General features: G+C 73.1%; 104 protein-coding genes and 4 pseudogenes (1 of these 108 running past the window's edge). 59 read left to right on the top strand and 49 right to left on the bottom strand.

Translation table 11 applies throughout. The features are described 5' to 3' along the window. Together WQ56_RS11230 and WQ56_RS11225 are read left to right on the top strand one after the other, a co-directional pair. A protein-coding gene (locus tag WQ56_RS11230) for a YiiD C-terminal domain-containing protein (RefSeq protein WP_047137190.1) crosses the window boundary here: on the top strand, positions 1-161 show its final stretch. It extends 307 nt beyond the left edge of the window; only the last 161 of its 468 coding nucleotides appear in the window; its start codon lies beyond the left edge, outside the window; its stop codon occupies positions 159-161. A gap of 109 nt (positions 162-270) precedes the next feature. Further along, positions 271-699, top strand: a complete 429-nt coding sequence (locus WQ56_RS11225; RefSeq protein WP_047137189.1) for a YkgJ family cysteine cluster protein — start codon at positions 271-273, stop codon at positions 697-699. A gap of 13 nt (positions 700-712) precedes the next feature. Here the strand turns inward: WQ56_RS11225 and WQ56_RS11220 are convergent, their stop codons facing one another. After that, positions 713-1,561: an alpha/beta fold hydrolase gene (locus WQ56_RS11220; RefSeq protein ID WP_047137229.1), complete on the bottom strand. Its 849-nt coding sequence runs from the start codon at positions 1,559-1,561 to the stop codon at positions 713-715. Positions 1,562-1,771: 210 nt separating this feature from the next. Here WQ56_RS11220 and WQ56_RS17750 point away from each other — a divergent pair, with 210 nt between their 5' ends. After that, complete coding sequence (locus WQ56_RS17750; RefSeq protein WP_156170511.1) at positions 1,772-2,350, top strand: biliverdin-producing heme oxygenase; 579 nt, start codon at positions 1,772-1,774, stop codon at positions 2,348-2,350. Then, positions 2,347-4,065: a GAF domain-containing protein gene (locus tag WQ56_RS11210; protein ID WP_052772971.1), complete on the top strand. Its 1,719-nt coding sequence runs from the start codon at positions 2,347-2,349 to the stop codon at positions 4,063-4,065. The genes WQ56_RS17750 and WQ56_RS11210 overlap by 4 nt, the downstream gene beginning before the upstream one ends. A gap of 42 nt (positions 4,066-4,107) precedes the next feature. Here the strand turns inward: WQ56_RS11210 and WQ56_RS11205 are convergent, their stop codons facing one another. From WQ56_RS11205 to WQ56_RS11195, 3 genes are all read right to left on the bottom strand, one after another. Continuing rightward, the gene (locus WQ56_RS11205; RefSeq protein ID WP_047137188.1) at positions 4,108-5,124 is read right to left on the bottom strand and encodes a 3-oxoacyl-ACP synthase III; all 1,017 of its coding nucleotides are present in this window, start codon (positions 5,122-5,124) and stop codon (positions 4,108-4,110) included. Between the two features lie 155 nt (positions 5,125-5,279). Continuing rightward, positions 5,280-5,591, bottom strand: coding sequence for a DUF4156 domain-containing protein (locus WQ56_RS11200; RefSeq protein WP_047137187.1), 312 nt, complete (start codon positions 5,589-5,591; stop codon positions 5,280-5,282). A 68-nt stretch (positions 5,592-5,659) separates the two neighbouring features. Then, the gene (locus WQ56_RS11195; RefSeq protein ID WP_047137186.1) at positions 5,660-8,545 is read right to left on the bottom strand and encodes a pitrilysin family protein; all 2,886 of its coding nucleotides are present in this window, start codon (positions 8,543-8,545) and stop codon (positions 5,660-5,662) included. Positions 8,546-8,791: 246 nt separating this feature from the next. On the opposite strand from WQ56_RS11195, the gene WQ56_RS11190 reads away from it, so the two are divergent. The 3 genes from WQ56_RS11190 to WQ56_RS11180 all read left to right on the top strand — a co-directional run bounded on the left by WQ56_RS11190 (position 8,792) and on the right by WQ56_RS11180 (position 10,826). Next, positions 8,792-9,496 (top strand): SDR family oxidoreductase, encoded by a 705-nt coding sequence (locus tag WQ56_RS11190; protein WP_047137185.1) that lies wholly within the window; start codon positions 8,792-8,794, stop codon positions 9,494-9,496. 46 nt (positions 9,497-9,542) lie between these two features. Beyond that, positions 9,543-10,007: a tRNA (cytidine(34)-2'-O)-methyltransferase gene (locus WQ56_RS11185; RefSeq protein WP_047137184.1), complete on the top strand. Its 465-nt coding sequence runs from the start codon at positions 9,543-9,545 to the stop codon at positions 10,005-10,007. 240 nt (positions 10,008-10,247) lie between these two features. Continuing rightward, on the top strand, positions 10,248-10,826 hold the full coding sequence (locus WQ56_RS11180) for a diffusible signal factor-reguated Ax21 faimly protein (protein WP_047137183.1): 579 nt from the start codon (positions 10,248-10,250) through the stop codon (positions 10,824-10,826). A 316-nt stretch (positions 10,827-11,142) separates the two neighbouring features. Here the strand turns inward: WQ56_RS11180 and WQ56_RS11175 are convergent, their stop codons facing one another. The 4 genes from WQ56_RS11175 to WQ56_RS11160 form a co-directional block, all read right to left on the bottom strand. After that, a complete protein-coding gene (locus WQ56_RS11175) occupies positions 11,143-12,165 on the bottom strand; it encodes an NAD(P)H-dependent glycerol-3-phosphate dehydrogenase (RefSeq protein ID WP_047137182.1) in 1,023 nt (340 codons plus the stop codon). Between the two features lie 2 nt (positions 12,166-12,167). Further along, positions 12,168-12,698: a protein-export chaperone SecB gene (secB, locus tag WQ56_RS11170; RefSeq protein WP_047137181.1), complete on the bottom strand. Its 531-nt coding sequence runs from the start codon at positions 12,696-12,698 to the stop codon at positions 12,168-12,170. A 71-nt stretch (positions 12,699-12,769) separates the two neighbouring features. Further along, a complete protein-coding gene (locus tag WQ56_RS11165) occupies positions 12,770-13,207 on the bottom strand; it encodes a rhodanese-like domain-containing protein (protein ID WP_047137180.1) in 438 nt (145 codons plus the stop codon). 133 nt (positions 13,208-13,340) lie between these two features. Beyond that, positions 13,341-13,772: a hypothetical protein gene (locus WQ56_RS11160; RefSeq protein WP_047137179.1), complete on the bottom strand. Its 432-nt coding sequence runs from the start codon at positions 13,770-13,772 to the stop codon at positions 13,341-13,343. A gap of 83 nt (positions 13,773-13,855) precedes the next feature. Between WQ56_RS11160 and oleC the strand changes: the two genes are divergently transcribed. From oleC to WQ56_RS19460, 3 genes and pseudogenes are all read left to right on the top strand, one after another. Then, positions 13,856-15,523, top strand: a complete 1,668-nt coding sequence (gene oleC / locus WQ56_RS11155; RefSeq protein WP_047137178.1) for an olefin beta-lactone synthetase — start codon at positions 13,856-13,858, stop codon at positions 15,521-15,523. Further along, positions 15,516-15,773: pseudogene (locus WQ56_RS19465) on the top strand (winged helix-turn-helix domain-containing protein); the annotation flags it as partial. The gene oleC and the pseudogene WQ56_RS19465, both read left to right, overlap by 8 nt. A gap of 604 nt (positions 15,774-16,377) precedes the next feature. Then, positions 16,378-17,082 carry a hypothetical protein gene (locus WQ56_RS19460; protein ID WP_343123207.1) on the top strand — a complete coding sequence of 235 codons (705 nt, stop codon included), beginning with the start codon at positions 16,378-16,380 and terminating at the stop codon, positions 17,080-17,082. Here the strand turns inward: WQ56_RS19460 and WQ56_RS11145 are convergent. Further along, positions 17,066-18,172, bottom strand: a complete 1,107-nt coding sequence (locus WQ56_RS11145; protein WP_047137177.1) for a serine hydrolase — start codon at positions 18,170-18,172, stop codon at positions 17,066-17,068. The genes WQ56_RS19460 and WQ56_RS11145 overlap by 17 nt on opposite strands. 170 nt (positions 18,173-18,342) lie before the next feature. On the opposite strand from WQ56_RS11145, the gene oleD reads away from it, so the two are divergent. From oleD to ubiB, 4 genes are all read left to right on the top strand, one after another. Beyond that, the gene (gene oleD / locus WQ56_RS11140) at positions 18,343-19,350 is read left to right on the top strand and encodes a 2-alkyl-3-oxoalkanoate reductase (RefSeq protein WP_047137176.1); all 1,008 of its coding nucleotides are present in this window, start codon (positions 18,343-18,345) and stop codon (positions 19,348-19,350) included. 69 nt (positions 19,351-19,419) lie between these two features. After that, complete coding sequence (locus WQ56_RS18145; protein WP_047137175.1) at positions 19,420-19,578, top strand: DUF1328 domain-containing protein; 159 nt, start codon at positions 19,420-19,422, stop codon at positions 19,576-19,578. Between the two features lie 109 nt (positions 19,579-19,687). After that, positions 19,688-20,332 carry an SCP2 sterol-binding domain-containing protein gene (locus tag WQ56_RS11130; protein ID WP_047137174.1) on the top strand — a complete coding sequence of 215 codons (645 nt, stop codon included), beginning with the start codon at positions 19,688-19,690 and terminating at the stop codon, positions 20,330-20,332. Beyond that, complete coding sequence (ubiB, locus tag WQ56_RS11125) at positions 20,329-22,011, top strand: ubiquinone biosynthesis regulatory protein kinase UbiB (RefSeq protein ID WP_047137173.1); 1,683 nt, start codon at positions 20,329-20,331, stop codon at positions 22,009-22,011. Before WQ56_RS11130 ends, ubiB begins: the two co-directional genes overlap by 4 nt. A 10-nt stretch (positions 22,012-22,021) precedes the next feature. Here the strand turns inward: ubiB and WQ56_RS11120 are convergent, their stop codons facing one another. Then, entirely contained in the window at positions 22,022-22,825 is an 804-nt protein-coding gene (locus WQ56_RS11120) for a TatD family hydrolase (RefSeq protein ID WP_047137172.1), read from the bottom strand. Between the two features lie 137 nt (positions 22,826-22,962). After that, positions 22,963-24,738 (bottom strand): endonuclease, encoded by a 1,776-nt coding sequence (locus tag WQ56_RS11115; protein ID WP_047137171.1) that lies wholly within the window; start codon positions 24,736-24,738, stop codon positions 22,963-22,965. Between the two features lie 183 nt (positions 24,739-24,921). Between WQ56_RS11115 and hrpB the strand changes: the two genes are divergently transcribed. From hrpB to WQ56_RS11095, 4 genes are all read left to right on the top strand, one after another. Then, positions 24,922-27,468, top strand: a complete 2,547-nt coding sequence (gene hrpB, locus WQ56_RS11110) for an ATP-dependent helicase HrpB (protein ID WP_047137226.1) — start codon at positions 24,922-24,924, stop codon at positions 27,466-27,468. Between the two features lie 268 nt (positions 27,469-27,736). Next, positions 27,737-28,102 (top strand): hypothetical protein, encoded by a 366-nt coding sequence (locus tag WQ56_RS11105; RefSeq protein ID WP_047137170.1) that lies wholly within the window; start codon positions 27,737-27,739, stop codon positions 28,100-28,102. 214 nt (positions 28,103-28,316) lie between these two features. Next, the gene (locus tag WQ56_RS11100) at positions 28,317-29,369 is read left to right on the top strand and encodes a patatin-like phospholipase family protein (protein WP_082132361.1); all 1,053 of its coding nucleotides are present in this window, start codon (positions 28,317-28,319) and stop codon (positions 29,367-29,369) included. Positions 29,370-29,756: 387 nt separating this feature from the next. Further along, a complete protein-coding gene (locus tag WQ56_RS11095) occupies positions 29,757-31,376 on the top strand; it encodes a mechanosensitive ion channel (protein ID WP_047137169.1) in 1,620 nt (539 codons plus the stop codon). A 92-nt stretch (positions 31,377-31,468) separates the two neighbouring features. Here WQ56_RS11095 and WQ56_RS11090 read toward each other — a convergent pair whose 3' ends face one another. The 4 genes and pseudogenes from WQ56_RS11090 to coaBC all read right to left on the bottom strand — a co-directional run bounded on the left by WQ56_RS11090 (position 31,469) and on the right by coaBC (position 36,566). Further along, complete coding sequence (locus tag WQ56_RS11090; protein ID WP_082132360.1) at positions 31,469-32,362, bottom strand: DNA ligase; 894 nt, start codon at positions 32,360-32,362, stop codon at positions 31,469-31,471. Positions 32,363-32,572: 210 nt separating this feature from the next. After that, positions 32,573-34,882, bottom strand: a complete 2,310-nt coding sequence (locus WQ56_RS11085; RefSeq protein WP_082132359.1) for a phosphomannomutase/phosphoglucomutase — start codon at positions 34,880-34,882, stop codon at positions 32,573-32,575. Positions 34,883-34,894: 12 nt separating this feature from the next. Beyond that, positions 34,895-35,353, bottom strand: a complete 459-nt coding sequence (dut, locus tag WQ56_RS11080) for a dUTP diphosphatase (protein ID WP_047137167.1) — start codon at positions 35,351-35,353, stop codon at positions 34,895-34,897. Then, positions 35,350-36,566 (bottom strand): annotated as a pseudogene (gene coaBC / locus WQ56_RS11075) (bifunctional phosphopantothenoylcysteine decarboxylase/phosphopantothenate--cysteine ligase CoaBC). Before coaBC ends, dut begins: the two are co-directional and overlap by 4 nt. Positions 36,567-36,746: 180 nt before the next feature. Here coaBC and radC point away from each other — a divergent pair. The 3 genes from radC (at position 36,747) to WQ56_RS11060 (ending at position 39,272) form a co-directional block, all read left to right on the top strand. Then, the gene (radC, locus tag WQ56_RS11070) at positions 36,747-37,421 is read left to right on the top strand and encodes a DNA repair protein RadC (protein ID WP_047137166.1); all 675 of its coding nucleotides are present in this window, start codon (positions 36,747-36,749) and stop codon (positions 37,419-37,421) included. Between the two features lie 79 nt (positions 37,422-37,500). Beyond that, positions 37,501-37,899: a YchJ family metal-binding protein gene (locus tag WQ56_RS11065; RefSeq protein ID WP_047137165.1), complete on the top strand. Its 399-nt coding sequence runs from the start codon at positions 37,501-37,503 to the stop codon at positions 37,897-37,899. 152 nt (positions 37,900-38,051) lie between these two features. Further along, a complete protein-coding gene (locus WQ56_RS11060) occupies positions 38,052-39,272 on the top strand; it encodes a lytic murein transglycosylase (RefSeq protein ID WP_231583403.1) in 1,221 nt (406 codons plus the stop codon). Positions 39,273-39,293: 21 nt separating this feature from the next. Here the strand turns inward: WQ56_RS11060 and WQ56_RS17745 are convergent, their stop codons facing one another. Beyond that, positions 39,294-39,812 (bottom strand): hypothetical protein, encoded by a 519-nt coding sequence (locus WQ56_RS17745; RefSeq protein WP_156170510.1) that lies wholly within the window; start codon positions 39,810-39,812, stop codon positions 39,294-39,296. Between the two features lie 233 nt (positions 39,813-40,045). Here WQ56_RS17745 and WQ56_RS11050 point away from each other — a divergent pair, with 233 nt between their 5' ends. Together WQ56_RS11050 and WQ56_RS11045 are read left to right on the top strand one after the other, a co-directional pair. Then, positions 40,046-40,840 (top strand): hypothetical protein, encoded by a 795-nt coding sequence (locus WQ56_RS11050; RefSeq protein ID WP_047137163.1) that lies wholly within the window; start codon positions 40,046-40,048, stop codon positions 40,838-40,840. A gap of 101 nt (positions 40,841-40,941) precedes the next feature. Beyond that, on the top strand, positions 40,942-41,166 hold the full coding sequence (locus tag WQ56_RS11045) for a hypothetical protein (protein WP_047137162.1): 225 nt from the start codon (positions 40,942-40,944) through the stop codon (positions 41,164-41,166). A gap of 22 nt (positions 41,167-41,188) precedes the next feature. Here the strand turns inward: WQ56_RS11045 and WQ56_RS11040 are convergent, their stop codons facing one another. Next, the gene (locus WQ56_RS11040) at positions 41,189-41,608 is read right to left on the bottom strand and encodes an I78 family peptidase inhibitor (RefSeq protein WP_047137161.1); all 420 of its coding nucleotides are present in this window, start codon (positions 41,606-41,608) and stop codon (positions 41,189-41,191) included. A 99-nt stretch (positions 41,609-41,707) separates the two neighbouring features. Here WQ56_RS11040 and WQ56_RS11035 point away from each other — a divergent pair, with 99 nt between their 5' ends. Further along, positions 41,708-43,423 carry a M28 family metallopeptidase gene (locus WQ56_RS11035; protein ID WP_082132358.1) on the top strand — a complete coding sequence of 572 codons (1,716 nt, stop codon included), beginning with the start codon at positions 41,708-41,710 and terminating at the stop codon, positions 43,421-43,423. A gap of 199 nt (positions 43,424-43,622) precedes the next feature. Here the strand turns inward: WQ56_RS11035 and WQ56_RS11030 are convergent, their stop codons facing one another. Continuing rightward, the gene (locus WQ56_RS11030; RefSeq protein ID WP_156170509.1) at positions 43,623-43,940 is read right to left on the bottom strand and encodes a hypothetical protein; all 318 of its coding nucleotides are present in this window, start codon (positions 43,938-43,940) and stop codon (positions 43,623-43,625) included. Positions 43,941-44,203: 263 nt separating this feature from the next. Here WQ56_RS11030 and WQ56_RS11025 point away from each other — a divergent pair, with 263 nt between their 5' ends. The 9 genes from WQ56_RS11025 to WQ56_RS10985 all read left to right on the top strand — a co-directional run bounded on the left by WQ56_RS11025 (position 44,204) and on the right by WQ56_RS10985 (position 53,156). Next, positions 44,204-45,274: a DUF4105 domain-containing protein gene (locus tag WQ56_RS11025; RefSeq protein ID WP_197076481.1), complete on the top strand. Its 1,071-nt coding sequence runs from the start codon at positions 44,204-44,206 to the stop codon at positions 45,272-45,274. Next, a complete protein-coding gene (locus tag WQ56_RS11020; RefSeq protein WP_082132357.1) occupies positions 45,271-47,310 on the top strand; it encodes an alpha/beta fold hydrolase in 2,040 nt (679 codons plus the stop codon). The genes WQ56_RS11025 and WQ56_RS11020 overlap by 4 nt, the downstream gene beginning before the upstream one ends. Next, positions 47,307-48,539 (top strand): sodium/glutamate symporter, encoded by a 1,233-nt coding sequence (gltS, locus tag WQ56_RS11015; protein ID WP_231583402.1) that lies wholly within the window; start codon positions 47,307-47,309, stop codon positions 48,537-48,539. The genes WQ56_RS11020 and gltS overlap by 4 nt, the downstream gene beginning before the upstream one ends. Positions 48,540-48,650: 111 nt before the next feature. Further along, the gene (locus tag WQ56_RS11010) at positions 48,651-49,451 is read left to right on the top strand and encodes an ATP-binding cassette domain-containing protein (RefSeq protein WP_047137159.1); all 801 of its coding nucleotides are present in this window, start codon (positions 48,651-48,653) and stop codon (positions 49,449-49,451) included. 94 nt (positions 49,452-49,545) lie between these two features. Then, complete coding sequence (locus WQ56_RS11005; RefSeq protein ID WP_047137158.1) at positions 49,546-50,289, top strand: MlaE family lipid ABC transporter permease subunit; 744 nt, start codon at positions 49,546-49,548, stop codon at positions 50,287-50,289. 68 nt (positions 50,290-50,357) lie between these two features. After that, positions 50,358-50,906 carry an outer membrane lipid asymmetry maintenance protein MlaD gene (gene mlaD / locus WQ56_RS11000; protein WP_047137157.1) on the top strand — a complete coding sequence of 183 codons (549 nt, stop codon included), beginning with the start codon at positions 50,358-50,360 and terminating at the stop codon, positions 50,904-50,906. A gap of 5 nt (positions 50,907-50,911) precedes the next feature. Further along, on the top strand, positions 50,912-51,577 hold the full coding sequence (locus tag WQ56_RS10995; RefSeq protein ID WP_047137218.1) for an ABC transporter substrate-binding protein: 666 nt from the start codon (positions 50,912-50,914) through the stop codon (positions 51,575-51,577). Next, positions 51,574-51,864 (top strand): STAS domain-containing protein, encoded by a 291-nt coding sequence (locus tag WQ56_RS10990; RefSeq protein WP_047137156.1) that lies wholly within the window; start codon positions 51,574-51,576, stop codon positions 51,862-51,864. Before WQ56_RS10995 ends, WQ56_RS10990 begins: the two co-directional genes overlap by 4 nt. 179 nt (positions 51,865-52,043) lie before the next feature. Beyond that, positions 52,044-53,156 (top strand): VacJ family lipoprotein, encoded by a 1,113-nt coding sequence (locus WQ56_RS10985; RefSeq protein WP_047137155.1) that lies wholly within the window; start codon positions 52,044-52,046, stop codon positions 53,154-53,156. A 74-nt stretch (positions 53,157-53,230) separates the two neighbouring features. Here WQ56_RS10985 and WQ56_RS10980 read toward each other — a convergent pair whose 3' ends face one another. Continuing rightward, a complete protein-coding gene (locus tag WQ56_RS10980) occupies positions 53,231-53,776 on the bottom strand; it encodes a glutathione peroxidase (protein ID WP_047137154.1) in 546 nt (181 codons plus the stop codon). 88 nt (positions 53,777-53,864) lie between these two features. Beyond that, a complete protein-coding gene (rmuC, locus tag WQ56_RS10975; protein ID WP_047137153.1) occupies positions 53,865-55,301 on the bottom strand; it encodes a DNA recombination protein RmuC in 1,437 nt (478 codons plus the stop codon). Between the two features lie 116 nt (positions 55,302-55,417). On the opposite strand from rmuC, the gene WQ56_RS10970 reads away from it, so the two are divergent. Then, entirely contained in the window at positions 55,418-55,960 is a 543-nt protein-coding gene (locus WQ56_RS10970) for a nucleoside 2-deoxyribosyltransferase domain-containing protein (protein ID WP_047137152.1), read from the top strand. Positions 55,961-55,978: 18 nt separating this feature from the next. On the opposite strand, the gene WQ56_RS10965 is transcribed toward WQ56_RS10970, so the two are convergent. The 7 genes and pseudogenes from WQ56_RS10965 to WQ56_RS10935 form a co-directional block, all read right to left on the bottom strand. Further along, positions 55,979-57,127: an aldo/keto reductase gene (locus WQ56_RS10965; RefSeq protein ID WP_047137151.1), complete on the bottom strand. Its 1,149-nt coding sequence runs from the start codon at positions 57,125-57,127 to the stop codon at positions 55,979-55,981. A gap of 121 nt (positions 57,128-57,248) precedes the next feature. After that, the gene (locus WQ56_RS10960) at positions 57,249-59,357 is read right to left on the bottom strand and encodes a gluconolaconase (protein WP_082132356.1); all 2,109 of its coding nucleotides are present in this window, start codon (positions 59,355-59,357) and stop codon (positions 57,249-57,251) included. A 79-nt stretch (positions 59,358-59,436) separates the two neighbouring features. After that, positions 59,437-60,609, bottom strand: a complete 1,173-nt coding sequence (locus tag WQ56_RS10955) for a class I SAM-dependent rRNA methyltransferase (protein ID WP_047137150.1) — start codon at positions 60,607-60,609, stop codon at positions 59,437-59,439. A 74-nt stretch (positions 60,610-60,683) separates the two neighbouring features. Further along, entirely contained in the window at positions 60,684-61,481 is a 798-nt protein-coding gene (locus tag WQ56_RS10950; RefSeq protein ID WP_047137149.1) for an endonuclease/exonuclease/phosphatase family protein, read from the bottom strand. Positions 61,482-61,486: 5 nt separating this feature from the next. After that, positions 61,487-62,281: a thiol:disulfide interchange protein DsbA/DsbL gene (locus tag WQ56_RS10945; protein WP_047137148.1), complete on the bottom strand. Its 795-nt coding sequence runs from the start codon at positions 62,279-62,281 to the stop codon at positions 61,487-61,489. Between the two features lie 53 nt (positions 62,282-62,334). Next, positions 62,335-62,991, bottom strand: a complete 657-nt coding sequence (locus WQ56_RS10940; RefSeq protein ID WP_082132355.1) for a thiol:disulfide interchange protein DsbA/DsbL — start codon at positions 62,989-62,991, stop codon at positions 62,335-62,337. A 344-nt stretch (positions 62,992-63,335) separates the two neighbouring features. Next, positions 63,336-64,106: pseudogene (locus tag WQ56_RS10935) on the bottom strand (c-type cytochrome); the annotation flags it as partial. Between the two features lie 132 nt (positions 64,107-64,238). Between WQ56_RS10935 and yihA the strand changes: the two are divergent. Beyond that, complete coding sequence (yihA, locus tag WQ56_RS10930) at positions 64,239-64,877, top strand: ribosome biogenesis GTP-binding protein YihA/YsxC (protein ID WP_047137147.1); 639 nt, start codon at positions 64,239-64,241, stop codon at positions 64,875-64,877. A gap of 51 nt (positions 64,878-64,928) precedes the next feature. On the opposite strand, the gene WQ56_RS10925 is transcribed toward yihA, so the two are convergent. The 4 genes from WQ56_RS10925 to WQ56_RS10910 all read right to left on the bottom strand — a co-directional run bounded on the left by WQ56_RS10925 (position 64,929) and on the right by WQ56_RS10910 (position 69,020). After that, on the bottom strand, positions 64,929-65,228 hold the full coding sequence (locus WQ56_RS10925) for a hypothetical protein (protein WP_047137146.1): 300 nt from the start codon (positions 65,226-65,228) through the stop codon (positions 64,929-64,931). A gap of 90 nt (positions 65,229-65,318) precedes the next feature. After that, positions 65,319-66,302, bottom strand: coding sequence for a serine protease (locus WQ56_RS10920; RefSeq protein ID WP_052772968.1), 984 nt, complete (start codon positions 66,300-66,302; stop codon positions 65,319-65,321). A 707-nt stretch (positions 66,303-67,009) separates the two neighbouring features. Then, positions 67,010-67,987 carry an MBL fold metallo-hydrolase gene (locus WQ56_RS10915; RefSeq protein ID WP_047137145.1) on the bottom strand — a complete coding sequence of 326 codons (978 nt, stop codon included), beginning with the start codon at positions 67,985-67,987 and terminating at the stop codon, positions 67,010-67,012. A 172-nt stretch (positions 67,988-68,159) separates the two neighbouring features. Continuing rightward, positions 68,160-69,020 (bottom strand): helix-turn-helix domain-containing protein, encoded by an 861-nt coding sequence (locus tag WQ56_RS10910; protein WP_047137144.1) that lies wholly within the window; start codon positions 69,018-69,020, stop codon positions 68,160-68,162. Between the two features lie 64 nt (positions 69,021-69,084). Between WQ56_RS10910 and WQ56_RS10905 the strand changes: the two genes are divergently transcribed. Both WQ56_RS10905 and ppc read left to right on the top strand, forming a co-directional pair. Continuing rightward, entirely contained in the window at positions 69,085-70,530 is a 1,446-nt protein-coding gene (locus tag WQ56_RS10905) for a glutamate--cysteine ligase (protein ID WP_343123206.1), read from the top strand. Between the two features lie 62 nt (positions 70,531-70,592). Then, positions 70,593-73,322, top strand: a complete 2,730-nt coding sequence (gene ppc, locus WQ56_RS10900; protein ID WP_047137142.1) for a phosphoenolpyruvate carboxylase — start codon at positions 70,593-70,595, stop codon at positions 73,320-73,322. A 19-nt stretch (positions 73,323-73,341) separates the two neighbouring features. Here ppc and WQ56_RS10895 read toward each other — a convergent pair whose 3' ends face one another. Then, the gene (locus WQ56_RS10895; protein ID WP_197076480.1) at positions 73,342-73,707 is read right to left on the bottom strand and encodes a hypothetical protein; all 366 of its coding nucleotides are present in this window, start codon (positions 73,705-73,707) and stop codon (positions 73,342-73,344) included. A 245-nt stretch (positions 73,708-73,952) separates the two neighbouring features. Here WQ56_RS10895 and WQ56_RS10890 point away from each other — a divergent pair, with 245 nt between their 5' ends. Beyond that, entirely contained in the window at positions 73,953-74,333 is a 381-nt protein-coding gene (locus WQ56_RS10890; RefSeq protein WP_047137140.1) for a hypothetical protein, read from the top strand. Positions 74,334-74,362: 29 nt separating this feature from the next. On the opposite strand, the gene WQ56_RS10885 is transcribed toward WQ56_RS10890, so the two are convergent. The 5 genes from WQ56_RS10885 to WQ56_RS10865 are packed head-to-tail and all read right to left on the bottom strand — an operon-like array spanning position 74,363 to position 78,863. Continuing rightward, entirely contained in the window at positions 74,363-76,651 is a 2,289-nt protein-coding gene (locus WQ56_RS10885) for a hypothetical protein (protein ID WP_047137139.1), read from the bottom strand. A 56-nt stretch (positions 76,652-76,707) separates the two neighbouring features. Further along, the gene (locus WQ56_RS10880) at positions 76,708-77,424 is read right to left on the bottom strand and encodes a hypothetical protein (protein WP_047137138.1); all 717 of its coding nucleotides are present in this window, start codon (positions 77,422-77,424) and stop codon (positions 76,708-76,710) included. Further along, positions 77,421-77,897, bottom strand: a complete 477-nt coding sequence (locus tag WQ56_RS18705; protein ID WP_052772967.1) for a hypothetical protein — start codon at positions 77,895-77,897, stop codon at positions 77,421-77,423. The genes WQ56_RS10880 and WQ56_RS18705 overlap by 4 nt, the downstream gene beginning before the upstream one ends. Next, complete coding sequence (locus tag WQ56_RS10870; protein ID WP_082132353.1) at positions 77,881-78,480, bottom strand: prepilin-type N-terminal cleavage/methylation domain-containing protein; 600 nt, start codon at positions 78,478-78,480, stop codon at positions 77,881-77,883. Before WQ56_RS10870 ends, WQ56_RS18705 begins: the two co-directional genes overlap by 17 nt. Further along, entirely contained in the window at positions 78,450-78,863 is a 414-nt protein-coding gene (locus WQ56_RS10865; protein ID WP_047137136.1) for a prepilin-type N-terminal cleavage/methylation domain-containing protein, read from the bottom strand. Before WQ56_RS10865 ends, WQ56_RS10870 begins: the two co-directional genes overlap by 31 nt. A gap of 206 nt (positions 78,864-79,069) precedes the next feature. Between WQ56_RS10865 and frmR the strand changes: the two genes are divergently transcribed. Genes frmR through fghA form a run of 4 tightly spaced genes read left to right on the top strand, consistent with a single transcriptional unit; the run spans position 79,070 to position 81,705 of the window. Continuing rightward, positions 79,070-79,339, top strand: coding sequence for a formaldehyde-responsive transcriptional repressor FrmR (frmR, locus tag WQ56_RS10860; RefSeq protein WP_047137135.1), 270 nt, complete (start codon positions 79,070-79,072; stop codon positions 79,337-79,339). Between the two features lie 49 nt (positions 79,340-79,388). Next, positions 79,389-80,498 (top strand): S-(hydroxymethyl)glutathione dehydrogenase/class III alcohol dehydrogenase, encoded by a 1,110-nt coding sequence (locus WQ56_RS10855; RefSeq protein ID WP_047137134.1) that lies wholly within the window; start codon positions 79,389-79,391, stop codon positions 80,496-80,498. Positions 80,499-80,506: 8 nt separating this feature from the next. Beyond that, entirely contained in the window at positions 80,507-80,851 is a 345-nt protein-coding gene (locus tag WQ56_RS10850; protein ID WP_047137133.1) for a YqcC family protein, read from the top strand. 23 nt (positions 80,852-80,874) lie between these two features. Further along, positions 80,875-81,705, top strand: coding sequence for an S-formylglutathione hydrolase (fghA, locus tag WQ56_RS10845; RefSeq protein ID WP_047137212.1), 831 nt, complete (start codon positions 80,875-80,877; stop codon positions 81,703-81,705). Between the two features lie 187 nt (positions 81,706-81,892). Here the strand turns inward: fghA and WQ56_RS10840 are convergent, their stop codons facing one another. Beyond that, on the bottom strand, positions 81,893-82,381 hold the full coding sequence (locus WQ56_RS10840) for a hypothetical protein (protein WP_047137132.1): 489 nt from the start codon (positions 82,379-82,381) through the stop codon (positions 81,893-81,895). A 44-nt stretch (positions 82,382-82,425) separates the two neighbouring features. Then, on the bottom strand, positions 82,426-83,157 hold the full coding sequence (locus WQ56_RS10835) for a ComF family protein (protein ID WP_047137131.1): 732 nt from the start codon (positions 83,155-83,157) through the stop codon (positions 82,426-82,428). Between the two features lie 49 nt (positions 83,158-83,206). On the opposite strand from WQ56_RS10835, the gene bioB reads away from it, so the two are divergent. From bioB to WQ56_RS10795, 8 genes and pseudogenes are all read left to right on the top strand, one after another. Next, on the top strand, positions 83,207-84,280 hold the full coding sequence (bioB, locus tag WQ56_RS10830; protein WP_047137130.1) for a biotin synthase BioB: 1,074 nt from the start codon (positions 83,207-83,209) through the stop codon (positions 84,278-84,280). A 34-nt stretch (positions 84,281-84,314) separates the two neighbouring features. Continuing rightward, positions 84,315-85,515: pseudogene (bioF, locus tag WQ56_RS10825) on the top strand (8-amino-7-oxononanoate synthase). Then, positions 85,512-86,516, top strand: a complete 1,005-nt coding sequence (locus tag WQ56_RS10820; protein WP_047137129.1) for a multidrug resistance efflux transporter family protein — start codon at positions 85,512-85,514, stop codon at positions 86,514-86,516. The pseudogene bioF and the gene WQ56_RS10820 overlap by 4 nt, the downstream one beginning before the upstream one ends. A gap of 20 nt (positions 86,517-86,536) precedes the next feature. Then, positions 86,537-87,340: a pimeloyl-ACP methyl ester esterase BioH gene (bioH, locus tag WQ56_RS10815; protein ID WP_047137128.1), complete on the top strand. Its 804-nt coding sequence runs from the start codon at positions 86,537-86,539 to the stop codon at positions 87,338-87,340. A 46-nt stretch (positions 87,341-87,386) separates the two neighbouring features. Then, positions 87,387-88,286 carry a malonyl-ACP O-methyltransferase BioC gene (gene bioC, locus WQ56_RS10810; protein WP_047137127.1) on the top strand — a complete coding sequence of 300 codons (900 nt, stop codon included), beginning with the start codon at positions 87,387-87,389 and terminating at the stop codon, positions 88,284-88,286. A 166-nt stretch (positions 88,287-88,452) separates the two neighbouring features. Beyond that, positions 88,453-89,073, top strand: coding sequence for a YitT family protein (locus WQ56_RS10805; protein ID WP_047137126.1), 621 nt, complete (start codon positions 88,453-88,455; stop codon positions 89,071-89,073). Between the two features lie 68 nt (positions 89,074-89,141). After that, positions 89,142-89,369 (top strand): hypothetical protein, encoded by a 228-nt coding sequence (locus tag WQ56_RS10800; RefSeq protein ID WP_047137125.1) that lies wholly within the window; start codon positions 89,142-89,144, stop codon positions 89,367-89,369. A gap of 61 nt (positions 89,370-89,430) precedes the next feature. Next, the gene (locus tag WQ56_RS10795; RefSeq protein WP_156170508.1) at positions 89,431-90,045 is read left to right on the top strand and encodes a hypothetical protein; all 615 of its coding nucleotides are present in this window, start codon (positions 89,431-89,433) and stop codon (positions 90,043-90,045) included. A gap of 7 nt (positions 90,046-90,052) precedes the next feature. On the opposite strand, the gene WQ56_RS10790 is transcribed toward WQ56_RS10795, so the two are convergent. Genes WQ56_RS10790 through WQ56_RS10780 form a run of 3 tightly spaced genes read right to left on the bottom strand, consistent with a single transcriptional unit; the run spans position 90,053 to position 92,089 of the window. Then, positions 90,053-90,469: a ketosteroid isomerase-related protein gene (locus WQ56_RS10790; protein ID WP_047137123.1), complete on the bottom strand. Its 417-nt coding sequence runs from the start codon at positions 90,467-90,469 to the stop codon at positions 90,053-90,055. Next, positions 90,466-91,092 carry a YdcF family protein gene (locus WQ56_RS10785; protein ID WP_047137122.1) on the bottom strand — a complete coding sequence of 209 codons (627 nt, stop codon included), beginning with the start codon at positions 91,090-91,092 and terminating at the stop codon, positions 90,466-90,468. Before WQ56_RS10785 ends, WQ56_RS10790 begins: the two co-directional genes overlap by 4 nt. Positions 91,093-91,108: 16 nt before the next feature. After that, positions 91,109-92,089 carry a pyridoxal-phosphate dependent enzyme gene (locus WQ56_RS10780; RefSeq protein ID WP_047137121.1) on the bottom strand — a complete coding sequence of 327 codons (981 nt, stop codon included), beginning with the start codon at positions 92,087-92,089 and terminating at the stop codon, positions 91,109-91,111. Between the two features lie 135 nt (positions 92,090-92,224). On the opposite strand from WQ56_RS10780, the gene WQ56_RS10775 reads away from it, so the two are divergent. The 3 genes from WQ56_RS10775 (at position 92,225) to WQ56_RS10765 (ending at position 96,199) form a co-directional block, all read left to right on the top strand. Continuing rightward, complete coding sequence (locus tag WQ56_RS10775) at positions 92,225-92,872, top strand: hypothetical protein (RefSeq protein WP_047137120.1); 648 nt, start codon at positions 92,225-92,227, stop codon at positions 92,870-92,872. 467 nt (positions 92,873-93,339) lie between these two features. Then, complete coding sequence (gene mnmG / locus WQ56_RS10770; protein WP_047137119.1) at positions 93,340-95,238, top strand: tRNA uridine-5-carboxymethylaminomethyl(34) synthesis enzyme MnmG; 1,899 nt, start codon at positions 93,340-93,342, stop codon at positions 95,236-95,238. Positions 95,239-95,389: 151 nt separating this feature from the next. Next, the gene (locus WQ56_RS10765; protein ID WP_047137210.1) at positions 95,390-96,199 is read left to right on the top strand and encodes a rhomboid family intramembrane serine protease; all 810 of its coding nucleotides are present in this window, start codon (positions 95,390-95,392) and stop codon (positions 96,197-96,199) included. Between the two features lie 26 nt (positions 96,200-96,225). On the opposite strand, the gene WQ56_RS10760 is transcribed toward WQ56_RS10765, so the two are convergent. Together WQ56_RS10760 and WQ56_RS19320 are read right to left on the bottom strand one after the other, a co-directional pair. Then, entirely contained in the window at positions 96,226-96,549 is a 324-nt protein-coding gene (locus WQ56_RS10760; protein WP_047137118.1) for a helix-turn-helix transcriptional regulator, read from the bottom strand. Beyond that, positions 96,530-97,135, bottom strand: coding sequence for a HipA domain-containing protein (locus WQ56_RS19320; RefSeq protein ID WP_255350613.1), 606 nt, complete (start codon positions 97,133-97,135; stop codon positions 96,530-96,532). The genes WQ56_RS10760 and WQ56_RS19320 overlap by 20 nt, the downstream gene beginning before the upstream one ends. A gap of 799 nt (positions 97,136-97,934) precedes the next feature. Between WQ56_RS19320 and WQ56_RS18700 the strand changes: the two genes are divergently transcribed. Next, the gene (locus tag WQ56_RS18700; protein ID WP_156170506.1) at positions 97,935-98,102 is read left to right on the top strand and encodes a hypothetical protein; all 168 of its coding nucleotides are present in this window, start codon (positions 97,935-97,937) and stop codon (positions 98,100-98,102) included. 99 nt (positions 98,103-98,201) lie between these two features. After that, on the top strand, positions 98,202-98,816 hold the full coding sequence (locus WQ56_RS10750; protein WP_047137117.1) for a hypothetical protein: 615 nt from the start codon (positions 98,202-98,204) through the stop codon (positions 98,814-98,816). 213 nt (positions 98,817-99,029) lie between these two features. Here WQ56_RS10750 and WQ56_RS10745 read toward each other — a convergent pair whose 3' ends face one another. Beyond that, complete coding sequence (locus WQ56_RS10745) at positions 99,030-100,505, bottom strand: glycine betaine ABC transporter substrate-binding protein (RefSeq protein WP_047137116.1); 1,476 nt, start codon at positions 100,503-100,505, stop codon at positions 99,030-99,032. Next, a complete protein-coding gene (locus tag WQ56_RS10740; protein ID WP_047137115.1) occupies positions 100,502-101,242 on the bottom strand; it encodes an ABC transporter ATP-binding protein in 741 nt (246 codons plus the stop codon). The genes WQ56_RS10745 and WQ56_RS10740 overlap by 4 nt, the downstream gene beginning before the upstream one ends. 90 nt (positions 101,243-101,332) lie before the next feature. Between WQ56_RS10740 and WQ56_RS10735 the strand changes: the two genes are divergently transcribed. Continuing rightward, entirely contained in the window at positions 101,333-103,006 is a 1,674-nt protein-coding gene (locus tag WQ56_RS10735; protein ID WP_082132347.1) for a M28 family peptidase, read from the top strand. 326 nt (positions 103,007-103,332) lie between these two features. Here WQ56_RS10735 and WQ56_RS10730 read toward each other — a convergent pair whose 3' ends face one another. The 3 genes from WQ56_RS10730 to WQ56_RS10720 form a co-directional block, all read right to left on the bottom strand. Then, complete coding sequence (locus WQ56_RS10730; RefSeq protein ID WP_047137114.1) at positions 103,333-104,484, bottom strand: HAMP domain-containing sensor histidine kinase; 1,152 nt, start codon at positions 104,482-104,484, stop codon at positions 103,333-103,335. 113 nt (positions 104,485-104,597) lie between these two features. After that, positions 104,598-105,140: a pseudouridine synthase gene (locus WQ56_RS10725; RefSeq protein ID WP_047137113.1), complete on the bottom strand. Its 543-nt coding sequence runs from the start codon at positions 105,138-105,140 to the stop codon at positions 104,598-104,600. Between the two features lie 106 nt (positions 105,141-105,246). Beyond that, the gene (locus tag WQ56_RS10720) at positions 105,247-106,098 is read right to left on the bottom strand and encodes a class I SAM-dependent methyltransferase (RefSeq protein ID WP_047137112.1); all 852 of its coding nucleotides are present in this window, start codon (positions 106,096-106,098) and stop codon (positions 105,247-105,249) included. A gap of 180 nt (positions 106,099-106,278) precedes the next feature. Between WQ56_RS10720 and WQ56_RS10715 the strand changes: the two genes are divergently transcribed. From WQ56_RS10715 to WQ56_RS18695, 3 genes are all read left to right on the top strand, one after another. Next, a complete protein-coding gene (locus tag WQ56_RS10715) occupies positions 106,279-107,229 on the top strand; it encodes an aldo/keto reductase (protein WP_047137111.1) in 951 nt (316 codons plus the stop codon). A 188-nt stretch (positions 107,230-107,417) separates the two neighbouring features. Beyond that, complete coding sequence (locus WQ56_RS10710; RefSeq protein ID WP_047137208.1) at positions 107,418-108,443, top strand: NADP-dependent oxidoreductase; 1,026 nt, start codon at positions 107,418-107,420, stop codon at positions 108,441-108,443. Between the two features lie 284 nt (positions 108,444-108,727). After that, a partial coding sequence (locus WQ56_RS18695) for an IS481 family transposase (RefSeq protein ID WP_156170512.1) occupies positions 108,728-109,667 on the top strand: 940 nt, incomplete at its 3' end.

Below are 109,667 nucleotides of genomic sequence, written 5' to 3'. Positions count from 1 at the left end.
TGCTGTCGGACGGCGACTGGGACACCTTCGTGCGCACGCTGCGCACCCGGGGCCGCGCGCGCGTGCAACTGGCCGCGCAGGTCGTGCTGCCCGACGGCGCGGTGGCGACCGGGATGCAGGCGCGCTACGCGGCGATCCTGCGCCCGCCCTCGGGCAGCTGACGCGCCGCGGCTGAACGCCGCGCCGGCGGTCCGGACCGGGCCTCTTGCGCGGCATCGCCATGCCGGGAAAAAATCCGCGCCCCGCCCTCCTCTCCCGCCCGGTCGCGCCATGCCGCATCCGTGTCTGTCCTGTGGTGCCTGCTGTGCGCATTTCCGCATCGGTTTCCACTGGAGCGAGGCCGATCCCGACCTCGGCGGGCGGGTGCCTGCGGCGCTGACCGAGCCGCTGCGCACCCACGAGCGCGCGATGCGCGGCACGTCCTGCGCGCAGCCGCGCTGCATCGCGCTCGATGCCGACATCGGCCGCTACTCGCGCTGCACGATCCATCCGATGCGCCCGTCGGTCTGCGCCGCGGTGCCGGCCTCGCTGGAGTCGGGCGAGCGCAGCGGCCAGTGCGACCGCGCCCGCGCCGCGCACGGGCTGCCGCTGCTGACGGTCGCCGACTGGCGCTGGCGCGACGGCGCGGCCAACGACGACGAACCCGACGACAACGGCCACAGTCCGACCACGCCGACGGTGCCGCCGATCGCGGCATGACCCGCGATCGGCGTCAGGTGCCCAGCGGATGCCGGTCGAGGAACCCGCGGATCCGCGGCACGAGCACCGCGTACCGGTCCTCGAGCACGTAGTGGCCGGCATCGTCGAACGCCTCGACCTCGGCCTGCGGCAGCGCGCTGCGGAAACCCTCGAGGAAATGCCGGTCGAACACGAAGTCGCGCAGGCCCCAGCCGATGAACGCCGGCCGGTCGGCGTATCCGGGCAGGGCCCGGCCGGCGGCCTCGAGCAGCGGCCAGGCACGGTCGCCCGGCCCCAGCGGGATGTCCTGCATGAAGCGCACCGTGGAGATGCGATTGCGCCAGCTGTCGTACGGCGCGACGTAGGCGCGGCGCACCGCGCGCGGCATGCGCCGCTCGACGCCCAGCCACGAGGCGCCGGCCGAGAACGCGTTGAAGCCGCGGATGATCCACTCGCCGACCGTGTAGTCGCGGCCCAGCGCGATCTGCCACGGCATCGGCTTGGCGGCTGGCAGCGGGAACGCGGCGGTGTTGGTGATCACCAGGCGCCGGACCTGCGCCTGGTGCGCGAGCGCCCAGCCGAAGCCGATCATCCCGCCCCAGTCGTGCACGGCCAGCGTCAGCGGCCCGTCGATGCCCAGGTGCGCGAGCAGGGTACCGACGTCCTCGACCCGCGAGGCCAGGGTGTAGTCGTAGCGCGGGGAGGCGCCGGGACCGTCGTCGGGCTTGTCCGACAGGCCCATGCCGACGTGGTCGGGCACGATGCAGCGGTAGCGGTCGCGCAGGCCACGCACCAGGTGGCGCCAGTAGTAGCTCCAGGACGGGTTGCCGTGGAGCATGAGCACGATCTCGCCGTCACGCGGGCCCTCGTCGAGATAGTGCATGCGCACGCCGGGCCGCACCTCCAGGTGGTGGCTGGCGAAGTCGTAGTCGGGGAGCTGCACGATGGTCCGGGTCCGGCGCTGGCGATGGGCGCGCCATTGTAGGCGTCGCGGGGTCGGGGCCGGCCAGGAGTGGCTTCCACCTGAACGCAATGTCGGAATCCAACAGAAGCCCGAGAAACAGCCCGGTATGCTTTTTCGATGAATGCGAACGTGTCCCAGCTCCGCGCCGCCCGGCCGGTCGACGCACGCCAGATCCTGCGGCGCGACACCGCGGACCTGCACGCGCGCGTGGATGCGTTTTTCGCCGACGGGCTGCGGACCGCGTCCGATTATGCGCGCTACCTTGTCGGCATGCACCGCTTCGCAGCCGACCACGAGATCGCAATCGGCGCGCTGCCGCGGCAATCGTTCTGGCTGGCCCGCGACCTGCAGACGCTGGGCCTGGCGCCGCTGCCGCCCGGCGGCATCTGCACGCCGGTGGCCAATGCCGACGAGCGCCTGGGCTGGGAGTACGTCATGGCCGGCAGCAGCATGGGCGCGCGCCATCTGGTGCGGCATGCGCGCGCGCTCGGCCACGACGAGGACACCGGTGCGCGGTTCCTCGCCCGGCACGCCGTCGACGGCGAATGGGACCGCGTGCTCGAGCGTCTGGCCGCCTGCCCGCCCGATGACGCCCCATTGATGGCCCGCCTGCAGCGCGGCGCACGCGATGCGTTCGTGCTGGTGCGATCCTGCTTCGAGCGCAGCTTCGAGGCCCATCCCGTCTTCGATCCGGAGTCCGACGCATGAACGCCGTCCTCGATCGCGCGCTGCAGGTCTGCGCCAACGAACCGATCCACCTGTCCGGCGCGATCCAGCCGCACGGTTATCTGATCAGCTGCCAGCTGCCCGACTGGACCATCCACCACGTCTCGGCCAACATCGAGACGCTGATGGGCGCGACCCCGGAGGAAATGCTGCGGCATTCGCTGCGCGAGTTCCTCACCGACGACCTGATCCAGGCGATCGCCGAGACCATCGGCTTCGGCGAGCCGGGCGCGCCGCCGCAGCGCGCGGCGGTGGGCAATATCGGCCCGATGGCGCACCTGTGCGACGTCAGCGTGCATGTCGTCGACGGCCTGGTGCACATCGAGATCGAGCCGCAGCCGCGCAGCGCCGCCGAGCGTTCGCCGACCGTCGTCGCGCAGACGATGATCGCGCGCGTGGCCGGCAGCGAGGACATCGGCGATTTCCACCAGCGCGTCGCCGAGCAGGTGCGGCTGCTGACCGGCTACGACCGGGTGATGGTCTATCGCTTCCGCCACGACGATGCCGGCGAGGTGATCGCCGAATCGCGCGATTCGGCGCTGACCTCGTACCTGGGGCTGCGCTATCCCGCGTCCGACATCCCGGTGCAGGCGCGCACGCTGTACCTGCGCAACCGCATCCGGGTGATCCCCGACGCGACCTACGTGCCGGTGCCGATCCTGCCCGACCGCGACGCCCGCGGCGCGCCGCTCGACCTGGCGCAGATGGCGCTGCGCAGCGTCTCGCCAGTGCACCTGGAGTACCTCGCCAACATGGGCGTGGTCGCGTCGATGTCGATCTCGATCGTGTCCGGCGGCCGCCTGTGGGGCCTGATCGCCTGTCACCACCGTACCGTGCGCAACGTCCCGCCAGGCGTGCGCGCGGCGGCCGACCTGTTCGGCCTGTTCGTGTCGATGCGCGTGGCCGCGCGCGAGCAGCAGCAGGCCCTGGCGCTGGAGGAGAGCGCGCGCGGCGTGCGCGACACGCTCGCGCTGCGGCTCGACAACGCGATCGAGCCGCGGCTGGCGCTCGTCGGCGAGCTCGACCTGCTGCGTCGGGCGGTCGAGTGCGACGGCGTCGGCCTGCTGCAGGCCGGCCACTGGCACAGCGCCGGCCGCACCCCCGACCAGAGCCGGGTGCCCGGGCTGCTCGACTGGATCCGCCGGATCGATTCGGGGACCGGACCGGTCGGGACGGACGTGGCGTCGGACTGGAGCCGCGATCCGGGCGAGGCCGACGGCATCGCCGGCGTGCTCGCGCTGCCGCTTGACCCGTCGCGCGAGGAATGGCTGTTCTTCTTCCGTTGCGAGGAGGTGCAGGACGTGCGCTGGGCCGGCCGCCCGGACGAACCGTTCCTGATCGACGAGGACGGCGACCGCATCGGCCCGCGGGCCAGCTTCACCGCCTGGCACGAGACCGTGCGCGGCACCGGCCTCCCGTGGTCGGACGCCGACCGCCGGATCGTCGGCCGGCTGCAGATGATGCTGCGCGAGCGCTATCGCCACAGCGCGCTGCATGCCGAGGTCGGCGATCTGCGCGCCTACCGCGCGCGCCTGGACGTGCGCGAGCAGCGCACGCGGCTGATGCAGTTGTCCGAACTGCTCGACGGCCTGGTGCATGTCAGCCCGCAGGACGCCGCGCAGCTGGCGGCGCGCATCAACGGGCTGGAAGCGGAGCTGCAGTCGCTGATCGGCCCGGTGCACGCCACCCAAGACTGAGCACAGGCGACGCGTCGGCCGGCGACCGGCCCGGCGGGTCGCCTACCAGACCACCTCGGCCATCGAGCAGTTCAGGCCCGAGCCGATGCCCAGCAGCGCGACGCGGTTGCCCTTTTTCAGGCGACCCATCTCGCGCAGCTTGCTGAGCACGATCGGCACCGAGGCCGGGCCGATGTTGCCGTGCTCGCCGAAGATCGTGTGGACCTTCTTCGGATCGATGCCGAACGCCTGCACGAACGAGGCGGTGTGCACCTTGCTGACCTGGTGGATCACGAACTCGTCGAGCTCGTCGACGACCCAGCCCAGCGCCTCGCGCGCGGCGACGAAGGTCTTCTGCGCGAGCTTCATGCCTTCGAGCAGCAGCATCCGCGTGTCGGTGACCATGCGGTCGAGGTTGCCGCGGCACAGGGTGTTCCACTCGGTCGCCGAGCGGGTCACGCCGCCCTTGTAGCGCGGCGCGTCGGGCACCAGGTCGGCGCGCGCGAGCACCATCGCCGCCGAACCGCAGCCCAGCGTCAGCGTGGCCAGCTCGTTGCGGAAGTCCTCTTCGGTCGCGTCGGGGTGCAGCAGACGCTCCATGGTCTTCTCGTAGGCGAGGTTGGCGGTCTCGCCGTCGACGATCAGCGCGTAGTCGATCTCGCCCAGCTCGATCATGCGGCTGGCCACGTCCATGCCGTTGACGAACGCCAGGCACGCATTGGCCAGGTCGTAGTTCTGGCAGGTGTCGCCGACGCCGAGGTTGCCGCCGACGATGCTCGCCGTGGACGGCTCGAGATAGTCGCGGCTGACCGAGGTGTTGACCAGCAGGCCCAGCTGCGTGGCGTCGATGCCGGCGTCGTCGAGCGCCTTGCGCCCGGCCATTGTCGCCGCGTCGGAGGCCAGCGTGTCGTCGTCCCACAGGTGGCGCGCGTGGATGCCGGCGATGTCCTTGAGGACGTCGGTCCTGATGCCGAGGCGGTCGAGGGTCGGCTTCAGCCGGGCGTTGATGTCGTCGCTGGTCAGGCGGCGCGGCGCATCGACATGGGCGAGGCCGGCGATGGCGACGTTTTCAAAGAGCATGGGCTGGGCGCCGGATGTGGCAAAGGGAGCCGCATAGGGTAACCGCTTCGCCGGGGCGACGCATGTTGCAGGCGCGCTGCCGGCCGCGCCGTGGCGGCCGACGGCGTGGCCCGGGGCGACCGCCGTGCCGGGTGGACGGCGCGCCGGCGCCGCATTCAGCGTCCGCAGCGCCAGGCGGCGAACCGCTGGCTGCCGCCGGCCGGTTCGCCGAGCGGGCTGATGGTGTCGGCCGACAGGCCCGGCGCTTCGTTGCGCGCCAGCGTTTCCAGCTCCTCGCGCACGCGCAGTGCGTTGCGCTCGACGAACGCGATGCTGTGCTTGACCGAGACCTCGACCTCGCCGCGCTTCTCGCAGTTGCCCGGCGCCGCGTTGACCACGCGCACCGCGCTCGCGCCGGGTGCCATGTGCACCCAGGTGCAGCCGGCGGCGGACAGGGACAGCAGCAGGACCAGCAGGGGCTTGCGCATGGGCACTCCGGACGATCGGGGAAGGACGCGGTGCCCGCCATTGTGGCGGGCACGGGCTGAGCGGGCGATCACCGGTCCACCGGCCTGCCGTCGGTGTCGAGCACGCGGACTTCGCCCAGGTCGAGCGCGCGCACCGGCGCCTCGATCTTCGACAGGTCGCCGACGACGACCCAGGTCAGCGCCGACGGGTCGATCGTGCGCGCCGCGCCGGCGAGGTCTGCGACCGTCATCGACTCGACCTCGGCCTTGCGCTGGAACACGTAGTCGTCCGGCCGGCCGAAACGCACGTTGCCGCCGATCGTCGACATCACCGACCACGCGGTCTCGTACGCGCCGGGCAGGCTCAGCGTCTGGATCGCCTTGGCGCGCGCCAGCTCGGCCTCGGTGGCCGGACGCCCGCCGCCGGCCAGGTCGGCCAGCTCGCGGCGGATCTCGGCCATCGCCTCGGCGGTCTTGTCGATCTGCACCGGCGCCGAGGCCATCCAGGGGCGCTGCCCCAGCGTGCCGGTCGCCGAGCTGCGTGCGCCGTACGACCAGTGCTTGTCCTCGCGCAGGTTCATGTTCAAGCGCGCGGTGAAGTCGCCGCCGACGACGGTGTTGAGCATGTCGAAGCGGGTCGAGGCCGGGTCGTTGGTCGGCGGGATCACCTGGGCGGCGAAGATGTTGGCCTGCACCGCGCCGGGCTGGTCGATCAGGAAAACCCGCGGCGCGCCCGGACGGGCGACCTCCGGCACGGTGATCGGGGCGGGCGCGCTACCGGCACCGCGCCAGTCGCCGAAGTGCTTCTCCAGCAGCGGCACGATCTCCTCGAGCGTGGTGTCGCCCACGACGATCAGCGTCGCGCCCTCCGGGCGCACCCAGTCGCGGTGGAACGCCACCAGGTCCTCGCGCGTGAGCCTGGCGATCGAGGCCTCGTCGCCGCTGCCGGTGAACGGGATCGCGTACGGGTGCCCCGCGCCGTAGACCAGCGGCGGCAGCACGCGCATCGCCACGCTCGACGGGCGCGCCTTCTCCTGGCCGATGCCGGCGATCCAGCTGGCGCGGATGCGCTCGATCTCCTTGGGTTCGAAGTTCGGCCGGCGCACCATGTCCGCGAACAGCGCCAGCGACGCGTCCAGGTGCTCCTTGAGCGCGGACACGTAGGCGTTGCTGCCATCGGGCGAGGCGCCAGCGCCCAGGCTCGCGCCCAGCGATTCGACGCGGTCGGCGAAGTCCAGCGCGCCCAGCCCGCCGGCGCCTTCGTCGAGCACGCTCATCGTGAAGCTGGCGGTGCCCGGCGTGCGTCCCTGGTCGGCGGTGTAGCCGCCGCCGAACTCGTAGCTCAGCTGCACCACCGGGATCTCGGGGCGACGGGCGAGGATCACCTGGGTGCCGTTGGCGAGCGTCGCGCGCTGCTGCTCGGGGAACTTCAGTTCGGGGAACGACGCGGTCCGGGGCACGCCCCGGCTGCGGTCGACGTCCGTGCGCGTGGTGCGGTACTTCGGATCGGGCACCGGCGGCGTGAACGGCGCCGGCGTGACCGCGGGTTCCTCGGCCAGCGGCGTGCGCGCGCCCGGTACCACGGTGATGGTGTGGCTGCCGACGTCGAGCCACTTCGCGCCGGCCGCCTTGACGTCGTCGATGGTGGTCGCGGCGACGTTCGCCAGCGCCTCGCGGAAGCAGCCCGGGTCGCCGTCGTAGACGGTGCATTCGGCCAGCGCATCGGCCTTGCCGCCGAATCCGCCGATGCGCTCGATGCCGCGCACGAAACCGGCGCGGAACGAGGTCTTAGCGCGCTCGAGCTCCTCGGCCGTGGGGCCCTGCTCGATCAGGCGCTGCAGTTCCTCCTCGATCGCCGCTTCCACCTTGGCCGGGTCCACGCCCTGCCTGACGGTCGCCATGACGATGAAGTTCGAGCCCAGCTGCGAGCCGTAGGCGCCGGCACTGATGTTGTCGACCAGGCGGTCGTCGTGCAGCAGGCGCTTGTCGAGGCGGGATGCCTTGGCGCCGCCGAGCACGTTGCCCAGCACCTGCAGGTGGTCGATGTCGGTCGTGCCCAGTTCGGCGACGTTCCAGGCGCGGTAGATGCGCACCTGCGGCACCTGGTCCTCCATCGTCTCGCGGGTGTCGGCGCTGCGTCTGGCCACGTCGACGGCGGGCTGGGCCATCGTCGGCCCGGCCGGGATGTCGCCGAAGTAGCGCGCGACCTTGTCCTTCGCGGTCGCCACGTCGATGTCGCCGGCCAGCACCAGCACCGCGTTGTTGGGGCCGTACCAGGTGCGGAACCACTGCTTGACGTCGTCGAGCGAGGCCGCGTCGAGGTCGTTCATCGAGCCGATGACGCCGTGGTGGTACGGGTGGCCCTCGGGGTACAGCGCGCGCGTGAGCTTGTCCCACACCTGGCCGTAGGGCTGGTTCTCGCCCTGGCGCTTCTCGTTCTGCACCACGCCGCGCTGCTCGTCGAGCGCGGCCTGGTCGATCGCACCGAGCAGATGGCCCATGCGGTCGGATTCCATCCACAGCGCCATGTCGAGCGCGGTGGTCGGCACGTTCTGGAAGTAGTTCGTGCGGTCGGTGTTGGTGGTGCCGTTCTGGTCGGTCACGCCGACCTGCTTGAAGGGCTCGAAGAACTCGCCATCGTGGTGTTCGCTGCCCTGGAACATCAGGTGCTCGAACAGGTGCGCAAAACCGCTGCGGCCGGCCGGCTCGTCCTTGCTGCCGACGTGGTACCAGATGTTGACCGCGACGATCGGCGCCTTGCGGTCGGTGTGCACCACGACGCGCAGCCCGTTGGGTAGGGTGAAGGTCTCGTAGGGGATGTCGACGCCGACGCCGACGGCGGCCGGTGTGCGCACCTGCGCCGGGGCCGAAGGTGCGAAGCCGGCGCCCGCCAGGGCGAGGCCGGTGGCCAGCGCCAGCAGCGCCATGCGCGGACGGGACGGCGACGAGGCGGAGCGTGCGGGAGTCGTGGACATGCCGATCCTTGGAGTTCGGGCGGAGTTGGGCCCGCATCGTAGCCACCCCGACGGCCATCCGGCACGGGCCGCAGGTCATGGTCGCCCGGTCGGGATCGTGTGCGGTCCCTGTGTAGGCGCGCGCTCGCGCGCGAAGGGCTTTACCGGCAATGCCCTTTCGCGCGCCTACAGGACGCTGGCGGCCTCATCCGCCGCTCCATCCCGGCGCGCTAGCATCGGGACACTTTCGCTCCCGAGACGCCCCCGATGACCCACTGGACCCTGGTGACCGGCGCGAACCGCGGCCTCGGCCTGGAATTCGTACGCCAGCGGCTGGCCGCCGGCGCGCCGGTCGTGGCCACGTGCCGGCAGCCGGGGCGCGCGACCGCGCTCAACGCGCTGGCCGGCGACCACCCCGGCCAGCTGAAGGTGTTGCCGCTGGATGCGATCGACCCGCGCTCGCGCGCCGAGCTGGTGCGCGAGCTGCCGCTGGCGATCGGCGAGGATGGGCGGATCGACCTGCTGGTCAACAACGCCGGGGTGCTGCACGGCGGCGAGCGCTTCGGGCACCTGGACGGCGACACGCTCGAGCACAGCCTGCGCACCAACGCGGTCGCGCCGCTGCTGCTGACCCAGGCGCTGGCGCCGCGGCTCGCCGAGGGCGCGCGCGTGGCGAACCTGTCGTCGCAGCTCGGCTCGATCGCCGGCACGTCGCGCTTCGGCACGCCCAGCTACGCGATCAGCAAGGCCGCGCTGAACATGGCGACCGTCCAGCTGGCGCATGCGCTGCGCGAGCGCGGCATCGTCGTCGTCGCGCTGCACCCGGGCTGGGTGCGCACCGACATGGGCGGCGAGCAGGCGAGCGAGGCCCCGGACGACGCGGTTGCCGGCCTGCTGCGGGTCGTCGACGGCCTGGCGGCGGACGACAGTGGCCGGTTCCTCGACTGGACCGGCGCGTCGCTGCCCTGGTAGAGCCGCGAGCACGGACAATGGCGGCCCGCGTCCCGGCCCCCGCCCCATGTTCGACGTCATCCTGCACACCCCCGAGATCCCGCCCAATACCGGCAACGCCATCCGGCTGTGCGCCAACACCGGCGCGCGGCTGCACTTGGTCCGGCCGCTGGGCTTCGACCTCGACGACCGCAACCTGCGCCGTGCCGGGCTCGACTACCACGAGTACGCGACGCTGCAGGTGCACGACACGCTCGACGCCGCGCTGGCGGCGATCGCGCCGCGGCGGCTGTTCGCGTTGAGCACCCGCAATGCCGTGCGCTACGACGCGCCGGCGTTCGCGCCCGGCGATGCGTTCCTGTTCGGCAGCGAGACCCGGGGCCTGCCGGACGACGTGCTGGCGGCCGTTCCCGACGGGCGCCGCCTGCGGCTGCCGATGCGGCCGGGCAACCGCAGCCTCAACCTGTCCAATGCGGTGGCCGTGGTGGTATTCGAGGCCTGGCGCCAGCAAGGCTTCGACGGCGGGGCATAACGGACTGAATGCGGGGCGAAAAGTTCCTGTACCGCCAAGTTCAATATTCAGCGAGGGTTCCAGGCTTCCGGCCGAGGATGCGACGACCGGCCCGGGTGGTCGTGCTTCCCCTCCCCTCGAAGCGCCATCCCCTCCCAGCCACCCGGGCCGGCCCCTTTCCGATGCGCATGCGCGTCGGTGCGTGACCTACAAGCATCCAAGAAACAGCTGTCCCGTTCCCGAGAGAGAGAGTTCCCCCCAATGAAGCGCATCCTGTCGATCGCGGCCCTGGCCGCCGCCCTGCCGTTCGCCGCCAACGCGGCCGAGGGTTTGTCCTACACCTATATCGAAGGCGGCTATTCGGCCAGCAAGGCCGACATCGCCCCGGTCAACCGCGACGTCGATTCCGACGGCTGGTCGATCCGCGGCGCCGCCGCGTTCCACCCCAACTTCCACGCTTTCGGCGACTACACCCGCGAGAGCATCGACAACGTGCACCGCGACCGCGACCAGTGGCGCCTGGGCCTGGGCTACAACCACGAGCTGTCGCCCAACACCGACCTGCTGACCCGCGTCGCCTACCAGAGCATCGATTTCGGCCAGGGGCTGGACGCCGATGGTTACGCGGTCGAAGTGGGCGCGCGCAGCGCGCTGCTGCCGGCACTCGAAGGCTATGCGCTGGTCGGCTACGAGGATTACGACCGCGGCATCGACAGCGAGTTCTACGGTCGCCTCGGCGCGCAGTGGAAGTTCAACCCGAACGTCGGCGTCGCCGGCGACGTCAAGCTCATCAAGGGTGGCGACGTGCAGTGGTTCGTCGGCCCGCGGCTGAGCTGGTAGGTCCCCCGCGGCATCCGGTCCGCGCTCCCCCGGCGCGTCCCCTCTCTCCCACTGGATGTCGCACCGATCCGGCCGGAAACGGCCGGGTTTTTTGTTGCGCGCCGGTACGGGCGATGCGCGCGTTCGCGCAAGCTGCCGACATCTCTCCCGTAGGAGCGCGCTCGCGCGCGAAATGGCATTCCCGAGACCGCCCATCGCGCGCAAGCGCGCGCCTACGGGTGCGGTGTGCGGAAGAGCCTGATTACTGGGGCCCGCGAACGCGATCGAGCGGCCGGGCGCCGCGTTGATGCACCCTGCGATCCGCAGGGGATGCCTGTCAGAACAGCGCCCCGGTGTACTCGGGCTTGCGCTCGCGGGCCATCAGCCGGGCGAGGCCTTCGGCAGGGCTGATCTCGCCGTGCAGCACGGCCTGGACGTTGCTCGAGATCGGCAATTCGATCTCGTGACGGTTCGCCAGCCGCATGACCTCATCGGCGGTCTGCACCGATTCGACCACCTGGCCGATCGCGCGCACCGCGTCCTCGAGTCGTTCGCCGCGGCCCAGCGCCAGGCCCAGCCGGCGGTTGCGCGACAGGTCGCCCGAACACGTCAGCACCAGGTCGCCGAGGCCGGCCAGGCCCATCAGCGTCTCCGGCCGGCCGCCGATCGCGCGGTTGAGCCGCAGCATCTCGTTGAGGCCGCGCGTGATCAGGCCGGTGCGGGCGTTGAGGCCCAGCTCCATGCCGTCGGCCGCGCCGGTGGCGACGGCCAGCACGTTCTTCATCGCGCCGCCGAGCTCGGCGCCGCGCATGTCGGTGCCGGTGTAGGCGCGAAAGCTCGGCCCGTGCAGCACGTCGGCGACGCTGCGGGCGAAATCCTCGTCCTCGGACTGCACGGTCACCGCGGTCGGCAGTCCGGAGGCGACTTCCTTGGCGAACGACGGCCCGGTGACCACGGCCAGCGGCACGTCGTCGCCGACCAGTGCGCCGGCGACCTCGTGCAGGAACCGGCCCGACCCGGGCTCGAAGCCCTTGGTCGCCCACGAGATGCCGACGCCGGCCGGGCGCAGCGGCGCCAGCTCGGCCAGCGTCTCGCGGAATGCGTGCGAAGGCACCACGACGAGGATCAGCCCGGCGCCGTCGAGTGCGCGGGCGAGGTCGGTGGTCGCCCGCAGGCCGTCCGGCAACGGGATGCCGGGCAGGTAGCGCGGATTCTCGTGGCGCTGGTCGATCGCCTCGACCGTCGCCGCGTCACGGCCCCACAGCGTGGTGGGATGGCCGTTGCGGGCGATCAGCGAGGCGAGCGCGGTCCCCCAGGAGCCCGCGCCCAGCACCGCGACGGCAGTCGCGCGGTCGGTCACGCTCAGGCGTTGCCGATCTGGTCGGTCGTCGGCTGGCCGGCGGCCTGCTGGCTGCCGCGCTGACGCAGGCCCTCGGCGTAGAGCGCGTCGAAGTTGATCGGCTGCAGCAGGAACGGCGGGAAGCCGCCGGCCTGGATCAGGTCGCCGATCAGCTGGCGGGCGTAGGGGTAGAGCACGTTCGGGCACTGCGTGCCCAGCAGCGCGTCGAGGGTGTTGCCGTCGAAGCCGGACAGGCCGAACACGCCGGCCTGCTTGACCTCGGCGACGTAGACGGTGTTGTTGTCGCCTTCGCCGACCGTGCAGGTCAGCGTGATCGCCAGCACGACCTCGTAGGCGTTGTCGCCCACGCGCTGCACGCTCTGGTTGAGGTTCATGTTGAGCTGCGGCTGGGCCTGCTCGTTGAAGATCTGCGGGGCCTTGGGCGACTCGAACGAGACGTCCTTGACGTAGATCTTCTCGACGCTGAACTGCGCGCCGGCCGGCTGCGCCGGAGTTGCGCCATTGGCGCCGTTGTTGGCCTGTTCTTCGGACATGGGATCGACTCCAGCGATGAGGGTGATGAGGCGGATCGCCAATTATGGCACCTGCGGATGGCGGCCGGCCTTCAGCCGCGGCCCTTGACCAGCGGCAGGTCGGCCTGCTGCCAGCCGGCGATGCCGCCGTCGAGCACGTAGACGTTCTGGAAGCCGGCCTTCTTCAGGCGCTTGGCGGCATCGCCGGCGGTGCCGCCGGTCTTGCACACCAGCACGACCGGCAGCGCCTTGGCCGCCGAGAGCTGCTTGCTCTCCGGATCGAACTGGCTCATCTGCACGTTCTTCGCGCCGGGGATGTGGCCCTTGCCGAAGTCGGCGCTCGGGCGCAGGTCGACGACCAGCGCGTTGTCGCGGTTCACCAGCGCGGTCAGCTCCGCCGGCCGCAGGGCCTTGAACCCGCGGAACAACCGCGAGATCTCGTTGAAGACGATCGCCACCGTCAGCACGGCGAGGATCAGCGACAGCATCTGGTTTCGGCCCAGGAAGGCCAGCAGTTCTTCGAAGTTCACGACACGATTCGCGCAGCGTCAGCGGGCGGCGATTGTCGCACACCGCGCCGGGCGCACCACCGGCCGCCGCGATCGGCGGCCGGGCCGGGCGGGGCGGCGGGGCCGGGGCGAGCGACCGCGCGGTACGGCGCGGCTATTCGCCGGCCCAGAAGTCGGGCAGGCCGCTGACGTTCCACCAGGTGCCGGCCGCGGCGTCCCAACGCCAGCGCTCGGTGTGGCGCAGCGTGCGTTCGGCCATCGAGTGGCGGTTGACCACGCGGACCTCGATCTCGCGCAGCGCCTCGGCCGGGTCGGCCTGGGCGCCGAGCTCGCGGTAGCCGGTGACCTGCAACTGGGCGTAGCGGGCGAATGCGAGCTCGCCCATCGGCCGCTCGGCGCGCACCTCCGGGTCGACCAGCTGCCAGGCGCCCTCGACGTCGTTCCAGCGGATCGCGCTCGACCAGGCGACCTGCGCCCGTTCGAGCGCGCTGCGCTGCTTGCCGCTGCTGGCGCAGCCGCCGGCCGCGAACAACAGCGTCACGAGCAGGACCAGCAGCGGCAGGGCGGGGCGGCGGATCGCGCGCATCGGCGTTTCCAGGCGACGGGACTGCGCGCATCGTAGCCGCAACGCCTGCCGGCCGGGCGCGGTGCGCCGGTATCCTGTCGGCGATGACGCACCCTGCCGACCCCCGTCCCGCCGCCGAGGCGGTCAACATCGCCGCCGCGCTGCCGCGCCTGGCGCGCGAACGCCCGGCGCAGATCGCGCTGCGCTGCCCCGGCCCCGACGGGGGCTACAGCGATGCGCATGCGCTCAGCTACGCCGCGCTCGACGCGCGCAGCGACGCGGTCGCCGCGGGCCTGGCCGCGCGCGGCATCGTCCGCGGCACCCGCACGGTGCTGATGGTGCGGCCGAGCCCCGAGTTCTTCCTGCTGATGTTCGCGCTGTTCAAGGCCGGCGCGGTGCCGGTGCTGGTCGATCCGGGCATCGACCGGCGCGCGCTGCGCCAGTGCCTGGACGAGGCGCGCGCGCAGGCCTTCGTCGGCATCCCGCTGGCGCACGCGGCGCGCGTGCTGCTGGGCTGGGCGCGCTCGGCGACGGTGCGCATCACCACCGGCCGCCGCGCCCTGCTGGCCGAAGCGACGCTGGCCCAGGTCGAGCGCGACGGGGCCGGCGCCGGGCCGCAACTCGCGGCGACGGCCGCCGACGAGGTCGCCGCGATCCTGTTCACCAGCGGCTCGACCGGCGTGCCCAAGGGCGTGGTCTACCGGCACCGCCACTTCGTCGCGCAGATCGCGATGCTGCGCGACGCGTTCGGCATCCCGGCCGGCGGCGTCGATCTGCCGACGTTCCCGCCGTTCGCGCTGTTCGACCCGGCGCTGGGCCTGACCTCGATCGTCCCGGACATGGACCCGACCCGCCCGGCGAGCGCCGACCCGCGCAAGCTGCATGCGGCCATCGCGCGCTTCGGCGTCGACCAGCTGTTCGGATCGCCGGCGCTGATGCGCGTGCTCGCCGAGCACGGCGCGCCGCTGCCGGGCGTGCGGCGGGTGACCTCGGCCGGCGCGCCGGTGCCGCCGGACGTCGTGGCGACGATGCTCGGTCTGCTGCCGCCCGAGGCCTCGCTGTGGACGCCCTACGGCGCCACCGAGTGCCTGCCGGTCGCGGTCGTCGAAGGCCGCGAACTGCTGGCGCTGCGCACACGCACCGAGCAGGGCGCGGGGACCTGCGTCGGCCGGCCGGTGCCGCCCAACGAGGTGCGCATCATCCGCGTCGACGATGCCGCGATCGCCGAATGGTCCGACGCGCTGCAGGTGCAGGGCGGGCAGGTCGGCGAGATCACCGTCGCCGGGCCCACCGCGACCGACATGTACTTCGGCCGCGAGGCGCAGACCCGGCTGGCGAAGATCGCCGAGACCCGGCCCGACGGCAGCGTGCGCATCGTCCACCGCATGGGCGACCTGGGCTATTTCGACGGCGGGGGCCGGCTGTGGTTCTGCGGCCGCAAGGGCCATCGCGTCGTCACCGCGACCGGCACGCTGTGCACCGAGCAGGTCGAGCCGGTGTTCAACGTGCATCCCGACGTCGCGCGCACCGCGCTGGTCGGCGTCGGGCCCGCCGGCCACCAGGCGCCGGTGCTGTGCGTGGAGCTGCGCCCGGGCGTGGGCAAGGCCGAACACCCGCGCATCGCCGACGAGCTGCGGCACATCGGCGCCGGTTTCGTGCACACCGCCGGCATCGCGACGGTGCTGTTCCATCCGCGCTTCCCGGTCGACATCCGCCACAACGCCAAGATCGGCCGCGAGACGCTGGCCGCGTGGGCCGCCACACGTGTCTGAGCCGGCTGCCGCGTCGCCTGCGCACTATCGTCTCGACGACCTGCGCATCGACGTGGCCCGGCAGCGCGTGGTGCGCGACGACGGCCAGGCGCTGGACGTGTCGGGGCTCAGCTTCCGGCTGCTGCACTACCTGCTGGCGCAGGGGACGCGGGTTGTCGGTTTCGACGAACTGATCGCGCAGGTCTGGGCGCCGGCGATCGTCGGCGAGGACACCGTCACCCAGCGCGTGCGCCTGCTGCGCCAGGCGCTCGGCGACGACGGGCGCCGCGCGCGCTACCTGCGCTCGGTGCGCGGCCGCGGCTACCAACTGTGCAGCGTGCCGTGCGCGGACGACCCGTCGTCGGTGCGCGTGGCCCGCTGGAAGACACCGGCCGCCGTCGCGGCGCTGGCGCTGCTGCCCGCGCTGGCGGCGATCGCGTGGTGGGCCTGGCCGCGGACCGCCGCGCCGGACGCGCCCCTGCTGCAACGCGCCGACTACTACGCCGGCATCGGCCAGCGCGAGAACAACGCACGCGCGCTCGCGCTGTATCGCCAGCGGCTGCACGAGGCCCCTGACGACGTGCGGGCGCTGGTCGGCCTGGCCCGCGCGCATGCCGCGCGGCTGTGCCTGTACGGCGGCGGCATCGACGATGCCGATCGCGCGCAGGCGCTGGCCGAGGCGGCGATCGCGCGGCAACCGCGCCTGGCGGCCGCGCACGCGGCGCTGGCCTACGCGCACGACTGCCGTGGCAAGGTGGACGTCGCGCTCGCCGGCTATGAGCATGCGCTGATCCTCGACCCCGGCGCCGACGCCAGCCGCGTACCTGTACGCGCGCCAGGGGCGCCTAGCCGAATCGCTGGCCGCCAATCTCGCCGTGCGTCGCCCCGACGCGGTGCGCTTCCTGGCGCTGCAGCTCGCCTCCGACCTCGACCTGCTCGGCTACGCCGCCGCGGCCGAGGCGCGCTACCGGCGCAGCTTCCAGCTCTATCCCGACAACGTGTTCTCCAACCTCGCCTGGCCGAGCTTCCTGTTCCGGCACGGGCGCAGCGGCGAGGCGCAGGCGGCGCTGGACGAAGCGCTCGCGCGCGGTACCGACCATGCGGGACTGCACCTGCTGGCCGCCGAGCTGGCATTGGGGCGGGGCGATGTCGAGGCCGCGCGGCGCGCGGCGCAACGTGCGCGTGCCCTCAAGCCGCATGCCAGCCTGCCGGCGACGGTCGCGTGGATCGCCGGCGCCGCGCCGCGGCCGTCGGTCCCGGCGCTGCGCGCACGCATCGCCCGGCTGCGTGCGGGGCTGGCGGCCGGCGGCGACCCGGTCGACGGGCTCGATGCCGCATTGCTGGCGTCGCTGGCGGGCGACCGCGCCGCGGCGCTCGATGCGCTCGACGCCGCGGTGGCGGCCGGCCATCGCGATGCGCACTACCTGCGGGTCTCCCCGCTGTTCGCGGACCTGCGCGGCGAGCCCGGCTTTGCCGCGGCGCTGGCCCGGATCGATGCGGCGGTCGCGGCCGACCGCGCGCAGGTGCGCATGGCTGGCGCGCTGCCGCCCGACGCGCTCGCAGTCACGGCAGCGCGCTGAGGATGTAGTCCGACAGCAGCGCGCGCGTCTGCTCGTGCATGCCGGGCCGGTTGTAGCGGGTCCGGGTCACGACCACGACCAGGCGTTCCTCGGGCACGACGAACACGGCGTTGCCGCCATTGCCCGACATCGTCCACGCGTGCAGCCGGCGGCCGTCGACGGCGAACGGAAAGCGCCACAGCTGGTAGCCGTAGTCGGCCTCGAACGGCGTGCGAGCGCGCACCTGCGTCATCGCGTCGATCCAGCGCGCCGACAGCACGCGGCGACCCTGCCAGCGCCCACCGTCGACGAGCAGCTGGCCCAGCCGGGCGAGGTCCCGGCTGCGGTACTCGGTGCCGCCCCCGCCCATGCCGGTGCCTTCCGATGCGCGCTTCCAGACCGCGTCCACGATCCCCAGCGGCCGCTCCAGCGCCTCGCCCGCGAAATCCGCCAGCGGCATGCCGCTGGCCCGCTCGACGATGGCGCCCAGCAGTAGGCTGTTGGCCGTGCAGTAGGCGAAGGCGCGCCCGTGCGGACTGTCGGCCGGCCGCGCCTGCCACGGCGCGTAGCCGCGTTCGGGCAGGTCGAGCGCGAAGCCGGTCCAGTCCGCGCTCAGGTACATGCGCTCCTCGTGGCCCGCCGAGAACGCGTTGTTGTCGTCGCATTCCCAGGCCGCGCTCATCGTCAGCAGGTCCTCGACGGTGATCGCGTCCTTGAACGCGCCCGGGTGCGCCGGCCGGCGGTCGCGGAAGAAGCCCAGCACCGGCGCATCGACGCCGGCGACCAGGCCGCGGTCGACCGCCGCGCCCACCAGCAGCGCGGTCACGCTCTTGGTCAGCGAGCGGGTGTCGTGCCGCGTGGCGCGGTCGGCGCCGCCGAAGTAGGCCTCGTGGACCAGCGCACCGTGGTGCACGACCAGCACGCTGGTGGTGTCGGGCGCGGCGCCGTCGGCGATCGCGGCGTCCAGCGCGGCGAGCCGGGCCGTGTCCCAGCCCAGGCGGGCGGGATCGGCGACCGGCCAGCCATCGTCGAGGGCGGGCGGCGGCGTGGCCCCAGTGGCCAATGGGCAGAGCAGGACGGCGAGCAGGGCGAGGCGGGGCAGGGCGGGCATCGGGACACTCCGTTCGGGGAGCGGCCAGCCCACCACGGCGCCGGATGAAGTGCCTGGTCTGCGGATGAAGTTTGCTGAAGCCGTTGTGGATCAAGGTGCTGCGCCGGGCCGCGTCGCCAGGCCGGCGGGCGCCCGCTATCGTGTGCGCTCCCCACAGCGCGGAGCGCGACATGCAGATCCTGGTCACCGGCGGCGGCGGGTTCCTCGGGCAGGCCCTGTGCCGCGGCCTGGTCGCGCGCGGCCATGCGGTCGCCAGCTTCAACCGCGGCCACTATCCCGAGCTCGAGGCGCTGGGCGTGCGCCAGATCCGCGGCGATCTCGCCGACCGCGAGGCCGTGCGCGCGGCGGCGGCCGGCATGGACGCGATCTTCCACAACGCCGCCAAGGCCGGTGCGTGGGGGGCCTACGAGCGCTACCACCAGGCGAACGTCGTCGGCACGCAGCACGTGCTCGACGCCTGCCGCGCGCACGGCATCGGCCGGCTGGTGTACACGTCCACGCCGAGCGTCACGCATCGCGCGACCCATCCGGTCCAGGGCGGCACGGCCGACACCGTGCCCTACGGCGAGGGCTTCAAGGCGCCGTACGCGGCGACCAAGGCGATCGCCGAACGCGCCGTGCTGGCCGCCAACGGCCCGGACCTGGCGACGGTCGCGCTGCGCCCGCGGCTGATCTGGGGCCCGGGCGACCAGCAGCTGCTGCCGCGCCTGGTCGAACGCGCGCGCGCGGGCCGGCTGCGCTTCGTCGGCGACGGCGAGAACCGCATCGACACCACCTACATCGACAACGCCGCGCAGGCGCACTTCGACGCCTTTGCGCACCTGGCGCCGGGCGCGGCCTGCGCCGGACGCGCGTATTTCATCAGCAACGGCGAACCGACAACGGTGCGCTGGATCATCAACGCGCTGCTCGAGGCGGCCGGCGCGCCGCAGGTGCACGGCACGATCCCGTTCCGCGCGGCGTACGCGGCCGGCGCTGTGTGCGAGACGCTGTGGCCGCTGCTGCGCCTGTCGGGCGAGCCGCCGATGACGCGCTTCCTCGCCGAGCAGCTGAGCACCACGCACTGGTACGACATGGCACCGGCGACGCGCGACTTCGGATACCGCCCCACGGTCACCCTTCACGAGGGTCTCATCCGGCTGAAAGAATCGTGGAAATCCCATCCAGCCATCACCTGATCGCGACCTGACCGGGCATACGGTGAGCCCCGCAGCCGCTACTGGCCGAAGCCAAACAGGAGACCACCCATGCTCAGATATGCCGTCATCTTCCTCGTCGTCGCCATCATCGCCGGTGTCCTCGGCTTCAGCGGCGTGGCCGGTGCCGCCACCAATATCGCCTGGATCCTGTTCGTCGTGTTCCTGATCCTGGCCGTCATCTCGATGCTGCGCGGACGAGGGGTCTGACGACCCGCCCGCATCATCGTGGGATGATCCGGAAAGGCCCGCCATCGGCGGGCCTTTTCGTTGCGTCGCGCGACGTCTGCGATGTCGGCCCGACGCTACAATCGCGCCCATGGCCGACCTTCCGTTTTCCCCGCTCTCCCTGCTCAAGCCGATCGCCGGCCGCGCGCTGGAGACCGCGCTCAACCGCGCGATCGCGCTCGATGCCGACACCTGCTCCGCACTGCGCGACCTCGACGGCCAGCAGATCGCGCTGACGTTGAGCGCGCCGGCGCTGGCGCTGTCGCTGCGCGTGGACGGCGACCGCCTGCGCGTGGGGCCGGTCGATCCGTCGGTGGAGGCCGACCTGTCGGTGCGCACGACGCTGGCCGGCGCGCTCGGCCAGCTGCCGTTCCTGCGGCGAGGCGACGCGCCGCCGATCGGCCAGGTCCGCGTGTCCGGCGATGCCGAACTCGCGCGCCGGCTGCAGCGCCTGGCCGCGGGCTTCGATCCTGACTGGCAGCGCCCGTTCGTCGCGGTGCTCGGCGAGGTCGTCGGCGTGCAGGTCGCCAATGCGTTCGCCACGGCGCTGCGCCAGGCCCAGGATGTGGGCCGCAACCTGGCCCAGAGCGCGGCCGAGTACGTGACCGAGGAATCGCGCGACGTGGTGCCGCGCGCCGAACTCGACGCCTTCCACGACGACGTCGACGGGCTGCGCGACGATGTCGAGCGGCTCGCGGTGCGGGTGGCCCGGCTCGGCCGCGGGACCGCCGCATGAAGGGTCTGCTGCGCGCCTCGCGCATCGGCCGGGTGCTGCTGCGCTACCGGCTCGACGATCTGCTCGACGGCACGCCCGCCGAGCGCTGGCTGCGGCTGGCCCGCCCGTTCGTGCCGCGGGCTTCGGCCGCGATCGCGGCGCAGTCGCGCGGTGCCCGGCTGCGGCTGGCGCTGCAGGAGCTGGGACCGATCTTCGTCAAGTTCGGGCAGATCCTCTCGACCCGCCGCGACATCGTGCCGCCGGACATCGTCGACGACCTGGCGCTGCTGCAGGACCGGGTGGCGCCGTTCGACGGCGCACTGGCGCAGGGCATCGTCAAGCGCGAGCTGGCGATGCCGATCGCGCAGGCGTTCGCTGCGTTCGATCCGGTGCCGCTGGCGTCGGCGTCGATCGCGCAGGTGCACGCCGCGATGCTGCCCGCGACCGCCGACGGCCCGCCGCGCGAGGTTGTGGTCAAGGTGCTGCGCCCGGGCATCGAGAAGCAGATCGCCGCCGACGTGGCATTGCTGCGCAACCTCGCCGCACTGGTCGAGCGCACGCATCCCAACGCCGACAAGATCCGTCCGCGCGAGGTCGTGGCCGAGATCGAGAACACGCTCGCCGCCGAACTCGACCTCCAGCGCGAAGGGGCCAACGCCTCGGTGCTGCGTCGCTTCTGGATGCAGTCGAGCGACCTGTACGTGCCGGCGCCGGTCTGGGAGCGGACCGCCCAGCGCGTGCTCACGCTCGAGCGCGTCTACGGCATCCCCAGCGACGACATCGCCGCGCTCGACGCAGCCGGCATCGACCGTTCCGCGCTCGCCGCCAAGGGCGTGCGGGTGTTCTATACCCAGGTGTTCCGGGACAACTTCTTCCACGCCGATGCCCACGCAGGCAACATCTGGGTCGATCCCACGCGCACGACCAACCCGCGCTTCATCGCGCTCGACTTCGGCATCATGGGCCAGCTCTCGCGCGAGGATCAGTACTATCTCGCCGAGAACTTCATGGCGATCTTCCGCCGCGACTATCGCCGCATCGCCGAACTGCACGTGCAGGCGGGCTGGATGCCGGCACACCTGCGCATCGACGAGCTCGAGGCGGCGGTGCGCGCGGTCTGCGAGCCGTACTTTACCCGGCCGCTGTCGGAGATCTCGCTGGGCGAGGTGTTGGGCAAGCTGTTCCGCACTGCGCAGCGCTACGAACTGACGCTGCAGCCGCAGCTGATCCTGCTGCAGAAGACGCTGCTGAGCATTGAGGGCATCGGCCGGCTGCTCGATCCGAAGATCGACATCTGGGCGGTCGCGCGCCCGGTGCTCGAGCGCATCCTCGTCGAGCGCTACAGCCCGCCGCGGCTGATGCGCGAGTTCCGCGACCGCCTGCCCGAACTGGTCACGCGCGCGCCGGAGATGCCGCAGCTGCTGCACGCCTGGCTCAAACAACAGGTCGAGGGCCGGCACGAACTGCGCATGCGCTCCGACGACCTGGCGCTGCTGACCGCAACGATGCAGGGCATGCAGCGCCGCGTGGTGGCCGCGATCCTCGGCGTGGGCCTGCTGATCGTCGCGGCCGTGCTCTACGCGCTCGAGGCCGGTGGCCCGCGCGTCGGCGGCCTGCCGGTCGCGACCTGGGTCGCGGGCATCGGCGGCGTCTGGGCGCTGCTCGCCGCCTGGCCGCGGCGCGGGCGCGTGCTGCGCTGACGCAGCGGCGCTACGACAACCCGAAGAACGCGGCCGCGGTGGCCGTGGTCGCCCGCGCGGTCGCCTCGGACGTCTCGCCGCGGTCGCGTGCGAGCTCGGCGACGATGTGCGGCAGGAACGCCGGTTCGTTGCGGCGGTCCTTTGGCATCGGGTCGAGCGTGCGCGGCAGCAGGTAGGGCGCGTCGGTCTCGACCATCAGCCGGTGCGCGGGGATGCTGGGCACCAGTTCGCGCAGGTGGCGGCCGCGACGTTCGTCGCACAGCCAGCCGGTGATGCCGATGTGCCAGTCGCGGTCGAGGCAGTCGAACAGCTCGCGGCGGCCGGCGGTGAAGCAGTGCACGACCGCCGGCCCGATCCGGCCCTCGAAGTCCTTCATGATCGCGACGAAGTCGTCGTGCGCATCGCGCTGGTGCAGGAACAGCGGCTTGGGCGTGCCGGCGGCGGCGAGGTCGGCCGCGATCTGCAGCTGGCGCTCGAACGCACGGCGCTGCGCCGGCCGCGGCGAGAAGTCGCGGAAGTAGTCGAGCCCGCATTCGCCGACGGCTACCACCTCGGCATGGGCGTGCAGCGCGCGCAGCTCGGCGTCGCATTCCTCGGTGTATTCGGCCGCGTGGTGCGGATGCACGCCGGCGGTCGCGTACAGCACGCCGGGATGCCGCAGCGCGAGTGCGAGCGCCTTGGGCGAGTGTTCGCGGCTGGCGCCGGTGACGATCATCCGGGTCACGCCGGCCTCGCGCGCACGGGCCAGCACGGCGTCGCGGTCGCGGTCGAAACTGTCGTGGGTGAGGTTGGCGCCGATGTCGATCAGCTGCATGGACGGGCGTGCGGGACGAAGGGCGTGCATTGTAGACGCCGCTTGTTTCCGCCTCGCAATCCGCCTGCAGGAGCGCGCTTGCGCGCGAACGGGTGACCGGGAACGCCATTCGCGCGCAAGCGCTTCTGCAGGCGATCTCAGTTCGCCAGCTGGCAGATGGCCGGCCGGCGGCTCTCGAACAGCGCGCGCGTCGCCCACTCGGGATGGTCGACGAACGGGTTGCGGTTGCCCTGGAAGCTGTAGACGACCTCGTTGCGCGCGCGCTCGGCCGCGTCCGGCGGATCGGCCTGGTGCCAGGCGAGCAGCGTCGACAGCAGACCCATGTACGCCGGCGAGGCCGACGTGCCGACGATGCGGCTGCGGTCGTCGGTCAGTTCCAGGTCGGGCTCGGACTGGCCGGTCGACGGGTGCGCGCCGCCCTCGTAGCGGATCGCCATGTACAGCACCGCGCGCGCCATGTCGCCCTTGCGGTGGCGCCAGACCTGGAAGCCGGCGTTGTCGGTCCAGTTCGAGTTGCCCGGGAACGTGCCGGTGCCGCCGCCGACGCCGTTGTTGGCCTCGGTGGCGCGCTCGCTGCAGTTGGCCTGCGCGCCGCAGTCGGCGAACGGCTTGTTGCCGCGCGCGGCGTTGTGGTCGGTGTCGGTGAGGTAGGGCATGTGCGCGTCGGTATGCGGCGCGTTGGGCAGGCCCTTGTCGCCGCTCGCCCCCGGGAAGCCCAGCGACTTGGGCCAGGTGTGCTCGCGGTTGTAGGTCAGCCCGCTGCCGGTGCCCGCACGGCCCGACACCTTGGCGTAGCTGCGGTTGCGGTAGGCGTCGAGGATGCGGCCCGGATCGTTGGGGTCCTCGTCGGCGATCTCCAGGATCGTCCAGGTGCTGGTGCCGCTGCCGCTGTAGGGATACGAGGTGTGGCCGCGGATCGTCTCGTGCAGCGAGCAGCGCAGTTGCTCGGCGCTGCTGGCGTTGACGCGGGCGTAGTAGTCGCCGCCGCCGTCGGAGCCGCCGCCGCCCGCGGCGACGGTGAACGCGACCGTGGCGTCGGCCGCCGGATGCAGTCCGTCGGCATCGCGGATTGCCGAGGCGCGGATCGTCAGCGTGCATTGTTCGCCGCCGTGCAGCGCGGTGCCGGTCGACAACGCGAAGGTCGTGCCGCTGTTCGCGTGGTCGAGCGCGATCGCGCCCGATCTGGCGCACTGCAGCGCGAACGCGCCGGACGACAGCGTGACCGTTTCGCTGAAGTCCACCGACAGGTCGCCGGCCGCCGGGAAATCGCCGGCACCGGCCGCCGGCGTGGTCGCGACCACCGCCGGCGGCGCGCCCGTTCCGCCGCCGGCGCCGCCGAAGGTCTGGCCGGCGTTGCAGGCGCCGAGCGTCTGCGGCGCCGACGGCGCCCAGTCGAAGTCGTCGGCGGTGACGCCGCTGCCGGTCAGCTGCAGCGAGGTGCCGACCGGCGCCGACACGCTCTCGGAGACCGGCAGGTTGCGGCTGGCCTGGCCGGCGGCCGGGCCGTTGGCGGCGACGATCGTGCCCTCGTAGCTGAGGAACTGCACGACGTTGCCGGCCGCGTCGACGAGCGCGATGCCGTCGTTGGCGCCGTTCTGCAGGCCGTCGCGCGGGAAGGTCACCGTCGCGATCGACACCGCCGCGCCGCAGCTGCGCGGCTGGCCGGCGGGCACGGCCACGTTGGCATAGGTCGTCGCCGCATTCGGCGCGTTGCTGCCGTTGTAGAGCCACAGCCGGTAGCCGGCGAGGTTCTCGCCGGCGGTGGCGACGATCTCCACCGCCTCGCCGACGTCGGCGCCGGCGTTGTCGTAGTGCAGTTCGTTGACGAACACCTCGGCATGCGCGGCCGGTGCGGCGAGCAGGGCGAGCAGCCACGCGACGGTGCGGGCGGGACGGGCAGGACGAGGGGACATGGCGGTTCCGGGCACGGGGACGCGCCGACCTTAAGCGGCGCGGATGACGGTTGCCACCCGGGAAGACCCTTGGCCGGTTCGCATCCGCGCGCCTGCAGCCGGGCCGGCGATCCGGCCGTGACCGTCGGGCGCGACGGCCGTCGCGCCTATCGCCTCGCCGACCGGCCCGCTAGCCTGTGCGCCGTGACGACCGCCGCCGCCCCCGATTTCCCGATCGCCCCGCTGCTGCCCGACGTCCTCGCCAGCCTCGCCGCGCATCCGCGGCTGGTGCTCGAGGCGCCGCCGGGCGCGGGCAAGACCACGCAGGTGCCGCTGGCGCTGCTCGACGCGCCGTGGCTCGCCGGGCGGCGCATCGTGATGCTCGAGCCGCGTCGGGTCGCGGCGCGCTCGGCCGCGACGTTCATGGCCCGCCAGCTCGGCGAGGAGGTCGGCGGCACGGTCGGCTACCGCATCCGCTTCGAGCGCCGGGTGTCGGCGCGCACGCGCATCGAGGTCGTCACCGAGGGCATCCTGACCCGGATGCTGCAGGACGATCCCGAGCTTGGCGGCGACGGGCCGGGCGGCGTCGGTGCGCTGCTGTTCGACGAGTTCCACGAGCGGCACCTCGCCGGCGACCTGGGCTTGGCGCTGGCGCGCGAGGTGCAGGCCGGGCTGCGCGAGGACCTGCGCATCGTCGTGATGTCGGCCACGCTCGATGGCGCGCGCATCGCGCAGTGGCTGGACGCCCCGCGGCTGTCGAGCGCCGGGCGCAGCTTCCCGGTCGAGGTCGCGCACGCGCCGCCGCGCCGCGACGAGGCGCTCGAGCCGCAGGTGCGTCGCGTGCTCGCCGATGCACTCGCCGCGCATCCGGGCGATGCGCTGGTGTTCCTGCCCGGCCAGCGCGAGATCGCGCGCGTGCAGGCGCTGCTGGCGGCCGACGCCGAGGGCCCGCGCGCCGGCGATGCGCCCGAGGTGCTCGCGCTGCACGGCGAGCTGCCGGTCGAGGCGCAGGCGCACGTGCTGCAGCCCGCCGCCGACGGTCGGCGCCGGGTGGTGCTGGCGACCAACGTCGCCGAGAGCAGCGTCACGCTGCCGGGCGTGCGCATCGTCGTCGACAGCGGACTGGCGCGCGAGCCGCGCTTCGATCCCAACAGCGGGTTCTCGCGGCTGGACGTGGTGACGATCGGCCAGGCGTCGGCCGACCAGCGCGCCGGCCGCGCCGGCCGCGTCGCGCCGGGCGTGGCGCTGCGGCTGTGGCCCGAATCGCAGCGGCTCGAACCGCAGCGCCGCCCGGAGATCGCGCAGGTCGAGCTGGCGGCGCTCGCCCTCGAACTGGCGGCCTGGGGCGACAACGCGCTCGCGTTCCCCGACGCGCCACCGGCCGGCGCGCTGGCCGCCGCCCGCGACCTGCTGCGCCGGCTCGGCGCGCTCGATGCGGGCGATGCGATCACGCCGGCCGGCCGGCGCATGCTCGCGCTGGGCACCCATCCGCGGCTGGCCGCGATGCTGCTGGCGGCCGACACCCCGCCGGCGCGCGCGCTGGCCTGCGACCTGTGCGCGCTGGTCGAGGCGCGCGACCCGATGCGCGGCGGCGCGCGCTCGGACGCGCTGGCGGTGCGCTGGCAGGCATTGGCTGCGTTCCGCGCCGGGCGCGTGCCGGCCGATGCGGCGCGCTCGGCGCTGGCCGCGATCGATACGGCGGCCCGGCAATGGCGGCGACGTCTGCGGGTCGACGCCGCGCCGCCGTCGAGCGTGCCGGCGCATGCGCTCGGCGATCTGCTGGTGCACGCATTTCCGGACCGGATCGGCCATCGCCACGCGCGCGACGCCCGGCGCTACGGCCTGAGCAACGGCCGCATGGCCCGGCTGTTCGACGACAGCGCGCTGCTCGGCGAGCCGTGGATCGTCGCCAGCGACCTGCGTTTCGAGGCCCGCGACGCGCTGCTGCTGCGCGGCGCGCCGGTCGACGAGGCGCAGCTGCGCCGGGCCTGGCCCGGACGCTTCGTCGTCGCCGACGAGACCCACTGGGACGCCGGCCGGCGCGCGCTGGTGGGCATGCGCGTGCAGCGCTTCGACGGCATCGTGCTCGACGCACGGCCCAACGGCCGGGTCGATCCGGCGCAGGCCGCGCGTGCGCTCAGCGACGCGGTCGGCGAGCTCGGGCTCGAGGCGCTGCCCTGGCGCGACGGCCTGCGCCAGTGGCAGGCGCGCGTCGAGGGCCTGCGGGCGTGGATGCCCGAGCTCGGCCTGTCGGACCTGTCGGACGCCGCGCTGTTGGCCACCCGCGAGGCCTGGCTGGCGCCGGCGTTCGCCGGCTGCACGCGGCTCGACGCGCTGGACGCGGACGCGTTCGCGCAGGCGCTGCAGGGCCGGCTCGACTGGCCGCAGCGCCAGCAGCTCGACCGGCTGGCGCCGGTGCGGATCGCGGTGCCGTCCGGCCAGGCGCGCGCGATCGACTACGGCCTCGAGGTCGACGGCACGCCGCGGCCGCCGGTGCTCGCGGTCAAGCTGCAGGAGCTGTTCGGACTGGCCGAGACGCCGACGATCGCCGACGGCCGCGTGCCGCTGACGATCCACCTGCTGTCGCCGGCCGGGCGGCCGCTGCAGGTGACCCGCGACCTGCAGGGGTTCTGGGAACGCACGTATCCCGAGGTGCGGAAGGAGATGAAGGGGCGGTATCCGAAGCATCCGTGGCCAGAAGACCCCTGGAACGCCCCCGCGACCCATCGCGCGAAGCCGAGGGGCACCTAGCGGCCGCGGGATCCGGACCCGTGGCGACGGTGCGGCATGGCCGCAACTGCCGGGTCTGCATGGCGCGGCCAGAAGACCCTTGGAACGCCCCCGCGACCCATCGCGCGAAGCCGAGAGGCACCTAGGCCGCGGGGGCCACACGGGCCGTGCAGCCCCGGTCCGCAACGCCGGTTGAACGCCGCCGGGCGCCGCCCATCCGATCACACCGGATCGACGGTGGCGGTCGCAGACTGGCCGCATTTCCCCCGTCCCATTCCAGGAGTCCACGATGAGCAAGTTCGAAGCGCTGTCCGACAAGGCCGTGTCGTTGGTCGGCCAGGCAGGTGACAGCCTGCGCCACGCGATTCCGGGCACGGCGGAGAAGTGGCTCAAGACCGGCCTGACGGTCGGCGCGGCGCGCACCGGTGCCAAGGTGGCCGGCGGGTTCCTGCGACGCAACCCGGCGATCGTGGCGGCCAGTGCCATCGGCCTGGGGCTGGTCTGGGTCGCGGCGCGGCAGTACCGCAAGAAGCAGGCGAACGGCGCGATCCAGGGCAACTCGCGCAGGATCGAGGCCGGCAATGCGGCCGCGCGTGAGCGTTCGGCCGCCGCCTCGCGCGGTCGGGCCACCGCCGGAGGCGCCGACGAAGGCTGAGTCCGCAGCCCGGCGTCGCACCGACGGCGTCGTTTTTGCGGAGGCTCCCGACGCGGCCGGCCCCTTCCCGGGACCGGCCGCGTCGTTCGTATACCGGCCCTGCGCGGCGATGCGCACGCGTCGGCTGGCGGCCGCCGCCGTTTCAGCCGGGGTCCAAGCGAGGCGGGGCGCCGCGCAGGTATCCTCGCGCCTCGTCCCCCTCGATGCCGTCGTCATGCGTCCACGCCCGCCGTCGTTTCCCGTCCCGCGCCGTGCGCCACGGCTGACGTTCGCCCTGTGCGCCGTGGCGATGCTGGCGACCGCGTGCGGGCGCGACACCATCAGGCCCACGCCCGCGGTTCCCCCGCAGGCGACCGCCGCACCGGCGACGAAGACGCCGCCGGTGCGGATCGGGCTGGCGCTGGGCGGTGGCGCGGCCAAGGGTTTCGCGCACATCGGCGTGATCAAGATGCTCGAGGCCAACGGTATCAAGGCCGACGTCGTCGCCGGCACCAGCGCCGGCAGCGTCGTCGGCGCGCTCTACGCCAGCGGCATGGATCCGTTCCGCATGCAGGAACGCGCAGTCGCGCTCGACGAATCGAGCATCCGCGACGTGCGCCTGTTCTCCGGCGGCCTGGTACAGGGCGTCGCGCTGCAGGACTACGTCAACCGCGAGGTCGGCAACCGCACGATCGACCGCATGCCGATCCCGTTCGCGGCGGTCGCCACGCGCCTGGAGACCGGCGATCGCATCGTGTTCGTGCGCGGCAACACCGGGCAGGCGGTGCGCGCGTCGAGCAGCGTACCGGGCGTGTTCGAGCCGGTGAAGATCGGCGACCGCCACTACGTCGACGGCGGCGTCGTGAGCCCGGTGCCGGTGGACGCGGCCCGCCAGCTCGGCGCCGACCTGGTGATCGCGGTCGACATCTCCAGCAAGGCCAGCGGCAGCACGCCCGGCAGCATGCTGGGCATCGTCAACCAGTCGATCGCGATCATGGGCCAGAACCTCGGGCGCCAGGAGCTGGCGCGGGCGGACGTGGTGATCCGGCCGCAGGTCAACGACATCGGACCGGCGAGCTTCGAGCAGCGCAACGCGGCGATCCTGCAGGGCGAGCGGGCCGCGCTCGCGGCGATGCCGCGCATCCGCGAGAAGCTCGCAGAACGCCAGCGCGCCCAGGCCGCGGCCCGTGCGCCCGCCAAGCCGGTCGAACCCGAACCGGTGGACATCGACTGCGGCGACAGCTGGGTGCGCCGGCTCAATCCGTTCGCCAAGGAGCGCGCCTGCTGACCGCTGGGTGCCGGTTCGCCGTCGCGGCCTCGAGGCGCCGGGCGGTCGTGGGCGTCTCGCGCCCCGGGCGCCGGCTGCGGGCTGCCGCGGTGCGATGACGCAGGTCGCGTGGCCTCCGGGCACGGCGACGATGCCTGCCGCCTCGATCGCCTCGGGTTGCCCTCCGTTCACCGGAAGCCGACGCGGCGTTCACCAGACTGCGTGTGGCCCGGTTCCGGCGATGCCGCCACCCGTCATCGCCCCGGCAGGGGATCGATCCTGCTGCACCGTCGCACGACCGTGCGATCTCCTCGCCGCCGCGCCTTCCGCCACGGGCGGCGCCCGACCGCGCTGCCGGTGCCATCGACGCGATGCGGGCCGCCCGCATCCCTGCGAGGAGAGACGCCCATGCAACCCAACACGCTCGCCCGGCAACTCGAACTGAGCCTGGGCCATTACCTGCCGACCGTCCTGGGCGCGATCGCTGTCCTGGTGGTCGGCCTGATCGTCGCGCTGTTCGTACGCGGCCTGATCCGCAGCGGCCTGACCCGCCTGCGCCTCAACGAACGCGTCAACGCGCAGACCGCCTCGCAGATCGACATCGTGCGGGTGGCCGCATCGATCGGGTTCTGGTTCGTCATCATCATCGCGTTGATCGGCGTGTTCAGCGTGCTGCGCTTCGACGGCCTCTACGGGCCGTTCTCGGCGCTCGTGGCCGAGGTCATGCTCTACCTGCCCAGGATCATCCTCGCCGGCGTGCTCGCGCTGGTCGCCTGGCTGCTGGCGACGGTGCTGCGCGCGGGCATCAACCGGTTGATGGCGGCCGGGCGGTGGGACGAGAAACTGTCCGAGTCGGCCGGCGTGCGACCGATCTCGGCCGTGCTCGGCGACGTCGTCTACTGGCTGGTGCTGCTGTTGTTCCTGCCGGCGATCGTCGGCGCGCTGCGCGTCGAGGGGCTGATGGCGCCGCTGTCGCAGATGACCGCGCAGGTCACTTCGATGCTGCCCAACGTCTTCGCCGCGGTCGTGATCGGACTGGTCGGCTGGCTCGTCGCCAAGGTGCTCCGCGGCCTGGTGACCAACCTGCTGGCCGCAACCGGCATCGACCGCTTCAGCAACCGCGAGCAGGTGACCGAGGGCGTGCGCCTGTCGCAGCTGGGCGGCACGCTGGCCTTCATCCTGGTCATCGTGCCGACGCTGATCGCCGCGCTCGATGCGCTCGCGATCCGCGCGATCTCCGAGCCGGCCGGCGAGATGCTCGGGCTGTTCCTGACCGCGGTGCCCAACATCCTGGCCGCGGCGCTGATCCTGATCGTCGCCTGGTTCCTGGGCCGGTTCGTCGCCGGCCTGCTGACCCGCCTGCTGGAGAACCTCGGGTTCGACCGGCTGCCCGCGCGCCTGGGGCTGGGCGACGCGTTCGGCACGACGCCGGCCACGCCCGCGCCGGTGGACGCGGCGCTGGCGACGGCCGACCCGATCGCCGCGGCTGGCGCGCCCGGGCCGGGGCGGCCGATCGACACCACGCCGATCCCGCCGGTCTCGCCGGTGACCGTGCCGCGGGCCGGCGACGGCCTGTCCGCCTTCGTGGGCCGTGTCGCCCTGTTCTTCATCCTGCTGTTCGCGACCGTCGAGGCCGCGCACCGGCTGGGCTTCAGCGGCGTGCGCGACCTGCTGGCGACGTTCATCGCCTTCGGCGGCGACATCCTGCTCGGCGGCGTGATCCTGGTCGTGGGCTACTGGCTGGCCGACCTCGCCGCGCGCGCGATCCAGCGTGCCAATCCCGGCCACGCCGTCGGGCTGTCGCGCATCGCCCGCGTCGCGATCCTGGGCCTGGTGATCGCGATGGGCCTGCGCGCGATGGGCATCGCCGACGACATCGTCAACCTCGCGTTCGGCCTGGTGCTGGGCGCGGTGGCGGTCGCCGTCGCGCTGGCCTTCGGCCTCGGCGGACGCGAGGCGGCCGGCAAGGTCGCCGACCGTTGGGCCCGGGCGTACCTGGACCGCCGCGACGACGGCCCGCTGCCCTAGGCGTCCTTCACCGCGCTGCGCGCGATGCGCCCCATCGGATGCGTCGGCGTGGCGCGCGCCCGTCGCCGCGGCATGCCACGTGCCGGCGCCGGTCACGGCGCCGGCCCGGACGCAGCAGGCCGGGGCGGGCCCGGCGGTTCGTCGTCGCGCACCCGCAGGAAGCGCGCGAACCGCGGCAGCCCGGTGCTGGTGACGCCGGTATGGCGATAGGTCACCCAACTGCCGATCGCGGGCGGGTCGGCACGCTGCGCATCGCGCAGGCCGCTGCCGATGCGGAAGCGCCGGCCGTCGGAATGCTCGACGACGAGCGCGCCCACCATGCCGGCGTACTTGCCCCGGCCCGGGGTGTGGCCGACGACCCGCGCCTCGGCGTCGTCGAACGGCTTGAGCTTGCGCAGCGAAGGGCTGCGGCCGCCACCGTAGCGGGCGTCGCGGTGATGCAGCATCAGGCCTTCGCCGCCGCCGGCGACGACGTCCGCCAGCCGCGCGTCGAGCGCGGCCCGTGACGCCAGCCGCGCCTGCACGACGGCATCGAGCTGCGGATGCGCGGTATCGGCGACCAGCCGCCGCATCGCCGCGACGCGTGCGGAGAACGGACCGGGATGGGCGGGCAGGTCGAACACCATGAACCGCAGGGCGTGCCAGCGCGGGTCAGACGGATCGGCGCCGCGCACCAGCGCGCTCGCGTCCTCGAACCGGCCGCGCGCGATCCACAGTTCGCCGTCCATCGGCACCGCGGGCCAGCCGTGCGTGAACGCGTCCGGCGCCGCGATGCGATGGCCGCCGCGCGTCCACAGCGCCCGGCCGTCCCAGCGCCCGCGCACACCGTCGAGCTTCTCGCTGACGTAGTAGGCGCCGACATCGATCTCGCCGTGCAGCTCGGTCGCGAGCATGAGGTTGCCGGGTGCGGGCTGCGCCGGGGCGGTACCCGGCAGGCAGCCGGCGCACAGCAGAATCAGGACGGACAGGCGGATCGGCAACGGCATCGGAATGCTCCGGCAACGGCGTGCCGCCAGCATCGGTCCGGCCGTGGGGCGCGGGCATCGGCCGGGCGGCCGCGCGCGTGTCGGCATCGGCCGCGTCGCGGGGTCGGCGACCGGCCATCGGCAAGTGCGCTGCCGGTGCCGGGCTGTCCGTCGGCGGCGATTCGCGGTCAACACGCTGCGCCCGGGCCCGCGTGTCGCGCCCGGCAGGCCTCAGAACGGCAGCGTCAGATCCGGTTCGACCGCGAGCAGGCGCTCGCGGAACAGCTGCTGGATCCGCGCCAGGGCCGGCGCGTCGTCGGCATCGAAGCGCAGCACCAGCACCGGGGTCGTGTTCGACGCACGCACCAGGCCCCAGCCATCGGGCCAGTCCGCGCGCAAGCCATCGATCGTCGACAGCCGGGCGCCGTCGAACGCGGCCTGCGCCAGGAATCGGGCCACGAACGCATGCGGATCGCCGCCGGGCACCTCGACCTTGAGCTCGGGTGTCGACACGCCGGCCGGCAGTGCGTCGAGCGTGGCGGTCGGATCGGCATGCAGCGCGAGGATCTCCAGCAACCGCGCCGCGGCGTAGATGCCGTCGTCGAAGCCGAACCAGCGCTCGGCGAAGAAGAAGTGGCCGCTCATCTCGCCGGCCAGCTCGGCGCCGGTCTCGCGCATCTTGGCCTTGATCAGCGAGTGGCCCGTCTTCCACATCAACGGGCTGCCGCCATGGCGCAGCACGTGGCCGGTCAGCCGCCCGGTGCATTTGACGTCGTGGACGATCATCGCGCCGGGGTTGCGTTCGAGCAGGTCGGCCGCGAACAGCATCAGCAGGCGGTCGGCATCGATCGTCGCACCGGTCGCGGTGATCACGCCCAGCCGGTCGCCGTCGCCGTCGAACGCGACGCCCAGGTCGGCGCCGACGCGCTGCACGGCATCGATGAGGTCGGCCAGGTTGCGCGGTTCGCTCGGGTCGGGATGGTGGTGCGGGAAGGTGCCGTCGATCTCGCAGTGCAGCGCGACCACGTCGGCGCCGATCGCCTCGAGCACGCGCGGGCCCAACTCGCCCGCCGCGCCATTGCCGGCGTCGACGACGACCTTCAGCGGCCGTGCGATCTGGATGTCGTCGGCGATGCGCCGGACGTAGTCGTCGGCCACGTCGCGTTCGACCAGGCCGCCCGGCACCGGCGCGGCGTACAGCCGGTCGGCGGCGATGCGCGCGTGCAGGTCGGCGATCGCCTCGCCCGACAGCGTGTCGCCGCCGACGACGATCTTGAAGCCGTTGTACTCGGGCGGGTTGTGGCTGCCGGTGACCGACACGCAGCATCCGGTGCGCAGGTGGTAGGCGGCGAAGTAGGTCAACGGCGTCGGCACCAGGCCGATGTCGACCACGTTGCGCCCGCTCGCGCGCAGCCCCGCGACGAGGCCGGCGATGAGCTCGGGGCCCGACAGCCGGCCGTCGCGACCGACGACGATCTCGTCGAGGTCGCGCTCGTGCATCAGCGTGCCGATCGCGCGACCGATGCGTTCGGCGGCGCCGGCATCGAGCGAGCGCCCGACGATGCCGCGGATGTCGTAGGCTCGGAAGATGCCGGCATCCAGCCCGGGCGGTGCCGGGCGTGGCGCAGCGGTCCGTGCGGGCGTCGGTGCGTCGCGGTCGTTGCGGTCCGCAGCCAGCGATTGGGCCAGCGTCGGCGCGGCGTCGGGCTCGGCGCCGGCGTCCTGCGTCCATCGTCGCCGTGGCAGCGCCCAGGCGGCCCAGGCCAGCGCCAGCAGCGCGATCGCGAGCGCGAACAGCGGCAGCGCCCGGAGCCCGAACGGGGGCGCGCCGACGTGCGGCGCGGCCGCGACGATCCGCAATTGCGTGCCGGGCACCGGTCGGCCCAGGCGCTCGGCGACGTTCGACAGCGCGGCCTCGCCGCGCGCCAGGATCGTGTGGCTGCCCTGGCGCAGCGCGACGTAGGTCGCCGGGTCGACCTCCGCGGCCGCCAGGCCCGCGGTCGCATGGTCGAGCGGAAGCTCGACGATCGCCACGCCCGCCAGCCGCTCGCCCGCGCGCGCCGGCGCGGTGACCAGCACCCGCGGCCCGGGCGGGCCACCGGCGACCGTCAGCACCGGCGCGCCGGCGGCGAGCGCGCCCTCGAGCGCTGCCAGCCGGCCGAAGCGGCCGTCGCCGAGCGCGTCGTACTCGCTGCGCAGGTCGCGCGGCACCACCGCGGCGGCGGTCGCGCCCGGCCAGCCGTCGCCGAGGGACGTGCCTGCGGCGGTGAGGTCGCCGGCGGCGAGCGCGCGCTGCACCGGTGCGCTGGCCAGGCGCTCGCCCATGCGCCGCAGCTCGGCCTGCAGCGCCTGCGACGTCGCATCGACCGCCGCGTCGCGTGCCTGCTCGACGCTGGCGCCGCGCTGTCCGGCCTGCAGCTGCCGCACCCCGTGCCAGGCGCACCACAGGGCCAGCAGCGCCAGCACGGCGGCCAGCGCCGGGGCCGCGGGCCGCAGCTGCGCCATCAGTTCGCGTGTCCGCTGCGGATCCTTCTCGCGCATCGCCTACCCCTATCAGCGCACGCCCGAATGCCCGAATCCCCCGGCCCCGCGCGCGGTGTCCACGAACGTATCCACCACGTTGAGCGTGGCGCGCACGACCGGCAGCAGCACCAGCTGCGCGATCCGGTCGCCCGGCTCGATGGTGAAGGCATCCTTGCCGCGATGCCAGACGCTGATCATCAGCGGCCCCTGGTAGTCGGCGTCGATCAGGCCGGTGCCGTTGCCCAGCACGATGCCGTGCTTGTGGCCCAGCCCCGAGCGCGGCAGCACGACCGCGCACAGGCCCGGATCGCCGATGTGGATCGCCAGGCCCGAGGGCACCAGCGCGACATCGCCGGGCAGCAGCGCCAGCGGCTCGTCGAGCGCGGCGCGCAGGTCGAGGCCGGCGCTGCCCTCGGTGGCGTAGGCGGGCAGCGGCCACTGCTGCCCGAAACGGGCATCGAGCACGCGGACGTCGAGGATGTGGCTCATGGCGGCTCCGGAACGAGGCGTTGGGCGATCAGCGCGACCAGCTCGGCCGCGATCGCGGTCTTGGGGCCGGGCCCGAACCGGCGCTGGCCGGCCGCGTCGTGCACCAGCAGTGTGTTGTCGTCGCCCTCGAACCCGCTGCCGGCGATGCCGACGCGGTTGGCCGCGACCAGGTCGACGCGCTTGGCGGCGAGCTTATGGCGGGCGTTGCCGTCGACGTCGTCGGTCTCGGCGGCGAAGCCGACGACCAGCCGCGGGCGGCGCGCATCGGCGGCGAGCTCGGCGAGGATGTCGCGCGTGCGCACCAGGTGCAGCGTCAGGCCATCTTCGCCGGGGCGCTTCTTGATCTTCGAGGGCGCGACCTGGGCCGGGGTGAAGTCGGCGACCGCGGCCGCGCCCACGTAGACGTCGGCCGGCAACGCGTCGAACACCGCCGCGTGCATCTGTGCGGCCGAGCGTACGTCCACGCGCGCCACGCCGTCGGGCGTGGGCAGGTGCACCGGGCCGGCGACCAGCAGCACGTCGGCGCCGGCGCGCGCTGCCGCGGCAGCGACCGCGAAGCCCATCTTGCCGCTGCTGCGATTGCCCAGGAACCGCACCGGGTCGAGGTCCTCGTAGGTCGGACCGGCGCTCACGACCATGCGACGGCCGGCGAGGGACGCGCTCATGCCGGCAGCGCCGCGACGATCGCCGCCGGCTCGGCGAGCCGGCCGGGGCCCGATTCGCCCTCGGCCAGCGGGCCGTCGTCCGGGCCCACGACCTGCGCGCCGCGCTCGCGCAGCAGCGCGAGGTTGGCCTGCGTGGCCGGGTGCAGCCACATGCGGTGGTTCATCGCCGGGCACACGGTCAGCGGCGCGGTCGTCGCCAGGCACAGCGTGGTCACCAGATTGTCGGCGAAGCCGTGGGCGAGCTTGGCCAGGGTGTTCGCGGTCGCCGGCGCCACGACCACGCGCGTGGCCCAGCGCGCCAGTTCGATATGCCCCATCGCGGCCTCGGCGCTGGGATCCCACAGCGTGGTGCGCACCGGCTCGCCGGACACCGCCTGGAACGTCGCGGCCGAGACGAACCGCTGCGCGCCGTCGGTCATCGCCACGCGTACCTGGGCCCCGGCATCGCGCAGCCGCCGGACGAGATCGGCCGCCTTGTAGGCGGCGATGCCGCCGCACACGCACAGCAGGATGCGCTGCCCATGCAGCGAGGTCGACGCGCCAGCCATGCTCGGGGAAGCCCTACCGGAAAATCGAACGACAGCTTACCCGAAGCCGCGTGGGCCGCCGGCTGCGCGCGTCGTCGCCGGGACGCTGCAATACAGGTCCCGCCGGCACCGGCGGCCTGCCTCCCCGGAACGCCCCTCGTCGCGTCCGCCGCCGGTGCCGGCTTCCACACGGAAGCGACCATGCACATATCGAAATGGCCCAAGAGCGAGCGACCGCGCGAAAAACTCTTTGCGCGCGGCGCCGGTGCCCTGTCGGACGCGGAGTTGCTGGCGATCTTCCTGGGCTCGGGCCTGCGCGGCATGGACGCAGTGGCGACCGGCCGCCGTCTGCTCAAGGACCACGGCTCGCTGCGCGCGCTGCTCGAACGCGGGCCGCAAGGGCTCGCGCAACTGCCGGGCCTGGGGATGGCGCGCGCCAGTTGCCTGAGCGCCGCGCTCGAAGTGGGCAACCGGGTGCTGGCCCAGACCCTCGAACGCGGCGAGACGATCACCGATCCCGGCACCGCCGGTCGCTACTTCACCCAGCGCCTGCGCGGCCTGCCCCACGAAGTCTTCGCCGTGCTCTACCTCGACGCCCGGCACCGTGCGCTGGCGTTCGAGGAAGTGTTCCAGGGCACGATCGACAACGCCGAGGTGTATCCGCGTGAACTCGCACGGCGCGCGCTCGCGCACAACGCCGCGGCCATCATCGTCGGCCACAACCATCCCAGCGGCAGCAACCGCCCGAGCGGCGCCGACCGCACGGTGACCAGCACAATCCGCCAGGCGCTGTCGCTGGTCGACGTGCGCGTGCTCGACCACTTCGTCATCGGCGATGGCGAGGCGGTGTCGCTGGCCGCGACCGGCTGGATGTGAGGCCGGTGCCATGCGCGCGACCGCGTCCGCCCGACACGGCAGGCTCGCGATCCGCAGGCCGCGCTTGCACAATGGCGCGATGCCCGTTCCCGATCTCCCGTCCACCGCGGCCTGCCCCTGCGGCCGCCGCCTGTCCTTCGCCGAATGCTGCGGCGTCTTCCATGCCGGCACGCCGGCGCCCGATGCCGAAACGCTGATGCGCGCGCGCTACAGCGCCTACGTCCGCCACGATGCCGACTACCTGTGGGCGAGCTGGCATCCGCGCACGCGGCCCGCCGATCTCGACCTCACCGGCCCGCAGCCGGTCTGGCTGGGCCTGGACGTGCTCGCGTCCGATGCGCTCGGCGACGACCGCGCCGAAGTCGAGTTCGTCGCGCGCTACCGCGTGGGCGGCGGCAGTGCGGTGCGCATGCGCGAACGCAGTCGTTTCGTGCGCGAGGACGGCCACTGGTACTACGTCGACGGCGACGTGGCATAAGGCCGGACCCGGCGCGTGGTGCTCGCCGTCGCGTGCCGCGTCGCCGCACCGCTGGCCGCTGAGCCACGCATGAAACCGATGCCGGTGCGACGCCCGCAGCGCGCCTGCGCTCGTGCACAGTGGCATCGCCGTCCCGTCCAGGAGCCCCGCCGATGAAGACCCGTCTCCGTACTGCCATGGTGTTCGCGCTGCTGGGCGCCGTCGGCGCCGTCTCGGCGGCCGCACCGCCGCCTCCGGCCGATGCCGCCGCGTTCGCGCGCTGCCTGGCCGGGATCCGCGGCGATGCGGCCAGGCAGGGCATTCCCGGCGAGGCCTTCGACCGCCTGACCGCCGACCTGCAGCCGGACATGAGCGTGCTGCCGCTGCTCGACGCCCAGCCCGAGTTCACCACGCCGCTGTGGGACTACCTGGCCGGGCTGGTGGACGAGCAGCGCGTGACCGATGGCCGCGCGATGCTGGCCGAGCACCGCGACCTGCTGGCGCGGGTGGCCGCGCAGCACGGCGTCGATGCCGAGACGGTCGTCGCGGTCTGGGGCGTGGAGAGCGACTACGGCCGTATCTCGGGCAAGCGACCGCTGCGCGTGTCGCTGGCGACGCTGGCCTGCAACGGCCGCCGCCAGCCGTTCTTCCGCGGCGAATTCCTCGCGCTGCTCAAGTTGTTGCACGCCGGCGACCTGCGCGATCCCGGCCTGACCGGGTCCTGGGCCGGCGCGTTCGGCCACACCCAGTTCATGCCGAGCACCTACGCGCGCATCGCCGTGGACTTCGACGGCGACGGGCGCCGCGACCTGGTCGACAGCATCCCCGACGCGCTGGCCTCGACGGCGCACTACCTCGCGCGCGCCGGCTGGCGGACCGGCCAGCCCTGGGGCTACGAGGTCAGGCTGCCGGCCGGATTCGCGATCGCGCAGGCCGGGCGCACGAACCGACGGCCGGTGTCCGACTGGGCCGCGCGCGGCATCGTGCGCGTCGACGGCGGCGCATTGCCGGCCGGCGACACGCGCGCCGCGGTGATCGCGCCCACCGGCGCGACGGGGCCGGCGTTCCTGGTGCTGCGCAACTACGACGCCATCTACTCGTACAACGCGGCCGAGAGCTACGCGCTGGCGATCGCGCTGCTGGCCGACCGGCTGCGCGGCGGCACGGGGCTCGTCGCGGCATGGCCGACCGACGATCCGGGCCTCTCGCGCGCCCAGCGCCGGGAACTGCAGACGCTGCTGGTGGCGCGCGGCCACGACATCGGCGAGGTCGACGGCATGATCGGCACCGCGACGCGACGCGCGATCCAGGCCGAGCAGCGCCGGCTGGGGCTGTCGCCCGACGACGGTCGTGCGGGGCGCCGCATCCTCGACGCACTGCAGGCCGGGCGCTAGCGTCTCCGCCGGGCGTTCCGGTCACTCGGTGCGACGATAGCGCCCGTCGAAGTCCGCAGCGTCGCTGCACAGCGCGAAGTCGGTCGCGACGAGCGCATCGCCGCCGTCGAAGCGGACGGTCACCGTCGCGGGCGCGCGCTGCAGGTCGGCGGCGGTCACCGACATCGTCTCGCCCTCGAACGGCAGCACGTCGGCCGCGATGCCCCCGTCCTGCAACGGGCCGCGCGCATGCAGCTCGCAGTCGGCGGCCGCACCCGCGCCGTCGACCGCCGCGCCGCCGCCGCGCAGGATCACGTCCCACTGTGCGCCGTCCGCGGCCGGTCCCAGTTCGAGCTCGGCGGTGTGCAGGCCCTGCAGCGCGTAGCGCCCGGACCGCTTTGGTGTCGCTGCCGTCGCACCCGGATCGGCGTCGCCGGCACGCGCATCCGCCGGCGCCGGGGGCGCGACGCCTGACCCGGCTGGCTGCTGCGGAGCGGCCTGGGCGTAGACGGCGACCGCGAGCGCCGCGCAGGCGGCCATCGGGAGGAGGGCTCGACGCATCGGGATGGCTCCATCGGCTGTCATCGGGCCGGCACGATAGCCGGCGCGCCGTCGTCGCCGCATCAGCGCCGGACTCGCGGACGTGTCGGACCTGCGCACCTGCCGTGGCGCGGCCTGGACGCGAAACCGTGACCGGAGTCGCGCTGCGGCGCACCCGACCTGGGGTCGGCACCAGCTGACCCGCGGGCGCCGAGGGGCCAGCATCGGGGCATGTCCGATCCGGGAGACATCCGATGAGCGATGGCAGCGACGGCGTCGGCGGCGCCGGCAGTGGGAACGGCGCAGGCGGGCTCGACGGCGGCGCGGCCGCCAGCGATGCGCTCGGCGCCGCGGCCGATGCGCTCGGTGCGGCGGTCGATGCGCTCGGCGAGGCGATCGGCAACGCGCTCGGCACCGCGACCGATGCGCTGGGCCTCGACAACGCGCTCGACGGCCTGGCCGGCGCGCTCGGCATCGATGCCAAGGACCTGCAGGGCATCGTCGGGGCCGCAGTGGTCGGCATGCTCACCGGCGGCCTGCCCGGCGCGGTCGTGGGCGTGGTGAACGGGCTGGTCGGCGGCAGCCTCGGCGAGGTCGCACGCGACGCGATCGCCGAGAACGTGCCGGCGGCGATGCAGCCGCTGGCGAACCTGGCAGTGGACCAGCTGACCCGTGGGATCCCCGGTGCCGGCGCCTCGGTGCAGGACGCACTGGCCGGCCTGGCCAGCGGCGCGCTGACCAACGGCCGTGCGCCGGACATCGGCGACATCGGCGCGATCGCGCGTTCGCTCAGCGACGTGCGCGCCGCGGCAGGCGAGGTGATGGGCGGCATCGCCCGCGGCGACTTCGGCAGCGCGGCCGATGCGGTGTCCGCGCTCGACCGCGATTTCGGCGGCGCGCTGGCGCAGGCGCGCGATGTCGCGGCGGGCGTCGCCGGTTCGCTGGCCCAGGGCCAGACGGCCTATGCCAGCGGCGGCCACGGCCGCTTCGGCGATGCGGTCGAGCAGCTGGCCGTCGATGTCGGCCGGCTGGTCGCCAGCCGCCGCTGAGCCCGGCGCGCGTCGGAGGACGCAGGGCCGCAGGCGCCGGCCTTGCACCGGTATCGCGGCCCTGCGATCGTCGGGCCGGTCATCCGAACGAGTCACGACCCATGCGCACCCTGTGGATCCTGGCAGCGGCACTGCCGCTCGCCGCCTGCGGCACGACGGACTATCGCGACACCAACGCCGCAGTCGATGCCGACCCGTTGTGCGCCAGCCGGCCCGACCGGCCGGGCGAGCCGGTGTCGCGCGATTGCGAACGCTACAGCGAGGGACGCTGGAGCAGCCGGCCCGAGCCGCAACCGGTCGACTTCCGCAAGCGCGACGATCGCTGACCGCGATCGCCGCGCCGCGGCGTTAGCCGCAGCGGAATCCGGTGATCCGGCCCTCGGCGTCGAGGTCGATGTTCAACCGGTCCTCGCGGAAATCCAGCGTCACCGCGTCGCCCGGGCCGATCGCGCGGTGCTGCCGGGCGCCGGCGTCCTGCCTGGCCTTCTCGTAGAGCGCCTCGCTGCCGGGCTGGCCGATCAGGCCCTGGACGGCCTCGGTATCGCAGGGCGTGACCCCGGCGACGCTTTCGGCCGGGGGGTCGCCGGCTGCCGCCTCGGTCTCGATCGCACTGCCGGCACCGGTGTCGGCGTCGGCGACGTCGGCCGCGGGCGGTTCCTCCTCGAAGCCCTCGTCGTGCGCGGGTGTGCAGGCGGCCAACGCGAACGCCGGCACCAGCAGGGCGGCCAGCAGGGGCCGGGGCAGCGGAACGCGGATGCGTCGGGACATGGAAAACTCCTGTCGGGGGACCGTCGTCCACTGTATCCGGTGGCAGGGGCTCCGGCCAGTTGCGGCATGATGGCCCGACCCCACGTCCGGATCCTGCCGATGCCCCGAAGCGCCGCCCCCCTCGCCATCCTGTCCCTCGCCCTGGCGCTGTCGCTCGCCGGCCCGCCCGCGCAGGCGCAGACCGCGCCGGTCGCTGCCGCACCGGCCGCCGCCGCCGACGTGCCCGGTGGCGGCATCGTCGCGGACAATCTCGCGCGCCATCTGTCGGTGCTGGCTTCGGACGAGTTCGAGGGCCGCGCGCCGACCACCGAGGGCGAGCGCAGGACGATCGCCTACCTCACCGAGCAGTTCGCGCAGGCCGGGCTGTCGGCGGGCGGCGACGACGGCGGCTGGACCCAGGCGGTCGAACTCGGGCGCAGCGCGATCGCCGGCCCGGTCGAGGCACGGCTGCGCGTCGGCGGCCAGGCACGGGCGCTGGCGAACGGCGACGACATCGCGGTCGAGACCCTGCGTTCGGGCGGGCGCGTGGACCTTGCCGACCTGCCGGTCGTGTTCGCCGGCTACGGCATCACCGCGCCCGAGCTCGACTGGGACGACTACGCCGGCCTCGACGTCGCCGGCAAGCTGGTCGTGGTGCTGATCAACGACCCGGACTTCGAGACCGAGGCGCCGGGCCGCTTCGGCGGGCGCGCGCTGACCTGGTACGGCCGCTGGACCTACAAGTACGAGGAGGCCGCGCGGCGCGGTGCGGCGGGCGTGTTGATCGTCCACGAGACCGAACCGGCGTCGTACCCGTGGGCGACGGTGCGCAACGGCCGCGCCGGCCCGCAGTACGACATCGTCCGCGCCGATGCCCAGGCCCATCACCTGCCGATGCGTGGCTGGATGCAGCACGAGGTCGCGGTGCGGCTGTTCGCCGATGCCGGGCTCGACTTCGAGGCCGAGAAGCGGCGCGCGCAGCAGCCCGGTTTCCGCGGCGGCGCGCTCGGCGACGCGCGCCTGGACATCGCCTTCGACGTGCGCCGCGAACGCGTGACCAGCCATAACGTCGTCGGCGTGTTGCCGGGCGCGTCGCGGCCCGACGAGACGGTGGTGCTGTCGGGCCACTGGGACAGCTTCGGCATCGGTCAGCCCGACGCGAGCGGCGATGCGATCATCAACGGCGCGGTCGACAACGCGACCGCGATCGCGTCGCTGATCGAACTGGCGCGCGTGTTCGCCGCCGGGCCGCGCCCGGCGCGCACGCTGCAGTTCATCGCGCTGACCGCCGAGGAGAACGGGCTGCTCGGCGCGACGTACTACGCGGCCAATCCGCTGCGTCCGCTCGAGACCACGGCTGCGGTGCTGAACATGGAGATGTGGAGCCCGGACGGCGAGACCCGCGACATTTCGTCTTGGGGCAACGGCCGCGTGTCGCTCGAGCGCGACCTCGTCGCCGCGGCCGCAGTCGACGGCCGCACGTGGTCGCCCGACCCGAACCTCGAGGCCGGGCTGTTCTACCGCGCCGACCATTTCGCGTTCGCCCAGGCCGGCGTGCCGGCGCTGACGATCGGTCCGGGCATGGACCAGCTCGACGGCGGCGTGGACGGCGGCAAGGCGGCGCGCGCGGACTATTTTGCGCATCGCTACCACCAGCCCGGTGACGCGTTCGATGCGAGCTGGGACATGGCGGGGCCGACCGCCGACACGCGCACGGTCTACCGCCTGGCGGCAGCGCTCGCGAACTCGGCCGACTGGCCGCAGTGGGACGCCGACAGCGAATTCCGCGCGCGGCGGGTCGTCAGCGACGATGCACGGGGCGCAGCCTCGCGCTGACGGTGTGTCGGTGCCCCCTGCGCGCGTAGCGCCTCGAACGCGTTGCCTGGCCGGGCTGAGACCGGCATCGCGCGTCCTGCGCGTCGCCGAATTGGGGAGAAGACCAACAAAAAGCCGCCCGTGACAGCACGGGCGGCAAGACCGGTTGGAGAGAGAGCGCGCCTGCTGCGCGTCGAACCGGATCAGGCGGGACCGGCGATCAGATCTCGGTCGTCGAATCCTGGTTGTCGGTCGGTGGGGTAGCCGGCGGTGTCGTGGTCGGATCGGTCGGCGGCTGCATCGTGGGATCGGTCGGTGGCGGCATCGTCGGGTCGACCGGATCGGTCGGTGGCATCGTCGGATCGGTCGGCGGCGGCGTCATAGGATCGCTGGGCGGCGGCGTCTGCGACTCCATCGGTGGCGGTGCGGTGGCCGGGTCGGTCGGCGCCGGGCCAGTGGCCGGGGTGTCCGCGTCGTTGCTGCACGCGGTGAACGCGAAGGCCATGGCGGCCGCAAGCGGTAGGGCGATGCGACGCATGGGGAGCTCCTGTGTCGGTCGGAAGTGACACGTCCAGTCTTCCGCGCCGCGCGTGGGCGCCGCGTCGTGGTTTGCGTGGAATTGCGTTAGTTGCCGGCAATGGGCCATGTCGGGTTCAGCGTCGGCGGCCGGATTTTCCTCGGGCGTCTGCCCGTTCCCATTCAACGTCGCTCGGGCGCGCGGTCCCGCGCCGGGTCAAATAGTGTACTTGCCGGTTCAAATATGGATACGATAGCCGGCGCAGGCCACACCTCGCAGCCACGATGCCCGCCGATTCCGACACGCCCGCCCCGACTCCGACGCCAGGCGCCACCCGCGTGCGGCGCCTCGGCATCGCCATGGCGGCCGTTGCGGTCGTGCTCGTCGCGGCTTGGGGCGCGTTCGCGCTGGTCTACCAGGCTCCCTCGCCCTGGCGATGGCCGCTGCTGGCGGCCTGGCTCGCGGTGGCGGTCGCGGTGCTGGCCTCGCTGCGACCCGGCCGGGCCCGCGGTCCCGGACGCATCGCGCCGGCGGTCGGCGGCATCGCGCTGCTGATGCTGCTGGGCTGGTGGCAGACGTTGACGCCGTCGCACGCGCGGCTGTGGGCCGACGACGTCGCCCGGCTGCTCGAGGCCGACGTCGACGGCAGCCGGGTCACGCTGCGCAACGTCCGCGACTTCGACTGGCGCAGCGACGACGACTACTCCGTGCGCTGGGAGACCCGGGCCTACGATCTCGACCGCCTGGTGTCGGCCGACCTGATCCTGTCGTACTGGATGGGCCCGCACATCGCGCACACGCTGGTCTCGTTCGGCTTCGACGACGGCCGGCAGCTGGTGTTCTCGCTGGAGATCCGCAAGGAACGCGACGAGGCGTTCTCGGCCGTGGGCGGCTTCTTCCGGGAGTTCGAGACCGTGCTGGTGGCCGCCGACGAGCACGACATCGTGCGCGTGCGCAGCAACGTGCGCGGCGAGGACGTCTATCTCTACCGGCTCGACGTGCCGCCGGCGCAACTGCGCGAGGTGTTCCTGGGCTACCTCGACGAGGCGGCGCGCATCCGGCGGCAGCCACGGTTCTACAACACGCTGACCAGCAACTGCACGACGATCGTGTTCGAACTGGCGCGGCGCATCGCGCCCACGCTGCCGCTCGACTACCGGCTGCTGCTGTCGGGCCATTTCGACGGCTACGCCTACGACCACGAGGGCCTGGTGCCGGGCTACGACCTGGCCACGCTGCGCGCGGCCGGTCGCATCACCGCGCGCGCCCGTGCCTTCGACGGGCCGGCGGCCGAGTTTCCGCACGCGATCCGGCGTGGCGTGCCCGGCGTCGCGACGGCCGGGGCTGCGCCATGAGCGGGCGTCTCCACGGCTGGGCGTGGCGCGCGGTCGTCGCCGCGTTGCTGGTGGCCGGGCTCGGCGGCTGCGCGATCCTGCGCGAGTTCGGCCCGTCGGTTGCCGTCGCGCCGATGACGCCCGGCGAGACCATCGCGCTGCAGCGCGGCGACATCCTGACGACCGGTCGCCTCAGCGCCGCGACCGCGCAGACGATCCGCGTCGCCGGGCTCGATGCCGACGCCTGCGCGCAGCCGTCGGTCGACTGCATCCGCGCGCTGCCGGATGTGGACGGCATCGCCGACGAGCGGCGGCTGTCGGCGATGTCGGAACTGTGGCTGCAGCAGGCGCTGGCACTGCCGCGCCCGGAAGCCGGCGCGGCCGTCGATCCGGCGACCGCGGACGCCCGCCTGCAGGCGCTGCTCGAGGCCGCGCGCCACGCCTACGCCTACCTGTTCCACACCGCCCGCACGCCCGGCGAGCGCGCGTTCGAGGACCGCCAGACCCAGGTCCGCGACTGGTACAACCAGGCGGTGCAGGAAGCGTCGACGCAGCTGTTCGACACCCGCATCCGCAGCGCGTCGCCGGCCGGCGATCCCGCCGACACCGGCCCGGTCGAGGCCGCCGGCTGGACGCTGCACCTCGACATGGCCGGCGTGCGCCTGCCCGAGGGCACGACGATGCCGCAGGAACTGCTGCCGGCGTCGTCGCTGGCGTTCCAGGGCCTGCGCAGCATCTACCGGCGCGACGGCTTCGGCGCCGAACTGGTCGCGGTGATGGCCGACGATCCGGTCGCGGTCGTCGCGCCGGTGGTGCCCGACGCCGGCGACGCGCCGGCCAGGCGGCGGCCGCCGCCGGCGTGGAGCGAGATGCCCTCGCCGAGCCTGACGGTGCTGTTCCGCTTCCCGGGCGAGGACGCGGCGGCGGTGCTGGCCATGCGCGAGGTGCAGGTCAGCGCGCACGATCCCTATGTCGAGGACACGATCGCGCTGCGCGGCCAGGCCGTGCCGCTGGCGGCGAACTTCAGCGCCGGCTACGGGCTGTGGCTGGCGCGCTCGGGCTTCGCGGTGCAGTCGCTGCGCACGCTGCTGGGCCGCGAGCGCGGCATCGAGCGCCCGCACCTGTACCTGATGCAGCCCTACGACCCGCAGCGCAGGATCGTGCTGATGCTTCACGGCCTAGCGAGCAGCCCGGAGGCCTGGGTCAACGTCGCCAACGAGATCATGGGCGACGAGGCGCTGCGGCAGAACTACCAGGTCTGGCAGGTCTACTACCCGACCAACATGCCGATCGCGTTGAACCAGGCGGAGATCCGCCGGCTGGTGCTCGAGACGCTGGCGCACTTCGATCCGGGCGGGCAGGCGCCGGCCTCGCGCGACATCGTGCTGGTCGGCCACAGCATGGGCGGGGTGATCGCGCGGCTGCTGGTGTCCTCGTCGGGCGATGCGCTGTGGAACGCGGTCACCGAGTCGCGCGAACTCGATCCGGCGCGGCTGGCGCGGATCCGCCCGCGGCTCGAGCCGATGCTGCGCTTCGAGCCGCTGCCGCAGGTCGGGCGCGCGGTGTTCATCGCCGCCCCGCACCGCGGCACCGAGGTCGCCGGGAGCCGGCTCGGGCGCTGGATGTCGCGGCTGGTTCGGTTGCCGCTGACGCTGCTCGAGGGCTTCGGCGACGTGATCCAGGCGCTGGCCGGCGACGACGCCCGCGGGCGCGACGCGCGTTCGCCAAACAGCATCGACAACCTGTCCCAGGACGATCCGTTCGTGCGCGCAGCCGCGCAACTGCCGATCGCGCCCGCGGTGCGGCTGCATTCGATCGTGGCCCGGCGCAGCGGCGAGGGCGCGCTGGCCGACAGCGACGACGGCCTGGTGCCCTACCGCAGCGCCCATCTGCCCGGCGCGCTGTCGGAGAAGGTCATCGTCTCGGGCCACAGCGTGCAGGAGACCGCGCCGGCGATCCTGGAGATCCGGCGCATCCTGCACGAGGACCTGGCCGGTCGCACGGACGCCGCGCCCGCGCAGCCCGCCCGCGAGGCGGTCGCGGAGCCGGGCCGGTGAGCCCGCCGCCGGTGCCGGACGCGCCGATCGTCGTCGACGCCTTCGTCAGCTTCACGCTGGCGATCCTGCTGCTGTTCGTCGGCAAGGGACTGGCGAGCCGGGTGGGGGCGCTGCGCCGCTACGGTATTCCCGAGCCGGTCGTCGGCGGCGTGCTGTGCGCGGCCGTGGTCTGCGTCCTCTACTACGCGGTCGGGCTGCGCGTGGCGTTCGAGCTCGGCGCGCGCGACCTGCTGCTGCTGTACTTCTTTGCCGCGCTGGGCCTGAACTCGAACGTGCGCGCACTGTTCTCGGGCGGCCGGCTGCTGCTGGTGCTGGTGCTGCTCGCGTCGGGATTCATGGTGCTGCAGAACGGAGTCGGCATGGCGCTGGCAGCAGCGTTCGGCATGGATCCGCGCGCCGGGCTGATGGTCGGTTCGGTGGCGCTGACCGGCGGCGTCGGCACGACGCTGGCCTGGACGCCGCATTTCGTCGACACGCTGGGCATCGCGGGCGCCGGCGAACTGGGCATGGCGGCGAACATGATCGGCCTGATCGCCGCCTGCGTGATCGGTGGCCCGATCGCCGGCTGGCTGATCCGGCGCCACCCGGTGATGCCGTCGGCCGACGCGGCACTGGAGGTCGGCGCGCTCTACGGCGACGCCTCCCGCGCCCAGCTCGACTACTACGGCGTGCTGCTGGCGATGTTCTGGCTCAACGTGGCGCTGATGCTGGGCCAGGGCATCGCCGGCGTCATCGCCGCGACCGGCCTCAACCTGCCGGCCTTCGTCGGCTGCCTGCTTGCGGGGATCGCGCTGCGCGCGCTCGGCGACCTGTTCGCGCCGGACGGCGGCCGGCTGTGGCGATTCGAGGCGATGCGGCCGGGCATCGCGCTGATCTCCGACATCAGCCTGGGGTTGTTCCTGACGATGGCGTTGATGGGCCTGCAGCTGTGGGCGCTGCAGCCCATGCTCGGATTCGTGGCCACGGCGATGGCGCTGCAGATCGCGCTGGTCGTCGCGTTCACGGTGCTGGTGGTGTTCCGCGCCGCGGGCCGTGACTACGAGGCCGCGGTGATCTGCTCGGCATTCGGCGGCATCACGCTCGGCTCGACCGCCACTGCGGTGGCGAACATGAGCGCGGTGACCCGGGAGTATGGCGCGGCGCCCCGGGCCTTCCTGGTCGTGCCACTGGTCTGCGGTTTCTTCATCGACCTGGTCAACGCGCTGGTCATCGGGCTGATGGCCCGCTGAGTCACGCCGCCAATTCCCGCCGCCAATTACTGTACTATCCGGTTCAGTCACTCCGGCTGCGTTCAGCCGCGTTCCGCCATCGTTTACGGGTTTTTAACCTCGGTCGCCCGCGTGTCCCTCGATCCCGCCTCCGACATCGCCGTCCGCCTCGACCGGGTCCGCCTCGACCGCGGCGGCCGCACCGTGCTCGCGGACATCGACCTGACGGTGCCGCGCGGCAGCGTGACCGCGGTGCTCGGGCCGTCGGGCAGCGGCAAGTCGACGCTGCTCTCGGCACTGACCGGCGAGCTGGTCCCCGCGGCCGGCACCGTCGAGGTGTTCGGGCGGCCGGTGCCGCAGCGCCAGCGCGCGCTGCTGGAGATGCGCAAGGGCATCGGCGTGCTGCTGCAGGGCAACGGCCTGCTGACCGACCTGACCGCGGCCGAGAACATCGCGCTGCCGCTGCGACTGCACACCGATCTGCCGAAGGCGGTGATCGCCCGGCTGGTCGACATGAAGCTGCAGGCCGTGGGCCTGCGCGCGGCCGCCGATCTGTATCCGCGCGAGCTCTCGGGCGGCATGGCGCGCCGCGTCGCGCTGGCCCGCGCGCTTGCGCTCGACCCGCCGCTGATGATCTACGACGAGCCGCTGACCGGGCTGGACCCGATCGCCTCGGGCGTGATCATGAGCCTGATCGCGCGGCTCAACGCCAGCCTCGGCCTGACCAGCATCCTGGTTACCCACCACGTCCACGAGACGCTGCCGGTCGCCGACCGCGCGGTGGTCATCGCCAACGGCCGGATCGTGTTCGCCGGCACGCCGGCCGAACTCGAGGCCTCGCAGGACCCGCTGGTGCGGCAGTTCCTGGGCGGCGAGCCCGACGGGCCGATCGCGTTCGACCGTGGCGACCTCGACCGTCCGGAGGCCGCATGATCCATTTGCCGTTCGGAGGCGCGATCTTGGTCGCGATGGGCTTCACTGGGAACGCGTCTCGCGCGCGAGCGCGCTCCTACAGGGGCGTTGTGCGATGACCGCCGCGATCCGCTCGCTCGGCCGTGCCGGGCTGTTCTCGCTGTCGGTGCTGCGCGCGTCGCGGCCCACCGCGGACTTCTTCGCCGAGCTGCTGCGCGAGATCTACAAGATCGGCGGGCGCTCGCTGCCGATCATCGCCGTGGGCGGCGCGTTCGTCGGCCTGTCGCTGACGCTGCTGGGCTACCGCGCGCTGGAGACCTACGGCGCCAGCAACCAGGTCAGCGTGCTGATCGGCCTGGGTCTGTACCGGGAACTGGCGCCGGTGTTGACCGCGCTGCTGTTCGTCGGCCGCGCCGGCAGCTCGATCGCCGCCGAACTCGGCCTGATGCGCGCGACCGACCAGATCACCGCGCTCGGCCTGATGGCGATCGACCCGGTCGCCAAGGCGGTCGCGCCCCGGTTCTGGGCGGCGGTGCTGTGCGTACCGCTGCTGACCGCGTTCTTCTGCAGCCTGGCGCTGTCGGCGAGCTGGTTCCAGGCCGTGCAGGTGCTGGGCATCGACAACGGCATGTTCTGGCAGACGATGCAGGACGCGGTCGACTTCCGCGGCGATTTCCTGACCGCGTTCCTGAAGTCGGCGGTGTTCGGCGGCACCGCCGCGCTGGTCGCGTCCTACGTCGGCTTCCACGCCGAGCCGACGATCGAGGGCACCTCGGTCGCCACGACCCGCGCGGTGGTCAATGCCTCGCTGCTGGTGCTGATGTTCAATTTCGTGATGTCCGCGTTCCTGTTCCGTTGATGTCCGCGGCCTGAATTCGGTTCTTTCCTTCACCGCCGCGCAGGCGGCCCGCTGCAAAGGTGACACCCATGACAAGCGCCCGTGGTCCCCGTCTCGAATTCGCCGTCGGCGCGTTCCTGCTGCTGGCGCTCGGCTCGCTGCTGGTGCTGGCGATCGCGTCGACCAACGGCCAGTTCGGCTTCAGCCGCGGCGGCACGTACGCGCTGACCGCGCGCTTCAGCAACCTCGGCCAGCTGCGCCCCAACGCGCCGGTGAAGATCGGCGGCGTGACCATCGGCCGGGTCGCGAAGATCGACCTGGATCCGGTCAAGTTCGACTCGATCGCGACCTTGGCGATCGAGGACCGCTACGCCGAGATTCCGGCCGACACCTCGGCCGCGATCCTCACCGGCGGCCTGCTCGGCGAGAGCTACATCGGCCTGTCGCCCGGCGGCGACCTCGAATCGCTGCAGCCCGGCGAGGAGATCGCGTTCACGTCGCCGGCGGTGGACCTGATCCAGATGGTCGGCAAGTACATGTTCAGCGGTGGCGGCGGCGACGCTGCGCCGCCGGCGGATGGCCCGCCCGATGCCGCGTCCCCCGACGCGCCCCCCAGTGACGAAGGAGTCTTCCCATGATCCACATGCCCCTGATCCGCCGCGCACTGCCGCTGGCCCTGGCCGCCGTGCTGGCGGTGCCTGCCGCCGCTGCGCTCGCCCAGGCCCGCCCGGCTGCCGCCCCCGCCGCGACCGCCCAGGCCGGCTCGCCCAGCCAGCTGGTGCTGGCCAACAGCGAGCGCGTGCTCACGACGCTCGAGACCCGCCGCGCCGAGTTCACCCGTGACCGCGGTGCGCTGCAGCGCTTCATCACCGGCGAGTTCGACACGATGTTCGACCGCGACTACGCCGCGCGCCAGGTGCTCGGGCGGCACGGTCGCGGCGCGTCCGATGCCGACGTGAAGGCGTTCGGCGATGCGCTGGCCGAGAACCTGATGCGCCGCTACGGCTCGTCGCTGCTGGACTTCAACACCCAGCTGCGCGTGCGCATCAAGTCAGAGGCGCCGCTGCCGCGCGGCCTGGGCGTGCGGGTGTCCAGCGAGCTGCTGCGCAGCGGCGGCGAGCCGGTCCCGGTCGACTACCTGATGCGCCAGAGCGGTGGCACCTGGAAGGTGTTCGACGTCATGGTCGAGGGCGTGTCGTTCGTGCGCACGTTCCGCGAGCAGTTCGATCCCGAGTTGCAGCGCAAGCCGATCCAGCAGGTCGCGCGCGAACTGCGCGCCGGGCAGATCCAGGCCGACGCCGGCCGATGAGCGCGTCCGCCGCGGCTTCGGTCCGTCGCGACGGCGACGCGCTGGCGTTCGCCGGCGCGCTGTCGGCCGCGACGGTGCCGGCGCTGTGGTCGCGCGCGCAACCGCTGCGCGCCGGCGCCCGACGGCTCGACCTCACGTCGGTGACCGCGGTCGACAGCGCCGGGCTGGCGCTGCTGGCCGAACTCGCCGACGGCGGCGCGCTGACGGTCGATGGCACGCCCCCGGGCCTGGCCGAGCTGCGCAGCGCCTACCGGCTGACGCCGGCGCTGGGCTACGTGCGCGCGTGATGCGTGGCGATCCGAACGGGCGGGTGTATCGTCGGCCCTGCCGACGCGATCGGTCCCGTCCGGCCGACGCTTGCGTCGCGCCCCTGACGCCGGATCCCCGGGGGTCCGGCGATGCCGCCGCGGCGACCCGGGCCCCGCAGCGTTTCCTGCCCCACCGGCGCCCCCACCGGACTTCCACGATGTCGAACCCGCTCCGCTCCTCCCGCCAGATCCTGCCGCTGCTGGCTGCCGCCCTGCTCGCCGCCTGCGCCGGCACCGGTGCCCCGCGCGACCGTGTGCCCTCGCCGGTCGCCGCCGGCGCGCCCGCGCCGATCGAGGTGCCGGGCGCCGCCCAGGCCGATGCGGCCGAGCGGCCCGCCGCGCCCGACGCCGCCGCCGTGGTCGAGGCCTTCGACGATGCCGCGCGCATCGCCGGCGACGCCACGCCCGCGGAGGGCACTCCGGTCGCGGGCGTCACCGGCGACGGCATGCCGGCCACCGGGGCGCCGACCCAGGCCGAACTCGACTACGCCGCGCTCTACGGCGAGCCGGTCTACGATCCGGTCGCCGATCCCACGTTGCCGGCCGCCGCGCAGATGCCGCGCAGCTACGATCCATGGGAACCGTTCAACCGCAAGGTCTTCGCGTTCAACAGCGCCGTCGACCGCGGTGTCGCCAAGCCGCTGGCCAAGGCCTACGCCAAGATCGTGCCGCGCCCGGTGCGGCTGGGCGTGAGCAATTTCTTCAGCAACCTCGGCCAGCCGGTCACCGCGCTCAATGCGCTGCTGCAGGGTCGGCCGAAGGATGCCGGCCAGTCGCTCGGCCGCTTCGTCGTCAACAGCACGCTGGGTATCGGCGGCATCTTCGATCCGGCCACCGATGCCGAGATCCCGCACCGCGACGCCGACTTCGGCCAGACGCTGGGCGTGTGGGGCTGGCGCAATTCGCGCTACGTCGAGTTGCCGTTGTTCGGCCCGCGCACGCTGCGCGACGGCTTCGGCATGGTCGGCGACGCGCCGCTGTCGCCGCTGCGCCAGCTCGACGACGACACCTGGCGCTACGGCCTGCAGGGCCTGCAGCTGGTCGACCTGCGCACGCGGCTGTTCGTCGTCGACAGCATGCGCGAAGGCGCGACCGACGAGTACGCGCTGATCCGCGATGCGTGGATGCAGCGGCGCGCCTACCAGATCGAGTCGGTGCGCCGGCACCGCGGCGACGAGGACGACCTGCCGGACTACCTCTACGAGGACGACGCGATGCCGACCGTGCCGGTCGATGCGATCCCGGTCGTGCCCGGCATCTCCAACCCCTGACGGGGCATCGCCCGCGCCTTGCGGCGCGGGCGTCGGCGGGGCCGCCGCGCCGCATGCGGGCGGGGACGGCCGGCTCAGTCCGCCAGCGCGGCTTCGACCGCCGCGCGCAGCCGCGGATCGTCGGCCGCCACGTCCGGTGCGAAGCGGTCGACGACGCGGCCGTCGCGGTCGATCAGGAACTTCTCGAAGTTCCACAGCACGCCCGGCGCCGGATTGGGCGTCATGCCGTGGCCGCGCAGGCGCTCGCGCATCGGCCCGTCGCCGGTCGCCTCGGGCCGCGCCGCGGTCAGCGCGGCGTACAGCGGATGCGCATCGGGCCCGGTGACCGCGATCTTGGAGAACAGCGGGAAGCCCACGTCGTAGTTGAGCGTGCAGAACTGCTGGATCTCCGCATCGCTCCCCGGCTCCTGGCCGGCGAAGTCGTTGGCCGGGAAGCCGAGGATCTCCAGGCCCGCCGCGCGCTTCTCGCGGTACAGCGCCTCCAGGCCCGCGTACTGCGGCGTCAGTCCGCACTTCGATGCCACGTTGACGACCAGCAGCACCTTGCCGGCGTACGTGCCGAGCGTCGTGGTGTCACCGTCGATGGTGGTCAGCGGGATGTCGGTCAGCGGTGCGGTCATGGCGGCGTCCGGTCGAGGAGGGAGCCGCGATCATGCCACCCCGGCGCGGCCGCCTGCGGCGATCCGCGCCGTGCCGGTCGCCGCGCCTTCAGTCGCGTCCGGCATCCGCGCCGTCGTCGAGCGCGTCGCCCAGCAGCGCCTGCGCATCCGGGCCGGGCAGCGATTCGACGCCGCGCAGCTGGCGCTCGATCGCGCGCGTGCGCACGCCGGCCGCCTTGATGCTGTTCTGCACGGTGTCGAGCTGGCTGGTCGCCTTCTCCAGCACCGTCGCGAACTTGCCGAACTCGGTCTTCACCGCGCCCAGCACCTGCCAGACCTCGCTCGAGCGTTTCTCGATCGCCAGCGTGCGGAAGCCCATCTGCAGGCTGTTGAGCAAGGCGGTGATCGTCGTCGGCCCGGCGACGACGATGCGGTGCTCGCGCTGCAGCAGATCGACCAGGCCGGCGCGGCGGATGACCTCCGCGTACAGCCCTTCGGTGGGCAGGAACATCACCGCGAAATCGGTGGTGTGCGGCGGGCACACGTACTTGTCGCAGATCGATTTCGCCTGCACCCGGATCGCGCGCTCGAGCTGTGCGACCGAGGTCTTCACGGCCTCCGCGTCGCCCTGTTCCTGCGCGTCGAGCAGGCGCTCGTAGTCTTCGCGCGGGAACTTCGCGTCGACCGGCAGCCACACCGTCGCGTCGGCGTCCCCGCGCCCCGGCAGGCGGATCGCGAAGTCCACCGCCTCCGCGCCACCCGGCTTGACCCGCACGCCGCGGCCGTACTGCTCCTGCGTCAGCGTCTGCTCGAGGATGTTCTCCAGCTGCACCTCGCCCCAGCCGCCGCGGTTCTTGACGTTGCTCAGCACGCGCTTGAGATCGCCCACGCCGGTCGCCAGCTGCTGCATCTCGCCCAGGCCGCGCTGCACCTGCTCGAGCCGCTCGGACACCAGCTTGAACGAGGCGCCCAGGCGCGCCTCGAGCGTGGTCTGCAGCTTCTCGTCGACGGTCGCGCGCATCTGTTCGAGCTTGGCGGCGTTGTCGGCCTGCAACGCGCGCAGCTGCTGCTCGAGCGTGGCGCGCATCTCGCCGATGCGCTGCTCGTTGCGCTGGGTCAGTTCGTTCAGGCGCGCACCCAGCGCATCGGCGAACCGCTGCTGCTGGTCCGCGCCCTCGGTGCGGGCCTTGCGCGCGTCCTCGCCCAGCGCCGCGCGCAGCACGTCGAGGCGTTCGTCGGTGGTGCGGGTGAACGCGTCGGGCCGCGCATCGGTGCGCACGGTGAACTCGTCCAGGCGCTGGTCGGTGCGCGCGGCGACGGCCTGCAGCTGCGCGCCGAACGCGTCGATGCGCTGCGCCTGCGCCGCGGCGAATCCGTCGAGCTGCTGGCGCAGTTCGGTGCGGCCCGCGCGCTGCTCCTCGCGCAGCGCCCGTTCCAGCGCCTCGCCGCCCGCGTCGGATCGGCGCGACAGCAGCACCACGAGCAGGCCCGTCGCGACCACGACGAGGACGAGGATCAACACGAGCAGCGCGACGGGCAGGTTCATCGGTGCAAGTGTAGCCAGCGCCGTCTCATGCGGTGCGTCGATCCATGTCGTTGGCCGGCGTTACGAAGGGCCACGCCTCTGCGATCATGGCGCCCCCTTTCCCTGCGCACTCCACGATGCTCCGATCCCTGCTCGCGCCGCTGCTGGCGATCGCCGCGATCGCGCCGCTGCCGGCGTCTGCGGCGACGACGATCGTCTCGCCCGATCCACTGCCCGATGACGGCCGTCCGACGGTGTTCCTGGCCGGCAGCATCGAGATGGGCCGCGCCGGCGACTGGCAGCAGCAGGTGCAGGACGCACTCGCGGACCTGGACGTGGTGCTGCTCAATCCGCGCCGCGCGGACTGGAACCCGGCCTGGCGGCCCGAGGCGGACGAGCCGGAGTTCCGGCGCCAGGTGGAATGGGAGCTCGAGGCGCTCGAGCGGGCGGACCTGGTGCTGATGTACTTCGCGCCGGGCACGCAGAGCCCGATCACGTTGCTGGAATTCGGCCTGTACGCCCGCTCGGGCAAGCTGCTGCTGGCGGCGCCGGCCGGCTACTTCCGCAAGGGCAATCTCGACATCACCGCCGAACGCTACGGGGTGCCGCGCGTGGAGACGCTGCCGGCGCTGATCGAGGCGGTGCGCACGCGGCTGGCCGCGGCGCGACCGACGCCGTAGCGCCGGTCGCGGCGGAAGTCACGCGGCCCGGGGCACCGGCGCGTTCGCGGCGATGATGCCGGCTTGGCGCAGGTCGTCCCAGACGCCGCCGGGAATCGCGACCGACATCGACGCGACGTTCTCCTGCACCTGCCGCGCATTGCGCGCGCCGGGCACGATCGCCGAGACGACCTCCGGCGCATTGGCGAACTGCAGCGCGACGGTACGCAGGTCGACGCCGTGCCGGCGCACGATCTCCTCGGCTTTCGCCCGCTTTTGCTCGGCATCGGCAGGCACGGGTTGCGCCCCGTACAGGTAGCGATCGCGGCCGGCCAGGAAGCCGGCCAGTAGCGGCGAACCCACGATGACCGAGATGTCCTTGGCCGCGAGCTTGGGGAACGTCTCGTCGAGCGCGCGTTGGTGGTCGAGCAGGGAGTACTGGCAGGCGAGCAGGAAGATGTCCGGATCACTGACCTCGATCGCGCGCAGCGCCGGCTCGGGCGTGTTGACGCCCATGCCCCAGGCCTTGATCAGGCCTTCCTCGCGCATCTTCGTCAGCTCGACGAACGCGCCGGTGCGCGCCTGCTCGAAGTACTCGGTCCAGCGGTCCTTCATGTCGCCGTTGTCGGGCGACAGGTCGTGGATCAGCACGATGTCGATCGCATCGATGCCGAGGCGCTGCAGGCTGTCCTCGATCGAGCGGCGGGTGCCCGCCGCACTGTAGTCGTAGCGGTAGTCGAACGGCGGCGGGTCCTTCCAGCTGACCTTCGGCGTCTGCCGGGTCGCGCTCAGCAGCCGGCCGACCTTGGTCGAGATCGCGTATTCCTCGCGCGGCTGCTGCCCGAGGAAGTGCCCGAAACGGCGCTCCGAGCGGCCCAGCCCGTACCACGGCGAGGTGTCGAACAGCCGCATGCCGCCATCCCACGCGGCCTGCAGCGTCGCCTGCGCGTCGTCCTCGGCGACGACGGCCCAGTTGTTGCCCAGCGGCGCGCCGCCCAGGCCCACGCGAGAGACCGGGCGGTAGCGGCGTCCGCCGCGGGGATTGGTCGGCAGCGCGGCGCGGCCGCGCGGGCCCTGCGTGGGCAGGACATCGCCCGGTGTCGTCTGGGCGTGGGCCATCATCGGGGCGGCGGCGAGCGTGGCGGCGCCGAGCGCGGCGGCCGAGAGAAAGGTGCGGCGTGAGTGCATGGGGCGTCTCCCTGGGTCGAGGGGATGCGCACCCGCCGTCCCGGACGGCGTCGATGCGCGGGTCGGACCACTGTGCCAGCCGCCGGCGCCAGGCGCCGTGAACCGCCATCGGCGCGCCCGGTCATTGCAGCCGCAGCGGCAGCTCGCGCGCGGCGGTGTTGCCGCTCGCGTCGCGCACGACCGCGCGCAGCACGTAGTCGCCAGCCGGCAGCGTCGCCGGGTCCCACAGCGCCGGCTCGAGGCGGCCGTCGCGCACGATGTTGTTGACTGCATAGCGGAAGCGCGTGCGCGCCGCGCCGTGCACGGTGATGCCGCTGTCGGCCGCGTAGGCCACGCGCACCGCCTCGCGATGCGGCGGCATGCGGTCGAAGTCGATCGTCATCGCCGGGGTCTCGAAGCCGGGCAGCGGCGTGCCGTCGGCGGCCAGCAGCTGCCAGCCCAGCGCGTGCAGGCCCAGGCGCCGCCGCGGCAGGTTGCCGTCGACCTGGTCCCAGGCCTCGACGACGATCTGCACGCCGCCGCCCTCGCGCGACACGCGCAGCCGCCCGTCCTCGCGTTCGGTCATCGGCCGGTCGCCCGCGTCGAGCAGGGCGAGGTCGTCGATGCGCGGCGCGACGGTGTCGACGAAATTGCGGAAGCGCAGCCCGATCGCGTTGCGCTGGTAGCCGGGCGGGCCGACCATCAGGTGCACGTGCGCCTGCGCGTTGATCGTGCCGATCGGCTCGCCTGCGCGCAGCCGCGTGCCGCGCGCGATGCGCACGCGCGCGGTGCGTCCGTCGTCGCCGGCGATCAACTCGAATCGTGGATCGAGCGCCTCGCCGCGCGGTGTGCGGCCGACGCGCATGTGCATGTAGGTCAGCTCGTCGAGGACCAGGTGCTCGGCCTGGTCGCCGAACGCGGCCGCGGCGAACGGACTGGCGATCTTGGCGTCGGCGATCGCCAGCACCGGCGTGCCGACATCGCCGCGCACGTCGAACCCCGCATGCAGGTGATTGCGCGACTCGCCCCGGAAGTTGCCGCGCACCTCGCCGAGCGTGCCGACGACCTCGTGCCAGCCGTCCTGCGGCGCCAGCGGCCAGCGGCCGCCAGTGTCGGGCAGCGCGATGTCGGGCGCCGGGCCGACGGCGGCATTGGCGAGGTTCTGCTTGGTGCGTTGCGGGCGGACCTGCACGATGCGGTGGACGCGATGCGCGGCGGCGTCGGCGACCCACAGCCGGCCGGCGCGGTCGAACGCGAGCCCGGCCGGCCGCGCCAGGCGCTGTGCCATGTCGCGGCCGGTCAGGACGTGCGCGTGGCCGTCGGGCGCGATCTGCAGCACGCGCCCGCGCGCGAGTTCGCCGACGTAGACCCGGCCCTGGGCATCGATCGCGACCGAGACCGGCGCCGACGGGGCGGCGTCGGGGTCGTCGCCATGCAGCGCGGGCGTCGTCGTGGTGCCGTCAGGCGCGATGCGGCGCAGCGCGTGGTTGCCGGTATCGGCGACCCACACGATGCCGTCGGCACCGACCGCGACGCCGCTTGGTGTGTCGAAGCGCGCCTGCGCGCCGGGGCCGTCCGCGAAGCCCGGCCGCCCGTCGCCGGCCAGCGTGCGCACCCGGCCGTGCTCGATCACGCGGATGCGGTCGTTGAAGCCGTCGGCGACGAACACCCGACCCGTCGCGTCGACCGCGATACCGGTTGGTGCGTGGAAGCGCGCCTGTGCGACCGGGCCGTCGGCGAAACCGGGGGCGCCGGTGCCGGCGAGCGTCGTCACCGTGCCGTCGGGCGCGACTGCGCGGATCGCATGGTTGCCGGTGTCGGCGACCAGCAGCGTGCCCGCGGCGTCGATCGCCAGGCCCGAGGGCGTGTGGAAGCGCGCCAGGCCGCCGAACCCGTCGACGAAGCCTTCCGCGCCGCCGGCGAACGTGCCGACGTGGCCGCCCGGGTCCAGGCGCCGGATGCAGTTGCACGGCCCGCCTTCGGCGACGAAGGCCGCGCCATCGGCGGCGACCGCGATGCCGTAGGGATCGTCGAAGCGCGCGTGCGCGCGATCGCCGTCGACCGGGCCGCGGTGGCCGTCGCCGGCCGCCAGCTCGATGCGCGCGGGCAGTCCCGCGGGCAGCGGGCCCAGCGGCGGCGGCCCGCGGTCGCGCCAGTCCCAGGCCAGGCTCAGCGCCAGTGCGGCGAGCGTCAGCGCCGCCACACCCCACAGCGCCCGGCGCGCGCCGGGCCGCAGCCGGCGGCGGATCATGCCTTCGTCGGAGCGCGCTCGCGCGCGATGGCGCGTTCGCGGCGAGACCTGATCGCGCCCGCGTCCACGAGGCGCCGCATCAGTCGAGCACGCGGCAGAACACGGCCTTGAGGTACCGCGATTCCTGCACGTTCGCCAGGAACGGATGGTCGGCGCCGGCACCGGCGACCTTGAGCACCTGGATCGTGCGGCCGGCGTAGAACGCCGCGCGGCGCAGCATGTCCAGGAACTGCTCCTCGCTGACCAGGCCCGTGCACGAGAACGTGGCCAGCAGACCGCCCGGCTTCACCACGCCCAGCGCCAGCTTGTTCATGTCCAGGTACTTCTTCAGCGCCGGGATCACCTGGTCGCGGTCGCGGGTCATCTTGGCTGGGTCGAGCACGACCACGTCGTAGGCGTCGCCGGCGTTCGCCGCGTCGCGCAGCCACGGGAAGATGTCGGCCTGCACGAAGCGGATGCGCACGTCGTTGAGGCGCGCGTTGCCCTTGGCGATCTCGATCACGTCCTCGTCGATGTCGACGCCGACGACCTCGCTGGCGCCGCGCACGGCGGCGTACACGCCGAAGCCGCCGGTGTTGCAGCACAGGTCGAGCATGCGCTTGCCGGCGACCTGGCGGCTGAGCCATTCGCGGTTCTCGCGCTGGTCGGCGAAGAAGCCGGTCTTGTGCGCGCCGGCCGGATCGGCGCGGAAGCGCACGCCGTGCTCGGTGATGATCGCAGGCTCGGCCGGCGTGCTGCCGCGGAAGTCGAAGCTCTCCTGCTTCTGCACGTGCTCGTCGGCGAAGCTGTGGAAGCGGCAGCCGGGGAACTGCTCGCGCAACGCCTCGAAGATCCACTCGCGATGACGGAACGCGCCGGCGCTGAAGAACTCGACCACCAGCAGGTCGCCGTAGCGGTCGACGACCAGGCCGCTGATGCCGTCGCCTTCGCTGTGCACCACGCGCCAGGCGTCGGACACCGCGTCCAGGCCGAGCACCTCGCGGCGCAGTGCGACCGCGTCGGCGATCTTGCGCGAGAACCAGCCGGCGTCGACCGGCACGTCGGGGTGGGTTTCGAGGATGCGCACGGCGATGCGCGAGTGGCCGTTGTAGAAGCCGCGGCCGATCCACTCGCCGTCGACGCCGACGACCTCGACGATGCTGCCCGGCTTGGGCCGCTGCGCGGGCTTGTCGACGAGGCGCTGGAAGATCCAGGGATGACTCGAACGCCAGGCGTTCTTGAGGCGGACGACGGGATTGGGGGTGCTGTTCATCGCGGCATTCTACGCGGTCGCCGCGCGGCGACCGGCGCTGGCGCGCGACGACGCGAAGGCCGCGGACCCGGCGCTCAGCGCTGCAGCGCGGCCGCCGGCACCACCAGCTCGGTCGACAGCGCGAGGTGGTCGGAGAACGCCGCCGGCAGCGCCTGCATGTTCGCGCACTGCAGCGAGCGCGTGGCCAGGATGTGGTCGATCGCGCGCTGCGGCCGCCAGCTGGGGAAGGTGTGCACCGCGCACGCCGGCGGCTGCAGGCCGGTGCCGCGGTAGAGCACGTCCATCTCCGGGCGGTCCCAGGTGCAGTTGAAATCGCCCATCAGCACGGCGTTGGGATAGTCGTGCAGCACCTCGGAAATGAAGGCCAGCTGCGAGCGGCGCGACTGCGCGCCCAGCGACAGGTGCGCGACCGCGACCACCAGGCCCTCGGTGCCCTCGCCGAACCGGCTCAGCAGCACGCCGCGCCCGCCGATGCGGCCGGGCAGGGCGTGGTTGAGGACCTCGACCGGCTCGAGCCGGCTCAGCAGCCCGTTGGCGCTGGAGGCGACCGCGCCGACGCGGCGGTTGGGCTGGTGGCTCCAGAACGCGAAGCCGCCGCGCTCGGCGAGGTAGTGGGTCTGGTTGGTGAAGCCCGAGCGCCAACTGCCGGGGTCGGCCTCCTGCAGGCCGACGATGTCGTGCCGGCCGGCCAGCGCCGCGATCGCATCGAGCGCGGTGCGCTTGCCGGCCGGCAGCACGTGCGACCAGCTGCGGGTCGCGTAGTCGCTGTAGCGGCGCGTGCTAGAGCCGGCCTGGATGTTGGCGCTGAGCAGCCGCAGGCGCTGCGGTGCGGGCTCGGGAACGGACGCGGGCGTGGGGTCGGGCTGCGGCATCGGCCCTAGCGTGCGGCACGTTCCGTTGCGATCAGGTGATCGGCGATGCGCAGCACGTCCTCGAGCGAGCGGCCGCCGATCACGCGGTACTTGCCGTCGACGATGAGCGTCGGCGTGGAGTCGACGCCGCTGCGCATCGCGAACTGGCGCGCCCGGCCCAGGTTGGCGTTGACCGCGAAGCTCTGCATCGTGCTGCGGAAACGCTGCGGGTCCACGCCCAGGCCGCCGTAGAACGCCACGATGCTGTCGGCGTCGGCATTCTGGCGCAGCTTGCGCTCGATGTGGATCGCGTTGAACGTGGCGTCGTGGGTGCGCGACAGCGTGCCCATCGCCTCGGAGGCGTAGAACGCGCGCGGGAACTGGTCGCGGTCGTCGAACACCGCCGGGACGGCGACGAAGTGCACGTCGGCGGGCAACTTGGCCTTCCACGCGTTGACCAGCGGCTCGAACGCCGCGCAGTGGCCGCACCAGTAGGCGAACACCTCGGCGACCTCGATCGTGCCGGTGGACTGGGCGAACGGCTGGCCGTTCTCGATCACCACGTAGTCGGTGCCGGCGACCGGAGCCGGACCCTCGGGCGCGCGGACCGGGTTGTCGGCGGCGGGTGCGGCGGCCTGCGCATCGTCGCCGGCGGGCGGCGCATCGGTCGCGGCGGGCGCGGGCGCCTGGCCGTCGGTCGGTGCGGCCGGGGCCGTCGCCGGCGGCGGGGCGTCGGGCGCGGCAGCCGGATCGGGCTGCTGTCCGCAGGCGGCGATCAGGACGGGCGCGAGCAGCACCAGCAGGGAATGGCGGATCTTCATGGAGGGTCTCTCGGCAGGTGGGCGGTCAGGTCGGGGCCACGGCGACCGCCGGCTCAGGGCCGGACGCGTTCCCGGGCGATGAGCTGGTCGGCGATCGCCAGCGTGTCCTCGAGGGTACGCGCCTGGACACGGTAGCGGCCATTGATGATGAGCGTCGGCGTGCCCTGCAGGCCACTGCGCAGCGCGAACGCGCGCGCCGCGTTCAGGCGCTCTTCGGTCGCCGGGCTGGTCATCGCGGTCTTGAACGCCGCCTGCGACGGCGCGCCGTTCGCGGCGTAGAACGCGGCCAGCGCATCGACGTCCACGCCGCCGCGCGGCAGCCGGCCGGTCTTGTGGACCGCGTCGAACACCGCGGCGTGCGTGCGCCGGTCGATGCCCAGCGCCTGCGCGGCGAAGAAGCCGCGGGCGAACACGTCGCCGGCCGTGAACACCGCCGGCAGATACGAAAAGCGCACGTCGCGCGGCTGCCGGGCGAGCCAGGCGTCGACCATCGGCTGGAAGTGGAAGCAGTGGATGCAGCCGTAGGAGAACACCTCGACGACCTCGACGTGGCCGTCGAGCGGCTGCCACGGCGTGCCGCCGTCGATCGCGACGTAGTCGACGTTCTCCACCGGCGCGCGCGTCTGCGCGGCGGCGGGCAGCGCGGCCGACAGCGCGAGCAGCGCGCAGGCCAGCCAGCGGGCGAAGCGGGAAGCGGAGGCGGCAGGCATGGCGGCGTGGACTCCAGGAACGGCGCGGCGCGGGCCGGCCGGGGATGCGGGGGCGGACACACGAACGCCGGCGCGGGGGACCCGGCCGGCGTTGCGGACGATACGGGATCGGGCCGGCCCGTGCATGGGCCGCGCCGCGATGGCGGCGCTCACTCGGTCGCGGGCGCCGGCTCGGCGGGCGCGTCGGCCGGTGCGTCGGTGGCGGGGGCCTCGGCGGCCGGCTCGGCGCCCTGCAGCGCCTCGTCGGCGGTCTCGTCGGTCGGCGGCACCGGCTGCTCGGCCGGCGGCGTGGCCGGAGCGGGCATCGCGGCGGCCTGGGCCTCGATCGCGGCCAGCATCTCCGGGTCCGGGCGACGGTGCAGGCCCTGCATGTAGCTGGCCAGCGCCTCGATCTCCTGGTCGGTCAGCGACCTGGCCACCGTCGCCATGATGTCGAACATGTGGCGGTCGGCCTCGGTGGTCTCGCCGGCGCGGTAGGCCTGCAGGCGGGCCGAGCTGTACCAGGCCTGCTGGCCGCCGACGTGCGGGTAGGCCGGGCCGGGGTTGCCGCCGCCTGCCGGGCCGTGGCAGGCCATGCAGGCCGGGATGCCGCGCGTGGCGTCGCCGCTGCGGAACAGCGTCTGGCCGACCTCGTAGAACTTCATGCCGTCGTAGGGGCCGCCCTCGACGACCGCGTCGTCGGCGATGCCCGCGCCGCTGGTCTGCAGCGCGTAGTGCGCGCCCAGGTCGCGCATGTCCTGCGCGCTGAGCATCGCCGCGAACGGCTGCATGATCGGGCTGATCCGCTCGCCGCTCTTGAACAGCGCCAGCTGGCGGGCGATGTAGCGCTCGCCCTGGCCGGCGATGCGCGGGTAGACCGTCGGTGCGGCGTCGGCGTTGCCGTCCACGCCGTGGCACGCGGCGCAGGTGCCGGCCAGCTGGCCGCCCTTCTGCGCATCGCCCGGGCGCGCCTTGGCCAGCGCGGCGACCGCGTTGACGTCGGGGTGGGTGTCGAGGTCGGCGGTCTCCACCTCGGGGGCATCGGGCAGCGGCGCCACGGTGGACTGGGCGAACGCGACGGCGCCGACCACGAGGGCGGCAAGGCCGGCGATACCAAAGACGCGAGCGTGGCGCATGGCTGGGCTCCGAGAATTCTCGACGCTGCGGCCGGCGGAATGCGGCTCGCGATGGCCGAAATTATGTGTGGCCGGCCGGAAGCGGTCAAACCGCGACCGGACGCCGCAGGGGCGGTGTGCCAAGCTATGCCGATGTCCAATCCCTTCGACCGCGCCGAGTACCTGCTCGCCGCGCACGTCCCGCGCCAGTTGCCGCCCGACGACGGCTTCGAGGTCGCGTTCGCCGGCCGCTCCAACGCCGGCAAGTCCAGTGCGCTCAACGCGCTGTGCCGGCAGAACGCGCTCGCGCGCGTGTCCAAGACCCCGGGCCGCACGCAGCAGCTGGTCTATTTCGCGCTGCCGCCGCACGAGCGCCGCTTCCTGGTCGACCTGCCCGGCTACGGCTACGCCAAGGTGCCGCGCGATCTGCAGGCGCACTGGCAGGCCTTCATCGCGCAGTACTTCGCCCAGCGCCAGGCGTTGCGCGGGCTGGTCGTGGTGATGGACATCCGCCATCCGCTCAAGGACTACGACCGGCAGATGATCGAGTTCGCGGTCGGCAACGGTACGCCCGCGCACGCGCTGCTGACCAAGGCCGACAAGCTCGGCCGGGGCGCCGCGGGCAACGCGCTGCAGGCCGTGCGCCGCGAACTGCAGGCCAGCCATGGCGAGCAGGTCAGCGTGCAGACGTTCTCGTCCGAATCGAAGGCCGGCGTCGACGAGTTGCGCGGCGTCGTCGCGCGCTGGATGGAGATCGGGCCGCCCGGGCGCACGGCCGCGGCCGCCGGCTGATACGTCGCACGCCCGCGGTCTGGGTGCGGCGACGCATCGGACCGGATGGGGCTATCGCGGCGCCGTGGACCGCGCCGCACCGGTGCGCGGCATCGCCTCGAGTTCGTCGATCACGTGCCTGGGCGCACGCAGGCGGATCTGCACGGGAAACGATTCCTGCACCACGACGTCCTCGACGACGCCGCGCCGCTGCAGGTCGCGGACCCGCTCGAGCACCGGGTCGGGCGATTCGGCGCTGCCGGCGATCGTCGCCGCCTCGAGCGGCGCGCGGTCGGCGGACGTGTGCTGGGGCGTGGCGCCGCAGGCGGCCAGCAGCAGCGGGGCGGCGATGGCGGCGAGCAACGATCTCATTCGGACCTCCGGGGGATGTCGTGGCTGGCAGCCACGGCGCCCGGACCCGGGCGCCATGGCGGAGTGTCGACCTTGCGTTCGCGACGCCGGTCAGGGGTTGGCGGAGATCCAGTTCTGCAGCGTGTTCTGCACCGCGGTCGTCAGCCGGGTGCCGCAGTTCTGCGTGGACGAGCCGGTCGTGTGCACGCCGCGCACGACGTAGCCGCTGTCGTAGATGCCGCTGCCGCTGTTGCCACCGCTGGTGTCGATCGTATAGCAGAGCCGGAACGAGCCGCTGGGGTTCACCGTGCCCGAGTGCCGCCACATCGTGCCGAACGGCTTGTCGCCCGGATAGCCGGTGATCGTGTGCGTGCCGCCCGCGTACGTGCCCCAGGCCGCGTACCCGCCGTGCGCGGGCTCGCTGAGCACGATCAGCGCGTAGTCGTAGTTGCTGCTGCCGCCGTTGTGCCACTCGGCCGGCGCGAGCACGCGCGCCCAGCTCCTCGTGCCCCAGGGCTGGGTACTGCCGTTCTGGGCCACCGTGAAGTTCAGCGCCGAGTACCAGGTGCCCGCGCCGTTGGACACGCAGTGGCCGGCCGTCAGCACGTGCTTGGGCCCGATCAGCGTGCCGCTGCAGCCGGTCGCGATGCGGCCGATGTTGTAGAACGGCGCAACGGTGGTGTTGGTCACCTGCACGCGGTCGTCGGTACCGATGACGGTCTTGGGCGAAGCCTGCGGCAGGTCCTGCGCCCGGGGCAGGGAGGGCGGCAGGCCGGGGATCGTGGCCGGCGCGCGTCCCAGCACCTCGAGCGCCTCGATCGCCTGCTCGAACAGCGCGACGTCGCGCGGGTCCATCGTCGAGACGTACTGGTCGCCATTGGGCGTCGCCATGACCACGCTCAGCCCGGCGGCCTTCTGGTGCAGCGTGGGCGCGCGGTCGGGCGTGCCGGTGTACACGCCGGTCACGACGTCCTCTCCATGGATGAAGCGGGCCTTCTGGCCCAGCTTCTCGAACTTCAGCGGCTCGGCGGCGGCCGTGCCCACGGCCGCCATGCCCAGCGCGATCGTCAAACCCATTGCGGTCACATGCTTCATCGGAAGAACTCCCTGTGGTCGATGGATGGGGGATGCGCCGGAAGGTCGTGTCGCGGCATCCGGCCCGCCCGGCGGTGCGGTCCGGCATGCGTGGTGCGCGCGCCGCGGCGCAGGCACGGGCCGGCGGCGCAGGTGCGCAGGGAACGAGAGATCAAGAGGGCGATGGGCCCGAACACCTCCATGTGCTGCGTTCAAGCGGCGGGCGGCGTCCTGCCGGTGCGCGCCGGGGCGCGGTGCGACGGGAGCCGTGGCGATCGTCGAGCGGCCACTATGGCCACAAACCCGGCCCCGGGATGTGACTCGGATCACGGATGATCGGGCGCGGCAGGCGCTGCCGCACATTCATGTGCGGGCGGCCCCACTTCGGGTGGGCAGCAGCCTGCCGGCCGGAAGCCGCTCTTCCCTCGGTCAAGGCCGCTTCGCGGTCCGGCCACGCGAAGCACGCGTGGCGTTCGCATGGATGCGCGGCAGGGCCGCGCACGCCATCCATGCTCACCCTGCCTTGACTCGGGCGCGCGCCATGGCGCGGCCACCGGCCATCAGTCCGCTGCCGGGGACGTCGGAGCGATGCCTTCGGGCAGAACACTGAATCGGCTGCTGCGGTCGCTGGAAGAATCCGTGATCCTTTCGGTGTCGGTGCGACGCGGCTCCGAGGCTGGGCGCCCTTACGCGTGCAGCAGAAGCAAGATGCGGGGCGCGACTTTGCGCTAACGCGGCACCGGCGCGAACTCGACCGGCGCCCAGGCGTGGCCGTCGCCGTCGCGGCGCACGTGGCCCAGGCCCGGGAAGGGCAGGTGCGCGCCGGCGACCCACCAGCCGCGGGTCGCCGCTTCGGCCAGCAGCCGGCGCCGGCTCGCGATCGCCGCCGCGGGGTCGCTGTCGGCTTCGTAGCTGGCCTCGGGTCGCGCGAACTGCACCGCGTGGTAGTGGACGATGTCGCCCCAGACCAGCAGTTGCGCGTCGGCGCCGCCGTCGATCAGCCACGACACGTGGCCGGGCGTGTGCCCGCGCGAATCGAGCGCGCGTACGCCGGCGGGCAGCGCGTCGCCGGGCGAGAACCGCCGCAGCCGGCCGCGCGCCGCGTACGGCGCGGCCGCGCGCTGCGCCATCGCGAACGCCGGCCGCACCATCTCCGGCGCATCGGCCGCGTGCGCCGGGTCCAGCCACCAGGCCGCGTCGGCAGCCGACAGCCATAGCGTCGCGTTGGCGAACGCCGGCGCCCCGTCGGCCGCGAGCACGCCGCACATGTGGTCGGGGTGGGCGTGGGTCAGCAGCACGTCGTCGATCGAGGCCGGGTCGATGCCGGCGGCGGCGAGATTGCGCGGCACCTGGCCGAGCGCGTCGCCGAAGCACTGTGCAGTGCCGGCATCGACCAGCAGCCGGCGACCGTCGCGCTCGACGAGATAGGCGTTGACCGCGGTCTGCAGGCCGTCGGCGCTTTCGGGCACGTAGCGCCCGTCGAGCAGCCGGGCGACCTGGCCGGGGGCCAGGCCGTGCAGTTGCTGGCGCGGCAACGCGACCACGCCGTCGAACAGCGCGGTGACCCGCAGCGTGCCGATGTCGTGGCGCTGGAAGCCGGGCACCTGGGCATCGGCGGCACCGGCGGCGGAAACGGACGACAGCGGGGCGATCGCCAGCAGGGCAGGCAGGGGCAGCGCGCGCAGCGCGGACGCAGGGAGGATCATGCGGCGGGTCCGGGAGGAAGGAATCCGCATGCTGCGCCCGGGCCGCCGCGCGGTTCGCGCAGAAGGGTGCGCGAATCGCTCAATCGCGTGCGGCGCGTGCGACGTCGAGCGGTCGCCCGCCACGAAATATCGACCCGACCCGACCCGACGCGTGCCCGACGTTCGAGGCCGGCTACCGCGCGTCGTTCCCGGGCGCGGTCCCGGCGTTGCCGATCTCGCCCGGGTCGAAGCCGTAGCGGGTGCGGAAGCGCGCCGCCAGGCTGCGGACCGAGCGGTAGCCCACGCGCGCGGCCACCGTCTTGAGCGGCAGCGTCGTGGTGTAGAGCAGCGTCATCGCGTGCGCCAGTCGCGCCTCGGCGACCAGCGTGCGCAGCGACGTGCGCTCGGCCGCCAGCCTGCGTCGCAGCGTCGCACCGCTCAGGCCGAGCTGGTCCTCCAGGTCGCGCGATCGCCAGTCGCGTGCCGGATCGGCCGCCACGCGTTTGCGCACCGTCTCGGCCAGGCTGGGCACCGGCGGCAGCAGCAGGCTGCCGTGGCCCTGCCGGCACAGCGTCACAACGAGCGCGGCCAGCGCGGGCCGCGCCTCGGTGTAGCGGCCGTCGGCCAGCGCGCGGCGCCAGTCGAGCAGCGTCCGTGCGTGGTCGATCGCCGGCAGCCGCGCCAGTTCCGGCCCCGCGGCCGGCAGCGGTTCGTTCCACAGCGCACGCGCGGCGGCCAGCGCTTCCTCGCACAGCGGGATCACGATCGTCAGGTAGCGGCCGGTCCGCGCGTCGGGCACGTTGATCGCGTCGATCCGACAGGCGCGGGTGACCAGGAACGCATCGCCGGGGGCGAACGTCAGCGCCTGTGTCGCGGTGCGCACGACCTTGCGTCCCTGCAGCAGGATGGCCAGTTGCGGCCGCTCGATCGTGACCGAGCGCGCGCCGCGCTCGCGCCGCGCCGCGATGCAGGCGTAGCCCTCGGCGCGCGTGCAGTCGGCGAGCGAGGCCAGCGCGGCCAGCAGGCCGTCGGGTTCGGGCGGGGCGGCGTCCATCGCCGGGGATGCTACCGCCGAGCACGCCCCACCGGCGGAATTCTGCGACCCGATCCGCTCAACGATGGCCGCGGATGCAACCGGTATAGTGCGCGCATTCCGCGGCTGGCCTGCGGCCGTCCCGCCTTCCCGCCGAGCGTCTTCCTTGTCCAGCCCCAGCCACGTCGCCGACACGCCCATCACCGACCGCGACACCCTGGTCGAGGTGCTGGCCTCGGGCGAGAAGCCGCCGGCCGACTGGCGCATTGGCACCGAGCACGAGAAATTCGGCTTCCGGCTGTCGGACCTGCGGCCGCCGACCTTCGACGGCCCGCAGGGCATCGAGGCGCTGCTGACCGGGCTCACCCGGTTCGGCTGGGCGCCGGTCGACGAGAACGGCCGCACCGTCGCCCTGCTCAAGGACGGCGCGTCGGTGACGCTCGAGCCGGCCGGGCAGCTGGAGCTGTCGGGTGCGCCGCTGGTCGACATCCACGCCACCTGCAGCGAGGTGCACGCGCATCTGCACGAAGTGCGCGCGGTCGCCGAGGAACTGGGCCTGGGCTTTCTGGGCATGGGCTTCCAGCCCAAGTGGCGCCGCGACGAGATGCCGTGGATGCCCAAGGGCCGCTACCGGATCATGCGCGACTACATGCCCAGGGTCGGCACGCTCGGCCTGGACATGATGACCCGCACCTGCACGGTGCAGGTCAACCTGGACTACGCGTCCGAAGCGGACATGGTCAAGAAGTTCCGGGTGTCGCTGGCGCTGCAGCCGGTGGCGACCGCGCTGTTCGCCGACTCGCCGTTCACCGAAGGCAGGCCCAACGGCTTCCTCAGCTACCGCTCGCACATCTGGACCGACACCGACGCCGACCGCACCGGCATGCTCGATTTCGTGTTCGAGGACGGCTTCGGCTACGAGCGCTACGTCGACTACCTGCTCGACGTGCCGATGTACTTCTCCTATCGCGGAGGGGTCTACCACGACGCCAGCGGCCAGAGCTTCCGCGACTTCCTGCGCGGCGCGCTGCCGGCGCTGCCGGGCCAGTTGCCGACGCTGCGCGACTGGTCCGATCACATGACCACCGCGTTCCCCGAGGTGCGGCTCAAGAAGTACCTGGAGATGCGCGGCGCCGACGGCGGGCCCTGGGGCCGGTTGTGCGCGCTACCCGCGTTCTGGGTGGGCCTGCTCTACGACGCCGCCGCGCTCGACGCGGCGTGGGACCTGGTGCGCGACCTGACGATGGCCGAGCGCAACGCGCTGCGCGACGCCGTGCCGCGGCACGGACTCGCGACCCCGCTGCGCGGCGGCACGCTGCGCGGGCTGGCGATCGAGGCGCTGAAGATCTCCGCCGCCGGCCTGCAGCGCCGCGCCCGCGTCAACGGCGACGGCCAGGACGAGCGCGTGTTCCTGGACACACTGATCGAGATCGCCGAATCGGGCCAGACCCCGGCCGAGCACAAGCTCGCGCTCTACCACGGGCCCTGGCAGGGCGACATCGACCGCGTGTTCCGCGAATTCGCGTACTGACGCATCGGCCGGTGGACCCGCGGCGTCTCCCGCCGCGCCCTGCGCTTGTGTAAGTTGTCGGGATGACCCCCGACGCTTCCGCCGATCCCGCCCTGCCGCTGCGCGAAGTCGACTTCGCCAGCACCGACACCCTGCTTCGCGACGACGTCCGCCGGCTCGGCGCGATGGTCGGCGACATGCTCGCCGAGCAGGTCTCGCCGGCACTGCGCGAGCGCGTCGAGGCGGTCCGCCGCGCGGCGATCGCGCGGCGCGAGGCCGGCAGTCCGGTCGACGCGCTCGCCGAGGGCCTCTCGCGCGTGCCCACCGCCGACGCCGAGGCGCTGGTGCGCGCGTTCGCCGCGTACTTCGGCGCGGTCAACCTCGCCGAGCGCGTGCACCGGATCCGCCGCCGCCGCGACTACCAGCGCGCCAGCGACGCGCCGCAGCCCGGCGGGCTGGAGGCCGCGGTGCGTGCGCTGCACGACGACGGCGTGACCCTCGACGACCTGCAGGCGTGCCTGGCCCGGCTGCACGTCGAGCCGGTGTTCACCGCGCATCCCACCGAGGCGGTGCGCCGCGTGCTGCTGGAGAAGGAGCGCACGATCGTCGAGCGGCTGATCGCCGACATCGACCGCGAGCGCACCCCGACCGAGCGCCGCGCCGACGATGCGCGGATCGTGCTCGCGCTCGCGTCGGCCTGGCAGACCTCCGAGTCGCCGGCGCGCAAGCCCACCGTCGCCGACGAAGTGGATCACGTCGGCTTCTATCTTGCCAACGTGCTCTACCGCGTGCTGCCGGTGTTCTACGAGGCGCTGGGCGATGCGATCGAGCGCGTCTACGGCGCGCGCCCCGCGCTGCCGCAGGTGCTGCGCTTCGGCACCTGGGTCGGCGGCGACATGGACGGCAACCCCAACGTCAACGCCGACACCATGCGCGCCGCGCTCGGCGCCCAGCGCGCGCAGGCGCTCGCGCAGTACCGCCGCGACCTGCGCGGCCTGGGCAACGTGCTGACCCAGACCCTGGGCCGGGCGACGATCGACGAGGCGGTGCTCGCGCGGGTCGACGACTACCGCCGGCGCCTGCCCGACGCCGAGGCCGCGCTCAACCCGCGCCACGCCGACATGCCCTACCGGCGCCTGCTCGACCTGATGGACGCGCGCCTGGCCGCGACCGCGGCCGAGCATCGCGCCGGCTACGCCGACGCCGGCGGCTTCATCGGCGACCTCGAACTGATCGATGCCAGCCTGCGCGCGCATCGCGGCGAGCACGCCGGCCGGTTCGCGCTCGAGCGCCTGCTGTGGCGTGCGCGCACGTTCGGCTTCCACCTCGCCACGCTCGATCTGCGCCAGGACTCGGCGGTGCACGACGAGGTGCTCGGACGCATCGACGGCGGCGACTGGGCCGCGCGCGACATCGCGGCGCGTGTCGAACGCCTGCACGCGCTGCTCGACGCGCCGCCGCGGCCGCCGGCCGGCGACGAGGGCGACGTCGTCGCCTCGACGCTCGCGGTGTTCCGCGCGGTCGTCGACCTGCGCCGCAGCCACGGCGAGGCCGCGACCGGCCTGTACATCATCTCGATGGCGCGCAGCGCCGCCGACGCGCTCGCGGTGCTGGCGCTGGCGCGCATCGCCGGCTGCGTCGAGGACAGCGAGGTGCCGCTGGACGTGGCCCCGCTGTTCGAGACCGTCGACGACCTGCAGGCCGCGCCGCAGGTCATGCGCGCGCTGTTCGACGACCCGCGCTACCGCGCGCACCTGGCCGCGCGCGGCGACCGCCAGACGGTGATGCTCGGCTACTCGGACAGCGCCAAGGACGGCGGCCTGCTGGCCTCGCGCTGGGCGCTGCAGCGCACCCAGGTCGAACTGACCGCGCTGGCCCGCGCGGCCGGCGTGCGCATCGCGTTCTTCCACGGCCGCGGCGGTTCGGTCAGCCGCGGCGGCGGCAAGACCGGCCGCGCGATCCATGCCGCGCCGCGCGGCTCGGTCGATGGCGTGCTGCGCGTGACCGAGCAGGGCGAGGTGATCCACCGCAAGTACGGCATCCGCGCGCTGGCGCTGCGCAACCTCGAGCAGACCACCGCCGCGGTGCTGCAGGCCACGCTGCGCCCGCGCCCGGCCGACCCGCGCGAGGACGGTTGGCGCGCGTTGGCCGGCGAACTGGCCGAGGCCTCGCGCGCGCACTACCGCGCGCTGGTGCACGAGCGCGCCGAGTTCCCCGACTACTTCCGCGCCGCGACCCCGATCGACGTCATCGAACGGCTGCAGATCGGCTCGCGGCCCTCGCGCCGCCGCGATGGCGGCATCGCCAACCTCCGCGCCATCCCCTGGGTCTTCGCCTGGGCGCAGAACCGCTCCGGCCTGACCGGCTGGTACGGCCTGGGCACCGCGCTCGCGCAGGGCATCGAGCGCCCCGGCCAGGACGCGATGACCGAGATGGCGCGCGACTGGCCGTTCTTCCGCGCCGCGCTCGACGACGTCGAGATGCTGCTAGCCAAGGGCGACATCGATATCTTCGAGCGCTACTCGCAGCTCGCCGGCGACGCGCATGCGGCGTTCTTCCCCGGCATCGAGGCCGAGTTCCGCCGCACCCGCGACGCGATCCTGCTGCTCAAGGGCCAGGACGCGCTGTTGGCCGACGACTATCGCCTGCAGCTGTCGATCCGCCTGCGCAATCCCTACGTCGATCCGATCAGCCTGCTGCAGGTCGAGCTGCTGCGCCGCTGGCGCGCCGCCGACCGCGAGGACGACGACCTGCTGCGCGCGCTGGTCTCGACCGTCAACGGCATCGCCGCGGGCATCCAGAACACCGGGTGAGTCGCGCGTCCGTGGGCGATCACCGCGCGCGGCCGACCGGCGGGCAGCCGTCGCGTGCGTGGCGCCCATTCTCGTCCAGCGTCAGCGTGCAGCCGGCGAACCGGCCGCCGCTGGCACCGACGGCGGTCAGCGGATAGCCGTCGGCCCCGGGGTAGAAGAACGCGAAGTCCGCCGGCCGTGACGCCGGCAGGAACCCGGACCAGGCCTGGGTCTCGCGGATCGGGAACTGCAGCGTGCGCCGCCGGTGATCCTCCACCAGCGCCGACCACGCCTGCAGGTCGTCCTGCGCGATCCGGAGCCTGCGGTCGAGGACGTGGCGGTCGTACGCGGCGAGCGCCAGGCCCGCGAGCAGCACGGCGAGCCCGATCGCGATTGCCGCGCGCATCCGGTGCGCGCCCTGGCCGTCCTGCATGCCGTCCCCCTTCGGCGCCGATCCCCGTCGGCATCGCGCGCGTCGTCCGCACTGGGCCGATGACAACATAAAGTTTCCGATGTGTAAATCGGAGGTTTCCTTTTGCGGCGAGGGCCTACGGGACAATCGATCGCGCCTTCGACAGGCGCGTCGGACGCGGTTCCCGCAGCGATCCGGCTCCGGTCACGGCGGAGGGCGGGCTCCGCGACGGCGAGACGATGTCCGCGCCAGCACACGATTTCTCCCGGCGCCTGCACTGGGCGCTGGACAACGCGCGGTTCCAGGGCGGGCGCGGGCGGACCGGCGCTCTCGCGGCGCGCTATGCAGTGTCCCGCCAGACCGCCCGCAAATGGCTCGGCGGCCTCGCGTTGCCCGAGCTGGCGCGCATGATCGAGATGGCGACCGAGCTGCGCGTGAGCTTCGACTGGCTGGCCACCGGCCGCGGCGAGCCCGGCCTGCGGCAAGTCTCCGAGGGCCCGCCCCCGGCCTACGGCCCGCCCCTGTCCGAACACGAGACCAAGCTGCTCTACGCGCTGCGCCAGCTGCCGCCGCGCCAGCAGCAGGCGGTCATCGACCTGGTCGAGGGTCTGGCGGGGTAGGGCATCCGCGCGAACGGCGCGGCTTTGGATCACAGATAGCGCGACCAGCGTAGCGTGGCGACCGCAGGCGTTTCGGTGGTGTCTCCGCCACCGCAATCGGAACCCATGCACGGCGGATCCGCGTCGGGGTCGTAGCCAGCCGCGCCGCCGGTGAGATCGATCGTCGTACTGCCGCCGAAGCGGGCCGGCGTCGTATCTCCCCTCCGCTGGCCGGCCGATACGACGCGGCCGCTGATCGTCGTGCTGCCGCCCGTGGTGAGGACGTTGCCGGCCGTGACCGCGCCGTCGACGCGGGACGAAGCACCGATCGAAATGTCGCCCCCGATGTAGTCGCGGGTACCCGGCGCGGTGCCGCCGGCGATGTAGCCGGTATTGCCCAGCGCGTTCGCGCGCAGGCTGCGCGCCTCCAGATCGCAGAGATTGAGCGGAACCAGCGTGGCGAAGTCCGGATTGACCCCCAGGCTGGTGCCGGCAGGTGTGGCATTGGTGCACACCGCGGCGTAGCCCGCGTAGTTCGGCGACAGCGTGCGGTGCCCTCCCGCGGTCGAGATGTTGCCGGCCGCCAAGAACGTCGCGACGTAGGTGCCGTTGCCGAGCGACAGATCGCCGTCGAACCAGGCGATGCCGCGCGCCATCGAGGTGCCGTTGACTGTCCAGGTCGTCCCCGACCGGCTGAAGCATCCATTCTGCGGCGAAAAACCCTGGCAGATCGTCGCGACCGGGCGCGTGCACGTCTGCCCCGACATGTGCTCCGGGCGGCACAGCCAATCGGGATAGGTGTTGTAGTTCGCGACGCGGTTTCCGAGCACGTACTGACCATCGGGGATGCCGCTGACGTTGGCCACCGTGACGCGGATCCTGGTGTCGATCCATTCGAATACGTAATTGGCGGCCGCCCGGAGCGGGTAGACATCCACGACCAGCGGCGACAGCGCGATCTCGCCCACCCGCTCGACGACCGGGCGCGCGACCGCGGGGATGTCGACCGTATACCCCGGCTGCACGGTGACGCGCACGTTGCCGTTCCACTGCTCGGTCTTGTACAGCGGCCCGCCGATCGTGCCGCCCCCGACGCTTTGCCAGGCCGAGACGGTCAGCGAGCCGCGACCGTTGATCGTGCCGATGCTGCCCGACCCCTGCAGATAGGTGTGACCACCGCTGCGCACCTGCGTCGCCGAACCGCTGCCGGTCAGGAACACGTCGGCGCTGGTGACGATCGAGTCGATCGTGCCGTAACTCTGATGCCGGACCGGGCCGCCAGCCTGCACGGTGCTCGCGCCGCCGCCGCCGACCGTCACGGTACCGCCGGCGACGATTGCTGCGCGCTGGCCGCCGGCATAGTTGACGTTGCCGCCTGCACGCAGGTTCGAGGCGCCGCCGCCGGTTCCGCTCCAGGTGATGTCGCCTTCGGTGATCGCGGTGGTGATCGTCACGCCCCCGCCGGTGACGACGATCCCGCCGACGGCCTCGACGACGGCGCCGCTGCCGCCGGCGAACGTCACGACACCGTTGGAGCGGATGCTCAGCGGATTGGCGCCGCCCTCGATGCGGACATTGCCGCGCGCGAAAATCTGCGAGACCGAGGCGCTGCCGGTCAAGGTGACGTCGCCATTGGCGTAGACGGTGTTGACCTTGATGCCGCTGCCGATCCGCACGTTGCCGGTCGCACGCAGGGTGTTGATGCCATCGATGCTGGCATTGTCCAGATTGACGTTGCCCTGGACGTTGAAGTTCGCGTTCTGGCCGCCCAGCACCTTGATGCCGCCGGTCATGTCGAGATCCCGACGCAACTCGACGACGCCGAGCGTCCCGCCACCGCCGCCGCCGCCGCCCGGCGCGGCCGTCGTGGTGGCCGGCTGCACTTCGTAGACGGCCTCGACCGTCGATGTCGTCCGCACCCGCGCGCCGTCGGGATCGGCTTCCCCCGAGAAGCCGGTGACGTGCGCCGTGACCTGGTAGGTGCCGCCCGTCGTCTCGGGCTCGCAGACGCGGACGATCGCCGCACGCTCCACGCCGATCCGCGCCAGCGCCTGGCCGGACAGCCCACCGGCCGCATGGCCCCCGTACTCCCAGCACAGCCGTGATTCCCCGCCGGTGCCGGGAATCTCCACACGGACACCGCCGCCGGCGTCCTGCGTCATCGGCCCGTAGAACTCGTCGACCGTCAGGGCCTCCACAAGGCCGCGCACCACCTCGACCCCGCGCCACGCGGCGCCCTGCGCTGCCGTCGTCGAATGGGTCGTGAGCTGCCGCTGTTGGCTGCCCTGCAATGCATACACCGTGGCCAGCGCGGCCACCGACACCGCCAGCCCGACCATCAGCAGAATCAGGATCGTGGCGACGCCCCGCTGTCGCGCGTCTGTGGACGAACGTGTCATGGGGTCCCGTCCGCCGCGGCGACGACGATGTTGGGCAGGCAGCTGGCGAACAGCGTCCGGCCGCCGGCGACGAGCATGAGGCGTGCAACGCCCGGGAAGGCGGCATCGACCTGTTGCTGTGCATACGGAAGCGTGCAGCCGTTCCCCTTGTCGAGCGAGATCTCGAACTGCGGCGCCGACAACGTCGTGCCGCCGGTGTCGTCATCGATCGCCTCGCCGCTGCGATCGGTCCAGGCCCGATCGTAGGCTGCCAGCAATTGCCGCTGCCACGCGCTGTCGTGCTCGACGGCGGCGCTGGTGCAGACGCGCGGCAGCAGCAACTCCAGCGTCGACCTTCCGGCGGCGTCCACCGGGGAGGTCTGGACCCGCAACCCCGCGCACTTGTCGACCGTATCGCCTGGCGGCCGGTAGCGCCACACCACTTGGGCGAGCCCGTCGTCGGGCAGGCTGCGGACCGACAGCGTGTCCTCCGGCGTACCCGATGCGGCCAGGCCATAGCCGGCCTGCTGCAGCTCGATCTGCGCGGCGAGCAGACCCGAGCCCACCTGTCCATCGCGTTGCGCCTCGCGCGATGCGGTCCCCGACACGTCCACCACCAGCCGGTAGATCGCGAGCATGGCCGCGATCGTCAGCAGGGCGATCAGCACGCCGACCATCATGCCGATCAGGGTCTGCCCGCGGCAGCGGCGGGGCGGGGCGAGGGGGACGGTCATGGCGTGCCTGCGCATCCTGTCCCAGCGGATTGGCAGGTGCCCACGACCAGTGCGGTGCCGTCGCCACCGGCGGGTGTGGCGACCTGGAGCTCGGTCGCCGGCACCCGGACGACGATCTCGCGAGGCAATGACACGACCTTCGACACGCTGCCCGCGGACAGGGCGACCGTCAGCGTCGCCGTGGACGCCGACGTGCATTGGATGTCGGGCGTCAGCGTGCGCCCCGGCAGCGACAGTGTCGGGGCGGCGGCCGCCGCGTCCGGGCACAGGCCCAGCCCCTCGATCTGCAGCCGCTGCCGCACCGCCTCGACGGCGAGGTTCTCCACCTTCGCCTCGTACTGTGTGGCCAGGATGCGGGAGACGACATACGCCATGCCGGCGCCGATCACCGCGGTGAGCGCTACGCCCACAAGCGCTTCGAGCAGAACGTCGCCCCGCTCGCGATGGGGCTTCCGATCAGAGCAGCGGTGCATCGATGCCTCCCTGCTGCCCGGCGGTCACCGTGATTGTCGCGGCCGTCGTGCAGGCGCGTCCCAGGTCGGGCGCCAGCTGCGTGCGGCCGCGGCTGTCGTACGCGGCGCAGCGAAACGCCGCGCCGTCGGCCGCCAGCGCGAGGTCCCCGGGGCTGGTGATCTGTGCGCGCCATGGCACGTCCGCATCACCTGCGGCATCGAGGGGGCACGAACTCGCCGTCCATTGCCGGTCGTGGTCGCGCTGCACCACGCAGAGCATCGCCGTTTCGCCGTCGTACAGCACGGCAGCGGTCGCCAGTGGCGTGCCGGTCGCATCGGTGGTCGGAAGACCGTACGGATTGCGCATCGCCAGTGCGCGTGCCTGGCCGACCGCTTCGATGAGGCTGCTGCGTGCACGGATCTCGCGCGTCCCATCCACCCAGTTCCGGGTGAACGGCAGCGCTGCCAGCGCGAGCAGGGCCATGACCGCGATCGTGACCATCAGTTCGATCAGCGTGAATCCGCCCTGTGCCGTCCGATCGGCATCGGTGCCGTGCCGACGCGGCGCGGTCGCTACCACGCCACATCCCCGAACGCCGCGCATCCGGCGGTCGCGGTCCTGACGTTGGCCGCATTGATCGCCAACGTACAGCCGGACAGCCGACCGGTGCCGGTCGCGGTCAGGGTGTAGCCGGGTTTGGGCGCATACGCGAAGCCGAAGTCGGCACTCTTCGAGGCAGGCGCCCAGCCGGGGAAGACCGTGCGCAGCTCGTCGGTCGTCTTGGCCGTGCCCTGGGGATACGCCAGCCGTCTCTGGCGGTGGCTCTCGGCGTTGGCGGCCAGCGCCTGGAGGTCGGCCTGCGCCGTCCGGACCTTGCTCCGCTGGACGTAGCGCGTGTAATTGGGAAACGCGATGGCGGCCAGAACCGCGACGATCGCGACCACGACCATCAGTTCGATCAGCGTGAAACCCCGTTGTCCGTTCATCGATCAGCCCCTGTCCCGTGCGCGCGCGCACGAGTGTCGAGCACAGGGTAGAGGACGCTGGGTGAAGCGTTCGTGGCTGAACCCGGATGTTCCGACTGAACAGACGCGTCGCCAGGAGAGCGGACCGGGCTCGGGAGACGCAGGCATAGAAGCGCACGACCGCTCCAGTGCGTTATACTCCACCCCAGTACCCGAGGAGCCCGGCCGTGCCCCATTCGCCCCAGGAGAAGAAGCGCGTGCTCGCCCGCGTGCGCCGCATGCGCGGGCAGCTCGACGCGCTCGAGCGCGCGCTCGAGGCCGGGGCGGACTGCGCGCCGGTGCTCCAGCAGCTCGCCGCGGTCCGCGGCGCGGTCAACGGCCTGATGGCCGGCGTGCTCGAAAGCCACCTGCGCGAGGAACTCGCCGAGGCCAGCGCCGATCGCAGGCAGGCCTCGATCGACGACGCCATCGCGCTGGTCCGGTCCTACCTGCGCTGAGCGGCCCGGCCGCCGGCGCGTCGCCATCCACGTTCCAGGAGTCATCGCCATGAAATCCCGTGCTGCCGTCGCCTTCGCCCCCGGGCAACCGCTGAAGATCGTCGAGATCGACGTCGCGCCGCCCAAGGCCGGCGAGGTGCTGGTGAAGATCACCCATACCGGCGTCTGCCACACCGACGCGTTCACGCTGTCGGGCGACGATCCGGAAGGGTTGTTCCCCGCGGTGCTCGGCCACGAGGGCGCGGGCATCGTCGTCGAGGTGGGCGAGGGCGTGACGTCCGTCAAGCCGGGCGACCACGTGATCCCGCTCTACACCGCCGAGTGCGGGCAGTGCCTGTTCTGCAAGTCGGGCAAGACCAACCTGTGCGTCGCCGTGCGCGCGACGCAGGGCAAGGGTGTGATGCCCGACGGCACCACGCGCTTTTCATACAACGGCGAGCCGATCTACCACTACATGGGCTGCTCGACGTTCAGCGAGTACACCGTCGTCGCCGAGGTCTCGCTGGCGAAGATCAATCCCGACGCCAACCCCGAGCACGTCTGCCTGCTTGGCTGCGGCGTGACCACCGGCATCGGCGCGGTGCACAACACCGCCAAGGTGCAGGCGGGCGACAGCGTGGCCGTGTTCGGCCTGGGCGGCATCGGTCTGGCGGTGATCCAGGGCGCGCGCCAGGCGAAGGCCGGTCGCATCATCGCGGTGGACACCAACCCGTCGAAGTTCGAGTTGGCGCGCGAGTTCGGCGCCACCGACTGTGTGAACCCGAAGGACTTCGACCAGCCGATCCAGCAGGTGATCGTCGAGATGACCGGTTGGGGCGTGGACCATTCGTTCGAGTGCATCGGCAACGTCAACGTGATGCGCGCCGCGCTCGAGTGCGCGCACCGCGGCTGGGGCCAGAGCGTGATCATCGGCGTCGCCGGCGCCGGCCAGGAGGTCGCCACGCGCCCGTTCCAGCTGGTCACGGGCCGCAAGTGGCTCGGCACCGCGTTCGGCGGGGTCAAGGGCCGCTCGCAGCTGCCGGGCATGGTCGAGGACGCGATGAAGGGCGAGATCGAGCTGGCGCCGTTCGTGACCCACACGATGGACCTGGACGCGATCAACGAGGCCTTCGACCTGATGCACGAAGGCAAGTCGATCCGCTCGGTGGTCCACTACTGAGCCCGGGCGTGGGCTGGTTCGGCGCCCTGCGTGGGCCGCGTGAGGTCGATCCGCGCGCGGCCCTGGTCGAGCCGATCGAGCAGGCGCTGCGCGCGCTGGGCTGGGTCGACGGCGAGGTGGGTGCGCCGCGCGCGGTGGCGTCACCGTTCGGCATCGACGAGATGCCGTTCGAGCACTGGTTGGCGCAGGTGTTCCTGCCGCGCCTGCACGAGGCACGTGCCGGTGGCCAATGGCCACCGCGCAGTGACGTGGCGGTGGCCGCCTATCGCAATCTCGACGGCCAGCCCGATGCCCAACCGCTGCTGCGTCTTCTCTCGCAGCTGGATGAACTGATCAATACACGGGCCGGCTAAAGGCCGGCGTGCAGGAGCGCCTCATGAAACGCATCGAACACCGCGCCAGCTTCGGCGGCTGGCAGGACGTCTACGAACACGCCTCGGACACGCTCGGCTGCACGATGCGGTTCGCGGTCTATCTGCCGCCGCAGGCGGAACAGGAACAACTGCCGGTGCTGTACTGGCTCAGCGGGCTGACCTGCAACGAGCAGAACTTCATCACCAAGGCCGGCGCGCAGCGCTATGCGGCCGAGCATGGCGTCATCGTCGTCGCGCCCGACACCAGCCCGCGCGGCGAGGGCGTGGCCGATGCCGAGGGCTACGACCTCGGCCAAGGCGCGGGCTTCTACATCGATGCGACGCAGGCGCCGTGGTCGACGCACTACCGCATGCATGACTATGTCGCGCGCGAACTGCCTGCGCTGATCGAAGCGCATTTCCCGGTCACCGACGCACGCGCGATCAGCGGGCATTCGATGGGCGGCCACGGTGCGCTGGTGATCGCGCTCAAGCACCCGGGGCGCTACCGCAGCGTGTCGGCGTTCTCGCCGATCGTCGCGCCCAGCCAGGTGCCGTGGGGCGAGAAAGCCTTCTCGGCCTATCTGGGCGACGACCGCAGCACCTGGCAGGCCTGGGACGCGACCGCGCTGGTGGCCACCGCGCGCGAGCGCCTGCCGCTGCTGATCGACCAGGGCGCGGCCGACGAGTTCCTCGACGGCCAACTGCGCCCGCAACTGCTGCAGGCTGCGTGCGACGCCGCCGGCCATCCGCTGACGCTGCGCCTGCATCCGGGCCACGACCACAGCTACTACTTCATCGCCAGCTTCATCGGCGAGCACATCGCCCACCATGCCCGCGCGCTGCGCGGCTGAAGTCCCGGTGTCGTCGGCGGGGCCGCGCGCGGTCGCCCCCACCCCAGCCCTCCCCCGCGGGCGGGGGAGGGAGCGAAGCGCGCGCACTTTGGGGGAGCGCTCGATTGGGCGCGGAGACTGGATGGCGTGCGCGTTGCTCGCGTGTACTGCCCTCCCCCGCATGCGGGGGAGGGTTGGGTGGGGGCAGCTACCGGTCGTCGCTGACCAGCAGCGAGCGACGCAGGCGTTCGGCGTCCTCGTGCGTCTCGGTCGAGACCTGGAAGCTGCCGGAGAAGGGGCCGGCGATGTTCGCGGCGATCAGCAGGCGGTCGTTCGCGACCAGGCCCAGCGTCCGGCCGACATGGTCGGCGGTCAGCGCCTGGAGCCGCGCGGCGCCCGGTGCGGCGAGCTCGAAGGCGACCGCGGGCCGGTCGCCGCCGACCACGGTGCGGATCGAGCGGATGTCGGTGCCGGGGATCGTGTCGACGTGGCGCAGGTGGACCGTGCGGCCGTCGTCGGTGGTCCAGGCGCGGGGCGCATCGCTGCCGGGCGCCTCGTCGCGCGCGGGTTCGAGATGCAGTTCGAGGTCGGCGTAGCGCTCGGAGACGGCCGGTCCGGCGGGCGTACCCCCGCAACCGGGCAGCGCGAGAACGGCGCACAGGACGAGCAGGGCGGACAGCGGATGCGATCGCGGCATGGGCAGGACCGGGTCGGGGCGTCGCACCATCGTACCCGGCGCGTTCACGGCACCCGCGCGCAGACCCAGGCGTCGACCCGGGCGACGCCGAGACGGCGCAGGGCCAGCGCCGCCGCGTGCAGCGTCGCGCCGGTGGTCATGACGTCGTCGACCAACGCGACGTGCGCAGGCAGCGGGCCGCGTGCCGTCGCGGCGAAGGCGCCGCGGACGTTGCGGCGCCGCGCCGGTGCGTCGAGGCGGGATTGTGGCGCCGTCGCGCGCCGCCGCCGGAGCAGGTCGGTGCGCAGCGGCAGGCCCAGTGCGCGGGCGAGCGGGCGTGTGAGTTCGAGCGCCTGGTCGTAGCCGCGGGTACGCAGCCGCGCCGGGTGCAGCGGCACCGGCACCAGCGCGTCGGGCCGGGGCCGCGATGCCAGTGCTCGCGCCATCGACGCCGACAGCAGGGCGCCGGCGGCCAGGTCGCGGTGGAACTTCAGCCGCGGCAGCAGGCGATCGACCGGGAAGCCGTAGACGAACGCCGCGTGCGCCGCGTCGAGCGGCGGCGGGCGGCGCAGGCAGGCGCCGCACAGCGCGTCGCCGGCCGGCAGCGGGACCGCGCAGCGCGCGCAGGCCGGGCCGGCCCACGGCAGCGCCGCCGCACAGGCCGCGCACAGCGCGCGGCCGTCGTCGCCGCGTTCCCCGCACACCAGGCAACGCGCCGCGAACAGCCGTCGCAGCCAGCACCGGGGCCCGCGCTCGTCAACCGGCGGGCCGGTCGTCAGGTTGACAGCCTGCGTCATGCTTTCCAGACTGCCGGCCCTGTCCCGCCGCGACCGTCGGAAAACCGCCATGTCAGTTGTCAGCCACGCCCGCGATGCCGCCGGCCAGCCCGCCCTGCGTCACGACTGGAGCCGTTCGGAGGTCGAGGCGCTGTTCGCGCTGCCACTGACCGAACTGCTGTTCCGCGCCGCGCAGGTGCATCGCCAGCACTTCGATCCGGCCGAGGTCCAGGTCAGCACGCTGCTGTCGGTCAAGACCGGCGGCTGCCCGGAGGACTGCGCCTACTGCCCGCAGGCGCAGCGCTATCACACCGGCGTCGACGCGACGAAGCTGATGGCCACCGAGGCGGTGCTCGAGAAGGCGCGCCAGGCCAAGGCCGCCGGCGCGACCCGCTTCTGCATGGGCGCGGCGTGGCGCTCGCCCAAGGACCGCGACATCCCGAAGGTCGCGGCGATGATCCGCGAGGTCAAGGCGCTGGGCCTGGAGACCTGCGCCACGCTGGGCATGCTCAGCGGCGAGCAGGCGCGCGCGCTCAAGGACGCGGGCCTGGACTACTACAACCACAACATCGACACCGATCCCGAGTATTACGACGCGATCATCCGCACGCGCGACCTGCAGGACCGCTTCGACACCCTCGAGCACGTGCGCGAGGCGGGCCTGAAGACCTGCTGCGGCGGCATCGTCGGCATGGGCGAGAGCGGCCGCCAGCGCGCCGGCCTGCTGCGCACGCTGGCCAACCTGCCGGCGCATCCCGATTCGGTGCCGATCAACCGGCTGGTGCAGGTCGAGGGCACGCCGCTGCACGGCACCGCGCAGATCGACCCGTTCGACTTCGTGCGCACGATCGCGGTCGCGCGGATCCTGATGCCGCGCTCGATGGTGCGGCTGTCGGCCGGCCGCCAGGACATGAGCGACGAGCTGCAGGCGATGTGCTTCCTGGCCGGCGCGAACTCGATCTTCTACGGCGAGCAGTTGCTGACCACCGGCAACCCGGACACCGAGCGCGACCTCGCGCTGTTCGCGCGCCTGGGCCTGCGGCCGATGCAGGTGATGGTCGATGCCGCCGACCACGACCATCCGGGCACCGTGCACGCCGACATCATCGAACTGCCGCAGCACCCAGCGAGCTGCGCGGCATGACGCCGGCGCGCGCGGACGCGGGCGGCGATGTCGCCTGAGCGGCCCGACCTGCGCGAACGCGCGCGCGGGCGCAGTCGGCGCGTGACGCCCGCCACGCGCGCCGGCGGCGGCGCACCGTCGCGCGCCGCGACGGCGTGCGCTGCGAGGTCGACGGCCGCTGGCTGCTGAACTTCTGCGGCAACGACTACCTCGGCCTGGCCCAGCATCCCGGCGTGTCGGCGGCGCTGCGCGACGCGGCCAGCGATGACGGCGTCGGCAGCGGCGGCTCGCACCTGGTCTGCGGCCATCACGCCCGCCACGTCGCGCTCGAGCGCGAGGTCGCCGACTGGCTGGAGGTGCCGGCCGCGCTGCTGCTGGGCAGCGGGTTCTCGGCCAATCTCGCGGTGCTGCCGGCGCTGCTGGGCGACGGCGACGCCTGCGTGCAGGACCGGCTCAACCACGCCAGCCTGATCGATGCCGCGCGACTGGCCGGCTGCCGGCTGCGGCGCTACCCGCACGGCGATGCCCAGGGCGCGGCGCGCCAACTGCAGGGGCTGCCCGGCGGCGCGGCGCTGGTCGCCACCGACGGTGTCTTCAGCATGGACGGCGACGTCGCCCCGCTGCGCGACCTGGCCGCGGTCGCGCAGGCGCAGCGCGCGCTGCTGTACGTCGACGATGCGCACGGCATCGGCGTCTGCGGGCCCGAGGGCCGCGGCAGCGTCGCCCAGGCCGGGCTCGGCGTCGACGCGGTGCCGCTGCAATTGCTGACGCTGGGCAAGGCGCTTGGCGGCTACGGCGCGGTCGTGGCCGGCGATGCCGACCTCGTCGCGCATCTGGCCGAGACCGCGCGGCCCTACGTCTACACCACCGCGCTGCCGCCGGCGCAGGCCGCCGCGACGCTGGCCGCCGTGCGGCTCGCGCGCCACGAACACTGGCGCCGCGACCGGCTCGGTGCGCTGGTGCAGCGCTTCCGCGAACGCGCCGCGCGCGCGGGCCTGGACCTGATGCCGTCCGACACACCGATCCAGCCGATGCGCTGCGGCGACAATGCGACCGCGCTCGCGCTGTCCGACGCCCTCGACGCGGCCGGCTTCTGGGTCGCGGCGATCCGCCCGCCGACCGTGCCCGAGGGCCAGGCACGGCTGCGCATCACGCTCGCCGCGACGCACGCCGACGCGCAGGTCGACGCGCTGGTCGACGCGCTCGCCGCCGCGCGCGATGCGCTGGCACCGGTTTCGTCCGCGATTCCGGCATGAGCGCGCAGCCCCACGACGCCCGCCGCGCCCTGCTGGCGGTGGCGATCGCACTCGCCTCGGCGCTGTTCTTCACGCTGACCTACGTGCTCAACCGCGCCAGCGCCAGCGGCGGCGGTCACTGGGCGTGGACGGCGTGCCTGCGCTACTTCATCACGCTGCCGCTGCTGCTGCCGCTGATGCCCTGGCAGGGCGGCACCGCGCCGGTGCTGCGCGCGATCGCCGCGCACCCGTGGGCGTGGCTGCGCTGCAGCGCGATCGGCTTCCTGTTGTTCTACTGCATGCTGTCGTTCGCTGCGTCCAGCGGGCCGGCGTGGCTGGTCGCCGGCAGTTTCCAGTTCACGGTGATCGCGGGCATGTTGTGCGCGCCGCTGCTCTACCGCGACGCGCGCCGCCGGGTGCCGCCGGCCGCGCTGGCGGTGGCTGCGGCGATCCTGGCCGGCGTGCTGCTGATGCAGTTCGGCCAGGGCGGCCCGGGCCTGGACGCCGCGGGCTGGCTCGCGCTGGCCTGCGTGCTGACCGCGGCGGTTGCCTACCCGCTCGGCAACCGCCTGCTGCTGCTGCACCTGGAGCGCACCGGCGAAGACCTCAACGCGACCCAGCGCGTGTTCGGCCTGACGCTGGCCAGCCAGCCGCTGTGGCTGGTCGTGGCCGCGTTCGCGTGGCACCAGGCCGGCGCGCCGTCGCTGCCGCAGGTGTGGCTGGCGGCGGGCGTGGCGCTGAGCGCCGGTGTGATCGCGACGATCCTGTTCTTCCAGGCCACCGGCATGGTCCGGCACAACCCGGTCGCGCTGGGCGCGGCCGAGGCGATGCAGGCCGCCGAGTTGCTGTTCGCCGCGCTGCTGGGTGCGCTGTTTCTGCACGAGGCCTGGCCGCAGGGCCGCGCGCTGCTCGGCGCGCTGGTGGTCACCGGTGGCATCGTCGCGTTCGCGCTGCTGGTCGCGCGGCCGGCCGCCGCCAGCCCGCGCCGCACGCGGGCGCTGCGCGGAGACAAGGGCGCATGACCGAAGAAGGCACACCGACGATGCACGACACGCTCCCCGCAACCGCGCTGCCCGATGACGGCAGCGGTCTCCACATCGAGATTTGCGGCGCGGGCCCGCCGCTGGTGCTGCTGCACGGCTGGGCGATGCACGGCGGCGTGTTCGCGCCGCTGGTCGCGCGCCTGCGTGCGCATCGCACGGTGTACTGCGTGGACCTGCCGGGCCATGGCCTGAGCCGCGACAGCGCGGTGCCGCTGGCGCTCGCGCCGGTGGTCGACGCGCTCGCGGCCCGGTTGCCGCCGGCGCCGTGGCTGGGTTGGTCGCTCGGCGGGCTGTTCGCGCTGCAGGCTGCGGCGACCCGCCCGGAGACCGCCACCGCGCTGGCGATGCTGTGCGCGAATCCGCGCTTCGTGCGCGGCGGCGACTGGGTGCACGGCATGGCGCCGGAGATCTTCCGCGACTTCGCCCGCGGCCTGCGCGACGACTACCGCGGCACGCTCGACCGCTTCATCGCACTGGAAGCCTTCGGCTCGGACGATGCGCGCGGCGAACTGCGCGCCCTGCGCGCCGAGGTCTTCGCGCGCGGCGAGCCGGCCGCGCACGCGCTCGCCGACGGCCTCCAACTGCTGCAGACCGTCGACCTGCGCGCCGTGCTGCCCGCACTCGGCGTGCCCAGCCTGTGGCTGGCCGGGCGCCGCGACCGCCTGGTCGACCCGCGCGCGATGCACGCGGCCGCGGCGCTGGCGCCGGACGCGCAGGCGGCCACGATCGATCATGCCGGCCACGCCCCGTTCCTGACCCATGCCGATGCGGTGGCCGAACGGCTGCTGGCGTGGCTCCCATAATCCGCGGCCCGTCGCGACGCACGCACCACCAACCCCCACTGCCCAGATGACCCGCATCTTCGACCGCACCCACGTCCGCCGCGCGTTCTCGCGCGCCTCGTCTAGCTACGCCGGCGCCGCGGCGCTGCAGCGACAGGTCGAGGCGCACCTGCTCGAATCGCTGGACTACCTCGACGACCGCGTGCCCGACTGCGTGCTCGACGTCGGCAGCGGTCCGGCGCACGCCGCGCTGGCGATGCGCGCGCGCTGGCCCAAGTCGCGCATCGTGGCGGTCGACCTCGCGCTGCCGATGCTGCAGCAGGCGCCGGTGCGCGCCGGCTGGCGCGACCGGCTCGGGCTGCAGCGGCCGGTCGACCGGGTCTGCGCCGACCTGCGCGCGCTGCCGTTCGCCGACGACAGCGTCGACGTGCTGTTCTGCAACCTGTCGCTGCAATGGGTCGAGGACCTGGCGGCCGCGTTCGCGGGCTTTCGCCGGGTGCTGCGCCCCGACGGCCTGCTGCTGTGCTCGACGTTCGGGCCGCAGACGCTGATCGAATTGCGCGAGGCCTTCGGCCAGGCCGACGACGTGCCTCACGTCAGCCCGTTCGCGTCGATCGCCGAGTTCGGCGACGCGCTGATGCAGGCCGGCTTCCGCAATCCGGTGCTCGACCGCGAGGTCGCGGTGCACCACCATCCCGACATGGCCGCGCTGATGCGCGAGCTGCGCGCGGTCGGCGCGACCAACGCGCTGGCCGGCCGCCGCCGCGCGCTGACCGGGCGCGCGCGCTTCGCCGCTGCGGCCGCGCACTATGAGCAGTTCCGCGAACCCGAGGGGCTGCCGGCGAGCTGGGAGTGGATCACCGCGATGGCCTGGTCGCCGCCGCCCGGCGCGCCGATCCGCGACGGCGGCGAGGAGCTCGCCCGATTCCCGGCCGGCGCGATCCCGATCCGGCGCCGCGATCGCTGAGACACGCGTCCCCGGTGCCCGCCAGCGGGCCCGGATCCACACATCGACCGCGCATCGTGGCCCGGCGTCGTCTACGCTATGCCGCAGTGCAGCATCGAATCCGGACCCCGTGACCGCGTCGTCTACAGAATCCATCCGAGCGGACGAGGCCGAAGCGGCCGCCGCCGTGGCCGTCGCCGCGCCGGCGCCGCTGCCGCAGCGGCACACCGTGGTCGAGGACATCCAGGGGCTGGTCCTCGCCAGCCTGGTCAGTGCGCTGGGCATGTCGATCCTGGCGACCGGTGGGCTGATGGTCGGCGGCGTGGCCGGCGTGTCGCTGCTGGCGCACTACGCCACCGGCTGGAACTTCGGCCTGCTGTTCGTGCTGATCAACCTGCCGTTCTACTGGATCGCGGTGCGGCGCATGGGCTGGGAGTTCACACTCAAGACGTTCCTGGCGGTCGGCGTGACCGGCGGCGTCGCCGACGTGATCCCGCGCATGGCCCCGTTCGAATCGATGACGCCGCTGTTCTCGGCGGTGTTCGGCGGTGCGCTGGTCGGCATGGGCATCCTGTCGTTCATCCGCCACCGCGCGAGCCTGGGCGGGGTGGGCATCGTCGTGGTCTGGCTGCAGCGCAGCCGCGGCTGGAGCGCGGGCAAGCTGCAACTGGGCTTCGACGCGGTGCTGATGCTGGTCTCGCTGACCGTGCTGCCGCCGTCGAAGGTGCTGTACTCGGCGCTCGGCGTGCTGGTGCTCAACCTGGTGCTGCTGTTCAACCACCGGCCCGGTCGCTACATGGGCGCCTGAGGCGCGCGCTCAGCCCGCGGCACTGGCACGCGCCGGTGCAGGCGCCTAGGCTCCATACGGCTCCCTCGATGGATGTGGAGATGCGCATGAGCATGTCGAGAATCCCCACCTGCGCTGCGATCCTGATCGCCGGACTGTCGGGCTGCGCCAGTACCGAGCCGTCGTTCGCCGTGCCGATCGACTGTCAGCATCCGATGCCGCCGGCGCCCAATGCGCCCTGGGCCTCCGGGTCCGCTCGCAGCATGCCCGACGACTGCCTCGGGCGGATCGACGACACCCGTCTCTCCACGCCCTAGGCGTTCAGCCGGCGCTGCCTAGACTCTGCGCGACCGGCCGCCATGGCCACAGGAACCGTCGATGCGCCGGAATGTCCTCGCTCCCCTGTTGTGTTTCGCGTTGGCCGCGCCTGGCTTGGCGGCCGCGCAGCACTACGAGATCGACCTGTCGCAGATCGATACGGCCGCGGTGCTGTCGACCGGCGGCGACGTGCTGCGGCGGGCGACGCCCGAGGCCATCGACGCGCTGTTCCAGGCCGTGCTGCACGCCTCGCGAGAACCGGCCGAGGCGCGCGCGCTGTGCGCGCTGTTCGAGCCCGATGCCACGCGCGACCTCGCCGCGTTCCAGCGCACCGTGGACCGACTCGGTCCGGCAAGCCGCAATCGCTTCGCCAGCGCCTTCACCAACGTCGCGCTGACCGGCCTGCAGGGCCAGCCGCAGGCCTTCGACCCGGCCGCCGCGCAGCAGGTGCTGCGCGGCGCGGCGGTGACCGCGACGCTGCTGCACGACGGCTTCATGCTCGGGCTTACCTCGACCGGCACCGACGAGGCCAGCCGTACAGCGCGCTGCCGCGCTTTCCGGCAGATGGTCGACGTGCTCAAGGACCAGCCGCAGCCCCAGCGCGTGCTCGCGACCCGCTGGCTGCTGGCCGAAGGCCTGACCCTGGTCGCCGACGGCCAGCCCCCGGCGCGGTGATCCGTGCTCAGCCCACCTGGGCGATCCAGTCCTCGAGGTTGTAATAGTTCGTGACCCGCGCGATGCGCCCGTCGCGGATGTCGAAGAACGCGCCGCCCGGCAGCACGTAGGCCTGGCCGCGCGCCGGCGGCAGGCCGTCGTCGTCGGCCAGGTACCGGCCGTGCACGACGTATTCGGCCGCCGCCCGCGCGCCGTCGGCACCGGCCATCGCGACGATGTCGCGCAGCTGCTCGTGATAGCTGCGGTCCATGCGCCGCAGGAACGCCGCGAACGCCTCGCGTCCGGTCTCGCGCGCGCCCTGGTTGAGGTCGTGCACGACGTCGTCGGTCAGCAGCGCGAGCATCGCGTCCCGGTCGCCGGCGTTGAACGCGGCGTAGTAGGCCTCGACCAGTGCGAGGGCGGCGGTGCGGGCGGCGTCGGTCATGACGGGAACTCCTGGACGATCGACTCGTAGAGGTCGCGATGGAAGAAGTACACCTCGCGCAGCAGGAACTCGCGCTGCGTGCGGAAGGTGCGGAAGCGGGTCGAAGGCGTCGGCGAGCCGACCGCGTCGATGCCCAGCCGGCGGCTCGCGCGCAGTGCGCGCGCCATGTGCAGCGGGTCGCTGACGACGATGATCCGGTGCAGGTCGTGCTCGCGCATCAGCCGCTGCGCCTCGACCAGGTTCTCGACCGTGGTGCGCGAGCGCGACTCGATCAGGATCGCCGAGGCCGGGATGTCGCGGCGCAGCGCGTAGCGGCGCGCGACCTGGGCCTCGGAGAACCGCGCCTTCGCGCCGCCGTAGCCGCCGGTGAAGATCAGCACCGGCGCATGGCCGGCGCGGTAGAGATCCAGGCCGTGGTCGATGCGCGCCTCGAACACCGGCGAGGGCACCGCGTCGTAGGCCGCCGCGCCCAGCACGACGATCGCGTCGGCCGGGCCGGCGTCGTCGCGGCTGCCCACGTGCACGATCCAGCCCGCGACCCCGGCCAGCCAGGCGACCAGCGCCAGCAGGCTCCACATGCACAGCCGCAGCAACGGGCGGCGTCGACCGCGCCGTCGCGTCATCGCCGGCCCCGCACGGTCAGGGCTGCCATGGCAGGCGGTCCGGATCGACGTTGCCGCCGCTGAGCAAGATGCCCACGCGGCGGCCGGCGAAGCGCGCCGGCGCGCCCAGCACCGCGGCCAGCGCGATCGCCGACGACGGCTCGACCAACTGCTTGGTGTGCACCGCGATCCGGCGGGCCGCGGCGACCGTGTCGGCATCGTCGACGGCCAGCACCTCGACCGGCGTCCCGTGTGCAGCGCCATGGCGCGAGAGGATCTCGAAGTTCGGCGCGCCCAGCAGCCCGCGCAGGCCGTCGCAGACGGTGTCGGGCACGAGGTCGTGCACGCGCGCGCCCTGGCGCAGCGAGCGCAGCGTGTCGTCGGCGCCGCGCGGCTCGGCCAGCACCAGTCGGGTCTGCGGCGCGGCATGCGCGATCGCCAGCGCGGTGCCGGCCGCGAGCCCACCTCCCCCGACCGGCACGACCAGGTCGTCGAGCGGCCCGGCCACGTGCAGCAGTTCGAGCGCAGCCGTGCCCTGGCCGGCGATCACCTGCGCATCGGCATAGGGGTGCACGAGCGTCGCGCCGGTCTGCGCACGCACCTGCTCGCAGGTGCGTTCACGGTCGGCCAGCGTCGCCGCGCAGCGGTGCAGCACCGCGCCGTAGCTGGCGATCGCCGCGAGCTTGGCCGCGACCGCGCCCTCGGGCACCACGACGTGGCAGGCGATGCCCCGCAGGTGCGCGGCCAGTGCGAGCGCCGCGCCGTGATTGCCGGACGAATGCGTGACCACCCCGCGCGCGGCGGCGTCCGCGTCCAGCGCCATGACCGTGTTGCAGGCGCCGCGGAACTTGAACGCGCCCGCGCGCTGCAGGTGCTCGGCCTTGAACTGCAGGCTGCACCCGGCCGCCGCATCGATCACGCGGCTGCGCAGGACCGGCGTGACGTGAGCGTACGGCGCGAGCCGGGCGGCCGCGGCGAGCAGGTCGCCGGCGTCGGGCAGGGGGAGGGCGGGACTCATCCGGACAGCGTAGCCGAGCGGCCGCCCGGATTCACGACGGACGATGACCGCGCGCCGCGCGGCCCGGCACGCTTAAGGGCCGATTCAATGGGCGCGGCCGAAGCTGGATCCCTCATCGATCGGGGGTGGACCGCCATGATCCGCAAGGGACTGATCCTCGTCGCCTGTCTGACCCTTGCCGGCTGCGCGAGCTACGGCTACCGGGGCGGCAGCGGCGACTACTACTACGGCTCGCCCGGCACGGTGTACCGCAGCTACGGCGCGCCCTACGGCAGCGTCGGCTACGGCCGCTATTCGGGGTGGTACGGCGGCGGCGGTTACGGGGCTCCGTACTACCGCTACGGGTCGCCGTACTACGGCTACGGCGGCGGCTACTACCGCCCGCCGCCGGTGATCGTGCGCCCGGTCGTGCCCGGTCGCCCGGGCCACGGCCATGGCCGGCCCGGCCATCGTCCGCCGCACGGCGACTGGCGCCCGGACCGTCCCGGCCGGCCCGGCAGCGGCCGTCCGGGTTGGGGCGACGGTCGGCCCGGCGTCGGCCGACCCGACCGCCCGGGCCGGCCCGACGTCGATCGTCCGGGGCGTCCCGGCGGGAACTGGAGCGGTCGCCCCGGTGGTGGCGACGGCCAGCGTCCGGGCTACCGCCCGCCGCAGGCCCGTCCGCCCGTGGCGCGCCCGCCGCAGAGCCGTCCTCCGCAGAGCCGCCCACCGCGCACCGACGCACCGCGGCCGGCGCCGCGGGAGCGCGCCGGCTACCGCCGTCCGGACCAGCGCGTGCCCTGACGGGCCGGATCCGGGTCCCGCGCCTGCGAGGCGGGCGCGGCCGCATTCGTGAACCCCGGCCCATTCCGGTGATGTCGATGCACTTGGGGCTTGCGCCTTTCGCATTCCCGGGCGAAGCTTGGCCCGCCTGACCGATTGCGTCGGTTTCCGACGAAAAGGTCATACGACTGTCGACGCCCGGCTGGGGACTCTCGGATCCCCCCTGTTCCGCCCTCCGCCGGGCGTCGGCTCTTCTTCTCGGCCGCGCGATCGCGCCTGCCGGACGGCGAGCCAAAAAAAGGGGCCGGATGTCCCCCGACATCCGGCCCCGCGCTTCCCCGGGGTGTGCATGGCCGGCCCTGTTCCAATCTCCAGCCGCGCCCCCCTTTCAGACGCTTGCCGTCCCGGGTGCAGCCGTAACGTACGCAGAAACCGTGCCAAGGGCGTCCGGCTCGCCCGCGCCGGCCGACCTGCCCGATAATCCGCCGATGCCCAACGACTTCCACAGCTACGACGTCATCGTCGTCGGCGGCGGCCACGCCGGTACCGAGGCTGCGCTCGCGTCCGCGCGTGCCGGCGCCCGCACCCTGCTGCTGACCCACAACGTCGAGACGATCGGCGTGATGAGCTGCAACCCCGCGATCGGCGGCATCGGCAAGGGCCACCTCGTGCGCGAGATCGATGCGCTGGGCGGCGTCATGGCGCGCGCCGCGGACGCGGCCGGCATCCAGTGGCGGCGCCTCAATGCGTCCAAGGGCCCGGCGGTCCGCGCGACCCGCTGCCAGGCCGACCGCAACCTCTATCGCGCGTTCGTGCGCCGCGCCGTCGAGGCGCAGCCGAACCTGACGATCTTCCAGTCGGCGGTCGACGATCTCGTCATCGAGGGCGATGCGGTCCGGGGTGTCGTCACCCAGGCCGGCCTGCGCTTCGACGCGCCGGCCGTGGTGCTGACCGCGGGCACGTTCCTCGGTGGCCGCATCCATGTCGGCGAAGCGCAGTCGGCCGGCGGCCGCGCGGGCGACCCGCCAGCGACGACGCTGGCGGCGAAGCTGCGCGAGCGTCCGTTCGCCGTCGACCGGCTCAAGACCGGGACCCCGCCGCGCATCGACGGCCGCACGCTCGATTACACCGCGATGGCGATCCAGCCCGGCGACGATCCCCGCCCGGTGTTCTCGTTCCTCGGTTCCCAGGCCGACCATCCGCGGCAGGTGCCGTGCTGGATCACCCGCACCACCGAGCGCACGCACGCCATCATCCGCGGCGCGCTGCACCGCTCGCCGATGTACTCGGGGCAGATCGAGGGCATCGGCCCGCGCTACTGCCCGTCGATCGAGGACAAGGTGGTGCGCTTCGCCGACAAGGACAGCCACCAGATCTTCGTCGAGCCCGAGGGCCTGGACGTCGCCGAGATCTACCCCAATGGCATCTCGACCTCGCTGCCGTTCGACGTGCAACTGGAGGTCGTGCGCAGCATCGTCGGCTTCGAGAACGCGCACATCACCCGCGCCGGCTACGCGATCGAGTACGACTTCTTCGATCCCCGCGGACTGCGGGCGTCGCTGGAGACGCGCGCGGTGGCCGGGCTGTTCTTCGCCGGCCAGATCAACGGCACCACCGGCTACGAGGAAGCCGCCGCGCAGGGCCTGGTCGCCGGCCTCAACGCCGCGCGTCGCGTGCGCGGCCTCGAGGCCTGGACCCCGCGGCGCGACCAGGCCTACATCGGCGTGCTGATCGACGACCTGATCACGCACGGCACGAAGGAGCCCTACCGCATGTTCACCAGCCGCGCCGAGTACCGGCTGCAGCTGCGCGAGGACAACGCCGACCTGCGCCTGACCGGCATCGGTCGAGACCTGGGCCTGGTCGACGACGCGCGCATGCGACGCTTCGAGGCCAGGCGCGAGGGCATCGAGCGCGAGACCGCGCGCCTGCGCGGGCTGTGGGCCTCGCCGCACAACGCGCTCGGGCGGGCGGCCGTCGAGACGCTGGGCATCGAACTGCGCCGGGAGAGCAACGCGATCGACCTGCTGCGCCGCCCCGGGCTCGACTACGCGGCGCTGATGCGCGTGGATGGCATCGGGCCGGGCGTCGCGGATGCGGAGGTCGCCGAGCAGGTCGAGATCGACGCGACGTATTCGGGTTACCTGGAGCGCCAGCGTGTGGAGATCGCGCGCCAGCAACGCCAGGAGGGTACGGCGATCCCCGACGGCTTCGACTATGCGGGCGTGCGCGGGCTGTCGGCCGAGATCGTGCAGAAGCTCGGCCAGGTGCGGCCGCTGACCGTCGGCCAGGCCCAGCGCATCCCCGGCATGACCCCGGCGGCGATCTCGCTGCTGCTGGTGCACCTCGAGCGCGCGCGGCGCGGGCGCGTGGCCGGCGCGGCGTAACGGCGCGTGCAAGTCACCTCCCCCGCCTGCGGGGGAGGTCGACGCCGCAGGCGTCGGGTGGGGGCACGGGCCTGGCGCGGGCGCTGTCGCGATCGCCTCCCTCGCTTGCGTTCCCGCGATCCGTCGCCACCTTGGATCGATGCATCTGGACATGCCCGAAGCCCCCGAGGACTCGCCCGCGCAACGGGCGCGCGACCGGCGGCGGCTGTCGCGTGCGGCGCAGGCCAGCGTGGGCTTCGTGTTGCTGCTGGTCATCGCCTTCGGCATCCAGGCGATGGTCGACTGGCGCGCGCTGGCGGTGCGTCCCGGTGACTGGGCGGGCCTGGCCGGCCTGCTCGCCGCGCCGCTGCTGCACGGCTCGCCCGGTCACCTGATCGCCAACGCCAGCGCGCTGCTGGTGCTCGGCACGCTGGCGCTGGCGGTGTATCCGAAGGCCACGCTGCGCGGCCTGCCGCTGATGTGGCTGGGTTCGGGGCTGGGCGCCTGGCTGCTCGGCGATCCGGGCTCGCATCACCTCGGCGCCAGCGGCGTGACCCACGGCCTGATGTTCCTGGTGTTCGTGCTCGGCCTGCTGCGCCGCGACCGGCCGTCGGTCGCCGCGGGCATGATCGCCTTCCTGTTCTACGGCGGCATGCTGCTGACGATCCTGCCGCAGGAGCCGGGCGTATCGTGGCAGTCGCACCTGGGCGGCGCACTGGGCGGCGTGCTCGCTGCGTTCTGGTTCCGCCGCGCCGATCCGCAGCCGCCGCGCCGGCGCTACAGCTGGGAGATCGAAGAGGCCGAGGCCGAGCATGCCGCGCGCCTGCAGGCCGAGACCCTCGAGCCGCCCGCCCCGCACGACGTGCCGGTGCTGTGGCAGCGCCCGCCGGCCGACGACACGCGCGGTGTCGTGCTGCCGTTCCCGGCGCGTCCCCGGCCGCGTGACGGCGAGCAAGACGACACGCCGCCCGCGTCGCGCTAGGCGCGCCACCGTACGGCCAGCGCTCGTCAATCGGTTTCGGGCGGGTCTCCGTGCTCGAGCCAATATGCGGTCGTTTCGGGATCCGCATGCACGAAAGCGACGCGAAGCCCGAACAGCTTGCCGACGCTCTCGAGCGTCTCGATCGTCGGGTTTCCCTTGCCGCTCTCGATACGCTTGAGCGTGAGCAGACTCATGCCGCGATGCTTGGCGAACTGCACCTGGGTCAAGCCGCTGATCTTGCGCATGCGCTTGACGGCTTGCGCAAGCTCGAGGCGACCGTAGGCGATGTCGGTCGCCAGCGCGTCCCTGAGCCTGCGGACGGTCTGGCTGTCAGGGCGTCGGCGTTGCATGGGGGCTAATGGCCTGAAGCTTTGCGATCTGAAACGCGATCGTGGTCTCGCACGCCTCGACGATATCGGTATCGGCATCCCGCATGCGCAGTTCCTGGGCGAGTCTGGGCAGCTGCGTTTCGCCGAAGGTCCTGAGCGCGATGGCGACGTCCACTTTGACGTCGTCGTGCAGCGACAACCGTTCCAGGATCACGTTCCAGTCGTCGGTCACTCCGCCCTCGGGCAGACGCCAGTCGCAGGTGCGGGTGATCAGTTCGCGATCGAGATACATCGGGCCGATGTCGTACAGCGGCGTCAGTTGCACGGTCCCGTCCGGACATTGCTGCACGGAGGTGTTGCGAAGATGGTTGTCCGGGTTGCGCAGCGCCCGGTTGAGCACGTCCCGGCACAGGAATTCCGCGACGGCCCGGGCCGGATTCGATGCCACGTCCGCCAATCGTTCGGTGAGCGCGAAGAGCGAAGCGTTGCGGCTGAAGCCCGGGAGCCCGGCAAGTGCCGCCATCGTCTCATGATGGAGACGATGGACGACGCCATCGGTGCCGACCTGTCGGTCGAAACGGCGCAGGAACAGCACCCGTCCTTGCACACGGGCGCTTCGATCGTACGCAGGCCGCAGGCATCGGCGGCCTGCAGATAGATGGCCTCGTGGCGGAGAATCCGCTGATCGCTGGGGTCCTGGCCTCGCGGCAGCTTGATGATCCAGTGTTCACGCGCGCGCGCATCCGGCAGCGCCACATCGGGGTACCAACGCCCGTCCTCGTCCTGCGTCAGCAGGAACTTCGGGGCTACCCCCTGCACACCGGGTGTGCCGGCCGCGAGCATGTTGTGCAACGCGAGCTGCGCAAGGAATGCATCGGTTCGATCGCTCATGTCCCGCGTCGTGAAGCCGTCCGCCGGAATGCCGCCGGTCTGCCGCTGGTAGAACGTGACTGCGGTATCGAGACGAAGACGGCCAATGGGTGCAAACGCACCGTGCTGGGCCAGGAACAGGTCCTGTGTTGCGTTCTGGTCCGATACTCCGAGCAGGCCGGCCAGGTGCGCGCGACCGCGGCCTTGCGGAACCAGGTCCCACAGGAAGGCCAAAGGCGTCTCCGGAGCGCCCGACCACGTGTGGATCTCCATGCTGACCGGCAGCGAAAGTGCCACGGGGGGCGCGTGCTCAAGCGGGCCGAAGACATAGTCGGGCAGATACTCGAAACGCACGGATCGTCCGTTCACGGCAATCCGCGCCGCACGGTGCCACGTGCCGTTGGCGTAGAGCTCGATCCATTCTCTGATACTGGGATACTAAAGTAGATTGTTCAAGCAGAAAGACATAAAAATTAGACCACTAAAGTGATCCTAATCGGGCTTACGCCAGCTGTTCGCACAGGACGCCCCGATCGATGGTCTTCCAGTCCGCGATGCGCATCGACCGCCCCGGTAGGTCGCGCCGGGTGCTGCGCCGGACGCTTTCAGCAGTGGGCTGGAGCGCACGCCGGGAGCAGAAGGCGGCGCGCGATGGCATGGCGTTCGCGCCCGGGGTGCAGTGCCTGCCGGACGCGACGACATGACTCCGATCCTCCACGGATGCTCTGCCGAGTGCTCGCTGCGGACGGCGTCGTCAGGCGGCGCGCTACCATGCGCGACCCCCTTGAGACCGGACATCGCCGATGCAGGGCGCGCCCACGGACAACCTCTACGCCCCGCCGACCGCGCACGTCGCGCCCGCGCCGGCGGTCGCCGGCGATGCGCAGCCGTTCTACGTCGTCTCGGCGACGAAGTTCTGCGTGCTGTTCTTCGTCACGTTCGGCATGTACGTGCTCTATTGGTTCTACGCCCATTGGCGCCACTGGCGGCGCGTCGGCGGCGAGACGATCTGGCCGGTCGCGCGCGCGGTGTTCTCGGTGTTCTTCGCGCACGCGCTGGCCCGACGCATCGACGACCGCCTGCGCGCGATCGGCATCGTGCGCGCCTGGTCGCCTGCGCTGGCGGCCACCGTCTACGTGGTGTTCCAGATCGGCAGCACGGTGACCTCGCGCATGGCCGACCGCGAGATCGGCTCGCCGGTCACCGACGTGGTCTCGCTGCTGGCGCTGGTGCCGATCGCGTGGTCGATGCTGGCGATGCAGCGCGCCGCGAACGCGGCCTGCGGCGATCCGGCCGGCGCGGGCAACCGGCGCTTCACCTGGGCCAACTGGCTGTGGATCGCGCTGTTCGGGCTGCTGTGGCTGCTGATCGGCGTGGCGATCGCGCTGTCGCTGTTCGAAATGACCATGCTGCTGTGACGACGGTCGAGACGTCGCCGCACGCTTGGCGTTGAGCGGCGTACACGCGCCCGACGATCCCGACGCGCCGCCGCAGGCGCAGGTGCGCGACCCACTGGCGGGCGATGCGTTCTACGTGGTCTCGCCGTCTACCACATCGCCTGGATCGTGCTCGGCGCCTGCACGGTGACCGCGGCGATCGTCGTCGTGTTCGGCCTGCGGGCCGGTTGAGCGTCAGCGTCGCGCCGCCAGCCGCAGCCCGCGCGGGGTGAGCGCGCGTTCGGCGAGTTCGAACACGCCCTGCACCGCCAGCGCCAGCACCGCCGCGGGCACCGCGCCTTCGAGGATCAGGCCCAGGTCGTCGAGCCGGATGCCGGTGAGGATCGGCTGGCCGTAGCCGCCGGCGCCGATCAGCGCGCCGAGCGTCGCGGTGCCGACGTTGATCACCGCCGCGGTCTTGATGCCCGCCAGGATCGTGCGCAGCGCCAGCGGCAGTTCAACGCGCAGCAGCCGCGTCGCCGGCGGCAGGCCGATCGCCGCCGCGGTCTCGCGCAGCTCGCGCGGGATGCCGGTGAGCCCGGCGTGCGTGTTGCGCACGATCGGCAGCAGGCTGTAGAGGAACAGCGCGGCGATCGCCGGCCCCGCGCCGATGCCGAACAGCGGGATCATGAAGACGAACACCGCCAGCGACGGCAGCGTCTGCAGCACGCCGGTCAGCGCCAGCACGGCCTGGCCCAGCCGCGGCCGTCGTGCGGCAAGCACGCCCAGCGGCAGCGCGACCAGCAATGCCGCGCCGAGCGAGATGCCGACCAGCGCCAGGTGCTCGCCGGTGCGCCGGGCGATGCGCGTCGCACGCCCATCGCCTTCGCTCGGCGCGACACCCAGCCAGTCGGCCGCGACCGTCGCCTCGCGGTCGCCGTCGAGCTTCACCCGCGCGTTGAGCCGCTGCATCGTCGCCGCGTCGATCCGGCCCGCGAGCCCCTGCAGCGCGGCCAGCACCGCCGGCGCGCGTGCGCCCAGGTCCGTGCGGTAGAGGTAGACCGCCGCGTACGAGGGGAAATAGCCGCGGTCGTCGTCGAGCACGACCAGGTCGTAGTGCGGGATCTCGGCATCGGTCGCGTACAGGTCGGTGGCGTCGATCGCGCCGCTGGCCAGCGCGCGGTAGGCGAGATCGTGGTCGAGACCGTCGGGCCGCTGCGGCAGCGCGTAGGCCGCACGCAGGCCCGGCCAGCCGTCGCCGCGCGACATGAACTCGTTGCTCAGGCCCAGTCGCAGCCGCGGATGCGCGGCCAGGTCCGACAGCCGCGCAATGCCCAGCGCCTCGGCCTGCGCGCGGCGCATGCCGATCGCGTAGCTGTTGTCGAAGCCCAGCGGCGCGGTCATCGCCAGCCCGCGTTCGGCCAGTGCGGCCTCCAGCGCCGGGCGCTGCGCGCGCGGCATCCGCAGCAGTTCGTCGGCCAGCGTGCCGGTGTACTCGGCGTAGGCGTCGATCTCGCCTTCCAGCAGTGCGCGCCACAGGATCCGGCTGCCGCCGAGCTGGCGTCGATGCGTCGCGTCGGCACCGGCCTGCTGCGCGGCCAGCGTCGCGATCTCGCCCAGCACCACGCCCTCGGTGAAGTTCTTCGAGCCGATGGTCGCGGTCTGCGCGGCGGCGATCGCCGGCAGCAACAGGCCCAGCAGCAGCGTCAGCGCCGCGCGCAAGGCGCTCATCGCACCGCCTCGTCGACGCTGCGCTGGGCGCGCATGAAGGCCCGCACGAAGTCGTCGGCCGGCGCGTCGAGCAGCGCGCGCGGCGGGCCCTGCTGCACGATGCGTCCGGCGCGCAGCAGCACCACGGTGTCGGCGAACCACACCGCCTCGGCGATGTCGTGGGTGACCAGCACCACGGTCTTGCCCAGGCGCGCGAACAGCGCACGCATCTGCGCCTGCAGGTCGTGGCGCACGATCGGGTCGAGCGCGCCCAGCGGCTCGTCGAGCAGCAGTACGTCGGGGTCGAGCATCAGCGCGCGGATCAGGCCCACGCGCTGGCGCTGCCCGCCCGACAGCTCGGCCGGATAGCGCCGCAGCGCATCGGCCGGCAGCTGGCACAGCGCCGCGAGCTCGGCCGTGCGCGCCTGGATCCGCGCGCGCGACCAGCCCAGCGTGCGCGCCAGCAGCGCGACGTTGCCGGCGGCGTCGAGATGCGGGAATAGCCCGCCCTCCTGGATCACATAGCCGATCCGCCGACGCAGCGCCGGCAGCGCGTCGCGGCGCAGCGGCGCGCCGTCGAAGCGGACCTCGCCCGCGTCGGGCCATTCCAGGCCCACCAGCATCCGCAGCAGCGTCGACTTGCCCGCGCCGCTTGGCCCGATCAGCGCGGTCGTCGCGCCCGGCGCGATGCGCAGGTCGACGCCGTCGAGCGCGGCGGCCGGCCCGTAGCGTCGGTGCACCTGGTGCAGGTCGTACATCGCAGCAGCCTAACCGGTCCGGCGTGCAGGCCCCGCGGCCGCCCCGGTGGCCTGTGCTACGGTCCCGCGTCGCCCGCCCGGACCCGCACCATGCCCCGTCTCGTGCTGCTCGCCTGCCTGCTCGCGCTGCTGCCCGGCTGCGGGCGCGACCCAGCCCCGGCGCCCGCCGAGGCGATGCCGGCCACCGCGGCGGTCGCGAACGACACGCCGGCCGGCCGCCGCATCGAGGACGACGTGCGCACGCTCGCGCACGACCGCATGGAAGGCCGCTTCACCGGCAGCGCCGGCTACGCGCTGGCCGCCGACCACGTCGCCGCGCGCTTTGCCGCGATCGGTCTGGTCCCGGCCGGCGACGACGGCGGCTGGCGGCAGCGCGTGCCGCTGCTGCGCGCGCGCGTCGAACGCGACGGTGCCCGGCTCGAGGTCCGGCGCGGCGGCCGCAGCATCGCGCTGCGCCCGTTCGAGCAGTTCCTGCCGCTGCCCGACTTCGCCAGAGGGCGCAGCGACGCGACCGCGCCGGCGGTCTTCGTCGGCCAGGCGATCGATGCGCCCGAGCTCGACCACGACGACTTCCGCGGCGTCGACCTGCGCGGGCGCATCGCGGTCGCGCTCGGCGGCGCGCCCGACCGCTTTCCCGGCACCCAGTACGCGCACCACGCCAGCCTGCGGACCAAGGCCGAGGCGGTCGCCGCGCGCGGCGCGATCGCGCTGGTGCTGGTGCACACCGCCGCCGACGAGGCCGGCACGCCCTGGGCGCGCACGGTCGAGCGCGGGCTGCAGCCGGCGATGCGGCTGCGCGGCGACGACGGCCGCGCGTTCGACGGCGGACCGGCGCTGCAAGCGGCCGCGATCGTGTCCGCGGCCGCCGCCGACCTGGTGTTCGCCGACGGTCCCCGCACCGCCGCGCAACTGGCCGACGCCGCGCGCGCCGGTACTGCGACGCCGTTCGCGCTGCCCGGCACGCTGACGCTGGCCGCGCGCACCCGCATCGACACGCTCGACGCGCACAACGTCGTCGGTCGGCTGCCGGGCCGCGATCCGGTGCTGGCGGGCGAGAGCGTCGTGCACACCGCGCACCTCGACCACCTGGGGCGGGGCGCCGACGGCGAGGGCATCCACAACGGCGCGCTCGACAACGCGCTGGGCGTGGCGATCATGCTCGAAGCCGCGCACGAGCTCGCGCGCAACGGCCGCGCGCCGCGGCGCTCGACGGTGTTCGCCGCGGTGACAGGCGAGGAGCAGGGCCTGCTCGGCGCGACCTGGCTGGCGCGCCGGCCGCCGCCGGCCGTGGGACGCGCGGTCGCCAACCTCAACATCGACATGCCGATCCTCACCGCGCCCACGCGCGACGTCGTGGCGATCGGCGTCGAGCATTCGAGCCTGAAGGCCGCCGCCGAGCGCGCCACGGCCGAGGTCGGCGTCGCGCTGTCGCCCGACCCGTTCCCCGAGGAAGCGGCGTTCGTGCGCAGCGACCAGTACGCCTTCGTGCGCGCGGGCGTGCCGGCGCTGTACCTCGACGGCGGCGTCGCGCCGGCCAGCGCGGGCCAAGCCCCGCGCGTGGCGGCCACGTGGTTCCTGCGCAACTGCTACCACCGCCCCTGCGACCGCGCCGACCTGCCGATCCAGTACGGCGACGCCGCCCGCCTGGCCCGCGTGAGCGCGGCGATCACGCGCATCGTCGGCGACGACGACGCGGCCCCGCGCTGGAACGACGGCGACGTCTTCGGCACGCGCTTCGCGACATCGGGTGGGGATGAAGAATGAGGTGCCACACCGTCGCCTGCTCCTGCCAAGCGCCATGGCTCCGGATGGGCATCGGCTTGCCGCCCGGAAGCCGCTCTTCCCTCGGTCAGGGCATCCTGCCCTGACTCGGGCGCGCGCCATCCCTGGCGCGCTTGACGCGGCCACCGGCCGTCAATCCGCTGCCGCAGACGTGGCGATGGTGCCTTCGGTGTTTGGCGTCCGAACGACCGCCTGCCTCCGTTGCATGCGGAGGGGAAGGCGCATCGGAATCGGTCGGCGACCGCATCACCTCCCCCGCCTGCGGGGGAGGTCGGCGCCATCGGCGACGGGAGGGGGCAGCGCAGAATTCAGTCGCGCGCGCGCGACGGGGCGTCGTCGTTGGCGGCGGCCGGCAGCGGGCGCTCGGCGGTGACTTCCGGCAGTTCGATGATGAAGCGCGCGCCGCCGCCCTCGCGGTCCTCGTACCACAGCTGTCCGCCGAGGTTGACGATGATCTGCTTGGCCAGCGACAGCCCCAGTCCGCTGGAGCGCCCGTCGTCCTTGCCCGCGTGCGCCAGCCGCTGGAACGGTCGGAACAGCGCGTGCTGCAGGTCGCGCGCGATGCCCGGCCCGCGGTCCTCGATCAGCAGCTGCCAGAACCCCGGCCCGCCGCCGCGCAGCGAGATGTCGACGTTGCTCGTCGGCGCGTACTTGATCGCGTTGGTGATCAGGTTCTCCGCTACCTGGCGCAGCACCAGCATGTCGACCGCGACCACCGGCGAGGCCGACGGCAGCCGCGTCTGCAGCGCCACGCCCCGATCCTCGAACTGCAGCGCGTAGCGGTCGACCAGCCAGTCGACGACCTCGCGCAGCGCGGTGGTGTTGCCGGCCGTCTCGCTCTTGCGCGACGTGTCCTGGGTCTCGAGGTAGCGCCGGATGTAGCCCAGCGCATCCTCCGCGCTGTCGTGGATCATCCGGTGGTAGCGCGGCACGCGCTCGGGCTTGGTCTCGCCCTTGATCAGCATGTCGCTGGCGAACCAGATGCTCGACAGCGGGTTCTTCAGGTCGTGCGCCACCAGGTTCACCAGCTCCTGGCGCTCGCGCGCGATGCGCTCGAGCCGGTCGCGGGTCTGCTTGAGTCCGACGTGCGCGTTGACGCGCGCCAGCAGTTCCTCGGGCATGAACGGCTTGGTGACGTAGTCCACCGCGCCCGCGTCGAACGCGCGCAGCAGCAGGTCGCGATCCTGCGCGACGGTCAGGAACACCACCGGCAGCCGCAGCAGTTCGGGAATCTGCTTGATCTCGCCCAGCAGCGTGAAGCCGTCCATGTTCGGCATCAGCATGTCGAGCAGCAGCAGGTCCGGCCGCAGGTCGGCCAGCAGCGCCAGCGCCTCGGCGCCGTCGGCGGCGGTCGTGACCTCGTAGCCATGCCGGCTCAGCAGCGAACTGACCACGCGCAGATTCGCCGGCTGATCGTCGACGACGAGGATACGGCCGCTGACGGGAGTGGAGTAGGGCATGGAGCTCCGGGGGAAGCCTGGCAGGCGGCGCGCGGATCGGCGCCAAATCGGCGCAGACGTTAACAGAAATGCACGCCGCGTGAGGGACGCCCGAATGTCCCCCGGTTTCCCGTTCAGCCGGTCTCGGCCCGCCATTGGCCGGGTGCGAGCCCGTCCAGCCGCCAGCGCCCGATCGCGACCCGCACCAGCCGCAGCGTCGGCAGCCCGACCGCCGCGGTCATCCGCCGGACCTGCCGGTTGCGCCCTTCGCGGATCGTCAGTTCCAGCCACGCGTCGGGCACCGTCTTGCGCACCCGCACCGGCGGGTCGCGCGGCCACAGTGCCGGCGGCGGGTCGAGCAGCGCCACCTGCGCCGGGCGCGTCGGGCCGTCGTTGAGCGTCACGCCGTCGCGCAGCGCCTGCAGCTGCGCCGGCGTCGGCGCGCCCTCGACCTGCACCCGGTAGGTCTTGGGCAGCTTGTGCCGCGGATCGGTGATCCGGTGCGCCAGCGCCCCGTCGTCGGTCAGCAACAGCAGGCCCTCGCTGTCGTGGTCCAGCCGCCCGGCCGGATAGACCCCTGCCGGCAGCCCGAACCCCGCCAGCGTCGCCCGCGGCGGCGTGCTGCGGTCGGTGAACTGGCACAGCACGGCGAAGGGCTTGTTGAGGGCGATCAGCACGGGGATTCGGGATTCGGGATTGGGGATTCGGAACGGCACGCGGGCGACGCAGGCTGCGGGACGGCGCGGTTGCGAATCCCGAATCCCGATGGCCCGCGCCGGCCCGTCAGGGCTTCACGAAGCGCAACGTCATCCGGTCGCTTTCGCCGATCGCGGCATAGCGGGCGGCATCGCCCGGCTCGTGGCGGTTGGACGGGGGCAGGGTCCACACGCCGTTGGGATGGTCGCGCGTGTCGCGGGGATTGGCGTTGACCTCGCTGCTGCCGTCGACCCGGAAGCCGGCTGCCTGCGCCAGCGCGATCACCTGGGCCTGGCCGACGTAGCCGCTGCGGTCGTCGGCGGGCACGTCGGTGCGCGCGCGGTGCTCGACGACGCCGAGTACGCCGCCCGGGCGCAGCACCTCGTGGAAGGCCTTGAACATCGCCTCGGCCTGGCCGCTGCTGCGCCAGTTGTGGACGTTGCGGAACGTCAGCACCACGTCGGCCGAACCGGCCGGGCCCAGCCGCGGCGCCGCCGGGTCGTAGGCCACGATGCGGGCCTGGTCGAAGTGCGCCGGGTCGCGCTCGAAGCGCGCCTGCAGGCCATCGTGCTGGGCCTGCTGGTAGTCGCGTCCGCGCCCGGCGGGCACCGCCGCCGGGTCGACGACCGCCGCGACGTAGCGGCCGGTGTCGCGCAGGTACGGCGCCAGGATCTCGGTGTACCACGCGCCGCTGCCGGGCGTGATCTCGATCACCGTCTGGCCGGGACGCACGCCGAAGAAGCGCAGCGTCTCGCGTGGGTGGCGGGCGCCGTCGCGCGCGGCGTTCTCGGGCGTGCGCCAGTCGCCGGCGATCGCCGCATCCAGGCGCGCGACGTTGGCCGCGTCGAGGTCGGCCGAGGTGTCGGCCCGGGTCTGCGGGCCGCCGCAGGCGGTCAGCGCGAGCAGGGCGGCGGCGCACAACGACAAGCTGCGTTGCATGGGCGGAACTCCGGTGGCGAGGTCGCGCAAGCGTGCCACAAGCCGCGCTGCCGCGCGCCGGGCCTGCCGCCGCACCGGCTTGCGCGCGCGGCCGGAACACTGCTTTGCGGCGCGTCCACGCGCACGGCGCCGCCTGCTGCCTATGCTGGTGGCTTCTTCGTCTGCAGGGGATCTTCGACCATGGCCGAACGCGAACTCGGAACCTCGGGACTGCGCATCTCGCCGCTGGCGTTCGGCGGCAACGTGTTCGGCTGGAGCGCCGACGAGGCGACCTCGTTCGCGCTGCTCGACGAGTGCGTCGCGCTGGGCATCGACCTGGTCGACACCGCCGACGTCTACTCGGCCTGGGCCGACGGCAATGCCGGCGGCGAATCGGAGACGCTGATCGGCAAGTGGCTGCAGCGCAGCGGCAAGCGCGACGCGGTGACCATCGCCACCAAGGTCGCCAAGTGGTCGCAGCGCCCCGGCCTGTCGCCGGCGAACATCCAGGCCGCGTGCGAGGACTCGCTGCGTCGGCTGGGCACCGACGTCATCGACCTCTACCAGGCCCACGAGGACGACCCCTCGGTGCCGCTGGAAGACACGCTCGGCGCATTCTCGCGGCTGATCGAACAGGGCAAGGTGCGCGCGATCGGCGCGTCCAACTACACCGCCCCGCGGCTGGCCGAGGCGCTGGAGGTCTCGCGCCGGCACGGCCTGCCGCGCTACGAGACGCTGCAGCCGCAGTACAACCTCTATGACCGCGCCGGCTACGAACGCGAGCTCGAGCCGCTGGTGCGCGCGCACGGCCTGGGCGTGATCGGCTATTACTCGCTGGCCAGCGGCTTTCTCAGCGGCAAGTACCGCAGCGAGGCCGACGCTGCCAAGTCCAGCGCGCGCGGTGCCCAGGTGGTCAAGCAGTACCTCAACCCGCGCGGCAAGCGCATCCTCGGCGCGCTCGACGACGTCGCCTGCCGCCACGCCGCGACCGTCGCCCAGGTCGCGCTGGCGTGGTTGATCGCGCGGCCCGGCATCACCGCCCCGATCGTCAGCGCCACCGGCATCGCCCAGCTGCGCGAGCTGGCCGCCGCGCGCACGCTGCTGCTGTCGAAGGCCGACATCGCCGCGCTCGACGGCGCCAGCGCCGGATGAGCATCGCCGCGCGCGGCTTCGACACGCTGCCGCGCGTGCCCGCCGGCGCCCCGCTCGATGCCGCGCCCCTCGTCGCGGTCGAATCCGTGCCTCCGGCCCGACCCGCAGGGCCCGCTGCGTGCCGTTTCGACGGCGCCGTGCACGGCGTTGCGGTATCCCTGTCCGTCACCGTCCATAGGTCTGTCCCGATGAGCGATCCCGTCACCACCCGCATCGTCCTCGCGTCCCGGCCCACGGGCGCGCCGACCGTCGACAATTTCCGCGTCGAACGCGCCCCGCTGCCGGCGCCGCGCAACGGCCAGGTGCTGCTGCGCAACCGCTGGTTGTCGCTTGACCCTTACATGCGCGGCCGCATGAACGCCGGCCGTTCGTACGCCGCGCCGGTCGAGATCGGCGAGGTCATGGACGGCGGCACCGTCTCCGAAGTGGTCGAGTCGCTGCATCCGGCCTGGTCGCCGGGCGACCTCGTGCTCGCGCACGCCGGCTGGCAGACCCATGCCGTGGTCGACGGCGAGGGTCTGCGCCGCAAGCTCGACCCGGGCGGCCCCGCGCCGTCGCTCGCGCTGGGCGTCTACGGCATGCCCGGGTTCACCGCGTACGCCGGCCTGCGCGAGATCGGCAAGCCCGCGCACGGCGAGACGCTGGTCGTCGCCGCGGCCAGCGGCCCGGTCGGCGCGACCGTCGGGCAGATCGCCAAGCTGCAGGGCGCGCGCGTGGTCGGCATCGCCGGCGGCCCCGACAAGGTCGCGCACGTGCGCGACGAGCTCGGCTTCGACGTCGCGCTCGACCACCGCGCCGACGACTTCGCCGCGCAGTTGCAGGCCGCGTGCCCCGACGGCATCGACGTCTACTTCGAGAACGTCGGCGGCAAGGTGCTCGACGCCGTGCTGCCGCTGCTCAACGACTTCGCTCGCGTGCCGGTCTGCGGCCTCGTCGCGCACTACAACGACAGCGCCCCGCCGCCCGGCCCCGATCGCCTCTCGCAGCTGATGAGCCTGATCCTGACCCGCCACCTGACCGTGCGCGGCTTCATCCAGCGCGACTTCATCGCGCTCTATCCCGAGTTCCTGCGCGAGATGGGCGCCTGGCTGCGCGACGGCCGCATCCGCTGGCGCGAGGACGTCGTCGAAGGCCTGGAAAACGCTCCCGAGGCCTTCATCGGCATGCTCGAAGGCCGCAACTTCGGCAAGCTCGTCGTGAAGCTCGCCGACTGAGGCTGCGTCCGACTGTTCCACGCCGCGCGTCCTGCGCCTCCCGCCTCCCGCCTCCCGCCTCCCGCCCCGGCGTTGCGTTGTCCTCTTCCGCGCGCCGCCGTTCTCCCTCCCCCGCGTGCGGGGGAGGGCCGGGGAGGGGGCAGACGCTCGCGCTGAAGCCTGTTTCCAAAACCAAAAACCCAGGACGTGATGTCCTGGGTTTCATGCGATCAACGGCGGGCCCCCACCCCAACCCTCCCCCGCAGTGTATAGACCGGACACATGGTGGACGGGTGTTCGGGGACATGGTGGACACATTCAAGCTCGGCATTTCGGTCCGACAGGAGCGCGCGATGCCGTGGCAGGAGGTGTCGACGATGACGTTGCGTGAGGAGTTCACCCGGTTGGCGCTGCGGGATGGCGCCAACCTTCGGCAGTTGTGTCGCCGATTCGGGATCAGCCCCACGACGGGCTACAAATGGCGGGCGCGTGCACGGTCGGGTGAGCCGCTATCGGATCGCTCTCGCCGGCCCCATGCCACGCCGCTGCACTGCGCGCCGCAGGTCGAGGCCTTGATCGTGGGGTTGCGGACGCAGCATCCGGCCTGGGGCGCGCGCAAGCTGGCGCGTCGGCTGGAGGTGCTGGGCCATGCGATGCCAGCCGTCAGCACCGTGCATGCCGTCCTGCGCCGCCACGGTCTGATCTCGCCTGCCGCCTCCCAGGCAGCCCAGCCTTGGCAGCGCTTCGAGCACCCGGCGCCCAACGATCTGTGGCAGATGGACTTCAAGGGCTATGTCCCGATGCATCGGGGCCGATGTCATCCGCTGACCGTACTCGATGACCATTCCCGCTACGCCTTGGTCCTGCAGGCCTGCGGCGAGGAGACGCGCGATACCGTCATCGGGCACCTGACCACGGCCTTCCGGCGCTACGGCGTGCCGCTGCGGATGACCATGGACAACGGCGCGCCCTGGGGCACCGATGGCGCCCACTACACCCGACTCGATCTATGGCTGATGCGGCAAGGAATCCGCGTCGGCCATTCGCGGCCGTTTCATCCACAGACACAAGGCAAGGACGAACGCTTCCACCGCACGCTGAAGGTCGAAGTGCTGCAGCACACGCCCCTGATCGACCTCGCCCAGGCGCAACGCGCTTTCGATGGCTGGCGGGCCATCTACAACCAGCAGCGCCCACACGAGGCGCTGGGGATGGGCGTGCCGGTCGATCGCTATCGCCCTAGCG

It is taken from the genome of Luteimonas sp. FCS-9 (assembly GCF_001014645.1).
Taxonomy (GTDB): Bacteria; Pseudomonadota; Gammaproteobacteria; order Xanthomonadales; family Xanthomonadaceae; genus Luteimonas.
This window is presented reverse-complemented; position numbering and strand designations above follow the sequence as displayed.

What these genes read in the sequence shown, in the direction of transcription:
- WQ56_RS10765 (WP_047137210.1), top strand. Translation starts at nt 95,390, where the DNA reads ATGCCCGAAGCCCCCGAGGACTCGCCCGCGCAACGGGCGCGCGACCGG.
- WQ56_RS11210 (WP_052772971.1), top strand. Translation starts at nt 2,347, where the DNA reads ATGAACGCCGTCCTCGATCGCGCGCTGCAGGTCTGCGCCAACGAACCG.
- WQ56_RS10745 (WP_047137116.1), bottom strand. Translation starts at nt 100,505, where the DNA reads ATGAGCGCCTTGCGCGCGGCGCTGACGCTGCTGCTGGGCCTGTTGCTG.
- WQ56_RS11030 (WP_156170509.1), bottom strand. Translation starts at nt 43,940, where the DNA reads ATGCGTCGCATCGCCCTACCGCTTGCGGCCGCCATGGCCTTCGCGTTC.
- WQ56_RS10985 (WP_047137155.1), top strand. Translation starts at nt 52,044, where the DNA reads ATGTCGAACCCGCTCCGCTCCTCCCGCCAGATCCTGCCGCTGCTGGCT.
- rmuC (WP_047137153.1), bottom strand. Translation starts at nt 55,301, where the DNA reads ATGAACCTGCCCGTCGCGCTGCTCGTGTTGATCCTCGTCCTCGTCGTG.
- WQ56_RS10835 (WP_047137131.1), bottom strand. Translation starts at nt 83,157, where the DNA reads ATGACGCAGGCTGTCAACCTGACGACCGGCCCGCCGGTTGACGAGCGC.
- WQ56_RS10760 (WP_047137118.1), bottom strand. Translation starts at nt 96,549, where the DNA reads ATGCAACGCCGACGCCCTGACAGCCAGACCGTCCGCAGGCTCAGGGAC.
- WQ56_RS11120 (WP_047137172.1), bottom strand. Translation starts at nt 22,825, where the DNA reads ATGCAGCTGATCGACATCGGCGCCAACCTCACCCACGACAGTTTCGAC.
- mlaD (WP_047137157.1), top strand. Translation starts at nt 50,358, where the DNA reads ATGACAAGCGCCCGTGGTCCCCGTCTCGAATTCGCCGTCGGCGCGTTC.
- WQ56_RS11180 (WP_047137183.1), top strand. Translation starts at nt 10,248, where the DNA reads ATGAAGCGCATCCTGTCGATCGCGGCCCTGGCCGCCGCCCTGCCGTTC.
- WQ56_RS10920 (WP_052772968.1), bottom strand. Translation starts at nt 66,302, where the DNA reads ATGAAGCATGTGACCGCAATGGGTTTGACGATCGCGCTGGGCATGGCG.
- fghA (WP_047137212.1), top strand. Translation starts at nt 80,875, where the DNA reads ATGAAACGCATCGAACACCGCGCCAGCTTCGGCGGCTGGCAGGACGTC.
- WQ56_RS11145 (WP_047137177.1), bottom strand. Translation starts at nt 18,172, where the DNA reads ATGCCCGCCCTGCCCCGCCTCGCCCTGCTCGCCGTCCTGCTCTGCCCA.
- radC (WP_047137166.1), top strand. Translation starts at nt 36,747, where the DNA reads ATGCACATATCGAAATGGCCCAAGAGCGAGCGACCGCGCGAAAAACTC.
- WQ56_RS10905 (WP_343123206.1), top strand. Translation starts at nt 69,085, where the DNA reads ATGGCCGCGGATGCAACCGGTATAGTGCGCGCATTCCGCGGCTGGCCT.
- WQ56_RS11025 (WP_197076481.1), top strand. Translation starts at nt 44,204, where the DNA reads ATGCCCGCCGATTCCGACACGCCCGCCCCGACTCCGACGCCAGGCGCC.
- WQ56_RS11200 (WP_047137187.1), bottom strand. Translation starts at nt 5,591, where the DNA reads ATGCGCAAGCCCCTGCTGGTCCTGCTGCTGTCCCTGTCCGCCGCCGGC.
- WQ56_RS18145 (WP_047137175.1), top strand. Translation starts at nt 19,420, where the DNA reads ATGCTCAGATATGCCGTCATCTTCCTCGTCGTCGCCATCATCGCCGGT.
- WQ56_RS10865 (WP_047137136.1), bottom strand. Translation starts at nt 78,863, where the DNA reads ATGAACGGACAACGGGGTTTCACGCTGATCGAACTGATGGTCGTGGTC.
- WQ56_RS11190 (WP_047137185.1), top strand. Translation starts at nt 8,792, where the DNA reads ATGACCCACTGGACCCTGGTGACCGGCGCGAACCGCGGCCTCGGCCTG.
- WQ56_RS11220 (WP_047137229.1), bottom strand. Translation starts at nt 1,561, where the DNA reads ATGCACTATCTCGACGAGGGCCCGCGTGACGGCGAGATCGTGCTCATG.
- WQ56_RS10925 (WP_047137146.1), bottom strand. Translation starts at nt 65,228, where the DNA reads ATGAGATCGTTGCTCGCCGCCATCGCCGCCCCGCTGCTGCTGGCCGCC.
- WQ56_RS10950 (WP_047137149.1), bottom strand. Translation starts at nt 61,481, where the DNA reads ATGCCGCAGCCCGACCCCACGCCCGCGTCCGTTCCCGAGCCCGCACCG.
- WQ56_RS10885 (WP_047137139.1), bottom strand. Translation starts at nt 76,651, where the DNA reads ATGGTCGGGCTGGCGGTGTCGGTGGCCGCGCTGGCCACGGTGTATGCA.
- WQ56_RS17745 (WP_156170510.1), bottom strand. Translation starts at nt 39,812, where the DNA reads ATGCGTCGAGCCCTCCTCCCGATGGCCGCCTGCGCGGCGCTCGCGGTC.
- WQ56_RS10870 (WP_082132353.1), bottom strand. Translation starts at nt 78,480, where the DNA reads ATGCGCGGCGTTCGGGGATGTGGCGTGGTAGCGACCGCGCCGCGTCGG.
- WQ56_RS10895 (WP_197076480.1), bottom strand. Translation starts at nt 73,707, where the DNA reads ATGCGCGCGGCAATCGCGATCGGGCTCGCCGTGCTGCTCGCGGGCCTG.
- WQ56_RS10750 (WP_047137117.1), top strand. Translation starts at nt 98,202, where the DNA reads ATGCAGGGCGCGCCCACGGACAACCTCTACGCCCCGCCGACCGCGCAC.
- WQ56_RS10795 (WP_156170508.1), top strand. Translation starts at nt 89,431, where the DNA reads ATGCGCCGGAATGTCCTCGCTCCCCTGTTGTGTTTCGCGTTGGCCGCG.
- WQ56_RS11040 (WP_047137161.1), bottom strand. Translation starts at nt 41,608, where the DNA reads ATGTCCCGACGCATCCGCGTTCCGCTGCCCCGGCCCCTGCTGGCCGCC.
- WQ56_RS10965 (WP_047137151.1), bottom strand. Translation starts at nt 57,127, where the DNA reads ATGCACTCACGCCGCACCTTTCTCTCGGCCGCCGCGCTCGGCGCCGCC.
- WQ56_RS10740 (WP_047137115.1), bottom strand. Translation starts at nt 101,242, where the DNA reads ATGTACGACCTGCACCAGGTGCACCGACGCTACGGGCCGGCCGCCGCG.
- oleC (WP_047137178.1), top strand. Translation starts at nt 13,856, where the DNA reads ATGACGCACCCTGCCGACCCCCGTCCCGCCGCCGAGGCGGTCAACATC.
- WQ56_RS10890 (WP_047137140.1), top strand. Translation starts at nt 73,953, where the DNA reads ATGTCCGCGCCAGCACACGATTTCTCCCGGCGCCTGCACTGGGCGCTG.
- WQ56_RS11100 (WP_082132361.1), top strand. Translation starts at nt 28,317, where the DNA reads ATGCGTCCACGCCCGCCGTCGTTTCCCGTCCCGCGCCGTGCGCCACGG.
- WQ56_RS11225 (WP_047137189.1), top strand. Translation starts at nt 271, where the DNA reads ATGCCGCATCCGTGTCTGTCCTGTGGTGCCTGCTGTGCGCATTTCCGC.
- WQ56_RS11130 (WP_047137174.1), top strand. Translation starts at nt 19,688, where the DNA reads ATGGCCGACCTTCCGTTTTCCCCGCTCTCCCTGCTCAAGCCGATCGCC.
- bioC (WP_047137127.1), top strand. Translation starts at nt 87,387, where the DNA reads ATGACCCGCATCTTCGACCGCACCCACGTCCGCCGCGCGTTCTCGCGC.
- WQ56_RS10720 (WP_047137112.1), bottom strand. Translation starts at nt 106,098, where the DNA reads ATGCAACGCAGCTTGTCGTTGTGCGCCGCCGCCCTGCTCGCGCTGACC.
- WQ56_RS10915 (WP_047137145.1), bottom strand. Translation starts at nt 67,987, where the DNA reads ATGATCCTCCCTGCGTCCGCGCTGCGCGCGCTGCCCCTGCCTGCCCTG.
- WQ56_RS11090 (WP_082132360.1), bottom strand. Translation starts at nt 32,362, where the DNA reads ATGCCGTTGCCGATCCGCCTGTCCGTCCTGATTCTGCTGTGCGCCGGC.
- secB (WP_047137181.1), bottom strand. Translation starts at nt 12,698, where the DNA reads ATGTCCGAAGAACAGGCCAACAACGGCGCCAATGGCGCAACTCCGGCG.
- WQ56_RS11020 (WP_082132357.1), top strand. Translation starts at nt 45,271, where the DNA reads ATGAGCGGGCGTCTCCACGGCTGGGCGTGGCGCGCGGTCGTCGCCGCG.
- WQ56_RS10880 (WP_047137138.1), bottom strand. Translation starts at nt 77,424, where the DNA reads ATGACCGTCCCCCTCGCCCCGCCCCGCCGCTGCCGCGGGCAGACCCTG.
- WQ56_RS10940 (WP_082132355.1), bottom strand. Translation starts at nt 62,991, where the DNA reads ATGCCTGCCGCCTCCGCTTCCCGCTTCGCCCGCTGGCTGGCCTGCGCG.
- WQ56_RS11205 (WP_047137188.1), bottom strand. Translation starts at nt 5,124, where the DNA reads ATGCTCTTTGAAAACGTCGCCATCGCCGGCCTCGCCCATGTCGATGCG.
- WQ56_RS10710 (WP_047137208.1), top strand. Translation starts at nt 107,418, where the DNA reads ATGAGCGATCCCGTCACCACCCGCATCGTCCTCGCGTCCCGGCCCACG.
- WQ56_RS10730 (WP_047137114.1), bottom strand. Translation starts at nt 104,484, where the DNA reads ATGCCCTACTCCACTCCCGTCAGCGGCCGTATCCTCGTCGTCGACGAT.
- WQ56_RS10785 (WP_047137122.1), bottom strand. Translation starts at nt 91,092, where the DNA reads ATGACGCGACGGCGCGGTCGACGCCGCCCGTTGCTGCGGCTGTGCATG.
- WQ56_RS10820 (WP_047137129.1), top strand. Translation starts at nt 85,512, where the DNA reads ATGAGCGCGCAGCCCCACGACGCCCGCCGCGCCCTGCTGGCGGTGGCG.
- bioB (WP_047137130.1), top strand. Translation starts at nt 83,207, where the DNA reads ATGTCAGTTGTCAGCCACGCCCGCGATGCCGCCGGCCAGCCCGCCCTG.
- WQ56_RS11005 (WP_047137158.1), top strand. Translation starts at nt 49,546, where the DNA reads ATGACCGCCGCGATCCGCTCGCTCGGCCGTGCCGGGCTGTTCTCGCTG.
- WQ56_RS18700 (WP_156170506.1), top strand. Translation starts at nt 97,935, where the DNA reads ATGGTCTTCCAGTCCGCGATGCGCATCGACCGCCCCGGTAGGTCGCGC.
- WQ56_RS11050 (WP_047137163.1), top strand. Translation starts at nt 40,046, where the DNA reads ATGAGCGATGGCAGCGACGGCGTCGGCGGCGCCGGCAGTGGGAACGGC.
- WQ56_RS11045 (WP_047137162.1), top strand. Translation starts at nt 40,942, where the DNA reads ATGCGCACCCTGTGGATCCTGGCAGCGGCACTGCCGCTCGCCGCCTGC.
- WQ56_RS10980 (WP_047137154.1), bottom strand. Translation starts at nt 53,776, where the DNA reads ATGACCGCACCGCTGACCGACATCCCGCTGACCACCATCGACGGTGAC.
- WQ56_RS10970 (WP_047137152.1), top strand. Translation starts at nt 55,418, where the DNA reads ATGCTCCGATCCCTGCTCGCGCCGCTGCTGGCGATCGCCGCGATCGCG.
- WQ56_RS10955 (WP_047137150.1), bottom strand. Translation starts at nt 60,609, where the DNA reads ATGAACAGCACCCCCAATCCCGTCGTCCGCCTCAAGAACGCCTGGCGT.
- WQ56_RS10910 (WP_047137144.1), bottom strand. Translation starts at nt 69,020, where the DNA reads ATGGACGCCGCCCCGCCCGAACCCGACGGCCTGCTGGCCGCGCTGGCC.
- WQ56_RS11160 (WP_047137179.1), bottom strand. Translation starts at nt 13,772, where the DNA reads ATGCGCGCGATCCGCCGCCCCGCCCTGCCGCTGCTGGTCCTGCTCGTG.
- WQ56_RS10840 (WP_047137132.1), bottom strand. Translation starts at nt 82,381, where the DNA reads ATGCCGCGATCGCATCCGCTGTCCGCCCTGCTCGTCCTGTGCGCCGTT.
- WQ56_RS11115 (WP_047137171.1), bottom strand. Translation starts at nt 24,738, where the DNA reads ATGTCCCCTCGTCCTGCCCGTCCCGCCCGCACCGTCGCGTGGCTGCTC.
- WQ56_RS10715 (WP_047137111.1), top strand. Translation starts at nt 106,279, where the DNA reads ATGGCCGAACGCGAACTCGGAACCTCGGGACTGCGCATCTCGCCGCTG.
- WQ56_RS11035 (WP_082132358.1), top strand. Translation starts at nt 41,708, where the DNA reads ATGCCCCGAAGCGCCGCCCCCCTCGCCATCCTGTCCCTCGCCCTGGCG.
- mnmG (WP_047137119.1), top strand. Translation starts at nt 93,340, where the DNA reads ATGCCCAACGACTTCCACAGCTACGACGTCATCGTCGTCGGCGGCGGC.
- WQ56_RS10780 (WP_047137121.1), bottom strand. Translation starts at nt 92,089, where the DNA reads ATGAGTCCCGCCCTCCCCCTGCCCGACGCCGGCGACCTGCTCGCCGCG.
- ppc (WP_047137142.1), top strand. Translation starts at nt 70,593, where the DNA reads ATGACCCCCGACGCTTCCGCCGATCCCGCCCTGCCGCTGCGCGAAGTC.
- WQ56_RS11105 (WP_047137170.1), top strand. Translation starts at nt 27,737, where the DNA reads ATGAGCAAGTTCGAAGCGCTGTCCGACAAGGCCGTGTCGTTGGTCGGC.
- WQ56_RS11060 (WP_231583403.1), top strand. Translation starts at nt 38,052, where the DNA reads ATGAAGACCCGTCTCCGTACTGCCATGGTGTTCGCGCTGCTGGGCGCC.
- WQ56_RS10945 (WP_047137148.1), bottom strand. Translation starts at nt 62,281, where the DNA reads ATGAAGATCCGCCATTCCCTGCTGGTGCTGCTCGCGCCCGTCCTGATC.
- WQ56_RS11065 (WP_047137165.1), top strand. Translation starts at nt 37,501, where the DNA reads ATGCCCGTTCCCGATCTCCCGTCCACCGCGGCCTGCCCCTGCGGCCGC.
- oleD (WP_047137176.1), top strand. Translation starts at nt 18,343, where the DNA reads ATGCAGATCCTGGTCACCGGCGGCGGCGGGTTCCTCGGGCAGGCCCTG.
- WQ56_RS10960 (WP_082132356.1), bottom strand. Translation starts at nt 59,357, where the DNA reads ATGATCCGCCGCCGGCTGCGGCCCGGCGCGCGCCGGGCGCTGTGGGGT.
- WQ56_RS18705 (WP_052772967.1), bottom strand. Translation starts at nt 77,897, where the DNA reads ATGCACCGCTGCTCTGATCGGAAGCCCCATCGCGAGCGGGGCGACGTT.
- WQ56_RS10990 (WP_047137156.1), top strand. Translation starts at nt 51,574, where the DNA reads ATGAGCGCGTCCGCCGCGGCTTCGGTCCGTCGCGACGGCGACGCGCTG.
- WQ56_RS10775 (WP_047137120.1), top strand. Translation starts at nt 92,225, where the DNA reads ATGATCCGCAAGGGACTGATCCTCGTCGCCTGTCTGACCCTTGCCGGC.
- WQ56_RS10790 (WP_047137123.1), bottom strand. Translation starts at nt 90,469, where the DNA reads ATGACCGACGCCGCCCGCACCGCCGCCCTCGCACTGGTCGAGGCCTAC.
- WQ56_RS11185 (WP_047137184.1), top strand. Translation starts at nt 9,543, where the DNA reads ATGTTCGACGTCATCCTGCACACCCCCGAGATCCCGCCCAATACCGGC.
- WQ56_RS10855 (WP_047137134.1), top strand. Translation starts at nt 79,389, where the DNA reads ATGAAATCCCGTGCTGCCGTCGCCTTCGCCCCCGGGCAACCGCTGAAG.
- bioH (WP_047137128.1), top strand. Translation starts at nt 86,537, where the DNA reads ATGCACGACACGCTCCCCGCAACCGCGCTGCCCGATGACGGCAGCGGT.
- WQ56_RS11085 (WP_082132359.1), bottom strand. Translation starts at nt 34,882, where the DNA reads ATGCGCGAGAAGGATCCGCAGCGGACACGCGAACTGATGGCGCAGCTG.
- dut (WP_047137167.1), bottom strand. Translation starts at nt 35,353, where the DNA reads ATGAGCCACATCCTCGACGTCCGCGTGCTCGATGCCCGTTTCGGGCAG.
- ubiB (WP_047137173.1), top strand. Translation starts at nt 20,329, where the DNA reads ATGAAGGGTCTGCTGCGCGCCTCGCGCATCGGCCGGGTGCTGCTGCGC.
- WQ56_RS10995 (WP_047137218.1), top strand. Translation starts at nt 50,912, where the DNA reads ATGCCCCTGATCCGCCGCGCACTGCCGCTGGCCCTGGCCGCCGTGCTG.
- WQ56_RS10800 (WP_047137125.1), top strand. Translation starts at nt 89,142, where the DNA reads ATGGATGTGGAGATGCGCATGAGCATGTCGAGAATCCCCACCTGCGCT.
- yihA (WP_047137147.1), top strand. Translation starts at nt 64,239, where the DNA reads ATGTCCAATCCCTTCGACCGCGCCGAGTACCTGCTCGCCGCGCACGTC.
- WQ56_RS11195 (WP_047137186.1), bottom strand. Translation starts at nt 8,545, where the DNA reads ATGTCCACGACTCCCGCACGCTCCGCCTCGTCGCCGTCCCGTCCGCGC.
- WQ56_RS10735 (WP_082132347.1), top strand. Translation starts at nt 101,333, where the DNA reads ATGCCCCGTCTCGTGCTGCTCGCCTGCCTGCTCGCGCTGCTGCCCGGC.
- WQ56_RS11095 (WP_047137169.1), top strand. Translation starts at nt 29,757, where the DNA reads ATGCAACCCAACACGCTCGCCCGGCAACTCGAACTGAGCCTGGGCCAT.